The sequence below is a fragment of the Nocardia macrotermitis genome (assembly GCF_009604405.1).
Lineage (GTDB): Bacteria > Actinomycetota > Actinomycetes > Mycobacteriales > Mycobacteriaceae > Nocardia > Nocardia macrotermitis.
On sequence record NZ_WEGK01000021.1, the window covers coordinates 1 to 115,343 of the forward strand.

Annotated in this window: 62 protein-coding genes (1 of these 62 running past the window's edge); 26 read left to right on the forward strand and 36 right to left on the reverse strand. The window is 65.3% G+C overall.

Annotated elements, in window-relative coordinates:
* Positions 1-13: 13 nt before the first annotated feature.
* On the forward strand, positions 14-49,585 hold the full coding sequence (locus NRB20_RS33030) for a C2 family cysteine protease (RefSeq protein WP_153415345.1): 49,572 nt from the start codon (positions 14-16) through the stop codon (positions 49,583-49,585).
* 412 nt (positions 49,586-49,997) lie between these two features.
* Here NRB20_RS33030 and NRB20_RS33035 read toward each other — a convergent pair whose 3' ends face one another.
* The gene (locus NRB20_RS33035; protein ID WP_194290097.1) at positions 49,998-51,212 is read right to left on the reverse strand and encodes a thioester reductase domain-containing protein; all 1,215 of its coding nucleotides are present in this window, start codon (positions 51,210-51,212) and stop codon (positions 49,998-50,000) included.
* 270 nt (positions 51,213-51,482) lie between these two features.
* Here NRB20_RS33035 and NRB20_RS39420 point away from each other — a divergent pair, with 270 nt between their 5' ends.
* The 3 genes from NRB20_RS39420 (at position 51,483) to NRB20_RS33045 (ending at position 52,699) form a co-directional block, all read left to right on the forward strand.
* Positions 51,483-51,635, forward strand: coding sequence for a hypothetical protein (locus NRB20_RS39420; RefSeq protein WP_194290098.1), 153 nt, complete (start codon positions 51,483-51,485; stop codon positions 51,633-51,635).
* Positions 51,636-51,710: 75 nt separating this feature from the next.
* Positions 51,711-51,833, forward strand: a complete 123-nt coding sequence (locus NRB20_RS39425) for a hypothetical protein (RefSeq protein ID WP_319945710.1) — start codon at positions 51,711-51,713, stop codon at positions 51,831-51,833.
* A gap of 83 nt (positions 51,834-51,916) precedes the next feature.
* A complete protein-coding gene (locus tag NRB20_RS33045) occupies positions 51,917-52,699 on the forward strand; it encodes a tyrosine-protein phosphatase (protein WP_153415347.1) in 783 nt (260 codons plus the stop codon).
* A gap of 121 nt (positions 52,700-52,820) precedes the next feature.
* On the opposite strand, the gene NRB20_RS33050 is transcribed toward NRB20_RS33045, so the two are convergent.
* The gene (locus NRB20_RS33050) at positions 52,821-53,189 is read right to left on the reverse strand and encodes an MFS transporter (RefSeq protein WP_153415348.1); all 369 of its coding nucleotides are present in this window, start codon (positions 53,187-53,189) and stop codon (positions 52,821-52,823) included.
* A gap of 243 nt (positions 53,190-53,432) precedes the next feature.
* On the opposite strand from NRB20_RS33050, the gene NRB20_RS33055 reads away from it, so the two are divergent.
* The 3 genes from NRB20_RS33055 to NRB20_RS33065 all read left to right on the forward strand — a co-directional run bounded on the left by NRB20_RS33055 (position 53,433) and on the right by NRB20_RS33065 (position 54,311).
* Positions 53,433-53,798 (forward strand): hypothetical protein, encoded by a 366-nt coding sequence (locus NRB20_RS33055; protein ID WP_153415349.1) that lies wholly within the window; start codon positions 53,433-53,435, stop codon positions 53,796-53,798.
* Positions 53,795-54,025 carry a DUF6036 family nucleotidyltransferase gene (locus tag NRB20_RS33060; protein WP_153415350.1) on the forward strand — a complete coding sequence of 77 codons (231 nt, stop codon included), beginning with the start codon at positions 53,795-53,797 and terminating at the stop codon, positions 54,023-54,025. The genes NRB20_RS33055 and NRB20_RS33060 overlap by 4 nt, the downstream gene beginning before the upstream one ends.
* Positions 54,026-54,164: 139 nt before the next feature.
* Positions 54,165-54,311, forward strand: coding sequence for a hypothetical protein (locus NRB20_RS33065; RefSeq protein ID WP_153415351.1), 147 nt, complete (start codon positions 54,165-54,167; stop codon positions 54,309-54,311).
* Between the two features lie 127 nt (positions 54,312-54,438).
* Here NRB20_RS33065 and NRB20_RS33070 read toward each other — a convergent pair whose 3' ends face one another.
* The gene (locus NRB20_RS33070) at positions 54,439-55,899 is read right to left on the reverse strand and encodes an MFS transporter (protein ID WP_194290099.1); all 1,461 of its coding nucleotides are present in this window, start codon (positions 55,897-55,899) and stop codon (positions 54,439-54,441) included.
* Positions 55,900-56,193: 294 nt separating this feature from the next.
* Between NRB20_RS33070 and NRB20_RS39705 the strand changes: the two genes are divergently transcribed.
* Positions 56,194-56,637 carry a winged helix-turn-helix transcriptional regulator gene (locus NRB20_RS39705; protein ID WP_406603910.1) on the forward strand — a complete coding sequence of 148 codons (444 nt, stop codon included), beginning with the start codon at positions 56,194-56,196 and terminating at the stop codon, positions 56,635-56,637.
* On the opposite strand, the gene NRB20_RS33080 is transcribed toward NRB20_RS39705, so the two are convergent.
* The 7 genes from NRB20_RS33080 to NRB20_RS33105 all read right to left on the reverse strand — a co-directional run bounded on the left by NRB20_RS33080 (position 56,567) and on the right by NRB20_RS33105 (position 61,501).
* Positions 56,567-57,232 (reverse strand): hypothetical protein, encoded by a 666-nt coding sequence (locus NRB20_RS33080; RefSeq protein ID WP_153415354.1) that lies wholly within the window; start codon positions 57,230-57,232, stop codon positions 56,567-56,569. The genes NRB20_RS39705 and NRB20_RS33080 overlap by 71 nt on opposite strands.
* A 166-nt stretch (positions 57,233-57,398) precedes the next feature.
* Positions 57,399-58,283, reverse strand: coding sequence for an alpha/beta fold hydrolase (locus NRB20_RS33085; protein ID WP_153415355.1), 885 nt, complete (start codon positions 58,281-58,283; stop codon positions 57,399-57,401).
* Positions 58,284-58,596: 313 nt separating this feature from the next.
* Positions 58,597-59,103 carry a hypothetical protein gene (locus NRB20_RS39430; RefSeq protein ID WP_319945711.1) on the reverse strand — a complete coding sequence of 169 codons (507 nt, stop codon included), beginning with the start codon at positions 59,101-59,103 and terminating at the stop codon, positions 58,597-58,599.
* Complete coding sequence (locus NRB20_RS39435; protein WP_319945712.1) at positions 59,100-59,636, reverse strand: MlaD family protein; 537 nt, start codon at positions 59,634-59,636, stop codon at positions 59,100-59,102. Before NRB20_RS39435 ends, NRB20_RS39430 begins: the two co-directional genes overlap by 4 nt.
* A complete protein-coding gene (locus tag NRB20_RS33095) occupies positions 59,636-60,370 on the reverse strand; it encodes a nuclear transport factor 2 family protein (protein WP_153415356.1) in 735 nt (244 codons plus the stop codon). Before NRB20_RS33095 ends, NRB20_RS39435 begins: the two co-directional genes overlap by 1 nt.
* A gap of 73 nt (positions 60,371-60,443) precedes the next feature.
* A complete protein-coding gene (locus tag NRB20_RS33100) occupies positions 60,444-60,644 on the reverse strand; it encodes a hypothetical protein (RefSeq protein WP_153415357.1) in 201 nt (66 codons plus the stop codon).
* A gap of 164 nt (positions 60,645-60,808) precedes the next feature.
* Positions 60,809-61,501 (reverse strand): hypothetical protein, encoded by a 693-nt coding sequence (locus NRB20_RS33105; protein ID WP_153415358.1) that lies wholly within the window; start codon positions 61,499-61,501, stop codon positions 60,809-60,811.
* A 484-nt stretch (positions 61,502-61,985) separates the two neighbouring features.
* On the opposite strand from NRB20_RS33105, the gene NRB20_RS33110 reads away from it, so the two are divergent.
* On the forward strand, positions 61,986-63,512 hold the full coding sequence (locus NRB20_RS33110) for an acyl-CoA synthetase (protein WP_153415359.1): 1,527 nt from the start codon (positions 61,986-61,988) through the stop codon (positions 63,510-63,512).
* Here NRB20_RS33110 and NRB20_RS33115 read toward each other — a convergent pair.
* Complete coding sequence (locus tag NRB20_RS33115; RefSeq protein WP_153415360.1) at positions 63,481-64,506, reverse strand: helix-turn-helix transcriptional regulator; 1,026 nt, start codon at positions 64,504-64,506, stop codon at positions 63,481-63,483. The genes NRB20_RS33110 and NRB20_RS33115 overlap by 32 nt on opposite strands.
* A gap of 98 nt (positions 64,507-64,604) precedes the next feature.
* On the opposite strand from NRB20_RS33115, the gene NRB20_RS33120 reads away from it, so the two are divergent.
* From NRB20_RS33120 to NRB20_RS33130, 3 genes are all read left to right on the forward strand, one after another.
* On the forward strand, positions 64,605-65,147 hold the full coding sequence (locus NRB20_RS33120) for a DinB family protein (protein WP_153415361.1): 543 nt from the start codon (positions 64,605-64,607) through the stop codon (positions 65,145-65,147).
* Between the two features lie 67 nt (positions 65,148-65,214).
* Positions 65,215-65,859: a TetR/AcrR family transcriptional regulator gene (locus NRB20_RS33125; protein WP_153415362.1), complete on the forward strand. Its 645-nt coding sequence runs from the start codon at positions 65,215-65,217 to the stop codon at positions 65,857-65,859.
* Positions 65,856-67,460, forward strand: coding sequence for an MDR family MFS transporter (locus tag NRB20_RS33130; RefSeq protein ID WP_153415363.1), 1,605 nt, complete (start codon positions 65,856-65,858; stop codon positions 67,458-67,460). Before NRB20_RS33125 ends, NRB20_RS33130 begins: the two co-directional genes overlap by 4 nt.
* 206 nt (positions 67,461-67,666) lie before the next feature.
* On the opposite strand, the gene NRB20_RS33135 is transcribed toward NRB20_RS33130, so the two are convergent.
* Both NRB20_RS33135 and NRB20_RS33140 read right to left on the reverse strand, forming a co-directional pair.
* The gene (locus NRB20_RS33135; protein ID WP_153415364.1) at positions 67,667-75,121 is read right to left on the reverse strand and encodes a hypothetical protein; all 7,455 of its coding nucleotides are present in this window, start codon (positions 75,119-75,121) and stop codon (positions 67,667-67,669) included.
* 477 nt (positions 75,122-75,598) lie between these two features.
* On the reverse strand, positions 75,599-76,516 hold the full coding sequence (locus NRB20_RS33140) for an alpha/beta hydrolase (RefSeq protein ID WP_319945713.1): 918 nt from the start codon (positions 76,514-76,516) through the stop codon (positions 75,599-75,601).
* 149 nt (positions 76,517-76,665) lie between these two features.
* Here NRB20_RS33140 and NRB20_RS33145 point away from each other — a divergent pair, with 149 nt between their 5' ends.
* Complete coding sequence (locus NRB20_RS33145; protein WP_153415365.1) at positions 76,666-77,538, forward strand: helix-turn-helix domain-containing protein; 873 nt, start codon at positions 76,666-76,668, stop codon at positions 77,536-77,538.
* Positions 77,539-77,701: 163 nt separating this feature from the next.
* Complete coding sequence (locus tag NRB20_RS33150) at positions 77,702-79,300, forward strand: subtype B tannase (protein WP_153415366.1); 1,599 nt, start codon at positions 77,702-77,704, stop codon at positions 79,298-79,300.
* Positions 79,301-79,308: 8 nt separating this feature from the next.
* Here the strand turns inward: NRB20_RS33150 and NRB20_RS33155 are convergent, their stop codons facing one another.
* Positions 79,309-80,259 (reverse strand): endonuclease/exonuclease/phosphatase family protein, encoded by a 951-nt coding sequence (locus NRB20_RS33155; protein ID WP_153415367.1) that lies wholly within the window; start codon positions 80,257-80,259, stop codon positions 79,309-79,311.
* A gap of 191 nt (positions 80,260-80,450) precedes the next feature.
* Between NRB20_RS33155 and NRB20_RS33160 the strand changes: the two genes are divergently transcribed.
* Together NRB20_RS33160 and NRB20_RS33165 are read left to right on the forward strand one after the other, a co-directional pair.
* Positions 80,451-81,362, forward strand: a complete 912-nt coding sequence (locus NRB20_RS33160) for a cutinase family protein (protein ID WP_153415368.1) — start codon at positions 80,451-80,453, stop codon at positions 81,360-81,362.
* A gap of 103 nt (positions 81,363-81,465) precedes the next feature.
* The gene (locus NRB20_RS33165; RefSeq protein WP_153415369.1) at positions 81,466-82,569 is read left to right on the forward strand and encodes an acyltransferase family protein; all 1,104 of its coding nucleotides are present in this window, start codon (positions 81,466-81,468) and stop codon (positions 82,567-82,569) included.
* Positions 82,570-82,577: 8 nt separating this feature from the next.
* Here the strand turns inward: NRB20_RS33165 and fadD5 are convergent, their stop codons facing one another.
* From fadD5 to NRB20_RS33195, 6 genes are all read right to left on the reverse strand, one after another.
* The gene (fadD5, locus tag NRB20_RS33170; protein WP_153415370.1) at positions 82,578-84,179 is read right to left on the reverse strand and encodes a fatty-acid--CoA ligase FadD5; all 1,602 of its coding nucleotides are present in this window, start codon (positions 84,177-84,179) and stop codon (positions 82,578-82,580) included.
* A gap of 361 nt (positions 84,180-84,540) precedes the next feature.
* The gene (locus NRB20_RS33175) at positions 84,541-85,656 is read right to left on the reverse strand and encodes an aminotransferase class I/II-fold pyridoxal phosphate-dependent enzyme (protein ID WP_319945714.1); all 1,116 of its coding nucleotides are present in this window, start codon (positions 85,654-85,656) and stop codon (positions 84,541-84,543) included.
* Complete coding sequence (gene hutH / locus NRB20_RS33180) at positions 85,653-87,224, reverse strand: histidine ammonia-lyase (RefSeq protein WP_153415371.1); 1,572 nt, start codon at positions 87,222-87,224, stop codon at positions 85,653-85,655. The genes NRB20_RS33175 and hutH overlap by 4 nt, the downstream gene beginning before the upstream one ends.
* Before the next feature lie 86 nt (positions 87,225-87,310).
* On the reverse strand, positions 87,311-87,604 hold the full coding sequence (locus NRB20_RS39110; RefSeq protein WP_153415372.1) for an alpha-hydroxy-acid oxidizing protein: 294 nt from the start codon (positions 87,602-87,604) through the stop codon (positions 87,311-87,313).
* A gap of 109 nt (positions 87,605-87,713) precedes the next feature.
* Positions 87,714-88,514 (reverse strand): IclR family transcriptional regulator, encoded by an 801-nt coding sequence (locus NRB20_RS33190; RefSeq protein ID WP_319945715.1) that lies wholly within the window; start codon positions 88,512-88,514, stop codon positions 87,714-87,716.
* A gap of 107 nt (positions 88,515-88,621) precedes the next feature.
* Positions 88,622-89,419, reverse strand: a complete 798-nt coding sequence (locus tag NRB20_RS33195; protein ID WP_153415373.1) for an IclR family transcriptional regulator — start codon at positions 89,417-89,419, stop codon at positions 88,622-88,624.
* A gap of 93 nt (positions 89,420-89,512) precedes the next feature.
* Between NRB20_RS33195 and hutU the strand changes: the two genes are divergently transcribed.
* Genes hutU through hutG form a run of 3 tightly spaced genes read left to right on the forward strand, consistent with a single transcriptional unit; the run spans position 89,513 to position 93,357 of the window.
* Positions 89,513-91,216, forward strand: a complete 1,704-nt coding sequence (hutU, locus tag NRB20_RS33200) for a urocanate hydratase (RefSeq protein WP_153415374.1) — start codon at positions 89,513-89,515, stop codon at positions 91,214-91,216.
* 3 nt (positions 91,217-91,219) lie between these two features.
* A complete protein-coding gene (gene hutI, locus NRB20_RS33205; RefSeq protein ID WP_153415375.1) occupies positions 91,220-92,410 on the forward strand; it encodes an imidazolonepropionase in 1,191 nt (396 codons plus the stop codon).
* Positions 92,407-93,357 carry a formimidoylglutamase gene (gene hutG, locus NRB20_RS33210; protein WP_319945716.1) on the forward strand — a complete coding sequence of 317 codons (951 nt, stop codon included), beginning with the start codon at positions 92,407-92,409 and terminating at the stop codon, positions 93,355-93,357. Before hutI ends, hutG begins: the two co-directional genes overlap by 4 nt.
* Before the next feature lie 33 nt (positions 93,358-93,390).
* Here the strand turns inward: hutG and NRB20_RS33215 are convergent, their stop codons facing one another.
* Both NRB20_RS33215 and NRB20_RS33220 read right to left on the reverse strand, forming a co-directional pair.
* Positions 93,391-93,645, reverse strand: a complete 255-nt coding sequence (locus NRB20_RS33215; RefSeq protein WP_153415377.1) for a hypothetical protein — start codon at positions 93,643-93,645, stop codon at positions 93,391-93,393.
* 6 nt (positions 93,646-93,651) lie between these two features.
* Entirely contained in the window at positions 93,652-93,987 is a 336-nt protein-coding gene (locus tag NRB20_RS33220; RefSeq protein WP_153415378.1) for a DUF6247 family protein, read from the reverse strand.
* A 224-nt stretch (positions 93,988-94,211) separates the two neighbouring features.
* Between NRB20_RS33220 and NRB20_RS33225 the strand changes: the two genes are divergently transcribed.
* The gene (locus NRB20_RS33225) at positions 94,212-95,447 is read left to right on the forward strand and encodes an acyl-CoA dehydrogenase family protein (protein ID WP_153415379.1); all 1,236 of its coding nucleotides are present in this window, start codon (positions 94,212-94,214) and stop codon (positions 95,445-95,447) included.
* A gap of 173 nt (positions 95,448-95,620) precedes the next feature.
* Here NRB20_RS33225 and NRB20_RS33230 read toward each other — a convergent pair whose 3' ends face one another.
* A complete protein-coding gene (locus NRB20_RS33230) occupies positions 95,621-96,586 on the reverse strand; it encodes a zinc-binding dehydrogenase (protein ID WP_319945717.1) in 966 nt (321 codons plus the stop codon).
* Positions 96,587-96,668: 82 nt separating this feature from the next.
* Here NRB20_RS33230 and NRB20_RS33235 point away from each other — a divergent pair, with 82 nt between their 5' ends.
* Positions 96,669-97,301: a TetR/AcrR family transcriptional regulator gene (locus NRB20_RS33235; RefSeq protein WP_319945718.1), complete on the forward strand. Its 633-nt coding sequence runs from the start codon at positions 96,669-96,671 to the stop codon at positions 97,299-97,301.
* Between the two features lie 48 nt (positions 97,302-97,349).
* Here NRB20_RS33235 and NRB20_RS33240 read toward each other — a convergent pair whose 3' ends face one another.
* The 8 genes from NRB20_RS33240 to NRB20_RS33275 all read right to left on the reverse strand — a co-directional run bounded on the left by NRB20_RS33240 (position 97,350) and on the right by NRB20_RS33275 (position 104,813).
* Positions 97,350-97,679 (reverse strand): hypothetical protein, encoded by a 330-nt coding sequence (locus NRB20_RS33240; protein ID WP_153415380.1) that lies wholly within the window; start codon positions 97,677-97,679, stop codon positions 97,350-97,352.
* 347 nt (positions 97,680-98,026) lie between these two features.
* The gene (locus tag NRB20_RS33245) at positions 98,027-98,812 is read right to left on the reverse strand and encodes an SDR family NAD(P)-dependent oxidoreductase (protein ID WP_153415381.1); all 786 of its coding nucleotides are present in this window, start codon (positions 98,810-98,812) and stop codon (positions 98,027-98,029) included.
* Positions 98,809-99,786, reverse strand: coding sequence for a cyclase family protein (locus NRB20_RS33250; protein WP_319945719.1), 978 nt, complete (start codon positions 99,784-99,786; stop codon positions 98,809-98,811). The genes NRB20_RS33245 and NRB20_RS33250 overlap by 4 nt, the downstream gene beginning before the upstream one ends.
* Complete coding sequence (locus tag NRB20_RS33255; protein ID WP_153415382.1) at positions 99,783-100,952, reverse strand: alpha/beta hydrolase family protein; 1,170 nt, start codon at positions 100,950-100,952, stop codon at positions 99,783-99,785. Before NRB20_RS33255 ends, NRB20_RS33250 begins: the two co-directional genes overlap by 4 nt.
* 14 nt (positions 100,953-100,966) lie before the next feature.
* Positions 100,967-101,716, reverse strand: a complete 750-nt coding sequence (locus tag NRB20_RS33260) for an SDR family NAD(P)-dependent oxidoreductase (RefSeq protein WP_153415383.1) — start codon at positions 101,714-101,716, stop codon at positions 100,967-100,969.
* On the reverse strand, positions 101,713-102,693 hold the full coding sequence (locus NRB20_RS33265) for a fumarylacetoacetate hydrolase family protein (RefSeq protein ID WP_153415384.1): 981 nt from the start codon (positions 102,691-102,693) through the stop codon (positions 101,713-101,715). The genes NRB20_RS33260 and NRB20_RS33265 overlap by 4 nt, the downstream gene beginning before the upstream one ends.
* Positions 102,693-103,631, reverse strand: a complete 939-nt coding sequence (locus NRB20_RS33270) for a VOC family protein (protein WP_319945720.1) — start codon at positions 103,629-103,631, stop codon at positions 102,693-102,695. The genes NRB20_RS33265 and NRB20_RS33270 overlap by 1 nt, the downstream gene beginning before the upstream one ends.
* A 51-nt stretch (positions 103,632-103,682) precedes the next feature.
* Positions 103,683-104,813, reverse strand: a complete 1,131-nt coding sequence (locus NRB20_RS33275; protein WP_319945721.1) for an FAD-dependent monooxygenase — start codon at positions 104,811-104,813, stop codon at positions 103,683-103,685.
* Positions 104,814-104,948: 135 nt separating this feature from the next.
* Here NRB20_RS33275 and NRB20_RS33280 point away from each other — a divergent pair, with 135 nt between their 5' ends.
* Positions 104,949-105,884, forward strand: coding sequence for a LysR family transcriptional regulator (locus tag NRB20_RS33280; protein ID WP_153415385.1), 936 nt, complete (start codon positions 104,949-104,951; stop codon positions 105,882-105,884).
* Between the two features lie 322 nt (positions 105,885-106,206).
* Here NRB20_RS33280 and NRB20_RS33285 read toward each other — a convergent pair whose 3' ends face one another.
* The 4 genes from NRB20_RS33285 to NRB20_RS33300 form a co-directional block, all read right to left on the reverse strand.
* Positions 106,207-107,400: an MFS transporter gene (locus NRB20_RS33285; RefSeq protein WP_227834114.1), complete on the reverse strand. Its 1,194-nt coding sequence runs from the start codon at positions 107,398-107,400 to the stop codon at positions 106,207-106,209.
* A gap of 176 nt (positions 107,401-107,576) precedes the next feature.
* A complete protein-coding gene (locus tag NRB20_RS33290; RefSeq protein ID WP_153415386.1) occupies positions 107,577-108,032 on the reverse strand; it encodes an arsenate reductase ArsC in 456 nt (151 codons plus the stop codon).
* A 146-nt stretch (positions 108,033-108,178) separates the two neighbouring features.
* On the reverse strand, positions 108,179-109,252 hold the full coding sequence (arsB, locus tag NRB20_RS33295) for an ACR3 family arsenite efflux transporter (RefSeq protein ID WP_153415387.1): 1,074 nt from the start codon (positions 109,250-109,252) through the stop codon (positions 108,179-108,181).
* A 29-nt stretch (positions 109,253-109,281) separates the two neighbouring features.
* Positions 109,282-109,857 (reverse strand): ArsI/CadI family heavy metal resistance metalloenzyme, encoded by a 576-nt coding sequence (locus NRB20_RS33300; protein WP_194290100.1) that lies wholly within the window; start codon positions 109,855-109,857, stop codon positions 109,282-109,284.
* A gap of 97 nt (positions 109,858-109,954) precedes the next feature.
* On the opposite strand from NRB20_RS33300, the gene NRB20_RS33305 reads away from it, so the two are divergent.
* Positions 109,955-110,314 (forward strand): Rv2640c family ArsR-like transcriptional regulator, encoded by a 360-nt coding sequence (locus NRB20_RS33305; RefSeq protein ID WP_153415388.1) that lies wholly within the window; start codon positions 109,955-109,957, stop codon positions 110,312-110,314.
* Positions 110,315-110,727: 413 nt separating this feature from the next.
* Complete coding sequence (locus NRB20_RS33310; RefSeq protein WP_153415389.1) at positions 110,728-112,938, forward strand: MMPL family transporter; 2,211 nt, start codon at positions 110,728-110,730, stop codon at positions 112,936-112,938.
* A 10-nt stretch (positions 112,939-112,948) separates the two neighbouring features.
* On the opposite strand, the gene NRB20_RS33315 is transcribed toward NRB20_RS33310, so the two are convergent.
* Positions 112,949-113,548, reverse strand: a complete 600-nt coding sequence (locus tag NRB20_RS33315) for a dihydrofolate reductase family protein (RefSeq protein ID WP_153415390.1) — start codon at positions 113,546-113,548, stop codon at positions 112,949-112,951.
* Between the two features lie 128 nt (positions 113,549-113,676).
* Here NRB20_RS33315 and NRB20_RS33320 point away from each other — a divergent pair, with 128 nt between their 5' ends.
* Together NRB20_RS33320 and NRB20_RS33325 are read left to right on the forward strand one after the other, a co-directional pair.
* Positions 113,677-114,744, forward strand: coding sequence for a sigma-70 family RNA polymerase sigma factor (locus tag NRB20_RS33320; RefSeq protein ID WP_227834115.1), 1,068 nt, complete (start codon positions 113,677-113,679; stop codon positions 114,742-114,744).
* 67 nt (positions 114,745-114,811) lie between these two features.
* Positions 114,812-115,343, forward strand: the 5' portion of a protein-coding gene (locus tag NRB20_RS33325; RefSeq protein ID WP_153415391.1) for a dihydrofolate reductase family protein. 23 nt of this gene lie beyond the right edge of the window; the window shows 532 of its 555 coding nt (coding positions 1-532); its start codon is at positions 114,812-114,814; the stop codon falls past the right edge of the window.

Genomic DNA, 115,343 nt, shown 5'->3' on the forward strand with positions numbered 1-115,343 from the left:
TGGTGTGGGGGGCATGATCGGTGGGTCGGTCGCGGGGGCGATGGTGACCGGGGAGTTCGTGTTCACTCCGGCGGGTTTGTTGCCGGGTGTGGCCGGGGCGATGACCGGTGGGATCCGGGGGCATCGCACATCCACGGGGTCGTACAAGGCAGGAGAGACGAATGTCGATCCCGCCGCGTTGGCGCGTGAGGCCTCCGAGGCGGGTGAATCGGTCGCGCCGCCAGAGAATTCGGAGGGTAACGGCAACGGGCAGACACCCGAGAGCACCCCACGTAGCAGCCTCAGCGGTGATCAAACTCAGGCCGAGGGACCCACCGGCCAGCGCAACCTCGAATCTCCCCACAACGGTGAGGGCCAGTCGAGTGCCGACGGCAACAGCAACGGCAACGGCGAGGGCAACGGGAGCGGGTCCGCAAAGGCCAGCAGCAACTCCGCCGCCAGCGGCACCGGCGACCACAACGCCGAGAACGGTCTGTCCGCCGGCAGCACGGGCGACGAACTGTCGCGCAGCAACAGCATCGACAGCAACAGCTCCACCAACGGCCTGTCCCGAAGCAACAGCCTCGACGGCAACGGCTTGTCGCGGAGCAACAGCCTCGAGGGCACCGGCTCCGCCGACGGTCGGTCGCACAGCACCGGCAGCGAGGACAACGGCCAGGTCAACAGCCTGTCGAGAAGTAACAGCGTCGACAGCACCACCTCCCGCAGCAGCATGTTCAGCAACAGCTCCCACAGCAGCCAGAATGGTATGCAGCGGGCGGGTGGCGAGGGCAGCACACCGCATGTCGAGAACAGCAGCAGCATTCGCGTGCAGCCCGACAACCACAGCCTCGCGGATTCCACCCACTCCGACGCCCACAGCCTCGCGGATTCCACGCATTCCGACGCCGAACACTCCGGTATCAACCCCCCCGAGTCCGACGGTATCTCCGTCATCAGCAAGGGCGACAACGACTCTCACGCCCTGCCCGAGGACCGGTCCACCGAACCGGGGCCGAGCGCGAACCTGCCCGAGAACCGAAGCAACCAGCCCGACAGCGGGCTCGCCCGGGAACCAGCGAGCCCGCCGGGGTCGGGCCGGGACGGCTCGGTACCGCAGAGCAGTCCACTGCCCCGAGCAGACGCCTCGCAGGGTTCGTCGAAACTCAATCGCTCGGACCCGTTGTCGTCCTCGATCAAGCAGACCCCCGATGGGCCTACCAGCGGGCGGGGTGCGAGTTCCCCGATATCCCGGGACGGCACCCCCTCCCCGCAGGGCCGCGCCGGTGTCTCGACCGGTCCCGACTCGCCCCGCTCCTCGCTCGAAGCCGGCCGAACCAACGAACCGGTCACCGACAACCCACGCAGCTCCGCGAGCGAGCGCCCGCTCGCGGGCGATGGAACCGCCCCCAGACAACCGATCAAGACCGACACCAGCACACCACTGACCAAGACCGGCCCGAGCACGCCACTGGCCAAGGACGACCCGCGCTCGGCGATCAACCGCACCGATTCCCCTGCCCCGCAACGCGATCCCGCCGCCCCGCAACGCGATGCCGGGCACGACGACGGCACTGTGGTCCGCGCCTCGCCGCTGCCGCACGCGCCAGCCGACCGGCCGGTGCAGTCCTGGAAAGATGCCGAGACCGAGGCAAATACGCTCGGTAAGCAGTGGGAATCGGTGTCGGGCAAGGAATTCCAGAAATGGCGCCGCGCCCTGCACGACGCGGACGATATGGCGCTGCTGGGCGATCACGACACCGCGCTGTACCAGGCGACCACCACAACGGTCCCGAAATCGTTGTCCGACAATGAGAGACAGCTGACCGTCTCGCACCTGGGCAGCGGGGACCGCGCGTTCTCCATCGTCACCAAGAACGGCCATCAGGTCCTCACGCACGGCGACGGCACCGAGGTTCGTCTCGGGCGCAAAGGTCTGACCGATCTGCTCGGACAACTGGGCATCACCGAGATCCACGTCCAACGACACACGGCACACGACACCGGATCCACCCACAACCCGGAAATCGTTGTCGCGCCGAATGTTCCACACAGCGACGCGAGCCCGAGCGGTAAGCGCCCCAGCCGTCGCCCGGGACGCGCCAAACCGGCCGCGGGCACACCGTCCGCCCCGAACCACGAGAGCTCCGGAGGCAGCGAGGGCCGACGCGGGCACAGCGCCATCGCCAAAGAACTACTCCTACGAATCCCCGGCATCGGTGGCCTGCTCCGCCAACTCGCCGAGGTCCTGGCCCGCGACGCCGGCGAACACCCACCATTCTTCGAGGGCACCGACATCCCGGTCCCCCCACGCAACGAAACCCTCACCCACCCCGAGGACCCCCTCACCACACACCAGGACACCGGTCACCCCGACGAGACGACCGCGGGTCCGAAGGTTCCCGAACCCTGGTATCTCACACCGAAACTCGCCGAGCAGTACCGCGTGGTCGAACACGACGGCAAGCTGTACTCCGCAGCCACCGGCAAACCCGTCCACACCCCCGGCGGCAAGATCACCTCCTGGTTCACCCACCCCCGCGGACAACTACTGGTCGTGGACCGCAACAGCAACATCTATCTCGCCCCCGAACTCGGCACCGTCATCACCCACGCCTCCTTCGAAAAACTCGGCATACACGCAGCCGGGACCGCCGGGACCCGCCACGGCGTCCTGCACCACCTCACCGACCACCTCCACCCCTACCCCCCGAACCGCGACCGCCTGGCCGAGGTCCTGAAGACCGACCTGGCCAACATCGAACGCGCCGAAAACTTCCGCCACCTCGACCACAACGGCAAGCCCGTCACCAACGAACCCACCCCCGAGAACACCCCACCCGAACACACCGACAACACCGACGATCAGCCCCCCGCGGACAAATCCGATGACGACACCACCGGGCACGGCTCCGCCGACCAGACCTCCGGGAGCAGGACCAACGACCAAACGCCACCGGAAGACTGGTTCCCGTATCTGAAGTCGGACTCGCACCCGGACGCCTCCGGCCTCGACAAGCGGCAGATCGACCGGCGCAACCAACTGGCCCAGGAGATCCGCGGCGGCGATACCCAGGATCAGAACGTCCTGGACACCCGCAAGCGACTCGACGACGCCACCGCGAAGTACCAGACCGCCACCAAGGAATACGAGACCCGCCTGCGGGCACTGGAAACCGTTGAGGCCGAACACAAGCGGACCTCCCAAGCCGAACAGGCCACGCAGACAGAACACCCGAAAACCACCGAGCACTCGAACAGCCCTGAACACACAGACGTCCCGCAGCATTCGACCAACGCCGAGCACTCGAACGCCCCCGAACACCTGAACGACCCGAAACACTCGCCTGACCCCGAACGCACGAACGACGCCGAGCACACGGACACCCCCGCTCGGACGAGCGAGGCGGAGCATTCGCCTCAAACCGACCACACAGACGACTCGCAGCGCACGAACGACGCCGGGCACACACCGGACCCGAAGCGCGCGAACACCCCAGCACACTCGGACCCGCCCGAACACCCGGCCAACGCCGAAAGTCAGGATGCGGCAGGGCATTCGAACAAGCCCGCCCCTCCGGATGATCCGGCGGTGGCCCAGGCGCGTCGAGATCTCGATCAGGCCCGAACCGATCTGGAGCAGGCCCAGACCGAGCTGCGACAGGCGCGCGCCGAGCACAACGCCGCGGTCGATCACGCGGTCGATCACCAGTACACGATCCTCACGACCGAGGCCGAACAACGCGTCCACGAGGCGGACGAACAGGCCGCGACCGTGCGCATCGAAACCGAGAAGCAGCTGCATACCGCGCAGCAGGAACTGACCGACACCCGCGCGGCCTGGACCACGAGCCGCGACGCCTACCATCAGCGGGCCGCGGACCTCGAGGCCCGCCGATACGGCAATCTGGCCAAGAGCACCGCCGAGGCCGACGCGCGCGTGCAGTCCGCACGTCGGGATCTGGCCGACGCACGTCAGGCCCACCGCGACGCGACCGCCGAATCCGAGCCCAGCGCAGACCATCTCACCAAGTTGCGCAGCACCATCAACACCCGCGCCGGCCAGCTACGCCGCGAGCTGATCGAACACGAGGCACTGCTACGCGCCACGCTCCCACCCAGGAACGACCACGCCGCACGAGACAAGGCGACCGAGGACCACCACACCGCGCTGGACAAGGCGATCGCCGAGCGGCACGCCGAAGAGGCGATCGCGCGCGACGAACGCGACAACACGCACAAACGCAGCGACGCGATCGCCCGCTTCTTCCGCCGGACCAGCGGCGGTCACGACGACCGGGCCCTGCAAGCGATCGCCGACAGCCTCCGGTTCGACCAGGATGTGCACGCCCGCGCCCAGCAGCTACGCGACGGGCTGACCCGCCGCGACGACAACGACCCGGACCTGTCCCCCCTCAAATCCGAGCTCGACACCCACACCGCCGCCTACACGCGCGCACACGAGAAACTCGACCAGGTCGCCCAGGAGGTGATCCGCCGCCGGGTCGAGGCCCTGGAACAAGCCGGCAAGGCCGACAAGGACGCCTTCGACAACGGACTGGCCTGGCAGGACCCGGCGTTCGAGGCGATCAAGGCCAAGCGGATGGCCGCGGCCGAGGACGTCTTCGCGGCGTTGTCGGTCCACAACGAGCACCTCCTGACCGACAAACACGGTGAGAGCCCGGTGCCGCGGATGAGCGATGAACAGATCCGGGAGCTGATGCGCACCGGCACCCGCACCCAACGCCTGACCTACCTCTCGGACTACGTGCAACGCCACCACGACGAAGGGTTCGCCCCCCGCAAGAACCAGATGCTCGGCTTCCTGCTGCGCACCGCGAACATGGGCACCGGCCAGGGCAAGGAAATGCTGATGGCGATGCGACTGTTCACCGACGCCCTCGAACACGACACCGCCTACGGCAGCACCAGCAGCGACAACCTCGTCGCCTCGATGGAAACACTGGTCAAAGCATTCGCCCACCCCAAAACCGGAGCACCCCTGGTCAACGTGGGCCGCATGCTCGACGACCAACCCATACCCGAGAACGGGGTGATCATCGGCACCAAACACACCTTCCAATTCCGGGCACTACGCGAAGCCTCCGCGATGCTGGACGACCTCGCCACCAAAGCCCCCCAGAAAGAAGTCGACGAACTGCACCGGTGGCTCAACGACGAACGCCCCAAACTCGACGAGATGAAAACCCGCCTGGACGAAGCCGCCACGAAACACGGCCTGGACCGCCGGTTCGAGCCGTTCCCCAAGGGCATCTACACCGGCGACGAATTCGACTCCGCCATGCACGACGGCCAGGAGGCGGTCCTGACCAAGACCGGCCCCCAAGCCGAAACCCCCGAGAAAGCCGCACACATCAAACAGGTGACGGATCGGGTGGTGGCCGCGGAGAAACTCCACACCCTCACCGACCGCGACTTCGACCGCCCCGAACGCACCACCGGCATGTGGCGCGCGAAACTGACCGACACCGCGCTCGAGAAACTCAACAAGATCCCCGGCCCCAGGTTGACCCGTGACCACCCCGACGCCGAGATGTACACCAACGCGGCCCTGGCCCGCTGGGGCATGACCCGCGGCCTGCACTACATCATCTCCCCCGGGAAAAACGGAGCCGCACCCCGCGTCGGACTCCTGGAGCATCAGAACACCGACAAACTCATGCTCGAACGGGGCAAGACCACCACCGATATCCGCGAGAACCGCCTCCAGAACATCGGCCAATACCTCGACGCCCTGTCCGGAGTGGAAATCCAGGCCAACCACTCCTCCGAAGCGTTGTATCTGGGATTCGGGCAGATCGTCGGCAGCAGCTTCCTGCACTCGCCCTCCGGAGTATCCGGAACGTTGACGCACGTGGAGAAGGCACTCTACGACCAACACGGCATCGGACCGGTACCGCGCGTCGAGAACTTCTACGACGACACGATCAAACGCAACGACGACGTAGTAAAAGACACCCGCGAACAAAAACTCGAAGCGGCCGCCGAAGCGACCGTCCAGGAAGCCATCGCCCACAACGGGAAAATCACCCTCAAATACGATGAGAACGGCGTCGTCACCGGCGCCGTCCAAGACGGCCGCCCGCAATGGCAGGTCCACCACAACCTCGACATCCGCGGCCACGACGTCCGCATCGAATACGGCGACGACGGCCGGATCACGAAAACCACCGAACTCCACACCTGGCGCGATAAAAAACCCGAAGAATTCGGCATCACCGACTGGGTCGACAAAATCACCGACGACCGCGTGCGCGCGGAAGTCGCACAGCTCAACCAACAACGCGCCGACAACAATCAACCCCCACTACGCGTCGCGGACACCATCAAACTCGACTACACCGTCCGGGACGCCAAATGGTACGACGAACACGGCAACAGCAGCGATGCGGAAACCCTCGCCAACAAACAAACCGAAGCCTGGGGCGCACCCGGCAGCCTACACTTCGGCCACAAGACCGACGGCCGCGGCGCCAGCCCCAAACCCGACAAAGACTCCCTCGCCCTCGGCGGCACCCTCGTCATCACCACCATCGGCCCCAACGCCGGAGAACGCACCTGGGTCCAGATCATCGGCCGCGCCCAACGCGGCGGCTCCGGCCCCAACAAAAACGGCGGCTACCCCGGAACCTTCCAACGCTTCGTCTCCACCGAGGACACCTACACACCGGTCCAGGACCACGGGGTCACCACACAGGTCATTCGATATCAGACAGCATCCACCGCACACCAACAAGCCCACACCGCGCACCAGACACACCAGACCGAGGCCACCCACACCCAACTCACCAAGACCGAGAACGACCTCCGCAACGCCGAACAACATCTCCGCGAACACACCTACCCCGAAATCCAACGCAAAGTCGAAGACCAGCTACTCGCGCCGCGACACGCCGGAGCAAGTCGGGCCCGTCCAACGCTGTCCGAACTACTCGGCCACAACCTCGACCTCCACTCCGCACGCACGCTCACCAACACCCCACAACAGACCACCGGCTCGAACCATCGACAAACACCCGACCCCACACAAGATCCGAGCAGAACCGACGATCCGACACACACCCCCACCGACACGAACGACTCCCCCCACGCCGAACAATCGAACTCGAACAACACACACGCCGACAACATCCCCTACACCGACAAAAACGGCCTCGTACGCGAATACACAGCACACAACGCGGCGCAATGGCTGCAACAAACCAGCGGCGATGACCTCAACGGAACCATGCTGTGGTTCAACACACCGACCGACCACGAGTTCCTCCGGATAGCTTTCACCGAACACGGAGGCGAGGTACACACCTACGACTCCAAGTACGTCGGGCCCATAACCCGGGACAACCTGATCAATTACCTCCGACAGGTACCGGTGAAAACCGTCGACATCATGCCCGGCGATCCGTGGGAGATTCGAGAACCGGACAAATACGCGCCGAGCACGGAGCCCCGAGAACCAGCGGTCGACTTCTTCCGAGGTTTCACCGGCACCACTGCCGCACCCAGCACAGCGCAGCAGCACGAAGAACTCCCGCAGATACCCGAGAGCATGCCGACGGACGATTTCGCAGAGCCGGGATCGATGAACGCCGACGACTTCCCCGAGGAGAATTCGTCCGCAGACGAGACAACCTGGCTGAGTTCCGACACCGAATCCGTCGACGACGAGGGCGGCGTTCTCCGCGACTCCACGGAGAGTCTCGAGGACCTCGCGAAAAATTCGCCGCCAGAACTCCCCGCCCAGCCCACTGCAACCACCCCTGTGAGCCAGGTTCGCCGACTGACGTTCTTCCACTCCGAACTTTCGACCATTCCCGAGGAGGATTCGGCCTCCGAAGCCGGAAGTGTTGTCCGCGAGCCGCTCTCGCAGCCGGAACCAGCCGCCGCGGAACCGGAGGACCTGAGCAAGAAGCTCACGGGCTCCACTGACTCCACCCAAAAGGCGCCGGACCCTGCCGTCTCGACCGAAAAGACTCCGGACACCACCGAGAAGGCATCGGCACCACCGACCGAGCCGACGGCCAGCACCCAGCAGCCCGATGCCGCGCCGTCGCCCACGCTGAGTCCGGCAATGCAGGAATTCGGCACCAAGCGCGACGGTGCCAAGAACCTCATCGATTTCCAGCGGGTTCCGCAGGAGACCGTGAACTGGTTGCGGCAGCACGTGATCGATCAGGTGGAGGCGACCCGCGGTCCGGACAGCACATTCCGCGCCGACGTCAACCGGACGCTGACCGCCGAACTCCTCAGCCACGAATGGTCACGGCTGCTGAGCGAGTCCGGAATGCCGATACCGGTGACGTACAAGGGCACGAGATATCCGGCCTCTATCCGTCTCACGGTGCGTTCCCTCGGGCCACCGAAGAAGACCGGCAAGCCGACCGACGATATGGCCGTATCCCGGGTCCAGCATTTCCAGCGTTTCGTCAGCGATATCAAGAGAACGCTCGGCAACACCAATCTCCGATCCTTCTCCTATGCACATTCCGGCCAGGTGAGCAAGGGCGCCGTCCACAAGACCAGCCTGACCGGACAGGGCGATTTCAAACTCAACGAGATGCAGACCGACATCCGGATCTCCTCCGAGGTCGAAACCATCGCCAAGCTGCGCAGCCAGGGCATGCACGATCTGCACGACCTCGCCCCGAGCTGGGAGGTGCGCGTCGGCGACGGGATGGCCGACCTGCGAGCCCCCGAGCAGATGACCAAGGGTTGGCATCCTATCACCGAGAAGCCGCCGAGCCTGCTACAGGCGTACTTCCCGCAGTACATGACCCAGAGCGGTGAGCTGCCCGCGATCGATCCGGCGGACCCGAGTACGGTGCCCGCGCCGATCGAACGGTTGCGGCACGAATTCCCGCTCTACGGACCACACGACATTCCGCATGTCAACCGTATATATGCGGACGTCCTCAAATCTTTCTCGCCCCGGATCGACAATATCGACGACAAATCGCTCGAATGGCTGTGGGAATTCTTCCGGCAGGAAAATTTCCTCGGCGCCCTGTCGATCATGTGGAGCGACGGGCCGATCGACACGCCGGTACTCTATTCGAAGTCCGGTGCCGAACTCGGATATCTGCGATTCACCGCCGACCTGCACGGCGGCCGGAAACTCACCGGCCCGCCCATCAAGAACGCGCGCGCGGAACTCTACACCGTGCGCCAGCTGGCGGTGCAGGGTGCGACCAGGGTCGTCAACTCGCTCGGGGCCCTGCTGGCACTCACCTCGGCCTTCAAATTCGGCAAGTCGAATCCGGCCACCGGCTATCAGAAGAACCCCGGTTTCCGGTTCACCCTCCCCAGGGCAGGCCTGGCCTACCAAGCGAGCCATCTCCAGAGCGTCGGTCTCGGCGGCACGACGGCGCGCACCCTGCGACACAAGGGCGATTACCTGCACGTCACGCCGGATATGACCCTCCGTGTCGAGCTGGTCCGCAACCATGCGCCTCCGCTGCAACCCGCCCCCGGATCACCGCTGGCCACCGGGAAGACCTATCCCGTCAACATGATGGTGCCGAACCTGAAAACCCTCGGTACCGCGCCCGAGAAACCGCTGTATCCGCCGGGGGAACTCGTACACCTGCGGCAACTCGGACTGACCACGACACCGCTGAGCGTCGAGGGTCTCGCGCCGCTGCTCGACGATCTCGAGAAATATCTGTCGGACGAGGGTTTCCTGCGCGACAGCCTGGAGAACAACCGCACGCTCGACCAGCTGAGGGCCGGTCCGCGCGCGATGCTGGACGAAAGTATCCAGGGTGGTGCGAGAGCTCCCACGTTCGAGATCGCCGAGGGGTCCGGTGTCCGAAAGGTTACCGCCATGATCGTGACCAAGCGGCACATGGAGAACCCCGCCGACCCGCACCAGGGCATCACGCACGAGCGGACGATACCCAAGGTGCCGACGATGAATTACAACGGCGGTAATTCCTCCGGTAGCGAGCAGTACTCGAACGCGTGGCCCTGGCATCTCGGTGGAAACTTCTCTGTCGACAACATGCTCGGTGGTGGCTACAAGCATCAACCGTTCGCCCGTGTCACCGGCGCCTACGTACACAATCACGCGGCACCGAAGATCCTCGACTACGGCTGGAAGGTCAACGAGCGCAACATCTTCGCCCCGATCGTCGGCAGCGAGGTCTTCGGCATCCCGACCTACAACGAACTGCACATCTTCGACACGCACCCACCCGAACCCAGCCCCGCTACCGTTACCAGCACCACCGACGCCACCGAGCCCGGCACCGAAGTCACCAGCACCGAGCCGGCTACCAACTCGACCAAGCCGGCTGCCGAACCCAGCGTCAAGCCCGTCATCGATCCAGCCGACGCCACCACACCCGCCGAACCCAGCAAAACCGCCGAGCCAGCCGCAACCGCCGAGCCCGACACGACCACCGAGCCCAGCACCGAACCAACCGCTCAGCCCGCCACCCAACCCACCTCCGGTCGCATCCTCAGCACCGGCATGGGCCGGATCCGAGTCGCTCTCCCCACCTACCGCACCCTGTCCAAGAAGCCGACCAACACACCGCCATTGACACCCACAGCCCGCGCGGTCGACCCCGAAAAGGACAAAGCGCTGCTGGAGGCTTTCAAGCAGCCCGCCGATCTGCCACGTAATCCCAAGATGCAGGACCCCGGCGGCAGCAAGATCCTCCGAGAGACCGCCGACAAGGCGATCACCGATCTGTTCGAGCGCATCAAGGAAGATGCGGCCGAAGCTGCGGCGGCAGCGAAACAGGACGAGGACGGGACGAAACCGGATCCGACCGACACTGCCCCGGCGAACGAAGAAACGAAATCCGCGGACACGAAGCCGGACGACGAGACCACGAAGAACACCGACACCGATCCGGTCGTCCCCGGTGCCTTCCGCACCGACGAACAACTCGCGGCCCAGGAGGCAAACCAGTCCGACGACGGCGAACCCACCGTGAACTGGGCCGCCGTGGGCAATTCGCTGCTCGGAGCGGCCCGCTGGCTGGCGAACAAGACCATCGGCACCGGCCGCTGGACCCGTAGAGTCGCGCTCGGCGAACCGGCCATCAATCCGGATTCGACGGTGCGCGGGGTCTTCCACAGCGCGTTGGCGCCGAGCAACCTGACCGCGGCGATATTCCAGAACTCCGCCCCCTTCTCGAGCACCACCGCCCCCGGCGCCCTGGCCGGCATCGATTTCACCGGCGATGTCCTGGGCCTGATCGACAACATCAGAGTGCAGAACAAGCCGTCGTTCGAGGCCGAACAGCTGACGACGACCACCTCGCAGACCGCATATGCCCAACCCGACCAGACCGGCGGGCATGGCGGCCTATCCGGCATCGGCTACTACGGCCCGAACTCCACACGTCACGCCAACCTGATCGGTGGCAGTCAGATCGGCGCGACCGGCGAAACGCGGATCACCGCCCAGAGCATGGCCACCAACGACACCTCGTTCACCAGTTACATCGGCGCGTACGTATTCGTCGCGGACGCCAAGTACCTGTTGAACGTCACCGCTGCACCGCGCAACCCCATCCGGAACTTCTTCCCCGGCGGTCTCCGCAAGCGGTCCTACCTCATCGATGTGCCCGACGCCGTGCAGTTCTACCTCACCGAAAGCGAACTGCGGCATCATCCGAATTTGCTGGCATTGGTCCAGGCACACCCCGATCTGGACGTTCCGAAACCGCTCGTACCCGGTAACGGCCTACCTGAGGACTTCAAGAGAACGGGCAACGTCAAGGTGGGGGCCATCTACGACGTCGAGGTGCACGGCCCCCGAAACGCCCTGCGCGACACGGTGATCGAGGCTGTGGAGAAGAAAGCGACCGGCATCACCGAGAACGGCTCGACCACCTACGACCCCACCGTCCTGCCGCGCATCGCGAAGGCCACGGACGACGACGCCCTCCGCGCCCTGGCCAACGGCAAGCCGGGGGCGACGCACCGCATGCGCTTCTTTCACCGCTCGTGGTTCATTCCGCGGCTCGTCTCGGTGAAGCTCAGCCTGGTACCGGACCTGTCGCGCATCGGCGTGAACGACAACGGCGAACCGGTGTCGAAGGAACTGAAACAGCTCCAGGAGACGGGTGAAGTTCTCCCGGACAGCACCGTGGCGGACACCCTTCGTGGCTATCAGGCCACCGGCGGCAACTCCCTGGACGTTCCCGGCGCGACCAGTGTCAGCGCATATCAGACCTTCGACCACCGCGAGATGTTCAATCCCGGTCTCCTGGTCAACGGCCGGCAGCCGAACCTCACCCTCGCGGCGGGCCGGCAGAGCGGCGCCGGCAACCAGCGCAAGTCGTCTCGGCAGGATCGAACCTGGATCCGCTCGGCCGGCCTGACCCGGTTCTCGGTGCCGTACAAGGTCAATATCGATGTCAGTTCACACATGATCACCAAGGTGGTGGTGGATTACCTGGCGTCCAAGGGGATCGATCTGCTGTCCCACCTCGGACAGGGTGTGGCCTGGATGGGCCGGGCCGCGACCGATATGGTTCGGGCGTACGGGACCGCGGCGGTTCCCGCACCCATCGCGGTGGTCGATCCCGCACCGACAGCGCCGATCAGGACCCTCACGCCGGACCTGGAAGCACAACTCGACGCGCTCGCCGACTCCGAACTCCCGCCCGCGACCGATGTGGACCACATCGAGATGCCCGCCGACGTTCTCGTTCTCTTCGAGACTTCCGAGACGAAACCCGGCAACGACGTGCCGCGAATACAGTCCGGGCTGTATTCCGACGATCCGAGCAAGCCCCTCGCACCGGTTACCGACGGCGATACCGCCATCGCCGTCAATCCGCCCGCCGACCTGCGCGCACTGTTCAACACAAAGCCCTGGAAGCCGACGCTGCCACTGACAATTCACGACTTCGACGGCAAATCCGAACTGGCCCGCGCGCTGCGCACGGTGGACCCGTCGCTCGTGCGCAGCGACCAGCCGGGCTTCTCCGCGGCACTACCCGGCCTGCTGCAATCGCTGTCCATGTCCGGCGTCGAAACGTATGTCGGGCAGGACACCACCAGCATGATTCTGGACGACGCCGAGGCGGGCGATGCGATCGTCTTCGTGAAGAATCCCACGGGCGACCGATATCTCAAGGTGACGCTCTTCGACCCACGACCTGTCCGGATCAACGCCGGCACATCGATCGAGGGTATCGCCCAGGCCGAGGACGTGGTCCAGCACGACGACCGCGAGAACTACGACTACCGGAAGACCGCCGGTCTGACGAACGATCTCAATGCCGACGCCACCAACCAGAACACTCCGACGAATATCCCGATCGCCGGCGACATCGTCAAACATACCAATTCCAGTGGTATGGTCCGGCAGTCCACCAATTACGCCCGCTTCGGCGTGCAGGGCAAAACGAAGGCCTACAGCCACGTCGTGCCCGCACTCATCGAGATCGGCGGGCCCGAGGGTGTGCTGTGGGTTTCCGGAAACGTCGATCTCACCACGATGGAGAATCCGACCGGGTATGTCGATCCGGCGGATGAAACCCCGAAGGACGGCACCGCACCACACCCCAAGGAATCGAAGGTCATCGAGATCACCGATTCGGAGGAGAAGGCCACCGCACCGAAATCGAATGCGGACAAGGGCACGGATGCGACGCCGCTCACCGACCCGAAAACAGATCCGTCATCCGATCCGCCACTGAGCTCGAAAAAGCAAGGGAAGCAGAAGGCTGCGGATCCGAAGCAGACCCTTGCGGCAGCCGACGACATCGATGAAGCGGGCGCGGTCTGGGCAGCTAAAACCGCGGAGCGGGCCGAGCAGCAGTGGAAGAGACTGGCCGGATTCACGACACACGAGTACGGCGGTGTCGATCCGCCCGCGCGGTTCGATTGGCTGAGTCTGGGAGCCAAGGGCGATTGCTTCATGCTCCTGGTGTTGTCCGCCCTTCGGCCGGAGATGAAACCGAGTGAAACCGGCGCCGCGGTCACAGATCTACGCAAAAAGATCACCGCCGAGATCCGAGCCAACCGAAAAGAATATCTCGAAGATTTCGACAACGCCCTGTCCGGCACCATCCACGACTACCGCGCTGCCATCATCGCGCAGACCAAGGACAAACAGTCTGCGGCCATCGACAGGATCCGCGCCGCGGCGACCGCCGCGCAAGGAGATTTGGATACGATCTTCAAAATCGCCGACGCCGATAAGTCGAACGGTGTCGGTAAGCTGCTCGAAAAAATCGGAAACCAGCCGAACACCTCGGCCGGATTCCCGGAATTCAGAAAACTGTACACCGCGCAGCAGGAAGGGCGACTCGGCGAAGAATTCGACAAGCAAGTAAAAGACCTGGAAAACCTGGGGAACTGGAAAACACTGATAGACGCCGTTCTTCCCAAAGCCACCACGGCCGTACTGAAGCCCCATAAAATTCTACTCACCATCAGGTACTCCACCTTGGACGGCGCCCCGATCGTGATCGGCGACGAGAGTTCCGCCACCCGCGAGTTCAATGGCCTGAACCACCTGGACCACTATTACCTCGCCGTACCGAAACCGGGTTCGGGGTTGAAGAGCATATTCACCGCACGCCAACCCACTCCCGCGAAATCCGGACCGGCTTCCAAGGCGACCGACACCGAGCCCATCACCTTCGTCGACATACCGACCACCGACATCGAGCTCCCGCCGACGTTCGCCCCCGCTGGCCCGGACACCGGCAGCACGGTCACCCCGCCCCTCGACGAACTACAAGGCGACCCCGCCGAATCCGCCTCGCACGACACCGAGGACGTGTACGACCTGGACTCCTTGTTGACCGACAGCGACGGCTCGGATGTATACGACCTCGACTCCCTGTTGAGCGACAGCGACACCACGGACGTGAACGACCTCAACTTCCTGTTGAGCGGCAGCGACGACGACGCCAACTTCCTGCTCAGCGACAGCGACGACTCGGACGACGATTCGCCGCGACCAGGCACAAACCGCCCGGCAATCCCGCAACGCACCTCGTCGCTGAGGTGGCGAGCCGATTCCGGCCCCAGCACACGCCACCCCGACGGTTCGACCTCGCCCGTCACCCAACAGCCCGTGGCCGACGACCCAATCATGCCCGCGCCACCACAACGTCTGCGCCGCATCGGGAACCAACGGGTACACCGCCCGTCCGAGGACCCGGTAATGCCCAGACCACCACGCCCCCTGCGGCACATCACCGCCCGGCTCCCGGGAGGTTCCGTCTCCGCGAACCAGCCGGACGGCACGACACATACCCCCACCAACTCGGACGTCACCCACTCCTCGGTGGACACGACCACCGCGAACACCCCGTTCCAATGCGTCGTCGACGTCCTGAGCGCCATCAAGAAGGAGACCGGCAGCACCAAGATCCGCGTACCGACGAAACCGTCGTCACTGCCGGGCCGCTCACGGCGCGCGCTGCGCTGGTACAGCCGCGGCCGTCTGCGCGGATACACCGACGAACACGAGATCGAACGACAACTCATCGTGCACGGCCCCGGTGCCCAGGCACTGGTCGTCGGCGAACATCGCACCCTCAACGGAAACGGCATCGGCGCCCACGCCTATCGGATGGTCAACGTCGAAGGCGCCGTCATCCGTGTCTACGACGGCCAACAGGCCAGAAGCCCCGGACCCACCACCTGGGCCAGCGTGCACGCCGTCCTCTACACCCCAGACGGCAGGCCGGTCCGCCCCATCCTCCCCCGCCGCCACGATCGCCCCATCCCCGCGCTCCCCGGCCGCACCCGAATCGGCGCACCGGAGCAGACCACACCCGCCGAGACCACCCACACCGATCCCTCGACGACATCCGACACGCACCACGAACCACCCGCAGCGATCACTCCGACGAGCGAAACCGTACAACCGGCCGTCTCGGCCTACCTCTCAGCGGAACGATCCGCGGCCTCCGGGGCGGAGCCCGCGACATCGTCGCCCACATCCCCAGAAGTCGCGAACTCTGCCCCCGGACAGGACAACACGCCGGTAACGACCGATCCCGAGAAGCTGGACCAGCCCACACCACCCACGGACGAAGCGAACGCGTCCGATCGGCGTGGATCGACTCGAAGTTCGAGTGTTCCCCCGGTGTCACGCCGCCGCCGTGACACGCATCGGACCGGACCGAACCCGTGGCGTCCAGCACGGCCGGACCGCCCGCTGACCCGACGCGCGTCCACCGGGACCACCCGCACACCGACCACCGAACCGGTCGACGGCACCTACCTCGGCCAGCACCTGGACAGCCACATGTCCACGCCCGAGACCGCCACCACACACTCCACCAACGAACGCACCCCGTTCACCCCCGACTACGATCCCTCCGGACTGATCGCCGAAGACCTGAGCCCCGAAGAACGACAAGAAAACCTCACTGAGGAACAACGAGCAGAAAAATTCGCCGCACCCCCTGTCCTCGCCGATCTGACTCGACGCATCGGCACAGTACTGGTCAACCACAAGGGCGAAGTAGTCGTTTTTCTCTTCCCAGGCGTTACCGTAAAGGCCAAAAGACGTACAGGGCCCGACGGAAAAACCTACTTCGACATAAAAAGGTACAAGAAGAATCCCGTCACCATATCAGCCGAGATGGCGAGTGGCCTCGTGTACATCCCAGGCTGGTTCGGCACCAGTGGTACCCTGCACACGACCCAGGCTACCAACGAAATCACCCGTTTCGAAACACGCGACGAAACCACCGGCGAATTCAGCATCACCACCATTTCTAATCTCGACCGCGTTGTCGCCAAACCAGGTATCGGGGATCAGCGACAAATAAAATTCGTCGACAGCAAAACCTGGATCACCGTCACCACCCCACCTGAGGTCCTCGTGACACCGGCACTGACCGACCGCACCACCAGCCCCATATTCGCGACCGGAGCCGATGGAAAACCCGTGGTCCGATCCCGCGACGCCCGCCAAGGACTGATCGGCGACTGTGGTCTCATCGCGCCTCTCAAAGCCATGGCCGACCGCAACCCTCAAGCCATTCTCGATATGATCCGCGAACACGACGACGGCACCATCGAAGTCCGCTTCTTCGACCAGGGACATCCGGTCTGGGTGCCCGTCGACAAATGGATCTACACAGACCCCGGCACCGGCGAGGGATACGCCGCGGGACACCGTGAAGGCGAACCCCTCTGGGCCCCCATCATCGAGAAGGCCTACGCCGACCGCTTCGGTGACGATAACGGATACGAGGGTATCGTCGGCGCCTCTCTCATGGTTCTCGAACGACTCGGCCGCGGCCACTACGAGCCAGGAACCCGCACGTGGCAACCCACACTCACCGTAGGCGGCATTCACCCGCTACACCCTCTCCAATACGACTACGACACCCTCTACGAACTCCTCGGCCCCACCACCGACCCCGAATTCCTCCGCGCCATCGCAGGCTCTCACCACGACTGGCAACATGAAGCGAACAAAAAGCGGGACGAAGCCGAGGTCACCATCATGGGCAAATACCCCGATGACCCCGCCGCACAAAATGAAGCCGGTTTGGAGTACCTGAGGACCGAAGACCCCGACTCACCCGCCGGTTTCCGCCCCTTCCTCAACACATTCCTCGCCCGTCACACCACCGACACCGACAGATGGACCACCGAGAAAGACGCCCTCGCCACCTATTACGAGCGTCTGCATCACGACGAAGAACACCAACGAACCCTCACCGGCACCGACCTCGCCATCGCAGATGAATTCGCTCGACGAGTCGACTACATCCTCCGACGTAACGGTACCCTCATCATCGGCACCTGGCCATTCTTCCAAGGCCGCAGGAACGCCACTGCAGTCCCCGGAATTCGCGGCGAACACGCCTACGCCACCCAGGATGTCCAGTACAACTCCACCTATATCCGACCCACCTGGATAATTCTCGAGAACCCCCACGACCACAACCACTTCGATATCAAACCCGTCGCCGGCGTCCAATATCGCATCAACCCCAGACCCACCCGATCCACCCCCCGCCCCGACGGCGTCCTCTACCACAAAGACACCCGGACCAACATCGAATACTTCACCGTCCACGACAACACCACCGGCCGCGGCCCCAACGGCATCATCACCGAACTGGTCGGCGACTTCTTCGCACCCACCCACGGCGCAGAATTCCGCAGAGATCCCAACGGCGCGATATACGCCCTCGCGGCCGACGGAGAACGATACGCACAACTCACCGACGGCCGAAAATTCAAGACAACCAGCGATCACACCTTCTCCTGGATCGACAAACACGGCATCGAACGCACCTACGATGCCGAAGGCGTGGCCTACTGGAAACGACCCGGCACCGATACCTTCAGCCGCGAACCCAACCCCGGCGAACGCCCCGACATGCCACGGATCCCCGGCAGTGGCATCATCGCCATTCAGCCGCACCACCTCGCCAAATTCCAGGCCATTGAAAGCGGTGGCACGGCCGCATACGCCGCTTTCGGACCCGAACCCGCGACCGCCAAAACAAATAATCGCGCTACGGCGGCAATGGGTTTCGCCGCCAACTTCAACCCGAACGCACCGATCACAGTCCCGCGCAAATACAAGTACGGCCCATCAGGCATGGACACCACACAATTCACCACCCACGCCGGAGCACCACCGCAAGAATTCTCCACACTCGCCGAGATCAGTAACCAACTAACAGACAACAAATCGATGGCATTGGTCATCGAGGTATCCCACGGCCCCACCGACACACACGGCGTCGGCGCACACCTCCTCGTCTACTACAACAAGAACAACACAATCCACGTATACGACCCCGCAACCCACAAATCCCACCTGCTCACCGACCACCCCACCACCAACGTGCGCACATTCGCCGCGGTCGTCTACACCCCCCAAGGCAGACCACGCACCGCACCCGATTCGACGTCCGGGCCCGAGGCACTGGCCGACACCCGTATCGGCGCGACCAACACACCTCGCAACCCAGCCGAACGATGGAAGACAGCTGATACGGCACGCTCTGGTCCCTCGGCAGCATCCGGTACGCACACCGTCGAGGCCGAACCATCGGAGACGGTGTCCGATCATTCATCCGAGCACTCGATACCAACCACCGAGGCGGACGATGCTCCAGCCGATAACGGGGCGTCCGGCACACAGGATACCGATGCGGAATCAGTGATCTCCGCCCCAGACGTCGAGTCCGACGGCGACCGCTCCATAACAGACGAGTCCGACGCAGGTTCGGTGATCTCCGACCCAGACGTGGAATCCGATGACGGCCGCACTGTAACAGATGACGCGCGTTCGAATTCCGGTTCCGCCGACAGCGAATCGGTCGTACACGATAATTCGGACGACGAATCGATCAAGTCGTTCGAATACGATTCCATCGAGCCGGTACCACTGCGACACACCACCTCCCCCGACGGTCACGATGTCACCGATGGGTCGGCCACACCAATCGTCGAGGCACTATTCCATCCGCTCCGACCGGATTCGGTAGCTCTGCACAAACTGCTGGGGTCGGTCGCCGACCCCGAGTTCGTCAGCCAGCTGGCCGGTTCGTACGACGAGTGGAAATCCACGGCGCAGGATCCGAGTTCCGGCGTCGCGTTCACACAACATCTGGACGAGAGGTTCCCGAACAAATGGGTCGCGGAGAAAGCGGCCGTCGCGCAATTGCTCGACACGATGAGCAACGAACCGTCCGACGATCGGACCCTGGACGAGGATGACGACGACGCGGTCGAGCAAGGCCGCTCGTTGCTCCGGCGGATCGATTCCCTCGTGCGGGGCGGCGCCGAGATCGAACTGAACACCTTCGGTGACGTGGCCGCTCCGGGACTGTACGGCGGGCGCGGCTACAAGGTTCGTGCGGTTGAGGTTGAGTACGACGACAAGGACGGCACACCGCGAGGGATTCTGCTGGAGAATCGACACGCGTACGACGGCATGCCCATACCTGAAAGTGGTATCGAATACCGCCTCGATCCGAAGGCCGGACATGCACTGCACGGTGCGGACGCCAAATTCTTCAAGGCATGGCGTGACGGCACAGAATTCCAGGTCGCCGCCGACGGGGCGATTTACGGAATCTCCCGATTCGGCTACCGTTATGCTCGAATTCCCGACAAGACCGGAAATAGCGGAAGCGGGACGGTACCGGGATACACCGAGTACAGGATCACCGATTACACCAGCTCTCAGCGAACATCGGAGGGATTCGCCAGCCATACGGAGTTCGACGAGATCTCCGATATCCCCTCTCCCGACATGACCATTCCACCGGGCGGCGGCCTCATCTTCGTCAAACTCGAGCACATGCCGAAATTCGCATCGATGTCGATCAGCGGCTTCACACCGAATGCCGACAACGTATCCGGCGGACGTACCACCGAACCAACCGTGGACGAAAAGACCGACGGCACGAACTCTCCCGACGACGACCAACTGCCCGAGCTGTCCACCGCCGAACGGGCCGGACAGGAGTCGCCACCGCAGACGCACACTCCCGCCCCAGCCGTCCGGCACCGGATCGAGCGACCAACCTTGCCCGACGACCAGCGATTGGACCTGCTCACCACCCATGCCGAGAAGGAACGGTATCTACCCACACTCGGTATTCCGGCCGATCCGATCGCTGAAAACAACCCCAGACGGCTGACCACGATCGATCGCAGTGGGCGACCGGAGCGTCTTCCGCTCCACGGCGAGAATTTCGTCCAAAAAATCATGTCCGACGACGGGGAGCCGTATTACAAGTTCGCGGCCACGAGTGGAAAATCCCGGGAGATTCCCGCGGTACTACTGTCCGATGGATTCGAATTCCGGCCGGATGCAGAAGGAAGTTCATCCGGCACCCTGGTGTGGCATATAGAGAGCGGCGAGATCCGTATTCACGGCCGCGACTCCCGCGGTATCCCGACCGCAGTCGTCGTTCCAAGCGGTGAGAATCCGACTGAATCACTTTTGGTAGCGAAGCCGGGCGAGGGCGGCTCGTGGTCGATCAAGCGGCCCGACGATTCGGAATGGGTACATATCGAAAAACCGGAACAGGTACTCGAACCGTTGCCGGTGCTCGAGAAACGGTATGGCGATCCGATGTACGGCGAGTTCGGACCACAGCCGCAGGATGTGAGCCAGGGAGGCGCCGGGAACTGTACTGTACTGTCCGCCCTGAAGGACCTGGCGATACGTGACCCCGAGGCCATCCGAGAGATGCTGGAGGAACACGACGACCACACGGCGAGTGTGCTCTTCTTCGTCGACCACGAGCCCAAATGGGTTCGGGTGGAGAAAGAGATCTATGTCATCCCGGATACCGGAACAGGATATTTCTTGCGACAGCGCCGCGGGGGGCCGTTGTGGGCGGCCATGATCGACAAAGCTTACACCAAGGAATTCGGTCTCGATAATGGTTATCATGACCTCGCAGAGGATCCGACGGTGGTTGCCGACCGCCTCGGCCGCGGATACCGCAGAACCGAAACCGGAAAATGGAAACCACTTCCGTCACGCGCTGAAGAGACACTGCATCCGCTCGCGCTCGACGCAACTACCTTGCACAAGCTACTGGGCCCCGAATCGGATATAAAATTCGCCGAGGCTGTCGCCCATTCCCTCGACGATTGGATCAAAATCGGCGACGACGGCATTCAAAGTCTTAAATCGTCCAGGTTTGAAAAGTACCTCCACAATAAATACACGCCGAACTCAAAGGACGGCGATCCGGATCATTCCTGGGTAGCGGAGATGAACGTCCTTCAAGGATATTACGGTGACGTAGCCGCAGTATCGCACACCAGCACTCTGCCTGATGAATACATCTTCGTCGCTCAGGCCTTCGCTCGGCGAATCGCCGAAATACTGAAGAACGACACGATGGTGGTGTTCGGTACACATTCGTTCGGATCCGGCGTAGAGAACAGTACCGAGGTGCCCGGACTGCTCAGCTCGCATGTTTATCCGACCCTCGATGTGGAGTTCAGTCGTCGTACCGGCCAGCCGGTGTTCTTCCTGATGGACAATCCGTACGACGACAACGGCGAATACCCCACACCGATCCCTGGCATCGAATATCGACTCAACCCCAAACCCAACGAGACCACCCTCGTCGAACGGGGCGTCTGGTATCGCAAGGACGAAACCACCGGAGTGAAGTACTTCAAGGTCGATGACGCCACGGCCGGACGCGGTCCGATCCCCAGCGTCCTCGACGGTGTGATCAGCGACTTCTTCTTCACCAGCAAAGGCGCGGAGTACCGCGTCGACCCGGACGGCACCGTTCGCGGCTTGACCCGCGATGGTGCGCGATACCTCAGAACACCGGACAGAACCGAATACAAGGCCACACAGGCAGGCGTCTTCCGACGTACTACCGACGGGGTCGAGTCCCGTACCTCACAGGAACCCGGATCCCTGGAGGACATCACCGTTCCGGACCGTGGCGGCATCGTCGCTGTCGGATTGGAACATGTGCTGAAGTTCAGGACGACGTTCGTCCACGGCCCCGGAGCGCACCAGGAACGCGAACCCCGGCACACCGATGACGCGGACTCGCATCCGGATTCGGAAGACCATGAAACCACCTCGGTTATCGAGAACCCGCTCCACCCACTACGCCTCGGCGCGAACGCCCTGCTCAACCTGCTCGGCGACGACGCCGACAGCGCCTTCGCCGAACAAGTCGCCGAAACCTACGACCAGTGGAAACAAGCGACGACGAACACCGCATCCATCCGGGAGTTCTCGCGGTATCTCGACGACCGGTTCCCCGGCCAGTGGTCGACCGAGAAGTACATTCTGGCCAAGTATTTCGACGCGCTGAACGACCGGTTGTTCAAGCAACTCGAGCTCGACGGCGATCAGGTCGCCGGCGGGTGGGCACTCGCCCAGCAGATGCACGATCTGATGCGCGCCGGCAACTCGGTCGAACTCACCACGCACCCGTTCGACAGCGGCGACAAGGACAGCGATCCCGATGTGCCCGGTCTGCTCGGCAACCAGCCGTACTCGGTGCGCGGCATCAAGTACGACGACGTCTTCACCGACCTACCGGTCGGAATTCTGCTCGAATTCTCCCAGGAAACCGCCGAGGGTTTACCGCGCCCAGCCAATGGTATCGAGTACCGACTCGACACCCAGTTGACCGGCTACACCGAGGTCGGAATCGGTATCTGGTCCCGGATCGATCCCACCGACGGCACCGAATACCTCCGAGTCGACAACGATCGTGCGGGACGCGAACCCGGCGGCCGACTCGAGGACGTCAGCCGCATCTTCGAACATGGTGGTAGCACCGCGGAGTACCGCCGCGACCCCGACGGCACTCTGTACGGGCTCGATGCGCGGGGGACACGTTACGTCCGGACACGGGAAGGCACGGAGCAGACGGTCTCCGGCAAGAACATTGTGCGGACTACACGGGACGGGGTCACCAACAGGCAACTCGATTTCATGTCCGTCATGCTGGGTCCCGGCTCGACCCCCCTGGATTGGCGACTGGCCGCGGCCCGGCCCGGCGGGGTGGTCCTGATCCTGCCGCGACACCTGGCGAAATTCCGATCGATGACGATCCACGCAAAACCCGACACTGGATCACCGGCAGACGACATACTCGCACTCGATGAACGGGAGACGCAGTCGACCAGTACCGGTCCGGACGCAGTTCTGGATCCAACGCAGTGGACGAACAACGTCGCAGCCGGGCCTCTGATGCATCCGCTGCGGTTCGACGCGGACACCTTGCGCGGCTGGCTCCGCACCGACCGTGCGTTCGCCGAACAACTCGCCGGAACCTACGACCAGTGGCACGAGGCGACAACCGACCACGGCTCAAGTGAAGAATTCCGCCGATACCTCGACAGCCGATTCCCCGAACAACGGGAAACGGAGAAAACCACCCTCACCCACTACTTCGAGACCCTGAACGAGAGCCGCAACGCAGACCGGCGACTCGACGACCAACAGATGGCGCTGGGCCGTGCGATCGCCGGGCAGATCGACACGCTGATGCGCGACGGCAAAGCCGTCGAACTCACCGCACTCCCGCTCGACCAACACGACGACTTCGGCATTCCGGACGTCCCGGGACTCCTGGGTAATCGAGCACACACCGTACGCGCTATCGAATACGCCCCAGAGACCGGCGAGCCCACCGGGCTCCTGCTCCAACACTCACGAAACACCCGAGGGCCACACCCGGACCCGGCCAAGGGAATTGGGTACCGGCTCGATTCGCAGACGACCGGCTACACCAGGGTCGGCGAGAACATCTGGTCGCGCATCGACCCCACCGACGGCACCGAATACCTCAAAGTCACCACCACCAAGGCAGGACGCCGACCCGGCGGCCGACTCGCCATGGTCAGTGACATCTTCCAAAGAATCTGGTCCGGCCGTGCCGAATACCGACGCGACCCCGACGGCACCCTCTACGGACTCGCCGAGAGCGGAACACGCTACGTCCGCACACGCGACGGAACAGAACACATGGTCACGACCTCTGACGTCATACGCCGCGACACCAACGGCACCGTATACATCACCGACCGCGGAACCGGCTCGACCACAGTGCGAACATCGGACGGCGACATCATCGAAGCCGATGACTACCGCGTTCCGGACCCCGATCCCACCCTCGCTGACCCCGAAGTCCTGGTCCGCGTCGGACTCGAACACCTCCCGAAGTTCACATCGATGCACACCACAGCACGCGCCCGACGAGGCGTCATCGAGGCCGACAACGGAAACTCCACCCGATTCGCCTCACTGACCGACGGCATGCACAACAGCCTCGGACTCGACAGCCACACCTTCGACGACTACGCCCTCAACGACGATGCCTCGGACATCACCGACGACGCCTCCGACACCAGCGACGACTCCTGGGGCAGTTGGGACCCCACCCGGGACGATGCCCCGGACGCCACGGGAGACCAGACCGACGCGAGGCCGCCTACCGACGATGAACCAACCGACGGTGGAAGTGGAACACCCCCCGCACCCGTACCGACCACCCGGGACAAAACACCCGCCTTCGACCCCGGTGAAGGCACCTATTTCGGACGCCACCTGCTCCGACAACTGAAATCCACCCACGAAGCACCACGCCACCACCCCACACCGACACCCGACTACGAACCCGCCGACGGCTCCTACCTCGGCGACCACCTCACCGACCAACACATCACACAAGACTCCGCTATGCGTGCCCCACCGGCACGAAAAACCCTCGAACCGACATTCGACCGAAAACTACTCGAACCCCAGAAGCTCGCTCCCGAAGAACACTGGAACCAACTCGACCACAAACAACGATTCTACGATTACTCCGCCCTGCCGATCTCGATCAACCTACGCCTGCCGGATACCCTGAACAGGCGTCCACTGCTGACCGTCGTCGACCATAAGGGAAGATTGTTCCAATTCCGCAACCAGGGCAAGGAATCGGTCACTCTGACCAAGGACGACAACGGCGACGAATACTACGAAATCACCACATACGACGGGATCCGTGAACATGTTCCAGTCACGCTCCTGGACGACGGATTCACATTCCGACCGGACCCAGCGGGCAGCAAAACTGGCACTCTGATCTGGCGGGTATCGGAAACCAGGGCCCGTTTCCAGGGCCGGAAATCCGACGGTACTCTTGATATCGTCACAATTACTTACGATGACCCGACTGTCGTTGGGAGACCGAACGGCTCGTCCTGGGCGGTCAAACGCCTCGGCGACATCGAATGGCTCGACTTCCAAGTCCCCGACGAGCTACTGCCTACATACATGCCGGCACTCGTCGACCGCAGCGGCTCGCCCATGTTCAGCACCACCATCGACGGGAAACTCTGGGCCGACCCCGGAAACGTACGCCAAGGCCTGGCCCCGGACTGTGGGGTCCTGGCACCCCTCAAAGCACTCGCGATCGACCACCCACAAGCCATCATCGACATGATCGACGAACACAAGGACGGCACCGTCAGCGTCCGATTCTTCGTCGACAAGAAACCCAAATGGGTCCGCGTCGACAAACACATCTACACCGACCCCGACACCGGCGAAGGCTACTTCGTCCAACATCGCGAAGGTGAACCGCTCTGGGCCGCCATCATCGAAAAGGCCTACGCCAAGGAATTCGGAAAGGGCAACGGCTACCACAATCTCACCACGGAGCCATCCATAGCCGCTGATCGCCTCGGCCGCGCATACCTGGAATCACAATCCGAAACCTGGCAGCCCTACCACTCACGCACCGAATGGTTCCTGCACCCCTACACACTCGATATCGATGTCCTGATAGATATCCTGGGACCAGACGCCGATATAGAGTTCGCCAGAGCGGTGTCCAGATTCGATGCGCCGCACGACGCTTTCGCCGACTTCGCTGCTCGGATACGTCGTGATCTCCCCGACCCCCCGCAAAAGAACTGGCAGCCACAACGCGACGCCCTGCTGGAATATATCCGGGTTATCAAGGACCCCAGGCTCAACCTGCTGGAGCGCTACCCGACCGTGGCACAGTGGGCCGCGGAACGTATCGACTACCTGATACGCCACGGCGCGATAGTGACTCTCGGCACACACCCGCACAAGACGCATATCGAGGACGCCTCGATAATACCGGGCCTCATCACCCAACATGCCTATACAACACTCGGTGTCCAACGCAATACGCAACAACGCCCCGAACGAATCGTGTTGGAAAACCCACACAGGGGCAGCGCCGAAGGCAGATACCCCGTCCCCGTAGCGGGAATCGAATACCACATCGACCCCAAGCCTGACGACGCCATCGACCTCGGCGATGGAATCCGCTACCGCAAGGACGAAACCTCCGGCATCGAGTACTACCACACCGAAAACGCCACCTCTGGCCGCGGCGAGAACGGCGCACTACGCGACATCGTCACCGACTTCTTCACCCCCGACGGCCCCGCCGAATACCGACGAGAAAAACGCGGCAACGAATACATCATCTACGGCCTCACACCCACCGGAGACCGCTACGTCAAACTCCCGAACGGCACCGAATACAAAGCTATCGCCATCGACGACCACGGCAACCGCCAGCTCTTCGAACGCACACTCGGCGGAGTGGAAACCCCCCTCACCGACAGCCCCGGCGGACGATTCGACTACACCATTCCGGACCGAGGGGGCATCATCACCCTCGAGCTGAAACATCTGTCCAAGATCATCGTGCTGTCGGCGAGCGGTGTCGGGGCGCACAACGTATACGGTCCCGAACCTGCCACAACCGACAGTGGCACCTCCCGCACAGCCGCTATGCGGCGAGGCAGCCCCAGCAGACTCCCCAGCCTCGACGACCAGCTGGCATCACCCCCGGCCGCAACTCCGCCAACCACACGCTCAACACCCGGATTCGCCGATATCATTGCCGCCCGACTCGATTCCCTCATCGGTGGCGGCACGCCATCCAATTTCACGAACAGTGTCCAGCAGGACGTGATCGACTTCGATGACCCCGAACACATCTCGGCTTTCGAATCACTGGCCGATGTCCTGGACCAGGCTTTCGAGGACGATCGCACCGCAGGTCCGGACCCCGGACCGGGCGCACGCGATGCAGCCGGACCATCGCAGACAGCGGCCGACAATTCATCCGAGCGTTCGATGCCGATCACCGAGACCAGCGATGTTCCGGCCGATGACGGGGCATCCGACATGCACGAGGCCGAGGTGGGACCGGTGCTCTCGGACAGAGACGTGGAGTCCGGAGGCGGTCGCTCCGCGATAGACGAGTCCGACGAGGGCGAGATCGTCTCCTACGTCTTCTCATCGGACGAAGAAACCTCGGAGCCCGGACCGGCCACGGGCTCGGTGATCTCCGCCGGAAACCAATCCGATGAGGGTGAGATCATCTCCTTCGCCTACTCATCGGACGAGGAAGACACCGCATCGGTGAAGTCGTTCGAATACGATTCGATCGAGCCGGAGCCGCTGCATCGCACCGCGGATTCCAGCGGGATCGGTGTCACCGACGGGTCGGCCACGCCGACTGTCGAGGCGCTGTTCCATCCGATCGGATCGGCTATGGGAGCCCTGCACACACTGTTGGGGTCGGTCGGCGACCCCGAGTTCGTGGACCTGGTGGCCGGTTCGTACGACGAGTGGAAGTCTGCGGCGGAGGATCCGAGTTCCGTCGACGAGTTCGTGCAACATCTGGATGATCGGTTCCCGAACAAATGGGTCGCGGAGAAAGCGGCCGTCGCGCAATTACTCGACAAGGCGATCAATACACAATCGGACGATCGGACGCTGGACACCGACGACGATCACGCGACAGAGCAAGGTATCTCGATGCTCCGGCGCATCGATTCCCTCTTGCGGAACGGTGCCGCGATCGAGGTGAAAACATTCGGGGACGTGGTCGATTCGGGGCTGTACGACGGACGCGACTACAAGGTACGCGCGGTCGAGTTCGACGAGGACACCGGCACACCGCGAGGGTTGCTGCTGGAGAATCGGTACGCGCACGACGGCATGCCCGAGCCTGACAGCGGCATCGAATACCGCCTCGATCCGAAGGCCGGAAGCGCGCTGCACGGTGCGCACGCCAAATTCTTCAAGACAGCGGGCGACAACGCGGAATTCCAGGTGGACGCGGACGGTGTGATTTACGGAATCAATCCCCGAGGTGACCGCTACGTCCGCATTCCGGACCAGACCGGAACTACTCCGGATGATACGACAACGCCGTATACCGAGTACCGGACCAGAAATCTCACCATCACTCGACGCACACCGGACGGACACGAAAACCGTACGGAGTACGACGACATCTCCGAGATGCCCTCTCCCGATGTGACCATTCCGCCGGGCGGTGGCCTCGTCTTCGTCGGCCTCCAGCACCTCCCCAAGTTCGCGTCGATGTCGATCAGCGGACATGCCGCCGAGCCCGCCGTGGACGAGAGCACCGACCATCCGAACTCACCCGAACTGCCCGAGGAGTCCACTGCCGTACGGAGCGAACCGGAGTCGCCACCGCGGACGCGTACCCCCGCCCCGATCGTCCGGCACCGGGTCGAGCGGCCGCAACTGTCCGAAGAGCAGCGATCGAACAGGCTCCCCACACCCGGCGTTCCGGCCCGCCCAATCCGCGAGAACCATTCCGACCTGCTGATCACGTTCGATCGCGCGGGGGATTCGGTGAATTTCCCGCGACGCGGCAATATATTCGTCGAGAAAATAACATCGAGCGACGGAGAATCGTATTACAGGATCGATACCGGAAGTGGGGCGATCCGCGAGTTCCCGGAGGTGCTGCTGTCCGATGGATTCGAATTCCAGCCGGATTCGGAGGGCAGCTCCTTCGGTGCCCTGCGCTGGTACCTCCCGTATGGCCAGGTCCGCATCCACGGCCGCGATTCCGACGAGAATCCCACCGTAGTCACCGTTCCGAATTTCGAGAGACCGAAGGAACCGCCGTTGGTGGCGAAACCGGGCGAGGACGGCTCGTGGTCGATCAGGCGGCCCCACGAATGGGAATGGGTGCGTATCGAGAACCCGGAACGCGCCCTCCAGCCGTTGCCGGTGCTCGAGGATCGGCACGACGATCCGATGTACGGCGAGCACGGGCCCCGGCCCCAGGATGTGAGCCGGGGAGTCGCCGGGAACAGGAGCGTGCTGGCTGCCCTGAAGGACCTGGTGATTCGTGATCCCCGGGCCATCGAGGAGATGCTGCACGAGCACGACGACCACACCGTGAGTGTGCTCTTCTTCGTCGACGACGAGCCCAAATGGGTTCAGGTGAACAAAGAGATCTACGTCCACCCCGATACCGGAGCAGGCTATTTCGTCGCACAGCGTCGCGGCGGGCCGTTGTGGGCGGCGATCATCGACAAGGCGTACGCCCAGGAGTTCGGCGGCGACAACGGTTACCACGACTCCGAAGCGGACCCCACGGTGGTGGCCGTCCGCCTCGGCCGCGGGTATCGCAGAACCGGCACCGGAGCATGGCAGCCGTTCCCGACACGCACCGAGGACACCCTGCACCCACTCGAACTCGACGCGGACACGCTTCGGACGTTGCTGGGAACCGATTCGAATATCGAGATCGCCGAAACCATCGCCCATTCCCACGATCATTGGATCGAGAACCGTGGCGACGACAACCGGCTCACCGAAGCGCAAGCATTGGTGCACTATCTGGACGACAATTACTCACCCGACCCGCCGGACGAGAAAACCTCCATTTCCTGGGGGAAGGCGATCGTCAAGGTCGCGGAATACTACACTTCCATCACCGCGGAGCCGGTTACATCGACACTGCCCGATGAATACATGTTCGTCGCTCGGGCCTTCGCTCGGCGAATCGACGACATGCTGCAGAACGACACGATGGTGGTGCTCAGCACACATTCGTTCGGATCCCGTCCAGGCAACAGCACCGCGGTCCCGGGACTGCTTGCCGGGCAGGCGTATCCGACTCGCGGTGTCGAGTTCGACCGGCGCACCGGCCAGCCGATCAAGATCCTGCTGGACAAGCCACGCGACGACACCGCCGACTACCCGAACCCGATACCCGGCGTCGAACATCGCCCCGACCCCCACCCCGAAAAGAGCGTCTCGGTCGAACCAGGGGTCTGGTACCGCAAGGACGAAACCACCGGAATCGAATACTTCAAGATCGATAACGCCATCACCGGACGCGGTCCGGCCCCCAGTGTGCTGGATGGCGTGATCAGCGACTTCTTCCTCACCAACAACGGCGCCGAATTCCGCCGCGACACCCACACCGGCATCGTCCAGGGCATAACCACCGACGGCGCCCGCTACACCAGAACAACCGACGGAACCGAGTACAAGGCCACACCCGCGGGCATCTTCCAACGCACCGCCGAAGGAATCGAATCCCGCACACCACACCAATCCGGATCCGCCGAAGACAAAACCATCCCGGACCAGGACAGCATCATCGCCGTCGGACTGGAACACGTGCTGAAGTTCGAGAAGATACACGTGCACGGTCCGGGGGCTCACCAAGACCGCGAACCACAGCATGCCGACGCGAACGACACGCATCCACGCACGCATCCGACCTCGACGTACTATTCCCGCACACTGCGTCGCCCCGTTCACCCGGTGCGTTTCGACCCCGCAATGCTCCTGCCGCCCGCACGGCCCGCGAAAGCCGAAGACAGTGCACCACTGGGTGTTCCGGTCCAGTTGTCCGGCCGCACGCGCGATGCCGAAAAGACTCTGACCATCATCGATGCGGCGGGTAACGATCATCGTTTCCCCGGGACAGGGCGAGCACAGGCAACGAAGCATACGGCGGCCGATGGAACGGTGTATCACGACCTCGAGATGCCGGACCGGACGACCATTCGACTCTCGGATCATTTGACGAAGGGATTCGATTTCCAGCCGAATGCGCCGGGTAGCGATTCCTATACCGTGCGATGGGAGGACCTGGGTGGCACCACCCGAATCGAGGCAACTCGTGAGTCCGACGGAGCGCCGAGATTACTCGTGCTGAACTCCGGCACCACGTTCGTGGCACGGCCCGGGGACGGCACATCCCGGTGGATCAAACATCCCAGTGCACCGGAGTGGTACCGCGTCGAGATTCCGGACCACATCCTGCCCCCACTGCCGAAACTCGTTGACCGAAGCGCCGCACCGGTATTCGAGACCGAATCCGGAAACCCGTTGGTACGGCCTCAGCACGTAGGCCAGGGGCGCGCGCAGAACCGCACCCTGTTCGCTGCCATGAAGGCGCTGGCAACCGATCACCCACAGGCGATCTCGGAGATGGTGCACGAATACGACGATGGCATCGTAGGGGTCCGGTTCTTCGTCGATCGCAAACCCAAGTGGGTCTTCGTGGACAAAAAGATCTACGTGGACCCGGATACCGGTATCGGATATTTCGCCCGACACCAAGGCGCGGATCCGCTCTGGCCCGCACTCATCGAAAAGGCATACGCCAAGGAATTCGGCAAGGACAACGGCTACCACGGCATTGCCGCACCGAACTTCCCGCAGCTGCTCGATCGCATGGCACACGCATTCTTGGCATCCGCGCTGCTGGATTACTACGCGCACAGGGCTCGGATCAGCGACACCACGATGCACCCGCTCGGGCTCGCCCCGAACACGCTTCAGAAGTTGCTCGGGCCCGACGCCGACGCCGAATTCATCAACCGGGCCGCGAACTCCTACAACCACTGGCGAGAGGCGCTGGACAACCAGCGAGTGTCGAAGCAGGCGGAAATAGCATCGGCTCATTCCGGAGACGCCGAAGCTGCTCGCACTGCATGGGACGACTTCTTCGCCAACGAGTATCTAGCCTCCGGCCCGGGGTTCCGCAATTATCTGAACTCCCGTTTCCCCGGCGCATGGAAGCAAGAGAAGGATGCTCTCGCGGATTACCACGACAAGTTGAACGGCAGTTCGAACGAGCATCGACTGCCCGACAACCACATCGTCGCGGGGCGGCAATTCGCAAACCATCTCGAGATCTTCCGGGGAGCCGGTATCAATGTACTGCTCGGCACAAAAGATTTCGGCGACAGCGAGACTTCGGCACAGGGGTTGCCCAGTCGGCACGAGTACATCTATCTCGGTATTCAATCGGACAAAAACAATGGCCAGCCGATAGGACTTCTCCTGGACGATCCGCACGAGAAGAACACCACATCTCGCGCCCCGCCCACAGGTATCGAACACCGGCTCGATCCAAATCCCGACGCTGCGACCGAAGTCGCGAGGGGGGTTTGGTATCGCCGGGACCCGCTGGAGGCTATCGAGTACTACCGAGTCGACGACGACGAGGCAGGCCGTGGACCGGATGGCAGATTGGCCGACGTCGTCACCGATCTGTTCGAACCCGCGAACGGTGCGGAGTTCAGTGTCTACCCCGACGGCACCGTGTACGGCGTCGCCCACGACGGTGCGCGCTATGTGAAACTGGAGAACGGCTCGGAGTACGTCCAGGGACCGGACGGACTCGTACGACGGGAACGCGACGGCACGACGTATCGGTTGCGGCCGGGCGAGCCGATCATGGTGAAAAAGGCGAACGAGCAGCAGTGGGAGATCGAGAAGCACCTCACTCCACAGCAAATGATGCTGCCCGTCCCGAAATGGGACGGCATCGTTTTCATCGGCCTCGCGCACCTCCCGAAACTCGAGTCGATATCTACAGCTGGTCGCACCGCACACAAACTCGTCACGACGCCATACTCACTGCCGCTCGATATCACAACGCGGCGACGCAGCACACCACCGACGGAGCAGCATTCGCGCAGTAGTCAGGATCTTGGCAGGCGCGCGGCCTTCCAGCCTGACCTGCTCGCTCGTCACGATTCCGAGACGTTCGACGGGTCGTCGACAGACGGGTTCGCCCTTCCCGAAGTACCCGGTGCGCCGTCGGCCTCGTCCGACGGCGGTGACGGTTCCTATTCCGGCGATCTCCAGCTCGAGCAGCTGTCACTCGAGCACGCGCCCGCCGTACAATCGGCGACGCAGGATGTCGCGACCGGATCCGGTCAGCACTCGCAGACCGAGCACTCCGCGGAGCTGACGGACGCGGAGAAGGCGCTCGCGGCACCGGTGCTGCAGAAGCACCAGGAGCTGGATCAGCTCGACGAGGCGACGCGGGCGAGGGATTTCCCGGTGATCGCGGCTCCGCTCCGTCTACCCGGTCGCACGGACCCGGCGGCGATGCGACAGCTGACTGTCGTAGACCGGAACGGCGACGCACACAAACTCCCCCACCAGGGCAGTTTCAGCACCACACTGATCACCCCGGACGGTGGCGAACCGCATTATCTGATCGACCGCGGCGAGGGGCCGAAGCTGCGGATTCCGGTCGCGCTGTTGGCCGACGCCACCTTCGAGGCAGGGTTGTCCGGTGCGACATCCGGCACGTTGCGCTTGGATACCCCGGGCGGCCAAACCCGCATTCAGTCCTACGACCCGGCCACCCATGTCTCCAATGTGATCACCATCGAGCACAACGCTCTGGTCGTGGTCAAGCCGGCGGATGGCACATCGCGATGGATCAAGAACCCCGGGAAATCGCAATGGTTCCGGGTGACCGCTCCGACCACCGTGCTGCCGAAGCTGAAACTCTCCGATCGGCGAAACGATCCGTTGTACGGCACCTCCCCCAAGGGAGTCCTCCGACCGGTACCACACGACGTTCGTCAGGGCACGCTCGGCGACTGCGGCCTGTTGGCTCCCTTGAAAGCGATGGCGACCGATCATCCGGACGCGATCATGGCGATGCTGAAAGACCACGGAGACGGCACGGTCGACGTGCGGTTCGTCGTGGACGGCAAACCCGAATGGGTCCGAGTGGACAAGTGGCTCCCCGTCGAGGACAACGATTCCGAGAGAACACTCTTCGCACGACAAGCCCCCGGAGGCCCGCTGTGGGTGGCGATGATCGAGAAGGCCTACGCCAAGCGGTTCGGCGGGGAAGACGGTTACCAGGGCATCAACGATACGTTCTGGGACATCCTGGAGCACCTCGGGATCCTGCGATTCGAGACGGGTATGCGGCGGATGCAACCCACTCGCGCGATCAACGAACACCTGCTGCATCCGGCCTTGTTCGACGCGGACACACTACGGAAACTACTGGGCGGGTACAGCGATCCGGAATTCTCCCGTCTGGTCGCAGACGCCTACCGCACGTGGCTCCGGAACAGTCACGATCGTCAATCCCAGGAATGGTTCGACATGGACAGTCCGAAGGGGTTGAGTGAATTCCTAGACGAGACTTTCCCCGGGCAGTGGGAGAAACAGAAGACCGCACTGGTCGCATTCATGGCCCACGTGCAGTCCGGCGCGCCGACCGATCGCATATTGGAGGGCAAGGCCACGCTTGCCGGACAAGCGGTTGCCGACCGGGTCAAGGATCTGCACGAACGTGGTAGCACAATAGTTTTCTCGACGCGCACATTCGGACCCGGCACCGAAAACAGCGATGCGGTTCCGGGTCTGCTCAGTAACCACGCCTACGGCATGGTCGGCCTCGAACACGGTTCGCAGACCAGTGAACCCGAGCGAATTCTGATGGACAATTCGCACGACCACAGCAAAACCTATCCGCCGACCGGCGACGGCATCGACTACCGCCTCGACCCGCGGCCCTGGGAGCGCACCGAGATCGCTCCCGGCGTCTGGCACCGCCGCGACGAGGCCGAGGAAATCGACTACTACTGGGTCGGCAACGCGCAGGACGGGCGCGGGCCCGGTGGTGCGCTGGAGCATGTGGTGACCGATTACTTCGCGCCCGGCAACGGTGCGGAATTCCGGCGAGACGCCAGCGGCGCGGTATACGGATTCACCGCGCGGGGCGCGCGGTACCACCGCACCCCGACGGGTGTCGAACACAAGGTAGTGAAGAACGGCAGATACCAACGCTCGGCCGACGGGAAGACCGAGTACTGGCGCCGCAACACCGACGACCGCACCTACAAGAAGCGTCCGGACGGAAAATGGGACCCGATCAAGGAGCAGCTGCACGAGAATCTCGATCCGACGATTCCGAGGCGGGGCGGCCTCCTCTCGATCCACCGCGATCATCTGCCGAAATTCTGGCTCATGCAGGTCAGCGGCCCCGCCGTACACGACCTCTACGGGCCGAAGGAGCCAGCGCAGCAGAAAACGGACGCACCGAAGTCCACGTCCGAGATGGCGGTGGCAGAGGCGCACGAGGATGCCCCGGGTACGTCCGAGACCATCCCCGCCGCGCCCGATTCGGGAGCCGAACCGCAGCCATCTTCGAATCCCGAGCAGCAATCAGCCGAGGAATCCGAACCGAGATCCTCCTCGGACAACAAGCCGAAGCCCTTGTCGAACGAACATAGACTGGACAATCTCAACTCCGCCGACAAGCGGAAATTCCTCCCGACGGTCCCTGTTCCGATCACGGTGAAAGACCGTGTCGGAGACAGCGGTGAGCCTATGCTGACCGTGCTCGACAGCCGCGGCGTGCCCTACGATTTCAAGAATTCCGGAGAAATACGATTCGAGGTCGTCACGTCGGACAGCGGAAGGGAATTCTTACAATTTCTCAACCCGCACGGCGCGTACGTAAATATTGCGCCGGCACTGGTGCGCGACCTCACCTTCGATATGGACCCGGGCGGTAGGTCCGGAACGATGCGGTGGGAGAACAAGGGCGGTGAGCTTCGCATTACCGCCCTCAACCGGAACCGAGAGGTGACCACGCTTCGCCTCGCGCCCGACACCCGCACCCTGGTCGCCAAACCCGGACCCGATGGTTACATGTACGTCAAGGTTCCGAAGCAGGACGGCACCTTCCTGATCAGCAGATCGGACACGATCTTCTCCCCGCTACCGGTGCTCGACGATCGGCGTGGCGACAAGTTGTTCCGGACGGCGCCGACCGGCGTCGAATACCCGTGGGCACAGGACGCGCGTCCAGGCGAACTGGGGGACTCTGGTCTGATCGCGCTGGTGAAGTCGATGGCCAGCCAGAAGCCGCAGGCGATCCTGGACATGCTCCACGACCACGAGGACGGCACCGTGGCGGTGCGCTTCGTCGATGCCGGTACGCCCGTGTGGATACGCGTGACCAAAGAGATCAATGTCAATCCGCTGACCGGGGAAACGCTGTTCGCCGGGCATCGTCCGGGCGAACCGCTCTGGCCGGCGATGATCGAAAAAGCCTATGCGCTCTATTTCGGCAAGGAAGACGGCTACCAGGGAATCGTCGACTCGAAATCGGATGTGGTGGCGGAACGCCTCGGCGCGTCATATTACGTCACCGCCGAGCAGCGGGCCCCCGGATCAAGCCCCCGGGGCACGAACATCAATACCGCGCCGATTTCGACACCCACACTAGAGCCGCTACCACCGACCGCAATCGGAGCATTCCGCGGCAAAGCACGTGTATACCTGCTTTACGCCGCCAAATACGACTACGACGACGATATCGCGACGGCTCTCCTGGAGTCCGGCGATCCCAATTTCAGCGACGCCCACAGCGTTTACGTAATGTCTGCGCTTGATAACATCAGCCGGCTACTGGAGATCCCGGGAACCGAGGAACAGCGGGTCGCGGGAACCCTGGGTACGAGAGGTGCTTCACGCAGGGCTCTCGTAGCAGCCGCCCTGCAGGCGGAACTGATCACCGAGGCCGACATAGACGGCATTCACAACCCGACCAGGCCCCCCGAGCACAGCACCACGGCCACACTCGACGACGGCACCGTGGTCGAACTCAAAGGCCAGCAACGTGCATTCGTCCTCTACGCCATCGCTGGATACACAACGAAGGCGACCGCGGAAACCCTCCGGCGAATCGGCGGTCTTTCCTACGCGCTCATCTACGCAAACAAGGTGCAGGCGTCTCTGATAGACCTGAGCGGACAACTGGATGTTCCGGTAGAGAAAGGCCATAAAGCACTCAGGAAGAAGGTCCAGGATCTGGGTCTGATCACCCTGGACGAAATACCCGAGACCACAGAACCGACCACACCCGACTTCGACGCCGGCGTACTCACCCGCAACGTGACGATCCGAGTCGAGGGTAAAGCCATTGAATTCACCCCCCGGCAACGCACATACCTGCTGTACTCCTCAGTATTCAAGTACGACCCCGACATCGCGGATGCCCTCCAGAAGCTCCGCCATCCCAAATACCCGGATTACAACCGCACCACCGGCAAAGCAGTGAAGGGTGCGCTGAATGACATTCGCACGGCGCTGAAGGTCGAGCCTGTCTACGGCGTACGCCCGCGCCCCGGGCTCGTAGATGCGGCCATCAAAGAGAACCTGATTGCCGAGGGCGACATAGAAAAACTCCGCCTCCACCTCCGAACCGAACCCACCGACGGCTCCACCGCACACCCCACCACGCGGCAACCCAGCTCTGTCTCCGCCCCGGTCATCCTCGATCACGCCTGGGTCACTCACCCCACCGCCGGATGGAAGAAGTACGTCACCGGCCATCAACGCACGCACCTGCTCTACCTCACCGAATACAAGTACGACTGGTTGACCGCGCGAGAACTCCGAAATACCAAGGATCGCCTCTACAAGAACACCACCGCCGCCGCAGTGCAATTTTCGCGGTACGCGCTGAAAAGGGATCTCGGGATCGATGCCGATGATCCCCAGGGCCGCAGCCTGGCAGAGCAGGCCGCGGAACTGAACATGTTCAGCGAGGACGAACTCGACAAATTCCACCGCCAGACCCGCACCGACGGCTCCACCGCACACCCCGCCACGCAACCCTTGACCGCCCCCCGCAGCGACCACGAACGCCGCCACACCCCGCCCACACACACCGTCACCCAGCCACCCCACAACCACAACATCAGCGCACCACCGGAAAACACCCCCGCACCAGACAGTCCCGACTCGAACGCAGACCTGTACGCGGACCCCACGCCCCGAAACAGGCCCAACCCACAACCCGCCGCCCAACCACTCCCAACACACACTGACGCACCCGCATCCAGCACGCCGAGCCAGGCACATCGCGACACATTCGAACCCACCCTCGACGACGCGGCTGCCATCGATCCCACCCCGATGGACCTCGACCCACAGATGGACCTTCCTCCGGTCGAAGACACCACAGCCCAAGACAGCACCACGACACCCACCCGACTACCGCACAACCACAGCATCAGCGCACCGCCGGAAGACACTCCCGTACAGAATCTGCTTCCACCGCCCACCGCACCACCCACAAGCCGAGCACTCGGCCATCACACGACTACATATATCAACCTCGGCGGCAAAGACCGCGTATACCTGCTCTACGCCGCCGAATACAACTACGACCACGCCATCGCGGATGCCCTCCGGAAATCCGATGTTCCCGAGTTCAAGAACACCAAGGTCAGAGCAGTGGCAGCCGCGCTCGACTACATCAGCTCACAATTGAATGTCACGGTGGAAAGAGATGAGAGGGGTGTTGTATCGCGCGAGGATCTCGTAAAGAAGGCCCTGGGCGAGACGCTGATCACCGACGCCGACATATACGGCATTCATAACCCGATCAGACCCCCCGAACGCACAACCACGATCACACTCGACAATAACCCCGAGAAAACGGTCGTACTCGAAGGACGACAACGCGCATTCGTGCTCTACGCCGCCAGAGGATACAAATCCAACCGCGACATCGCGGAAACCCTCCGGCAAGTCGGCGGTCTTTCCTACGCGTTCGTCAGCCCCTTCGAGGTGGGAAAGTCGCTGTTCGACCTGAGCGAGCAATTGGGGATCACAGCAGATCCAAGCCACCACGATCTCGTAGAGCTGGTCAAGGACCGACTGATCACCCCGGACGAAATAAGCAAGATCCCAGCCCCGGCCACACATCCCGGGCTTCCCGAACCGATCAACCTCGCCCCTCGTGAGGACATCCCCCGGCGACCCACACAGGCGCCACGCCGCACCGCACCGGGCGCAAGCCGAACACGCCGCATCCGACGCACCACCGCGCTCATCTCCCTCGACGACCCGCAACGCCCCGCCTTCGACGCAGGCGTCCTCGACGACGCGGCAACCAGCGGTCCCGCCCCAATGGACATCGATCCACCCGAGGCCGACACGGCCGTAATCAACGACGACACCCCTACGCAGGATCCGCCACGCCCGACCACACCACGGGCACGTAGCCGCAGCAAAGCACGCGTGTACCTGCTCTACGCCGCCAAATACCACCACGACCACGCCATCGCGCAAGCCCTCCGGAATTCCGGCGATCCCGAGTACGAGAAGATCACTACCGAAACAGTTACGCACGGGCTCTGGAGACTCACCCGGGATCTGAAGTACACGGAGAAAGGTGAGAGAGGTGACCGCCAGGGGCTCGTAAAGCAAGCCCTGAGAAAAAACTTGATCAGCCGAGCCGATATATACGGCATCCATAACCCAACCAGACCCCCCGAAAACAGCACCACAGCCACACTTGACGACGGCACCGTGGTCGAACTCCGAGGCCAACAACGCGCATTCCTGCTCTACGCCGCCAGCGGATATGAATCCGGTCTCGACATCGCGGAAACCCTCCGGCGAATCGGCGGTCTTTCCTACGCGCTCATCAACGCCAGGGAAGTGCAACAGTCACTGGCGGCACTGCGGCAGCAGTTGAGGGCCCCTAGGGAGATCGGCTACAAGCAGCTCGTCGCGCAGGCCAAGGCACTGGAGCTGATCACCTCGGACGAAATAAGCGAGATCCCAGCCCCGACCAGTCCAGACGATGAATCCGCCGAACCCCAGGACATCACCTGGGACCCCTATCCCAACGCGGTCATACTCGGCGACAGCTCCACCGCGCAAGCCTCAACCGTCCCGCACAGCGACCGCAACCCCACACAACCCACCACCCAGCCACCTCACATCCACCGCAGCGACGCGCCGAACTATGAATCCACCCCACCCCCTGGTCTTCCCGACCCGGTCATACTCAACGGCAAAAAAATCTCACTTCCCAGCGGCGACGTGTTCGTCCCTGGCAGCTACCGCACATACCTGCTCTACACCAACCAATACAGGAACGAAACAATCCAGCGCTGGAACGACGAGCTGGTCGCGCAAGCCCTCCGGACGACCGAGCATCGCGACTACCGGAACGCCTCAGGCGCAACAGTGAAATCTTCGCGGCTCAAACTACGCAACCGGCTGCGGATCAAGGACGACCCTCGGACACGCGAGCCCGCGGAACTCGTAAGGCAGGCCCTAGCGCTGGGAGTGATCACCGAGCGTCACATAGCCAGACTCGATCGCCATACCCGGGCCGGCACCGGCGACGGCTCCACCGCACAGGCCCCGACTGTCCCGGACTCCACCACCCACCACGACCACGACAGCCGCGGCAACGCCCCGACCCCCAACTCCTCCGAAACACGCCCCACCGACCACACCGCACCAACCCTCACCGCCAACTGCGCACCGGACACCCTCCACTTCGGCGTAGACCACTTCGAACGCCGCGGCCTCGACCCCACCGCCATCGACATCAAACGCCCCAGCGACAATCACACCACCACCATCAACAGCCTCCTCAACGGCATGGGCGGCGAGGACTACTCGGGCCACGCCGGCGGACCGCTACAAACCGTCGCCGACCACTCCCGCATCGCACAACACCTCGAGACCCTCGGGCACGCGGCCCTCGCACTCGTCATCAACCGCTACAAATCCGACAACGACAACGACATCGGCGCACACGCCATCGTCTACTACAACTACAAAGGCGTCATCAGGGTCTACGACCCCGCCACCACCACCGCCGACCGCACCACCCACCCCCCGTTCGACCCGCGCCGAACACCAACCTCACACGCCATCGTCACAGCCGTATTCACACCCGACGGCACCCGCGACCTCATCCCCAACTCCCTCGACAATGGCGTCGACGCACTCCACGGCACCCGTATCGGCGCACCACCGGACAACACCCCCGAACCGATGGACTTCGGCACCGAGCCGACTTCGGCACCCTCTACTTTCAGGCGGCGGCGAACCCGCGCGTCCAGGCACCGCGCCTCGGTCGACGACGCCCCACGCATCGGTGTGAGGAGCAAAGTCTGGAAAAATTCACCTACATACCTGTACCTGCTGTACGTCGCCGTACTCGATAAACCCACCGGCAGCAATATCGCGAAAGCCGTCAAGATCCACCGCAGTGGGAACGTGATAATTTTTTGGCACAGGAATCCGGAAGATATCAACGCGTCAGCGGTGAACAACGCATTGTGGAGTCTTCGTAGCGACCTGATCGTCACGGCACCAGGCGGTAAGCGCTCGCATAGTAGGCATGGGCATGCATACGACGGTCTCGTGGACGCGGCCAAGGCGCGGAATCTGATCACCGACGAAGAGATAGACGATTTCCGGCGCCGAATAAACCTCGGTGACGGTTCCACCGCGCACCCCCACGCGGAAGCCGCAGCCACATCCGAACAGAACTACCCGACCATCCGCGAACCCGAACCCGACACCACCACAACCATCCCGGCACGCTGGAATCGCGTCGCCGCCCTGGGCACACACCACCCTCTCATCGCCACAGCGGCACGAATAGCAGGCGAAGACGACCCGAACCAGATGCGTCTACGACTAGCCGACCACCTCGGAGCCAATTTCTTCGACTACCACCTACGCATCACCAACGACGTCCTCGACGGACAAGTAATCGGTCGACCCGGCCTGCACCAGGAATTCCTCGATACCCACCCCGACCAATCCTCCACAGACCCGGACCACATCGCACAATTCACACCATGGCTCGTCGAACGAATGAACCGAATACTCGCCGACGAAATCGCCACGCTCCGCAACACAGATAGCTCCTACATCGACAACCAGTACCGACTCATCGGCCACGGCGACACCCCGCTGGTCCTCGTCGCCGCGATCAACCTCACTCCGAAAACGAACTTCACCGTCGAACACCCCGATCACACCCAACACCACTACCGCAACACACCCGACCAACCCACCATTCATATACGCCACGACCACAACGGCACCTATTACACCGGCACCACCATAGAACTCAGCACTCACGAAGGCGCGTACCTACTACCCCTCGTCGCCGGAAAGTCCAATGCGGAGATCGCGAAAATCCTCCAACAAAGCAACAATCCTGAAATCAAGTTCGCGCGTGCCACCGTCAAGTCAATGGCATCCGCGCAGTCCAACCTCCGCACACGAGTAGGGATCGAGGCCACCTACGACGCGGGGCGCGCCGACCTCATCACGTGGGCCAAGCAGACAGGCGAGCTCACCCGAAGCGACACCGGCGACACCGCACTCGACGCACCCGAGGACAACACCAACGCACCAGCCGCGGGTCGAGCATACGGATTCGAAGCACTCCACATCGACGAGCTCTCACGCAGGCTCAGCCACAACGAACTCCCCTCCGGAACCCGCATCCACCTGTCCACACCCGCCCGCCCCCACCACTGGACCACCGCCACCGCCGCCACCAATGATCGAATCCGAGACACACTCACCACCCTCGACCGCACCCAGATCACCGCCATTCTCATCCACACGCCCGCCACACCCACATCCACCAACACCACGCGCACCTCACCGGTGAACTGGAACCACGTCGCCCCTGGCACAGACCCCTCCCTATTGATCGCCGCCGCAGCGCGAACAGCAGGCCAGGAGGACTCACGAAAGATGCGCCAACAGCTCGTCGAGCACCTCGAAAACAATCGAGACCGTTACCGTGAACGCATCACCAACGACAGCCTCGACGACAAACGCATAGCCGAACTGGCCCGACGTCGGACACTCGCACTCACACACCCCGACCGATCCGCTCCATCCGCAGCCAGCGCGACACAGCTCGAGACCTGGTTCGCCGAAGAACGCGCCCAAATACTCGAGAACGAAATCAACGCGCTCAGCGAGCTGGATGCTCCCTACGCCGATACCGGCACCCGCCTGCTCGGCCACGGCGACACTCCCCTGATCCTGGTCGCCACGGTCGAGCTCATCCGAACAACGAATTTCACCATCGAGCACCCCGACGGCACCCGCCACCACTACCACCGCAGACCCGGCCAATTCACCATCCATGTACGCCACAACAGCGACAACACCTACGAGACCGGCACCACCATAAAACTCACCAAAGATCAACACACATTCCTGTCATACCTCGTCGTCGGATACACCGACCAAGAGATCGTGACGCTGCTCGATAACCTCGATGATCCCGACAATCCCGAATACGAGGACGTCACCAAACAGCTGGTGCAAAAACGTTTCACCGAACTCCGGGAAAAAACAGGAATTCAGCTCATTCGCAATGCGGGGCGCAACGCGCTCATCATGTGGGCCAAACAGACCGGAACAGTCGCCCAGAAAAACACCGACGATTTCGATCTCCCGACACCCACGCACGACCCCGCCGACGAACCGATGACCATCGACCCGACCGAGAACACCACCGACCTGACACATCAGCTAGACGACCTCAACCTGCCCGACTACACCGACGACTCGATGGACATCGCTCCATCAGAGAACACCGACACACAAGCCACCGACCCAGCCTACGAATACGGCCCTATCGCCCTACCCCACGATTTCCATATTCCCGGCGAAATCACACCGATGCACTACGGCGGCGAACCGATGAGCATCAACGATTTCCCCGCCCCCTCAACCGAATTATCCCCCTTCTCAACCGCATTCCCCACAATGGACATGGAATGGCCGGGACCGTTCAGCCCATTCACAATACCCAACACCCCCACACACAACTTCGACTACACAACGAACCTCGACATACCCGCCACACGCGGCCCCCCGGACAACATCGATACCACAACCGACATCCCCGCAACCGAGGAGAGAGCCTCGGAAGTATTCGACGAATTCTCCGACAACTCCGACGACATCACCATTGATCCGTACTTGCTCGAGACGTATTTCGGCCCGGACAGCCCTGCGGCCGATACATCAATGCCCGACACCACCAACCCGGCACCTGGCACCACCGACACCGGTGCTGACAAGAAGGACCTCGACACACCCACCCAGGGGCTGGTCACAGCGTCGAACAGCCACCCCACCGGACGATCCGACCACGACACGGTCACCGTGCCCGCCCGGTACGTCTCGATCGAAGGTCCTCAACGCACATACCTGCTCTACACCGCCGGATACACCTCCAGCGCGGCTATCGCAAAAGCCCTCGCCGAACACGACCCACCCTTCCACACGAACGCCAGCACAGTGAACGAGTCGCTGGAAGAACTACAACTGCGACTGGGATTCACGCCGAACACCGGTCCGGAAGGACTCACCCACCTCGTGGCGACGGCTGGACCACGGGCCGACCCCCCATTCACGGCAGCGGAAAAAGCTCTCGTCGAACGCCTCACCGAACAGCTCGACCCGGACACACTCGTATTCACCCACGGCAAGAAGATCACACTCACGAACAACAAAGAAGTCACCGTTACCGCCCATGAACGCACGATCGCTCTGTACGTAGCCGCTGAATTCCGCGACGACGTCGCCGTCGCGTACACCCTCCGACAAACCGGGGCTCCCCGATACACCAATTTCAGAGAATCGTCGGTGAGGAGCGTGCTGCAACAGCTCAGCGACCGACTGGAATTCCCGGTTGCCCACAATGAAAACGGGCATACCAAACTCATCCAGGAGGCCAAGCGACTGACAGTGATCACCCAGGATGACATCACCCGAGTCCGCGCTCGCCTAGTCGGAGCGAGCGACAGACCCAGCCGCAGCGACGGCTCCACCCCACACCGCGACACACCCACACCAACCACAAGCCAGACCCCGCACCCCCACACAGACCTCTCTCCACGACTCGAACCCACGCAGGCCGAACGCGCCCCCAGGGATCTCTCGATCACAGGCGATCAACGCACATACCTGCTCTACGCCACCGCCGGATACAAATCCGGCAAAGTCATCGCAAAAGCCCTACAGCAAAAGAATCGTTCCGGGTTCCCGCACCCTGATACGGTGAATCTTTCGCTGAGAAAACTACAAACTCGAGTGGGAATCGATCGAGACACCAAGCCGGAAGGACTCGCAAAACTCGTAGCAGCGGCCGGACCACGGGCCGCCCAGAAAATCACCCCGGAAGAAATAGCGGCGATCCCTCGCCCCAACTGCGTACCACTGGCCATGCGATTCACCGAAACGCACTTCACCGACCGCAACGGCCACGCCCCGTTCGCCGCACCCACTACCCCCCTCACACCTCTGACCGGCATGACCGGCCCCGCTTTCCACACGATCACCGGCAGATCACTACAAACTATCGCCACCGAGAACCGCACCCTCATCACAAACCAACTCGAAAGCCTCGGAGACGGCGCCCTCGCCCACGTCATCGACCAATACACCGCAGGCGACAACGAACTCGGCATCGGCGCGCACATGACCGTCTACTACAACGACAAGGGGACCATCAAGGTCTACGACCCCGCCACCACCAGCCCCCCCATCCCCTTCGCCGACTACCAACCCCCGACCACACGCGCCATCGCCACAGCCGTCTACACACCCGACGGCGACCCCGACACCATCCCCGGACAACCCCTCACCGGCCTCACCACACTCGGCAACACCCGTATCGGCGCACCACCGACCGACACGCCCCACGCACACGGCAACCAGGGCTCACCCGCCGCACAGCCTCGCGCCCCCACCGACACCCCCGAGGGTGGCACGCTCGCCGCACTGACGACCGCGTCCCCCACCGACACCCCCACGCACGCGACACCCCCCGCGCCGACATCCACTACCGCCGCCACCGAGGGCCAGACGGTTTTCGGTGATCACCTGGACCAGCAGTTGTCCACGGACCAGGTCCCGGTCACCGATATCCCGCAGCGGCGGCCGGAATTCCCGAAGACCTTCGACTGGTCCTTGCTGCAGGCGAAACCACTGGATCCCAGCGAGTACCTGGTGAATCTGTCGGTCGGGGAAAAAGCGAAGAAGTTTCCGGCGCTCCCGCTGCCGGTGGAGTTGCCCTGGCCGAACGCACCGGGCGCGGACCAGGTCCTCACACTCGTCGACCTCGACGGCAATCCACACCGGTTCTACAACTCCGGACAAGTGCGTGCCACCGTCGGACACGTTCCCGGTAAGGGAATGCACTACCAATACCAGGACCCGACCGGGCAACCCGCCTATCTGCCGACCGTATTGCTCGACGCGGTGACGCACTTCCGACAGGACGCACCGGGTAGCACGACCGGAACACTGCACTGGGACCTGCCCGGCGGACAGACCCGCATCGCGGGAACCTCGGCCTCCAACCGCCAACCCCGAGCCCTGACCGTGCCCGCCGGCACACCCGTGATCGCCGCGCCCCGGGATGACACCTCACGCTGGATGAAACTGCCCGGCCAGGACAAGTGGATCGCGGTCACCGGCGGCCACGACGTGATTCCGGCCCTGCCCAAACTCATCGATCTACACGATCACCCGCTGTTCCACATCTCGAAAGACGGCACACCCGAAATCCACCCCGAGGACCTCCGGCAGGGAGGGACCAATACCTGCGCGATCCTCGCCCCCCTCAAGGCGATGGTCAACGATCATCCCCAGGCGATTCTGGACATGCTCACCGATTACAAGGACGGCACCGCGGGTGTCCGCTTCTTCATCGACGGCAAACCCGAATGGGTGCGGGTGGAAAAACAACGCTGGGACAGCCCATACGGCATTCACCACGAACTCCGTAAGCCGATCTGGGCGGTGATGATCGAGAAAGCCTACCTGCGACGATTCGCCCTCGCGGACGGTTACGCCACCGCACCACTCACATCCAGTACCGTTCTCGACCATCTCGGCCGGGAGTACTACGAAGCGGGAACCGGAACACCACGCCCCACAGCCGTCGGCTCGGAATGGGTACTGCATCCGTTCCGCCTCGGCTCGAACGAGCTGCGGAAGTTGTTGGGCCCCAACGCCGATCCCCAGTTCATCGACGAGTTCCCCGGGTACTACGAGCACTGGCGTGAACAGACCGGCGCACCGCGTGCGGCCGAATGGCAACGGATCCAGCAGACCCACCCCGCAGAGCACGACCAGCAAGTCGCCTGGAACCGTTACCTGGACACCGAGCATGCCAACGCGGCCGCGGTGTTCCAGAGATATCTCGACGGTGTCCTCCCGGCGAAATGGCGGGCCGAGAAAGCCGCCGTGGCCGAGTACTACCGCCAGCTCACCAGTGGCCACAGACTGGACCCCCTACAGTCCGACCTCCAGAAAACCGCCGCGACCGCGGCCCTGCGACGCATCGAATACCTGCTCAAACGCGGAGCCACGGTACTCATCGGCACGCAGCCGTTCGGGCCCGGTAACGTGAATCGCACCGCGGTACCGGGCCTGGCCACCCAGCACTCCTACGCGGTTCTGGGCCTCGAATACGACGCGCACACCGGCGAACCCGTCCGGCTGATCCTGGAGAACCCGCACAACACTTATCTCTTCTCTCCGTGGCCGATCGCCGGAATCGAGACCCGCCTGGATCCCGGCGGCACCGGATACATCGACGACCACGGCGTCCGCTACCGCCACGACCCCACCCGCGACATCACCTACTTCCGCGTCGGCGATCCGCAAACCGGTCGCGACACCGGCGGCCGTCTGCACGGCATCGTCACCGACTTCTTCACCCCTACCGTCGCGACGGAATACCGTCGCGACCCCGACAACACGATCGTCGGCCTCTCAGCCGCCGGTGAGAGCTACCTCCGCACCCCGGAAGGTCTCGAACACCGAGTCATGCGTGATCACCAAGCCTGGCGCCTGCGCAACGGCACCGAGTACCACCTGTTGCCCTCGGGAAGCGTCCTGGAGAAGGTCCCGGGCCGCAACCCCCACCTCCACGAACCCGGCACCTTCCACGCATGGCCGACGGTTCCGGTTCCGAAACGCACCGGCGTCCTCGCCGTCGGACGCGAACACATGTCGAAGTTCTACGCGATCACCGCGGCAGGCCATGGTGCATACGCAGCCTACGGACCTGGACCTACGACGCAACAGAACAACACCGACGCGACACTCGTATCGGCCGCACCCCCCGCAGCGGAACTACCTGCGCCCGTACAACTTCCGTGGTTCGCAGGTGGTCTGTTCCCGCCCAGCCGCCCAGGCACCCACCCGACCACCTCCCTACCGGGTGCGGACCTGGCCCACATCCTGCGCGACCGTCCGGACCTCTTCGATCAACCGCGCCCGCTCGACGTTCTGCGCACCTCACTGCCTCAGGGCGTGGCATTCGATGACCTGTTGCTGCTGCGGGACCAGTCCTACGCGAACACCGGGCTGCCCGTTCCGGAGTTGTCGCGCGAGAGTTTCGACCTCTTCCTCCAGGGCCTCTGGGGCTATCGCGACAGGATCCAGGACGAGAACGACATCTACACCCTCTACAGCGACCGGGGCGCGAGCGATCCGGCGACCGATGCCGGCGGCTACATCGACGCGATGGCGCAGATCCTGGCCGGGCGCGCGGCCGGCCCCGGGCAGGCCGCGGTCATCCAGGGGGTGGGCATGCTCACCCCGTACAACGCCCGGAACTGGAATCCGCAGGATCTGGAGTTCGTGCACTACCTACGAGTGGATCCACCGGACGGGATGGGCCAGGACGACATCGGTTTCAAGGTATATCTGAACCCCATCGCCGACGCGCGGCCCTCACTGATGGCCCACCTCGTAAGGGAGGTCGTGGACAACCCGGGCCGGTTCCCCGGCGTCTACGCGGCGAAGGTGGCCGGCCCCGTGCATCGACGCAACGACGGCATCGTGATCTTCCTGCGCGACCAGGACGCGGTGCAGCGAGTGCTCACCTGGGTACGCGAGGTACAGCAATCACACAGCCACCTGTTCCTGTGGGACGTGCCGCCCGGTGTCGACCAGGTCATGGCCGGGGTCGGTTACGCGGCCGAACCCCGCGGCACCAGTTTCGGCGGCCTGCGCACCGGGCTGATCTTCGCCGCACTCCAACACCACCGCCACGGCGCCTTCCAGGGATTCCACACCGATGTACTGAATCTGTTGTACGCCAACGGAATCGACCCCGACCGCGTCCACCTGCACCTTCCCGGACACGCCGCCCCGCCACCGCCCTGGCTCCCCTCGACCGAGGAGCGGTAGCCGATCCACCACGATGCGACGCGACTCCGGCAGCCGGTACCCGTTCAGGTGTGAGAGTTGTTCGCGTGTAGCGGTTTTCGACGGCTGCCCAATTCCGCGCGAACCGCCGTCGAGCGCCTACCGCACGATGATCGCCGGTACCAGAAATTCGTGACGTTCCCCTCCATTACCCATGCGGCCCTCGATTTCCGATGCGAACGGTCCAGCGTCGAGTTCGATCGGCCCGCACAAGTCCTCGTCCCGTACCTCCCGCACAGCGGGCTCGCGGCCACCCCGGACCGGTCGATCAGCCAGGTCACCATGATGGTCGACGCGAGCAACTCCGTTACGCGGTTGCCGATCAACGAGAGCAGCCGCTACCGACGCTGGATCACAAGTCCGCCGCCTCGAAGCCCGGAGCGCTCCGGTCGGATCAGGCGCTCATACCGGCGGCGGCTACTGGGGACGGTAGGAAGCCAATTTCGGTGAGGTATTCGATGTGGCGATCGATGAGAGCGGGGGTTATCGGTGCGCATCTGATCGGGGTGTCGGTGAGAGCGTGGGTGGTGTTGGTGTCGTCGAAGCGGATGTCGGCGGTGGAGCCTTGGACGGGGATGGCCGCGGCGCGGGCGAGGGTGTGGTCGGTGGCGGCGCCGGTGGTCAGGCGGGCGGCCAGGTCTGCCAGTGGGGCGGTGGCGAGTCGGAATCCGTTGGCGCGCAGTCTTTCCCAGACGAGTGTGAGTGGGGCGGTGGAGTGGTTGGTCAGGTGGTAGGTGTGGCCGGTGGCGCCGTGGGTGGCCAGGTGGACTATGGCGGATGCGACGTAATCCGCTGGGGTCAGGGAGAATTCGGCGGATTCGAGGGCTACCGCGCCGAGGGTCACCGCGGCGCGGATCAGGGTCCAGAAGGCGTCGTCGGTGCTCACCGCTCCGGTTGTCGTGCCGCCGCAGACGCGGTCGGGACGGTGGATGGCGACCGGCAGGCCGCGTTCGCCCGCTCGAGCGACCAGTTCCTCGCCCGCCCATTTGCTCAATACGTAACCGTTGCCGTGGATTTCGGTCGGTCCGGGGCGGGTCGATTCGAGGATCAGGCCGGTCGCCGGTCGGGTGCTGGCGGTGGCGACCGACAGGGTGGAGACGAAGTGCAGGGGTATCGACCCACCGGCCGCGAGTTCGAGCACGTGGCGGGTGCCCTCCACGTTCGCGGCGCGCAGCCGGGAGTACGGCTCGACGTGGTTGACCTTGGCGGCATTGTGCACGATGACGTCCGATCTGCACAGCGCGCGGTATTCCCGTGCGAGCAGACCGAATCCGGGTTCGGACACGTCACCGGCCAAGGGCAGAATCCGCGAGGCGTGCCCCGGATCCCACAGCTTGTACCTGCGCAACGCCGCCACGATCCGGTCGAACGCCTCGGCATGACTCGACGCCCGGACCAGGCAGTAGATCTTCGCGTCCGTGCGAGTGAGGAACTCGTGCAGCAGATACGCGCCGAGGAATCCGGTCCCGCCGGTCAGCAGCACCCGATGCGGCGGCGTGTGTATCGGCCCGACGGGTGGGCGGATCGCGATCGACCGGCCCCGCCGCACGTCGTCGGTCAGGCCCGGCGGAAGTGGCGAGAAGTGGTGCCGACCGCATTCTCCAGGCATGACGCCTCCCGGATTTCTCTTGCCACGGCCTCGACCGCTCGGTCCGCACGCGGAACCGTAATCCATATTTTCGAGGATGGTATCCCGGTTTATCCCGGACCGCACGACATGGATCAGCCCTCGCGCACAGCCGTTCCCGGGAGCCGACACGCCGAGGGCTCGAACAGGTCGGGCAGGCCGTCGGAGATGCGATCGGGGAACTGCGGAACCCGTTTGGACAGGAACGAATCCACGCCCTCGCGAACGTCGTCCGAGACGCCGCGCAGGTAGATGGCCAGAGACGTCGACGGGCTGATCTTCCTGGTCGATCACGGCCGCCGGGACCCGCTGATCCGCCTGATCGTCAGCCCCGAGCACACGGATCTGGCCGCCGCCGTCGTCGGCACCTCCCAACTCGCCAGTACGCTGACTCTCGAGATGTGAGCCCCCATTTTCGATCGCGCCCGCGAACGTGGCGAACTCCGCACCGATATCACCAACGAACAAGCCTGCGAGTGGTTGGCGCTGGTTCAGCTGATCCTGGTGGGCCGCTTCGACTTCGACGATCCCGCCGACCCCGCGCACCGCAAACTCCTGGAGACCTTCATGCTCCCGGCGTTCCTGGCCCCGGGGACCGCCTGACTCCGGTCCGGCCACCGCGCACCCGCGGTCGCGTTTCAATATCATCGAGGTGACCACCGACGTATTGGACGAAGCCGGGACCGATGACGAACGACGAGATGGCGGTCACCGACCGCGCGTTGCCGCTGCGTGGCGTGTGCAACGCCCGTGATCTGGGTGGATTGCGAACCGAGGACGGACGCCGGGTGCGAGCGCGGCGGGTGCTGCGCTCGGACGCGCCGACCGAATTGGACGACGCCGACCTCTCGTATCTGCTCCGGGACTGTGGCCTGCGAGCGGTGATCGATCTGCGCGCTCCGGCCGAGGCCACCACCGATGGCCGTGGGGCACTGGGTGATTCGGTGCCCGTCTACCGCAACATCCACATCTTCGGCACCGGTAGCCTGCGCCTGGACCTGACGCAGGTCGCCGCCGACGGCTCCATGTTCGACCGCTACCTCGAGTACCTCGAACACAGCCCCGGCAATATCGCCGAGGCCCTGAACCTGCTGGCCGACGCCGACAACCTCCCCGCCCTGGTGCACTGCGCCGCGGGCAAGGACCGCACCGGCGTGGTCATCGCCATACTCCTGGGCGTCATCGGCGTCCGCGCCGACGACATCATCGCCGACTACGCCGCCACCGCGATGAACACCGAAGCCCTACGCACCCGAGTCCAGCAATCCCGCTCCACCCGCGAACACGCCACCGCCACCCCCGCCCTCCCCTCCTGGGTCTTCGCCGCCGAACCGGACACCATGCGAAAACTGTTGGCCCACCTCACCATCGAACACGGCGGCCCCACCGAGTGGGCCCGCCGAGCAGGTGTGGACCGACCCACCCAGCAGCACCTCACCGACACCCTCCTCGAACCGGCCCACCCTTAGCCTCGCCCCCGGACGGGCAATCTCAGGGGGGCGAGCGGAGCGCCGGAATCGTATCCAGCGCCACCTTCTCGAACGCCGCCTCATTTGCCGGACGGCCCGATCCAGACGGATTCATGATCGCTCATGCCACCGGCACCTCCGCGTAGTCCGTTGCGGCCGTGGCTGTTCTGTCGCGATACCAGGCGAAGGCACTCACCGCGACGCCCAAGATCGTCAGGGCGGCCGCGACAAGGTACACCGAGCGCACGCCCAAGGTGTCGATGACCCGGCCGCCGAACCATCCGGCGAAGGCGGCCGCCAGCTGATAGGCGGAGGCGTTGACCGCGATAGCGAGAGTCGGTGCGCCACCGGCGGTTCGCAGGACCCGCGCCTGCATGCCGGACACCACGGAGAAGCCGAGCGCGCCGATGATCAGCACCATCACGGCGCACGGCCGCTGATCCGAAAGCTGTGCGAAGCACTGGATCGAGCGGCCGGGACCCGCATCCACGGATATGATCGCCAGGAGCAGGATCCCTCATGAGGCCGAGCGCGCCTCTGATCGGCCGAGTCATGTGGTCACGAGCGGTATCGCCGTGTTATCTGCGGTACGGGAGAACGAATATCCATGCGTCACAACGCTGTCAGCGCCGATGGACCACTCACCCGTATCAATGTCGAAGCACAATCCTGTTCGATCGCACCGGCTTTCGAATCCGGGCAGTCTCTCGAGCGGACTGCGGGTGATGTGCAGATGTCGTTACTCGACGAGGACGGCGGTGAGGCTCTCCGCCAGGTGATCCAGTTCCTCGACGAGGTCGAGCACATGGATTCGACGAGAGTTCGCGAGACCGTTCACGGGGAACCCGGCAGCACCGGCGACCGCCGCTGGGACGCGTTGCTCGCTGGTATCGCCGAATACGTCAGTCGCCGCGCCGGTTTGCTGGTACCGGGCTGGACAGCAGCACCCAGCCGATTCCTGGACCGATTCTGGTTCGTCATCGAAGACATTCTGGGACGTCCGGCCCCCGGACTTGCTGCGGCTGCATTCGTGTCGTCCCCGGCAGAGTTGGCCGGCCGTGGCGTATTCCTCGACCGCTCATCACTGGCCAGCGTATGAAGCTTCTCGATCGGGACGAGATCATCCGCCTGCTCACCGAGCTCGGCACAGTGTTGGCGGAGCGTGGCGAGCACGCCGATATTTTTCTTGTCGGCGGCGCGGCCATGGCGCTGGCATACAGCACACGACGGGCAACTCGGGACCTGGATGCGATATTCGAGCCGAAACAGGTTGTCTACGCCGCGGCCGCGGAAGTCGCCCGAGCGCACGCACTCTCGGATGACTGACTGAACGACGTGGTCAAAGGCTTTCTCCCTGGTAACGACCCAAACGCGACGACATTGTTCGAAACGACCGGGATCAGTGTGCGAGTTGCCTCTCCTCGTTATCTCTTCCCCATGAAGGCGGCTGCGGCACGCATCGAGCGTGATGCCGAAGACCTCCAATTTCTCTGCCAGGTTGTGCGGATTCCTGACCGTTGACGAAGCGCTCGACTGCGTCACCGACCACTATCCGCCGCATCTGCTGACACCGAAGACCGAGTTTCTGCTGCGCGAACTGCTCGAAGAGTGATTCGCCCCAGCACGGTAGGGACGGCCTGATACCACGACCCTTCATCGGATCGTCCGCCGACCACAGCGGATCGACGGCGATATCGGCGAGCCGGTCGTCCCGGACGGACCGGCTCGGACCGAGTCGATTACGCCGAATTTGGTTGTCCCTCTTGCGATATGGCCGCCGACTGGTCCGTGGCGGGCAGCGCGAGACAGCACACCGCGGCCAGTATCAGCGCGCCGATGATCGTCAAACCGCTGACGGTCAGCGCGCTGCGGTAGCCTCCGGCGGCGACGGCACCGAAGAAGACGGCGCTGAGGGACGCGGTTCCGATAGCGCCGCCGAATTGCTGGGCCGTGGTCCAGATTCCCGAGGCCGATCCGGCGTATCGGGGCGATACCCGGGACAGGAACAGTGTCGTGAGCGGCGGCTGTACCAGGGTGATGCCGATACCGACGATGAACAGGCCGGGCGTGAGCAGCCATGGGTTGACGCGGTCGGCGGCAGCGCTCGCCGCCCCGAGGACCGCCAGGGTGCCGACCGCGCCGAGCAGCGTACCGGCCACCACGGTGAAGCGACCGAACCGCATCGTCAGCCGCCCGACCAGCGGGGAGCCGATCAGCGCGCCGGCGGAGAACGCGACGCTCACCCCGCCCGCTTCGAGCGCGGAATACCCCTGGCCGTCCTGCAACCAGAGCACGAATACGAGCAGGAACCCGCTGAACGCCCCGAAGGCGACCAACTGCACCAACAGCGCGACGCTACTGGTGCGCTGCCGCAGCAGATCCAGCGGCAGCAACGCACCCAGCCGCCGCGCGGGGTCCCGATGCTCGACCGCGGCGACCGACACGACCACGGCCACGCCTGCCACCAGCAGCAGCCAGATCCACGGAACCCAGTGGTACGCACTGCCTTCCAGCAGCGGGAACACGATCGCCACCAGTCCCGCGGTCAACACGGCCGCGGCCGACCAGCGTGGTCGCAGCGCGTCCTCGGCGCGACTCTCCGGAATCAGCCACACGCCGAGTAGGAACACGATCAGCGCGGCGGGCACACTGACCCAGAAGATCGCCCGCCAGCCCAGACCGGCCACGTCGGCGGTCACCAGCACACCGCCCAGTAGCAGCCCACCCGCCTGGGCCAGCCCCGCCACCACACCGAACATGCCCAGCACCGTCGCGCGTTCGGGCCCCCGGAACAGGACGAAAAGGCTGGTCAGCACCTGCGGTGCCAGTATCGCCGCGGCCGCACCCTGAGCGGCGCGCGCGGCGATCAACTCATCAGGGTTGTGCGCCAGCGCCGACCACACACCCGCGAGTGCGAATACCGCCAGCCCGAGCAGAAACATCCGCTTGCGGCCCCACAGATCCCCCAACCGAGCCGAGGTGATGAGCGTGGCGGCAAAGGCCAGCAGGTACGCGGTCGCGATCCAACCCACCTGCGCGGGTGTTCCACCCAGGTCCGTCTGGATCGAGGGCAGACCGACGTTGACGATGGTGACGTTGAGCAGGTCCAGCATGAATCCCAGGATCAGGATCACCATCGCGGCCCAGCGTCTCGAGTACACCTCTTCGCTCGACGCGGCGTCGACGGCCGCCGTCGTCATGCCGGATTCCCTTGCACGAGAACGACATCTACCGGATCTTCCAGCATCGGTTCCTCCCAATCTCGACACACAGAATTGAACTAGCGAGTTCACTTTAGTGTTCACGGATGGACGTAGCAAGATACATACTTTTGAACCAACGAGTAAAGAGAGGGAAACACACTCCGACCGGATCACGGTCGCCGCAACCGAATCCGCGCGTATCGAACAGGTCACCGTCCCGCGCGTGCATCGCCGCACCGTCCGCGCCGAGACGTCCATCGATCCGATGTCGTATTCCCCGAAACGATCGAGATCCTCGCCGATCGCTGGCGCACCGTCGTGCTGGCCGCCGCCTTACTCGGCATCCGGCGCTTCACCGAATACGAAGCCGCCCCGGGGATTTCACCCGCCATACTGTCGAATCGGCTGCGGCGCTTCACCGATCTCGGTGTTATGCACCAACCGCAACACACATCGACCGGCGCACACCGCACCTACGCTCTCACCGACAAGGGCCTGGCGTTCTTCGGTACGTTCGCATTCCTGGTCGACTGGGCCCAGCGGTGGTACGAGGGACCGCCCGGCACCCGGCTGACCATCACCCACCGCGAGTGCGGACACCACTTCGAACCCCGAATACGTTGCCGCAGTTGCGGTTCGGTGATCACCCGCACCACCGTCGGATTCACACTCGCCGACTCCGCCCCGCAAGACCACGCGCCCCGACCTCCGCGCCGGTCAGCGCAACCATCATGATCGCCTCACCGACATTCCCCAGCGGCGGACAACTCACCGCCGCACCCGAGGCCACCACCAGCAGCACGATGCCGATCACCGGAAACCGCAAACGCTCCGCACGCCACAGCACCACACCCGCCGCCAGCAGCACCACGGTCACCACCAGCGCCGCCACTGGTACCGACGCGCTCTCCCCCGTATAACGCAGCGTGTCCGCGAACCGGCGCGGCACCAACCGCAGCCGGATCAACTCACCGAACACGCCCCACACCACCAACAGCACGGTGAGAACCGCCGCCGCCCGCCGCCACCGCGCACCCGCCCCGACCCGATCGACAGCCCACAGCACCAGCACCGGCGTGAGCAGCGCGTGACACACGAACCGCCCGACGCTCAGACCGTGCAGCAGCGCACCCTCTCCGATCACCGAACCGAGACCGAAAATCGCGGAGTCGTAAGCGATTCCGACCCCGACGACGCCGAGGACCAACACCCGCGTCAGATGTGCGGCCCGCGCCCACAACACACCCACACAGGACAGCTCGACGATCGCGACGACGAGCAACAACACCGACACCACGACAGACTCCTCCACGTCTTCCTCAGCCCACATGCCACGAAGGACAATTCTGGTACGTGTCTACCGCGACCGGCTCATTCGTCATACGACGGCCGTCACGTCACGTCACCGGAAATGATTGTGCCGCCCGACCTACTCGATCGACTCTCCCCGCACACGTGCCGCGCCCCCGGACCACACGAGCGGCGAGGTCCTGCCGTTATCTCACATCCCAGAGCGCGAGTGCAGTCCGCAACGTCGCGACGAGCGGCAACGGCTGATCCATCATCGGATGGTGACCGGCCTCGGCCAGTTCGACAACCGTGGCCGCGGGCTCGAACAGCCGCGCGATCTCCAGCGCCCGATCCCGCGCCACCAACCCGTGCTCACACCGGATGTACAGCACCGGCGCGCGCACGCCTCGCAGCGAACCGAGCGGCGGAATCAGCCCGTTCTCGAGCCGCTTGGGCACCATCTCGGGATCGAACTTCCACACCCACTCGGTGCCGGTGTCCCGCACCGACTCTCGCGCCACGTGCCGGGCCACATACGGCAGCAGCACAGCCTGTTCGGGCACCGTGCGAAACCGGCCGCAGATCTCGTCCTCGGTCGGATACGTCCTCGACCTGCGCCCCAACGCCCCGGCGATGGCTTCGGCGGACGGCTCCTGGAACGGCGAATCGATGATGACCAGACCCGCGACCGCATCCGGATGCCGAACCCCCACCTCGGCGGTCACCCGCCCACCCATACTGTGCCCCACGATGTACGGCCGACCGGCGATCCCGCCCGCCGCCGCGGCCGCCAGCACCTCCTCGACCCACACCTCGCTCGGGTACCGCGATCGCACACCACTGTCGCCGTGCCCGGACAGATCCAGCGCCACCACCCGCCGCGTCGTCGCCAGCAGCGGGGCGATGTGATCCCACCACCCCGAATGCGCCGACCCGCCGTGCACCAGCACCACACCCGGCGTCCCGGCCCGCCCCCAGCACCGCAGATGGATCACGCAGCCGTCGACCTCGACCTCACGATGTTCCGGCAACTCCGCGATGGCCCCCGCGAACCACTCCGGAACCGCGACAACCGACTCCACCGTCGCCATCCTCATCTCCTTCACCACGAACCGACTATTCGGACCATATAGCGGAGCATCCACGCGTCGATCACCACCGGGCCCGATCGGCTCCTTGCCGATCTGTGTTTTTCGAGTTTTCCGACACGGAGGATTCCAATTGCTAGATGCGCATATGTCGATAATGGTGTACGAAAATTCCAGATCGGATTCTTCCGATCCATCTCGCTCGCAGCGGACCCGACCACCCTCACCGCTCCGGTACCGGACATCTGACGGCTACCGAAAACCGAAGCGTGAGAGTGCTTTTCGATGACGTAGCGGGATTCGACTCCCCCGCAGATCAGCGGCAGACCGCCGAGTGGGAGTTTCCGCCGATCTGTGGAAGCAGGCCACCGGGCAGCAGAACTCCGTACAGGGAGATATCCAGACTGCACACGTACCCGTCGCCGTACGCACCCCTACCGGTGAAACGACCGACATCGGACATGATGTTCGGCAGATCGATTGCGGCACGGTCGAGTTCGGGCCCGGCACCCAGCAGCATGTTCAACGCGCTGGTCGTAGCATTCTGCGCCGCAACGAGTTTCGGTTGCGCACGAGCGAACATGTCGGTCAGCGAGGATGTCGCGGTCGCGATACCGGCGGTACTGACCGTCAACGCCTGCCCCTGCCGATACAACCCGCCGTCCAAGGCGCGGGTCTGCGCGATCAGAGTCTCGAACTCCCCTCCCCTGGCGGCCAAACTCTGCATCACCCCGGACAATTGGCCGATCACGTCCGCGAGAATCACATCGCGACGCTGCCAGTCCCCCGCCAACCCGGCCGCCTGCACGATGAAGGTGCTCAACGACGCCTCATCCCCTGCAACGCCTGGACCAACGTGTTGGACAGATCGTTGACCTGCGCGGCGTCCAGGGTCTGGAACAGCGGTCGAAAACCGTTGAGCAGACCGGAGATATCGAACGAGGGCTCGGTCTGTTCGATGGGCAGCGCACCACCGTCGGCGAGCGGTGCGGGGCTGCCCTTCGTCCCGGGCTGCAACGCGATATACCGCTGCCCGATCAAATTCTGGTACCGCACAAGGGCTTTCGTATCACCGAGGATCGTCTGCCCGCGCTGCACCACGAACCGCACCACCGCGTGCTGACGCGCGTCCAACCCGATCCCGGTGACCTTCCCGACCCGCACGCCCGCGATCCGGATATCGTCCCCGTCCCGCAGCCCCTGCACATCGGTGAAGGTCGCCGAATAGCTGTGCACACCGCCGGATACGCTGTGCGCCAGCGTATTCCACATCGTGACGGTCACCAGGGCCGCGACGATCGCGAAGACGCCGAATCCGATCAGCGGCTTCGCGATTCCCCCGTCACGGCCGCCCACTACGCCTTGATCCCGAACCGCGCGAACAACGCGGGCACCTTCGAGGCGGCCATCAGCGCGCGGAACTGCCAGCTGTCGTCACGCGGCAGCACACCGCCGCGCTGGGTCGCGTCCAGGAAGTCGTAGAGGGTCTCGCCCTCCTCCATCAGCCCGTCGGCATTGAAGTGATACCGATCCACCGCCGGGCACTGGATGAAACGCCCGTTGCCGTAGATCACCGGCGCGGACTCGTCGTACGGATACAACCGCAGCGGCCCCGTCCAGTGCCCACTACCGATGTAGCGAATCACGGTGCGCACCAACCCATCCGGCGTCACATCCAGATACACCTGACCGGGCAGCGGATCGTACCGCCAGTCCGGGATCGCGTCGAAGAACGCGAAGTTGTACTTCACGAACTCGTCGATCCCCACAATCGTGCGCCCGAAGGTCGTCACGTCCGTGTACTTCACATCCTGGGCGTACAACTCGTCGTTCAGGCTCATATCCCGAACCAGAAAGCTCCACCAGTACTTCTTGGCCCACTCCATCACCCAGCTCAGATCCACCCCGAGCTTGCCGTACAACTCCAGCTTCCGCTCGAACTCGTCGAACCACTGCAAGGTGGTCACCTGCAACTCCGCCTCGGGAATCGCCCGAATCGGCACCGCGCGATTGGAATTCAGGAACTCCGGCACCGGCTTGGACAACCGCGGCTGCCGCAACGCCTGCTGAAACTGTTCCTCATCGAACATGACGCACCCTCTCACCCGACGGCGCGACCACCACCAGGTGATGACCCCGCACACTTAAGATGAATCGTATGATTCATCTTGAATCGGGTGATGTCAATACGCGGACCATCACCTGCGCGGCGACGCGACACCCCTGGTCACCGCCGACCAGGGGCACTCGACCGTCCGGCAGCACACCCCGAATATCTCGTTCCGCGAAATCGCCGATGCCTGCGCCGCCGACGCCACCGCCCATGCCGCCACTCAGCACATTCGATCCGCTCGGGTCGGTCATGGACACCGCGGACCTCGCAACCGCCTTCACCTGAGATGGATCCCAAAGCTGGTGTACCACAAGCAATTCGACCCACACGCACGACATCGTCCCGCGAATCCCATTGATACTCGGTCGATTCCGTCGGTGACCGGCCGCACGCATCGGCCGGTCACCGACGACGGCTACGCGGTGCGCGCAGGCTGATTCACGTGCGGTGCATGCTGATCGGCCGCGGGGTGCGAGTTCGCGGGCGCGGTCGCGGGGGCGAGCGCGCCTTCGAGGGCACCGATTCCCGCACCGATCCCGGAACCGACCACGGCCGCGGGGACCGCGATCACCGCGGCGCCGATGACCGCGCCGACCACCGGCATGACCACCAGGCCCGCGGGCAGGAAGGGCACACCGGCGACCAGGCCGGCGACCGCGCCGACCACCGCGCTGGCGGAGGTCAGCGGGCTGGTGACGACTCCCGCGGTGACATTTCCGGCGAGCGAACCGACCATGGCGTCACCGGCCATCCGGTCCGAGCGGGCCGGATCGAATCCGACCGAGTCGAAACCCTGGGCCAGGGTCGCCTCCTGCTGGGCGAAGGAATCGTTGATCCCCTCGGCGAGTTTGGGGTCGACCCAGTCCGGGCGGCCGATCTGGGCGGAACCGATGCGGAGGGTGCCGTCCGGCGCCTGGATCGGCGCGACGGGCGGGGCGAGGGCCGTCGGCACGTGCAGTCGGGACGTGTCGACCGGGGGCAGCGCGCCGTCCGGAACCGCCCGCTTCCCGCTCATATCGTTACGGCTGGTCGCCGTCGGAGATTTACTCGCGGCCGCCGACGCGGTACCGGCCTGCGCCAACGCTCCCGACGTCAGAACCGCTGCCATGACCATGAGCGATCCGCCGCGCCCCGGCCGCTTGGTCGACCGTGCTCGATGCCGTGCTGCCATGAACGACCTCTCTTTCCACGCTCTCGATGAGTTCGGTGAGAAATGTGAACCGTCCTGCGCCACCCCACGCGGATTCGAGCCGGAACGATACGGCCGAACACGGTGGAGCAGATGGAGCCGATAGAGCTTCGTGAATCGTCCCCGCGCGTTACCGAGTGCGGTGCGGCGTCGGGCATTTCGGGCCTCGGGCGGTGACAACTCGACCGCGCGCGAAGGGCCTTCGAACAGACTTCTCCTCAGGCATTCCGAGACAGCATAGTCACAGCGAATCGATCCAGCCGCACGCCGCCCCCACCCTGCGGCGATGGTGGCCGGACGGCTTTTGCGGTCGTTTGCCGTCCGAACGAAAGCCCGGACCAGTAACCTCGCGAACGGTGCGACCCGATCGATCGGTCGCCGGACGGTGAGTTCAGGAGGTCATATGTACCCGGGTGCCCATGCCGCACAGTTTCCCGACAAACCCGCCGTCATCGTCGCGGGTGGTACCGATGTGGTGACCTACCGGGAGCTGGAGGAACGCTCCGCGCGGCTGGCGCGATACCTGCACGAGCGCGGGCTGCGGCGCGGCGATCATCTCGCCCTGCTCACCGACAACGACCCCACCACGTTCGAAGTCTATTGGGCCGCAATGCGATCCGGGTTGTACTTCACCGCGGTCAACAATCATCTGTCCCCGGCGGAGATCGCGTACATCGTGAACGACTGCGGCGCGAAGGCGCTCGTCGTCTCGGCGCGGCTGGCCGAGTCGGCCGCGAAGATCGTCGCCGACACCCCGGCGGTGCAGATCCGGCTGGCCTATCGCGGGCCGGTCGAGGGGTACGACTCGTACGAGGACGCGCTCGCCGCCGCCTCGCCCGAACCACTCGCCGAACAACCCGCGGGCATGGACATGCTCTACTCCTCGGGCACCACCGGCCGCCCCAAGGGCATCAAACCGCCGCTGCCCGATCACGGGGTCGACCAACCGACCACGATCACCCAGCTCTTCGCGCCGATGTACGGCTTCGACAGTGCGACCGTCTACCTGTCGCCCGCGCCCATCTATCACGCCGCACCGCTGCGATTCTGCGCCACCATCCAGGCGCTCGGCGGCACCGTGGTGATCATGGAGAAGTTCGACGCCGAGCAGGCCCTCGCCGCGATCGAACGGCACCGCGTGACGCACAGCCAGTGGGTGCCGACCATGTTCGTGCGCATGCTCAAACTCGACGACGCGATCCGCTCGAAGTACGACGTGTCCAGCCTGCAGGTCGCCATCCATGCCGCGGCCCCGTGCCCGGTCGAGGTGAAGCAGGCGATGATCGAGTGGTGGGGCCCGGTCCTGTACGAGTACTACGCGGCGACCGAGAGCATCGGCGTCACACTCATCGATAGCGAACAATGGCTGGAGCGGCCGGGTTCGGTCGGCAAATCGGCCCTGGGCATCGTCCACATCTGCGGCGAGGACGGCAACGATCTGGCCACCGGTGAGGTCGGCACCATCTACTTCGAACGCGACGAGATGCCGTTCGCCTATCACAACGATCCGGCCAAGACCACCGACGCGACGCACCCGCGACACCCGGCCTGGTCGACCACCGGCGATATCGGCTACCTCGACGACGAGGGTTTCCTGTTCCTCACCGACCGCAAGGCGTTCATGATCATCTCCGGCGGGGTGAACATCTACCCGCAGGAGATCGAGGACGCACTCGCGTTGCACCCCAAGGTATTCGACTCCGCGGTGATCGGAATCCCGGACGCCGAGATGGGTGAATCGGTGCGGGCCGTGGTGCAACCGGCTCCCGGCGTCACCGCCTCCCCCGAACTCGCCGAGGAGTTGCGCGGCTTCCTGCGCGAACGCATCGCGCACTACAAGGTGCCGCGCGGGGTGGACTTCGTGGACGAACTCCCCCGCACCCCCACCGGCAAACTGGTCAAGCGGAAGTTGCAGGACCGCTACCGGTAACCCGCGGCGCGTCGAGAGATCCGGACTCCGGGTCGAGCATCGCCGCCCGATGGAACCGATCGGCCCAATTCCGTAGCTGCGCAACGAGTTCCGGAGGCTGCACGATCCGGAACTCGGCCTCGACCACTCCCAGCGCCATGGTCGGCCAGTCCAGCGAATCGGCGGTCATCCACACCCGGCAGTGACCGGAATCGATCTCCTCGATCGTGCACCAGCGGCCGATCCGTTCGCGGACCGTCGCAGCGGGGGCGTCGACCAGCACCTCGACCCGATGCAATCCGGGCAGGTTGTCCATGCCGGAGCGGACGAATTCGGCGGCGTCGGCGGCGGGCAGTTCGCGGGGCAGGAACCGCGATCCGTCGGTGTGCGGATCGGTGAGCCGGTCCAGCCGGAAACTGCGCCAGTCGTGGCGGATCAGGTCGTAGGCCACCAGATACCAGCGTCGGCCCAGCGAAACCATCCGATGCGGTTCGACGTGCCGATCGGTGCGGCGGCCATCGGCGGCGGTGTAGCCGAAGCGGATCCGTTCGGTATCGCGGCAGGCCAGCGCGATCGTGGTGAGCACGCCGGTGTCGACGGCGGGACCGGGCTGGCCGCCCCAGCCGCCCGCGATCGTCATCGCCCGCACCGCCTCCACCCGGCGACGCAGCCGCGGCGGCAGCACCTGCACCAGTTTGGCCAGCGCGCGCACCGACGCCTCCGCCACACCGGGCGCGGTCGTGGCCGTGGCGGCCTGGAGGCCGACCACCAGGGCGACCGCCTCCTCGTCGTCGACCATCAGCGGTGGTAGCGCGGCACCGGCGGCGAGTTGATAACCGCCCTCGACGCCGCGACGCGCCTCCACCGGATATCCCAGCGCCCGCAACCGGTCGACGTCGCGGCGCAGCGTTCGCGCCGAAACGTCCAGTCGCTCGGCCAGTTCCATGCCGGGCCAGTACTTGTGCGTCTGCAACAGGGACAGCAGGCGGAGCGTCCGCGTGCTCGTATTCGCCATATTTCGATTATCGCTCGCATTGAGGTCAGAAACTGGCCGCTATGGGTCATAACGTAGTCCTCGAAGCAGCCCACACCGATCGAACGAAGGATGAGAAGATGACCGACACCGCCACCCACGCCGACGCGACCACCCTCACCGGCGAGCGCGCCGACCTGCTCGCCGAACTCGCGAAGGCCCGGCACTTCCTGCGCTTCACCGTGCGCGATCTGACCGACGAGCAGCTCGGGCTGCGGCCGACGCCCAGCGAGCTGTGCCTGGGCGGGCTGATCAAGCACGTCGCCTCGGCGGAGCGGAACTGGGCCAATTTCATCCTGGACGGCAAGTCCCGGATGAAGAACTTCGACGATATGACCGAGGAGGATTTCACCGTGCGCACCGACGAGTTCCGGATGCTGCCCGGCGACACCCTGGCCTCGATCCTGGCCGACTACGACGCGGTGTCCGCGCGCACCACCGAAATCCTCACCAGCACACCCGATCTCAATGCCACCATCGAGCTGCCCGACGCGCCGTGGTTCACCGATACGCACTGGTCGATCCGGCAGGTGCTGCTGCACATCATCGCCGAGACCGCCCAGCACTCCGGTCACGCCGACATCATTCGCGAGGCCATCGATGGCGCCAAGACCATGGGCTGACGTGCGGTAACCCAGGTCACAGAAATTGCACTTTCTGAAATTTTGCAGTTTGTGCTACTTTCTGGTCATGTCCCTGTTCGAACACGAGGCACCGGCCGCCGGGCTGCGGGAGCAGAAGAAACAGCAGACCCGGCTGGACCTGTGCCGGGCCGCGCGGCGGCTGGTGCTCGAGCGGGGATTCGACGCGACGACGGTCGAGGATGTCGCCAAGGCCGTCGGAGTGTCGCCGCGGACGTTCTTCAACTATTACGAAACCAAGTTGGATGCCGTGGTGGGCCCGGTCGGCGAGGTCGGAACACCCGACGCGCGAACGCGATTCGTCGCGGGCGGGCCGACCGGGGTGCTGATCGAGGATCTGGCCGAGCTGTACGCGGCCGGATTCGGCACCGACAGCGAAGTGCTGGAGGATATTTCGCAGATCAGCGAGATCGTCCGGTCCGAACCGCGGGTGCTCGCCAGATTCATGGCCTCGGGCGTCCAACACGAGAGCGCCGTCGCCGAACTGCTGTCCGCACGGACCGGGGACGATCTCGCACCCGAATTCGCCTCGCTCGCAGCGTCATTGATGTCGATGCTGTCCATGCGCGCGGCCATGGCCCTCGGCCGGGATCCGGACCGGTCACTGATCGCAGCCCTGCACGACAACTGCGCGATGGCCGCCCGGCTGTTCGCGCCCACCGCCGCGCCCACCGATGACAGGAGACGGGGATGACCACGACCGCCCAGCCGCCACCACCGATCGTCTTGACCCAGAAACGAATCTGGCTGATCTTCTCCGCGCTGATCGCGGGCATGTTCCTGGCCGGACTGGACCAGACGATCGTGGGCACGGCGATGCCCACGATCGTCGGGCATCTCGGCGGGGTCCAGTACATGGCCTGGACCGCGACGTCCTATCTGCTCGCCACCACCATCGTGATGCCGATCTACGGCAAGTTCGGCGACATGTTCGGGCGGCGGTGGCTGTTCCTGTTCGCGATCGCGGTGTTCACCGCGGCCTCGATCGGGGCGGCGATGTCCACGGGCTTCTGGGAATTCGTCGTATTCCGCGGGTTGCAGGGCGTGGGCGGCGGCGGTCTGATGATCCTGGCGCAGGCCATCATCGCCGATGTGGTGCCCGCGAAGGATCGCGGTAAGTACATGGCCCCGATGGGTGCGATCTTCGGCATCACCTCGGTGGCCGGACCGCTGCTGGGCGGTCTGTTCGCCGATCATCTGGGCTGGCAGTGGTGCTTCTGGCTGAACGTGCCGATCGGGTTGGCGGCGTTGGTGATCGCCGCGCGGTACCTGTCGATTCCGAGCCGTCGGCCCGAGACCCGGCCGGATTACCTCGGCGCGGTGCTGATGTCGTCCGCGACCGCGCTGCTGATCCTGATCACCGATTGGGGCGGCAAGCAGTACGCGTGGGGTTCGGCGACGATTCTGGCGATGATCGCGGCGCTGGTCGTCGTGGTCGGGGTGTTCGTGGTCGTGGAGTCACGGGCGCAGGAACCGATGTTGCCGCTGTGGCTGTTCCGGAACCGGACCTTCGTGCTGACCTCCGCGATCGGGCTGATCGTCGGTCTGACCATGTTCGCGGCGCTGGCGTTCATCCCGACGTACCTCCAGATGGCGACCGGTGTTTCGGCGTCGATCTCCGGGCTGCTGCTGATCCCGATGATGGTCGGCATGATGCTGACGCTGATCTCCTCGATGGGCGTGATCACCAAAACCGGTCGCTACCGGGTCTTTCCGCCGATCGGCGCGCTGCTGATGATCGCGGGCATGCTGTGGTTGACCCAGCTCACCGCACAGACCTCGATGTGGGTGGTCGGGGCGCAGCTGTTCGTCATCGGGGCCGGGCTCGGCCTGATCATGCAGATCATCGTGCTGGTGGTGCAGAATGCCGTGGAGCCCGGCCAGATCGGCACCGCGACCAGCGCCAACAACTACTTCCGGGAGATGGGCGGCGCGATCGGCGTGGCGATCTTCGGGTCGATCTTCACCACCCGGCTGACCTCCGGGCTGACCGAGGCGTTCACCTCCCACATGCAGGAGGTGGCCGGGTCGCATCTGAATCCGGGGAATCTGGTGCCCTCGGTGGTCAAGAATCTGCCCGCCGAGTTGCACGACGCGATCGTCGGAGCGTATGTGCACGCGCTGGTTCCGGGGTTCTGGTACATCATTCCCGGTGCGGTGCTGGCGTTCGTGCTGGCGTTGTTCATCCCGCACATGGAGTTGTCCGATGAGGCCGGGATGGTGGCGCGGGGTGAGGCGGTGCTGGAGGAGGATGCCGAGCCTCGGGAGGATCCGAAGCTCGTCACCGAGCACTGAGTGCAGCGGTAGTCGACACACAGCGCCGGTATCCGGGGTCATCCGGGTACCGGCGTTGTTGTTATCGGTCCAGGATTTGTTGCGGGACAGGTCTTCTCAGTACACAAAGCGGGGTGACACCATTTCAGTGGTGTCACCCCGTTTGCTCGTGATCATCCTCGCCGGTTGTCCGTTGCCTCTCGGTTCAGGGCCGGCAGATCACATGGTCAGAACTCCATGAGATCCGTTGCGAGACTGGTCAACTCGCTCTTGTACGTCGAGATGATCCCCGCCAACTGCTCGGACTGCGACTCCTGCGTCTTGATGATCGTCTCCAACACCATCACCTTGCGCTGCAACTTCGCGATCAACCGAGCCTGATCATCGATCTTCGCCGCCTGATCATGAATGATCACCGCCGCACCATCACCGGCGCCATTCCCCTCCGACAGCGGCTCGACCTCACCAACCGTCTCCCCCTCGAACACTTCCTCGTGCTCCACCAACGCAATAGCCGCCACAGGCTTGCCCTCGGCCGCGGTAACCTCCTCGGCCACAGGCACTTCCGCAGCCTCGGGCGCTCCGGCCACCTCCGAATCCTCACCCGCAGAAGCAGCCACCCCTCCGGCCACCGCAACCGCACCCACCGCTGCAACGGCACCAACCGCAGCAAGAGCCGTGCCCGCACCGGCCGTGCCGTCCCCGGAGTCCTTCGTGACTTCCACGTCCGACTCGGCTTCCACGTCCGACTCGGCTTCCACGTCCGACTCGGCTTCCACGTCCGACTCGGCTTCCACGTCCGACTCGGCATCGGCGGTTGCCTTCGCCTCGTCCTCGACCGCTGTATCCGGCTCTGCGGCTTCGTCTTCCGCTGCGATCTCTTCGCCGGTGACGGACACTGCCTCGGAACTGTCGTCGATGTCGGCAGCCGATTCCGTCTCCGAGACCTCGGAGTCCACGGCAACTTCGCCTGTGTCCTCCGCCTCGTCGTCGGCAGCAGCTACGGCCTCGGGGGCGACCGCTGCGACCAGCGCAACAGGTGAAACCTCTTCCGCTGCTACAGCTTCGGACACATCCTCATCCTCGTCACTACCAGCACCTTCCGCATCGGCCACCGCATCTTCATCGGCGATGGCTTCCACGTTCATCACCACCGACTCAGCGGCGACGTCCTCAGCCGATTCGCCTTCGGTCTCCGACCGATCCTCGCCGACCACCTCGGCAGCGACCGCCTCCACGTCACCAGTTGATGCGTCTTCCGACTCCGAACTTTCCTCCGCCGCAACGGTTTCAGCTACATCCGAATCGACCGATTCCGTCTGCTCCGCTTCGTCAGCCACACCCGCCTCGCGAACCTCGACCGCATCTCCGGCACTCTCATCAACCTCGGCAGCCGACTCTGCCTCGGACACAACGTCCTCGGCTTCGGTCACCGCGACGGCGGCCTCATCGTCAATCGCAGCTGCCGGCTCATCAACACTCTCGCCAACCGTCTCGGCATCTACCGAAACGTCATCACCTGCACCGTCGACCTCGGCGGCAGTCTCATCCTCAGTATCGTCGTCAGCGACCGATTCCGCCTCACCGTCAGCGACATCCGCTGTGTCAGAAGCAATCTCACCCTCGGAAACCGCAACTGCCGCTTCGTCAGTCGCGGCAGCCGACTCTGCCTCGGACACCTCATCCACCGCAGCGACATCCTCGGTACCAGAGACAACCTCGGCCCCGACAGCCACCAACGCCACAACCTCGACGCCCTCTTCAGTGTCTCCAGCCGACTCAACTGCGGAGTCGTCAGCAGACTCCGAAGCATCCTCGTTCTCGTCGGCGGTCTCAGCACCAGCGTCGACAGCGACATCCGCCGCTACGACCGCATCCTCACCCTCGGCAGCCGTCTCCGATACATCCTCCGCACCCGCTCCGACCTCGACAGCAGACTCTGCTTCCGAGGACTCGACAACGGAATCCGCTTCCACATCCTCAGCGCCCGAAGCAATCTCGCCTTCGGGAACCACTACCGCCACGTCCTCGACGCCTTCGTCAACCGCAACGACCGACTCGGCTTCCGACACCTCGTCCGCAGACTCAGCGTCCTCGGCAGCAACCGCGCCCTCGACATCCCCTTCGGACTCCACTTCGGAGACCTCGTCCGCGACCGCACTCTCCGAGCCGTCATCGGCAACGACATCCTCTGCCACAACCTCAGCACCCGAAGCGGTCTCGCCCTCGGCTACTATTGCCGCCGCAGCCTCAACCTCAACTGCCGACGCGGAATCCGCACCTTCGCCCTCGGCCGCCTCGGTCTCGATAACCTCAGCCGCCCCGGCAACGTCCTCGCTCTCAACAGTTACCGCTGCCTCGATCTCGACGCTATCCTCGGCGTCCTTTTCGGACCCCACTTCCGCGATCTCATCCGCAGCTACGGTCTCCGACCCGTCATCGGCGGCGACATCATCTGCCACAACCTCAGCACCCGAAGCGGTCTCGCCCTCGGCTACTACCACCGCCGCAGCCTCGGCCTCATCGTCTGACTCGACAGCTGCCGCGGATTCCGCACCTTCGTCCTCGGCGGCCTCGCTCTCAGTCTCGACAGCCTCACCCGCCTCGGCAACGTCCTCGCTCTCAGCAGTCACCACCGCCTCGATCTCGACGCCGTCCTCGGCCTCAAAGTCGGAAACCCCGGCTTCGGTGTCGACAGCGGATTCCTCAGTGCCGGTGGCAATCTCGCCATCAGCAGTTACTGCGGCAGTCTCGGCAACATCTTGATCATCGACCGCCAGCTCGGATTCATCCGCACTCGCGATGTCCTCGACGTCGGCAGTGTCCTCGGTCTCGACAACCGCCGCTGCCACATCCGCACCGGCGTCAACGACCGTTCCGGACTTCGAAGCATCCTCTGCTGCAACAGCTTCCGCTTCGTCATCGTCAGCTGCGACGACCTCAGTGCCCGCGGCGGTCTCGCCCTCGGCAACCGCCGCCGTATCGGCATCGGCATCGGCGACAGCTTCGGTCTCAGCGATGTCCTCACCCTCACCGCTCACCGCCGCCGCGATCTCTGCATCGGCCACCGACTCGGCTTCGGTCTCGCCAGCAGCCTCGGTCTCGGCGATGTCCTCACCGCTCACCGCCGCCGCAACCTCTGCATCAGCCACCGACTCGGCTTCGGTCGCGGCCGCAGCGCCTTCGGTCTCGACATCCGCCGCTACCGCGTCCTCGGTACCCTCTTCGGAATCGACGGCGGACTCTTCACCCTCGGCGTCGGCAGCCTCACCAGCATCCGAGACCTCTTCTGCCGCAGCCACTTCCGCTTGATCCTCGCCAATGACGTCCGCTACCGCAGTCTCAGCGTCAGAAGCATCCTCATCGGCAGCGGCCGCTGCAGTTTCGGTGTCTTCCCCGGTCTCGACGGCCGACTCCACCTCGTCCTCTACGGCAGCGTCTGCGCTCACGGCAGCATCTGCCGTTGCGACCTCGTCGGCCGACTCACCATCCGCATCAGTTTCTTGCGCGGCAACCTCGATGTCAGCAGCGGTCTCGACTTCGGCGTCGTCAGCGGTTGTCGCCGCGACATCCTCGGTGCCAGAAGCAATCTCACTCGCGGCAGCCGCTTCCGGCACATCCTCCGCACTCACTTCGGCCTCTGCTTCCGAGGGCTCCGCAACGGAATCCGCTTCCGCATCCTCAGCGACAATCTCAGTGTCAGAAGAGATCTCATCCTCCGCGATCACTGCGGTCCCATCTTCGACCTCAACGGTCGAGTCAGCTTCGGACACCTCGCCCGACGCCTCCGCATCATCCGACGCGTCCTCGGCACTCGCTACCGCAGCATCATCCGTATCGCATTCGGCGTCGAGTGCAACGGCCTCGACATCTGCGTCTTCACTCTCGAGACCCGCCGCCGACGCGTCTTCGACCTCGCCAGCTACTTCGGCCTCCGAGTCCCCGGCATCGGCAGCAGCATCCTCAGCGTCAGACTCAGCCTGACCCTCGGGAACCACAACCGCCGCGTCTTCGGCGCCCTCATCAGCGGACTCGGCTCCAGAGACCTCAGCGTCCGCCGCCGACGCGATGTCATCTCCGGCAGACTCGTCGCCCTCGATAGCCGATTCGGCTTCGGAGACCTCGTCGTCAGCCGCGCTGTCCGCTGCAACGTCGACGGCAGCTTCCTCAGTGTCCGAAACAGCCACGGCGTCGGCGCTCACTGCCGCCGAGTCCTCGACGCTTCCCTCCGCCTCGATGACCGCTTCACTCTCGGAAGCCTCGTCCTCGGCACCGGTCGCCGCTTCGGCATCGACAGCAACCTCTTCCGCGAGAACCTCAGTGTCCGAGGTGATCTCACCCTCGGCGGCAACTACCGCCAAGTCCTCCGCATCCTCTTCGACGTCACCGGCAGCCTCGGCTTCATCTTCGCCAGCGGCAGCGCCAGCCGCGCCCTCAGTGTCGCCGTCGACAACATTCGCCGCTTCGGCCTCGGCGCCATCGCTCTCGGCATCCGCCGCTACCTCAGCGTCATCGACATCCTGTTCCGCATCGACCGCCGACTCGACATCCGAGACCTCGCCGTCGTCCGCAGAGTCGGCGTCCGCCACGACACCGGCCTCACCCTCGGGGCTATCCTCTGCCTCGACAGAAGACTCCGCTTCCGAAACTTCTTCTGCCTCAGCTGTTTCCGCTTCACCACCAACAGTCGCGTCTTCGGCGACAACCTCAGCGGCGGAAGCAGTCTCACCCTCCCCTACCGCCGCCGCCTCAACGCCTCCACCGTTCTCAACCGGCTCCGTCTCCGATACTTCATCATCAACGGCGACATCCTCTACCTCAGCGACGGACTCGTCTGCGGCAATTGTCGCCACATCGTCGCCACTCTCGAGTTCGGCGACAGCTACCTCGCCGCTCTCTCCGGCCGCTACGTCGACAGCAACTTCCTCTGCGCCAGAAGCAATCTCATCCTCGGCACTTACTACCGCGCCCTCACTCTCGTCGTCGACCGTGGCCTCGCCTGCGTCCTCGACCGCGCCACTCTCGACCTCGGCAGCGACCTCATCCTCGGCTGCCACGGCCTCGCCGCTCTCTTCGGCCTCTCCGTCGACAGCAGCATCCGCAGCAACACCCTCTGCGCCGGAAGCGATCTCATCCTCGGTAACGACGGCTTCCGCGCCGTCAGCGCTCTGATCCGCCTCGAGTTCCGAAACCTCGTCGCCGCTCTCCGACTCGGCGTCATCCGCGACAGCGGCCTCGTCCTCGAAAACCGCTACCGCCGTCTCCTCGACAGCATCCACCGACTCACCTCCGGCCGCAACAACCTCGACGTCGGCAGCGGCATCCGCAGCAACATCTTCTGTGTCAGAGGCGATCTCGTCCTCGGTAACGACGGCTTCCGCATCGTCACCGCCGTGATCCGACTCGAGTTCCCGGGCCTCGTCGCCATTCTCCGGCTCCGCGTCATCCGCGACAGCGGCCTCGTCCTCGGAAACCGCTACCGCCGTCTCCTCGACACCTTCTTCGACGGCAACCGTCGACTCACCTCCGGCCGCAACAACCTCGACCTCAGCAGTGTCCTCACTTGCAGCAGCCTCCGGCGCGGAGAGCTCACCGTCCTCTTCAACGTCGGCAACAGCCGTGCCCTCGGTATCCCCGTCGGCCTCTACCACGTTCTCCGCTTCGACATCGGCAGCAACCTCGACACCGACGATGTCCTCACCGTCCGTCTCGGTGTCATCGGCACCCTCTTCCACATCAGCCACCGATTCAGGCTCCGAGACCTGTCCCTCGACAGCCTCTTCCGCCTCGACGGATGCCCCGACCTCCGACACCTCTTCCGCGTCAGTCGTTTCCACGTCACCATCGACAGTGGCATCTTCCGCGACGACCTCGACACGAGCGTCGGACTCGTCCTCGCCAGCGGCCGCCACGTCCGCAGCATCCCCGTCGCCCTCGACCACCGTCGCGCTTCCGGAGACCTCATCATCGGCCCCAGCGCTCGACTCGACAGCGACTTCTTCCGCCGCAACCTCGGCTTCGGGACCAGGCTCGCCGTCGGCCGCCGCGCCCTCAACACCCTCTTCGGCTGTAGCTTCCGATACTTCTTCTGCCACAACAGTTTCCGCTTCAACATCAGCAGCGGCGGCATCCTCGGCAACGGCTTCGGAGTCCGCAGCGGTTTCGCTGTCAGCTGCGGCTACCGCCGCGTCCTCGACGCTCTCTTCCGCATCAACGGCCGACTCGGCTTCCGACACCTCGTCATCCGCGACAGCCGCCTCACCCTCGGCGACTCCGTCCGCCTCGACAGCGGCCTCTGCTTCCGACACCTCTTCTGCCGCAGTCGTGTCCGCTTCAGTCTCGTCGGCCGCACTTGCCGACTCCACACCATCGGCTGCCGTCTCTGCCTCGGCGCTGACGTCTTCCGCGACGTCCTCGTCATCCGGAGCAGTCTCTCCCGCAGCAGGTGCTGCCGCGTCGGCGACAGCCTCTTCGACCTCAGCGTCATCGGCAACACTTACCGACTCCACACCGTCAGCTGCCGTCTCCGCCGCGACGTCCCCAGCATCAGTGGCAGTCTCACCCTCAGCAGACGCCACCGCATCCGCGACACCCTCCTCGGCCTCAGCAGTCGCAACCTCGTCATCGACCACCGCCGCTTCGTCGACGGCTACTTCTTCAGTGGCAACGGCAGTCTCGTCCGCATCGGCCACGGCTTCCGCATCCTCGGCAACCTCGTCAGCCCCGGCCACCGGCTCGGCGTCATCAACTGCGGTTTCTGCTTCCTCGACAGCAGCAGCAGACTCGTCCTCGGTAGCGACCGCTACCGCGTCGTCGGCAACCTCTTCGGCCTCGACAGCGGAATCCGTGTCGGCGACGCCGGCGTCATCTGCGACATCCTCAGCGTCCGAGGCGGTCTCGCTCTCGGCGGGCGCTGCCGCATCCGCAACGTCCTCCTCGACCTCAGCGGCCGGGGTTTCGTCGTCCGCCTCGGTGTCGGCGCTTACTTCCTCGACAACCTCGGTGTCAGCGACGGTCTCGTCATCGGCAGCCGGTGCGGCCTCAGTGGCCGAGTCCGCATCCACGGTCTCGGTATCGGGGGTTACGTCCGACTCGTCGGCGGTCTCCTCGGAGGTTGTCTCCGATTCCTCGGACGGGTCCGCGGCTTCGGTAGTCGGTTCGGCTGCGGGGTCCCCCGCATCTTCGACGGCCTCGGCGGCAGTCTCGTCGTCAGCCGAAGTCTCCTGTGTTACTTCACCTTCGGCGACCTCCGTGGCCACGTCGTCCGCCTCGGCCGACGGCTCGGGTTCGGCTGCCGTTTCCGTCCCGGCGGTAGTCTTCGTACTCTCCTCGGCGGCGGTCGCGTCGTCGGTGATCGTCGCCCGGTCGTCGGGGGTTGCCATATTCGCCTGACCTTTCGAAATGAATTGATCGCCGCCGGGGTCGCCGTCCCCGGAGGTATTCCGTGCCGCGTGCTCGACGTTGTCGTCGCCCGAATCTTGCTGTGCTGGAGTATTATTCAGCGTTGGATCGTGGGCACCGGCCGATGCCTCGACGTCCTGATCGCCGACCGCCGACTCCTGCGGATCGACCTCGTCCGGGCTTGGCGTGGCACCGAAACGCCGCCCCGCCCATCTCGTGAGACTCCCCAACCCGAACCGACTGCCGAACCCGCGCTTCTCCAACGAAACTTTCTCTGCCACACCACATCCCAGATAGCCAACCTGCCCCGAACGTATGCACTGTAACGGCAGCACCCGAACTCGGCGAGGCGAACCGCCAACCCTTCAGGCACCTGTGACCAGGTCGAGATCCAACCCGCCTCCCGACGCGACCGAGCGGGCCAGATTTCGCCGTAATCTGTTGCAGCCGTACCTATTTCGATACACGAAGACATTCACCGAATCGTGCTTTGAGAGCAACACCGCTGGTCGCAGCACATATTTCAACAGCCCACAGAACGCTGCGATCGAGCCCGCAGAACGCTACGATCGTCCAGAGCGCCGAACCCGAAACCTTGCTTCATTCCCCACCAGGATATCCGCCACACCCAATCCGTCCCATCTTCCGCGATCAGCCCTGCCGCGGATTCCCTTCCAGTACCGCAGATCCCACACCGGGATCACCGAGCACCGATTCGAACCACACGGCAGGACGACACCCGACACAGAGCCCCCTACTCACCCCAACCCGTCCGCAAAGAACCCCCCGAGCCGCTCGAACACCTCGCCCACATACTCCGGCCGGTCATACAGATCCACATGACTCGCCCCGTCAACCCACTGAAACTCCCTGGGCCCCACCGCCTTCTGAAACGCCTCCACACTCATCCAGGAAGTCACGGCCCGAGTCCCGGCAACCATCAGCAAAGGCCGCGCCCCGATCAACGGCACCGCCGCGAAGGCATCGAACATCGCCATCCGATCGATACTGGTCCAGTCGAAGAACCGCGCCGACCGCGGGTGCGACGCCCGATCGGTCCGGTAGTAGTCGAACCCCTCCGCACCGTGTTCACCACCGAGCGCCCGAGCCTGCTCGACGGTCTCCGGGAACAGCACCAACGGATCGGGCTTCTCACCAGCGGCCGCGGCAGTCCGCGCCCGCGCCGCCATCTCCAGCATCCCCTGGAACACAGCGGGATCCTGGGTCCCGTCGGCCCCCAACCGGAACTGCCGAGCGATATCCACCGCACTCACCGTCGCGACCGCCCGCACCCGAGGATCACTCGCGGTCGCGGTCAACGCATAACCACCCGAGGCGCAGATCCCGAGCACCCCGATCCGATCGGAATCCACCTCGACCCGCGTCGTCAGATACGACACCGCAGCCTTGATATCCTCGACCCGCTGCGCCGGATCCTCCAGCCCACGCGGCTCACCACCACTCTCCCCCTGGTACGCGGCATCGAAAGCGATTGCCACGAAACCCTTTTCAGCCAGTGCGGCCGCATACAACCCGGCCGTCTGTTCCTTCACGCCACCGCCCGGGTGACTCACCACGACCGCGGGCAACGGCCCCGCGGCAGCCCGATCGGGCACATACAGCTCACCGGCAAGCGGGATTCCGGCGCTGTCGAAGCTGACGCTGATCTTCGTCACTGTGACTCTCCGTCCTGATACTCGCCCCGGCGTCCGCCGAGGCACCACACCACAGTCGCGCTCCCGGAACCCACCCGAAAGAGCCAGGTTTTTGCCTGGCCAAGATCTTCGCCCTCCTACTCGCACCCACCCCCGGTCAGAATGGACCCATGCCCACCACCCCCGACTCCGGCAGACTCGGCGAGTTCCTCAAGGCCCGCCGCGCGCAACTCACGCCCCGCGACGTCGGGCTCCCCGAAACTCCCGGCCACCGGAAGGTCGCGGGCCTGCGCCGCACCGAGGTCGCGCAACTCGCCACCATCAGCGTCGAGTACTACACCCGACTCGAACAGGGCCGGGTGCAAGCCTCCGCCGCGGTGCTCGGCACCCTCGCCCACGCCTTGCGCCTGGACGAGGACCAGCAGAGCTACCTCTACGAGATCGCCGGCAAGTCCGACGCGAAACCCCGACGTCGCCGCGCACCCCAACGCCCCCGCCCCGCCATCCGGCGGCTGCTCGATCAACTCACCGACACCCCCGCCATCGCGCTGGGCAAACGCCTCGACATCCTCGACTGGAACGACGCCGCGGCCGCCCTCTACGGCAACTTCGCCGAAATGCCCGCGCCGCACCGCAATTACGTGCACCTGATGTTCACCGACCGGCATTTCCGCGACCTGCACGTGCACTGGGAACACGATGCGCGCGTGGCAGTCTCGGCGCTGCGGATGGAAGCGGCCCAGGACTCCGACGATCCGGAACTGGCCCGGCTGGTCGGCGAACTCTCCGTCCGCGACGAACATTTCCGCACCTGGTGGGCCGAACACACCGTGAACAGCACCGGTTTCGGCACCAAGAACTATCGGCATCCGCTGGTCGGCGAACTCACCCTGGATTGCGACACCTGGCTCAGCCCGGACGGATCGGGCCAGCGCCTGATGGTGCTCACCTGCGAACCCGGCACCCCGTCACATGACGCACTGCGCATTCTCCTGTCCTGGGGCCGGCAGCTCCCCGCCGACAACGAAATCGGAACCCACTGAGACTCGGCACCCGCTGAGATCACGATTCGGCGTGGAGCCCCGGTGACGGAAACCGTTCGTGCAGGATGAGGTCTGTTCCGATGCACGATCCCGGTCCGGACGAGCACCGCCCGGACCTTCGATTCATTCGAATGCCGAACGATGTCAAGCGGAGGTCGAGTACATGGATTCTGTGATCACACGCCGGGCCGCCCTCGCCGGACTCGGATTGCTGGCGGCAGCCGCGGCGGGCGCATGCGGCTCCGGCGGGAGCAATTCGAGTGGTACGACGACGTCGGCGGCGAAGGGCCTGGACTTCGACGCGTCGACGTTCACCGAGAAGACCACGACCATCACCACGGCCGGCGGCGCGTCCCGCAAGGTCGCCTATCGGTTCTACGGACCGATCACCTATGTCGCGAAATCGGTCGACGCGAAGTACCAGAGCCTCGTGATCAGCGTCCCGACCTCGATCGACGGCAAATCGGTCGACGCCAGGAACGCACCCATCGTCTTCGCGAACTCGGTCGGCGGATACATGCCCGCCTCGGTCGCCGATTCCACCGGAGTCGGCGAGAGCCAGATGACCGGCATGGGCGGCGGCACCTCCTCGACAGCGACGACCTCCACCTCGGCCGCCCCGTCCACCAGCGGCACCGAGGTGCAGTCCGGTGGCAATTCCATGCTCAACGGCATGGGCAAGATGGTCTCGATCCCACAACTCGCCCTCGCGGAAGGCTTCGTCGTCGTCGAACCAGGCGCGCGCGGCCGCAGCCTGACGAATTCCTCGGGCGACTACTACGGCACCGCACCCGCGGCGATCATCGACCTCAAGGCCGCCGTGCGCTACCTGCGACACAACAAGGACCGCATCCCGGGGAACACGGACCGCATCGTCTCGACCGGAACAAGTGCGGGCGGCGCGCTGTCCGCGCTGCTGGGCGCATCCGGCGACAGCGACCTGTACACCGCCGAGCTGACCGCGCTCGGAGCCGCCGACGCCTCGGACACGATCCACGCGGCCGGAGCATGGTGCCCGATCACCGATCTCGAACACGCCGATATGGCCTACGAGTTCTGCTGGGGCGCGAACCCGTACACCTCGACCATCGACGCGGCCGTCACCAAGGACCTCGCCGCCCAGTTCACCACCTACCAGAAGTCCCTGAATCTCCAGGGCCGCAACGGATTCGGTCCCCTCACCGCAGATACCTACCACAACTACCTGCTCGACCAGTACCTGAAACCGTCCGCCGAGAAATACCTGTCCGGACTCTCCGAGACGGACCGCACCACCTATCTGAAAGCCAACCCGTTCCTCAACTACACGGGCGGCAAGGCGACGTTCACCTGGGACGGCTTCGTCGACCACGTCGGCACCCGCAAGAAACCCGCCCCGGCGTTCGACGCGTTCGACCTGTCCCTGGACATCAACAATCTGTTCGGCGAGGGCACCCAGAAGGCCCGGCACATCACCCGGTACAGCCAGGACCACGACACCACCGGGCTCGAGGGCCGGCCCCTCGCCACCGACACCACCCGGCGGCTGAATCAGATGAACCCCATGCACCACATCGCCGAGAAGAATCCGCACCGCGCCCAGCACTGGTGGATCCGGTTGGGCACCAAGGATTCCGACACCTCACTGACCATCGCGACCAATCTGGCGGCCAGCCTGTCCGCCCTCGGCGACCAGGTGAACCACCTCATGTACTGGGATCAGGGACACGGCTCGAACGACGATCCCGCCGACTTCCTCACCTGGGTGCACGAACTCGCCTGAACCGGTCGTCAGTTCTTGCCGCGCAGGGTGATCGCCGCCCAGATGCCACGATGATCGGAGCCGGGCAGGGATACGGTGTGCACCTCGGTCGGGTCGGCGTCGCGGAGCAGGATGTGGTCGATCGCGATGACCGGCGGATACCAGCGGTCGGCGGCGTAGGTGGGCAGGATGCCGGAACCGGTCGATATCGCGACGTCACGGTAGTCGCCCTCGAGCAGGGCCCGGTAGGGGCGGTGATCGGCGGTGGCGTTGAAGTCGCCCGCGACGATCACCGGCCCGGCGTCCGCCGGAACCTTGGCCAGCAGTTGTCGCAGCAACTCCAACTCCCGCAACCAGTCGGCGGGATGGCGCGGCCATGGCGGCACGGGATGCACGGCGAACACCTGAACCGATTCACCACCCGGCAGATCGACTGTGGCGGAAAGGAGTTCGGTGACGAAACCATCGTGACGGCGCGTGTCCGAGAGCGGGTGGCGGCTCCAGATGCCGGTGCCGTCACCGACCTCACCGGTACTGCAATAGTGATACGGCAGCAGCCGCGGCAGGCGGGAGGCCATGATCCGATCCAGACCCTGCGGGGTCACCTCGCAGACGGTGAGTATGTCGATCCCCAACCGCTCGACGCTCGACGCGATCGCCTCCGGATCCGCCCCGCCGACCAGGATATTGGCCTGCATCACCCGCAACGCCATCCCGGACGCGACCGGTCCGCGACGCCACCGCGCCCGATACAACGGCCATTGCGTGGCCACGGCGACACCCAGCACCACCACACTCGCAACGCACACGATCCACGCCCGATCCACCGCCGCGAGTATCGCGGCGGGAGCGGCCGCCGCCATCAACCACGGTGCGAACGACGCCACGACGATCACCGGTTGCCGCCGCGAGTTCACCGAACGCGCGAGCAGCCCGGCGATCGCGACCGCGAGCAGGACCATCGAAACCGAAATCAGCACGAGGTCGATCGTGCCGCGCGAGCCTGTGCCCGAGCTGAGCCGCGGCTGCGAACGACCCGACGATCATCAACCCGCGCCGACGACCTCGGCAAATCCTGCGCAACCTCCCCTGTACTCCCTACACTCGTAGACTCGCGCAAGAAGTTATGCACCGCTGAACACCCTGTCGGCCGTGACCACCCGGAGAACCGATGCACTCTCGTTGGAAGTCCACCATTGCCAGCCTGGCGGCCCTGATGACGGTCGCCGCCCCGCTCTGTGTCGGGTCGACCGCGGCGGCCGCCCCGCCCGACTGCCCCGGCCTCTACATCGTCGCGGTTCCCGGCACCTGGGAAACCTCGGACGCCGATCCGGGCAAGGGGATGCTCGCCGGCGTCACGAACAACCTGCCGGGCTCCGTCCGCACCGACTACGTCACGTACGCGGCCACCGCGTTCCCGTGGGAGGGCGACGTCTACGGCCGATCCAAGCAGGAGGCCGTCGATCGCACCCGCGGCATGATCAGCGCCATGGCGAAACGTTGCGGCGCAACACGATTCGCACTCCTGGGTTACAGCCAGGGCGCGGACGCCGCCGGTGACGTGGCCGCGTCCATCGGCACCGGCCTGGGCATCGTGCCGGCCGATCGCGTCGCGCTGGTCGGACTCATCGCCGATCCCCGCCGGGCGCCCACCGACCACCTGATCGGCCCGCCCGTCGCCGGCGCCGGCGCCAGCGGCCCGCGCGTCGGCGGTTTCGGCTGGGTCAGCCCGCGCACCTACACCTTCTGTGCCGCGGGCGATCTGTACTGCGCGATGCCCAACGGCGACTTCGCCGGGCGCATCGGCGGACTGCTCGTGCAGCTGTCCAGTCCCGACCCGGCCAAGCTCGGCAGCTATCAGCAGCAGGTGTCGACCCTCATCAACGACGCGTTGGCCGCCGGCGGTCTGGGTCTGCTCGACAACCAGATCACCACCTCCGAGTACAACCAGCGCCGCAAGCAGATCGACGACTTCCTCAAGTCCGGTATCCATCAGAGTTACCCGCGCTACGCGGTCGACTCCGGCGGCGGCACCGCCCTGACCTGGCTGCATCAGCGTCTGCTCGAGGCCGCGCAGGGCTGAACCGCACCGCGACGTTTGCCGAATCGGTGGGCGATCGGGCATCGTGACACATCAACGCCAGGGCCGGGTGCGGTCGGCGGTGACGACACGATGAGGTGAGCGGATGGGACGGCGGCCGGTGCGCGAGACGGCCTCGGCGGCGCATGTCGATACGCCCGCCGCCGCTCCCGCCGCCTCCGGACGCCGGATCAGCTGGGATGTGATCCGGGTGGTCGCGCTGATCGAGATCGTGATCTTCCACGCCACGTATCTGGGTCCGGCGACCGAACCGGGCATTCCGGCGGTGTCGCATCCGTGGACGCACACCTGTGGCGCCTCGATCCTGATCATGGTGTCCGGGTATTTCGCGGCGGTCACCCTCGCGCGCAATCCGCCGGGGCGCTGGCTGGCTCGACGGTTCGCGCGGCTGCTGCCCGCGTACCTGGTCGCCGTGGTCGTGGTGTACGCGGTGGTCAAGCTGTTCAGCCCGGACGAGTTCAGCCTGCACGAGCTGCGCTGGACCGATCTGGTCGGGAATCTGTTGCTGCTCCAGCAATTACTGCCGAACGTGGCGTACGTCGATCTGTCGTGGTGGACGCTGCCGGTGCAGGTCGCCGGGTTCACCGCGATGGCGCTGCTGGCCTGGTGGCGGGTGCGGGGCCGGGCGGTGATGCCGGTGCTGTGGGTGGTGGTGCTGTGCCCGATCGTCTTTCGCGAGATCTGGATGGGCGATCATCCCGCGACATGGATGACGATCGCGGTCGAGGGAACCGGTCTGGCCATGGCCCATCTGCTGGTGGCGGGCGTGGCGGTGCGACGATGGGCGACCCGCCGCATCGGCACCGTCCATCTGATCCTGCTGTTGGCCACGGTCTTGGTCGCGGAGAAGGTGCATCCACCGTTGACCTCCGTGATACTGGTCGCGGTCGGTCTGGCGCTGATGTGCCTGGCCGCGCGCGGACCCGACTGGCCGCTTCCGGCCGTACTGGTCGAGCCCGTGCGCTGGATCGCGGCCCGCTCCTACGGGATCTATCTGATGCATCAGAGCATCGGCTACCTGCTCGAGGATCGCCTCGCCCGGCTGGGATGCCCGTCGTGGGTGTGGGTCGGCGGTGCGGTGACGGCCGCGGTGTTGCTCGGCTGGGGTATCACCGCGTGGGTCGAACGTCCCGCGTACAACACGCTGCTGCGGTTCATCGGCCGAGCGCCGGGTGCGGTCCCCGCATAGCCCGGCAATCAGTCGGCCAGTCCGACATCCTTGCTGCCGTAGGCATTTCGGAGTTCCGGTTTGAGGACCTTACCGCTGGCATTGCGTGGTAGCTCGTCGACGATGACCAGATGCTTCGGATGTTTGAAGCGGGCGAGGTTCTCGTTGAGATGGGGTTCGAGTTCGGCGAGGGTCAGTTCCGTGACGCCGTCGGCCGGGACGACAACGGCCACGGGCACCTCACCCCACTTCTGGTGCGCCCGGCCGATCACCGCGGCCTCGGTGATCTTGGGATGCCCGTACAGGACGTTCTCGACCTCGGCGCAGTAGATGTTCTCGCCGCCGGAGATGATCATGTCCTTGGCCCGGTCGACGACGTACAGGAATCCGTCCTCGTCCGCACGAACCAGATCCCCGGAATGGAACCAGCCGCCCCGGAACGCCTCCGCGGTGCCCTCCGGATTACGCCAGTAGCCCTTCATCAGATTCGGTCCGCGATAGACGATCTCGCCGACCTCGCCGGGCCGCACATCGTTCATCATCGGATCGACGATGCGGGCGGTCACCGCGGGCACCACCTTGCCGATGGAACCGATCTTGCGCAGCGCGTCCTTACCCTCGAGCACGCAGGTGACCGGGGACATCTCGGTCTGGCCGAACGCGGTCGCGTTCAACGCCTGCGGGAAGTTCTCGCTCATCGCCGTCAGCACCGTGTCCGAGGCGGGCGCGGCGCCCCAGCTGATGTTCCGCAACGCGAGGTCGCGCGGCCTGGCGCGCTGCGCGGCGCAGACCGCCTGCCACTGCGCCGGAACCATGAAGACCGAGGTGGTGCCCTCGCGTTCGAGGGTGTCGAGCATGGCGTCGGCGTCGAACGCGCCGAGCGGGTGGATCACCGCGCGGATGCCGCGATAGAAGATCGGCGCGAACCCCGCGAGCCCGGCGATGTGGAAGATGGGCGGCACGATCGAGGCGACGTCGTCGTCCGAATTCCCGACCGCCGCGTTGATGGTGATCACCGCCTGCGCCTGCAGATTGGTGTGGGTGAGCATGGTGCCCTTGGGTTTTCCGGTCGTACCCGAGGTGTACATGATCAGTGCGACGGTGTCCTCGGGGACGTCGATCTCGGGCAGATCCGAGGCGTCCTCGGCGACCAGCGTCTCGTAGTCCAGGTGCGTCGGATCGCCGTCGACCACGATCATCGTGTCGATCGCGCCGGTGGTCGTGCGCACCGCGTCCAGCAGCGGCGCGAGCAGTTTCTCGGTGACGATGACCCGCGCGCCGCTGTCGGAGACCAGATACGACACCTCGGCCGGGCTCATCCGGATGTTCACCGGTACCGGGATCGCGCCGATCAGCGTCGCGCCCAGCACGGCCTCGATGTATTCGGTGCGATTGAGCAGCGCCATCAGCACCCGGTCGCCGAAGCCCACGCCGCGACGATGCAGGGCCGCGGCGAATGCGCGGGACCGTTCGTCCAGGTCGCGCCAGGTGGTCGAGCGGTCCAGGTACCTGATCGCCACCCGGTCCGGCGTCATCAGGGAATGGCGATGGACCTGGTTGTTCCAGTGATTACGTCGCGAGTGCAACGGCTCGGTGATCGATTCGTTCGTCGGCTCCGTGGTTGCGGTCATGATCACTCCTGTCGCCGCGGCCCGAGGGACCTGAGCTGCTGCGGACCAATGTGTCCTCGATCACACAGTAGCGACCGGACAATCACCGCGTCGGCAATCGACACACTCGGCTGCGATGCGCTGGAAGATATGCGGGGGCGACATCAGCATGGATGCCGCCCCCGCCCCGCATCTCGGAACAGGCTGTACGCCAAGGCTTCCGGGGTGTTGCGGGCCGGGCAGTGCCCCCGGATCGCTGCGGCTACGACCGCGAACCCCCAATCGCTGTGGCTGCGGCCGCGAACCCCGAACCGCTGCGGCTCCGACCGCAAGCCCCGGATCGCTGTGGCTGCGGCCGCGAGCCCCGGCTTTCGAACGCAGCTCAGGCTGTGGGTCCGGCGTTCCGGGAGGTCGCGGCGAGGTCGTCGATCGCGGCGAGTACGGCGTCGTGTGCCGCGCGTTCACCGACCGTGACCCGGACGCCCTCGCCGTCGAAGGCGCGCACGGACACGCCGCGGGCGACACAGGCCGCTTCGAGTTCGGCGGTGCGGGCACCGACCGGCAGCCACACGAAGTTGGCTCCGCTGCGGGGAACGTGAATGCCGCGGCGGCTCAGGCCGTCGACCAGGTACGCGCGGCCTTCGCGCACCACCTCGACGATGTGGTCGGTGTGTGCGCGGTCCGCCCATGCGGCGCGCGCGGCCGCCTCGGCCACCCGGCTCAGGCCGAACGGCGGGGAGGCCGCGCGGACGTCGTCGGCGATGTCGGGATGTGCCAACAGGTATCCGGCGCGCAGCCCGGCCAGGCCGTATGCCTTCGAGAAGGTCCGCAGGACAACGAGATTGGGGAATTTCTCGCGCAGGCTCGCGGTGTTCGAAGGGCATCGGGAGAACTCCTGGTACGCCTCGTCGAGGATCACCAGCACATGCCCCGGCACCCCGGCGATCAATCGTTCCAGCTGTTGCGGGGACAGTTCGGTTCCGGTCGGGTTGTTGGGGTTGCACAGGATGATCGCGCGGGTGTCGTCATCGATGGCCGCCAGCATCGCCGTCGGGTCGTGCGCGAAATCCGCGTCCAGCGGCACGGGTACGGCGGTCGCGCCGACCACGCCGATCAGGATCGGGTACGCCTCGTAACTGCGCCAGGCGTGCACGACCTTGCTGCCGTGGCCGGTGTAGGCGGCAAGTACGTTCTGCAACAACGCGATCGAGCCGCCGCCCACCACAATCCGCGCCGGGTCGATCGCCAGGCGCGCGCTGATATCGGAGATCAGGTCCTCGCCGATCAGCGACGGATAGAGATTCCCGTGCGCCGCCGCCTCGCGGATCGCGGTGAGGATGTGCGGCGAGGGCGGGACCGTGGATTCATTGGACGAGGCCCGCCAGCGCACGTCGTTCAGCCCGGCCGCGCGCGTGTATCGGGGCAGCGCGGCCACCAGCGAGCGCGCCCGGACGGTGGGGCTCCCCGAGTGCACATCCGTTTCGATCGAGCGCGTCACGACAGCGGCCCCAGCACGTCCTCGACCGCCTCGAGCACCCGGCCCGAACGGATCGCGGCGACCACGGCTTCGATCTCGGGAGCGAGGTACCGATCCGGCCCCGGCCCCGGGACGGTCTCCCGGACAGCCGCGATGACCGCCGCGGTCGCGGGTGCCGGTTCGAGCGGCGCACGCAACTCGACAGCCCTTGCGGCAGTGAGGATTTCGATGGCCAGCACCCGGGTCAGACCGTCCACCGACCGGCGCAGTTTGCGGGCGGCCGACCACCCCATCGACACGTGATCCTCCTGCATCGCCGAGGACGGAATCGAGTCGGTACTGGCCGGATTCGCCAGCCGCTTCAGCTCCGAGACGATCGCGGCCTGCGTGTACTGGGCGATCATGTGCCCGCTGTCGACGCCCGGATCCTCGGCCAGGAACGGATTCAGGCCGTGATTGCGGGCGACATCCAGGAATCGGTCGGTGCGACGTTCGCTGATGCCGGCCACGTCGGCGGTCACGATGGCCAGGAAGTCCAGCACGTAGGCCACCGGCGCGCCGTGGAAGTTGCCGTTGGATTCGACGCGGCCGTCGCGGGTGACGACCGGATTGTCCACGGCACTGGCGAGTTCGCGCTCGGCCACGGTGCGGGCATGTTCGACGGTATCGCGCGCGGCACCGGCGACCTGGGGCGCGCACCGCAGCGAATACGCGTCCTGCACCCGCGTGCACTCCGGGCCGCGATGACTCGCCACGATCGCCGAATCGGCAAGTACGCGACGCATATTCGCCGCCGCGAGCGCCTGCCCCGGATGCGGCCGCAACTCCTGCAGATCCGCGGCGAAGACCCGATCGGTGCCGAGCTGACCCTCCACGCTCATCGCCGCGGCGATATCCGCGGTCTGCAACAGCCGTCGCAGATCGTGCAGGGCCAGCACCAACTGCCCGAGCATGCCGTCGGTGCCGTTGATCAGCGCCAGGCCCTCCTTCTCGGCCAGCACCACCGGGGTCAGACCGTGCGCGCGCAACGCCTCCTCGGCGGGCAGCGCGGTGCCGTCCGGAGTCCGCACCGTGCCCTCGCCGATGAGCGCCAGCGCCACGTGGGCCAGCGGCGCGAGATCGCCCGAGCAGCCGAGACTTCCGTACTCGTAGACCACCGGCGTCAGCCCGGCCGACAGCATCGCGGCGTACGCCCGCACGACCTCCACCCGCACACCGGTCCGCCCGGTCGCCAGGGTCGACAGCCGCAGCAGCATCAACGCGCGCACGACCTCACGTTCGACCTCGTCCCCGGTTCCGGCCGCATGGGAGCGAATCAGGCTGCGCTGCAAGTGAACTCGCGACTCCGGCGGAATATGCCGGGTGGCCAGCGCCCCGAATCCGGTGGAGACCCCGTACACCGGCTTCGGGTCCTGGGCCAGCGCCTCGATGCGTTCGCGGCTCTCGGCGACGGCGGCCAGCGCCTCGGGCGACACCGTGACCGGCGCGTCGTCGCGGGCGACCCGCACGACATCCGCCATGCTGACGGGCCCGACGCCGACCACGACCGCCTCGGGCCGGGCACTGCGCCGGGATGGCTCGGTGGACATACTCACTGCCTCCAGTCTGATATTCGAGACCGAGGTCTCGGTTGATAGGTGTGCCGGTACACGCCGCTCCACTCGGCGTACACCGATCAGTGCGCGGCCGCGACGAGTTCGGCACCACGCTTGCGAAGTTCGTCGACACTCGCGACCCCCAGCAGCTGCATCGTCCGGCGCAACTGCTCGATCAGCAGCTGCGCGACCCGATCCACGCCCGGCTCCCCGGCCGCGGTCAGCCCCCACAGATACGGCCGCCCCACGAAGGCGGCGCAGATCCCGGCCCAGTCCACATCGACGACGACCTCACCCGGCCCGGGTTCGGGTATCTCCCGCTCCCCCACGGACAGTGACAGGTCCCGCTGCAACATCAGCGCTGTCGCGCGCATCGCGCCTCCTCGTACCTCATGTGAGACTTACGTCTCGTATACAAGACATCAATCCGGCCTTCGTCAAGACCGGCGAGCCGGCCGGGCGCGCGAGACGAGCGCCCGGACCTCAGGCGATTCCCATCTCCACCAGGGAATCGTCCACGCGCGCACCGAATCCGGCGGAGAACTCACCGGCGGTACTCGTCACCGCGGCAGCGATGGCCTCGATATCGGCGTCGGTCTTCACCGCCGCCATGTACGCGACCCCCAGCGCGGCCACCGCACGACCGTCCCGGGTGACGACCGGGCTCGCGATGCAGTCGATTCCCGTTGTCGTGGAACTCTTTTCGTACGCGTACCCCTGCTCGCGGGTCTGCTTCAGCACCGGGCGCAGCTCGGCCGGCGACGTCGGGCCCGAGCCCGTACGCACCGGCCAGGTGTAACCGTCGTAGATGTCGGCCAGCTGTTCGGGATCCAGGCGGCTCAGGATCGCGCGGCCGACGGCGGTCAGATGCGCCGGAAGCCGGGAGCCGATCTCGGTGACCAGCCGCACGCCCGGCGTCAGCGGCTCACGTTTGTCCAGGTAGATCACGTCGGTTCCCTGCAAGACCGCCAAATGCGAGGTCTCGTTCGTCGCATTGGTCAGCGCGAGCATGTACTTCTGCCCTGCCCGGTGCAGCGGCCCGGAACGCATATAGGACGCACCCACCTCGAACGCCGAAACCCCCAGCGTCCAGGCGCGCTGATCGGGCCAGTAGGAGACGAACCGGCGCTCACGCATGACATTGAGCAGATGATGCGTGGTGCTCTTGGGCATCGACAGCGATTCGGCAATATCCATGGTGGCCAACGGAACTCCGCGCCGCGCCAGCAGATCCAGCACATCCAGGACCCGCTCGGCCGATTTGACCCTACTGCTCGTCGCCACAGCTGCCGTGCACCTTTCGATCGCGATCACCGCCGAGAACAGCGCGTTGGTCTCGGATATCAGACAACGATCTCATATTCGAGCTTCGGAAGGCCACGGGCGAGCTGCTAGGGCGTACTGAACCAGTCCGCGGGCGCGCGACCCGACATCGACCGCGTCAGTTGTCGCGCCGCGTCACGCACCGCACGCACCAGCTCCTCGCGGGTCATGCCGGGTCGATCCGGACGCCGGGTCACACTGAACGCCGCGGTCGGTCTGCCGAGATGGTCGAACGCGCAGGCGGCGACCGATTGCAGCCCCGGCGTGATGAGTCCGTCCTCCTCGGCGAAACCCTGCGCACGCTCGGCGGCCAGTACCCGGCGCAGTTCCGGCAGTGACGCCGGACCCGCACCGGTCCGATCGATGAACGCCGCCTTGTCCGGGAACAGTGCCCTGACCTGCGCCGCGGGCAGATGCGCCAGGATCGAGCGGCCGTTGGCGGTCAGGTGTGCGGGCAGCCGCACACCGACATCGGTGACCAGCGTGACCGGAACCCGCGTCACCGTCGGTTGTTCCTTGAGCAGATAGAGCGTTTCCGCGCCGTGCAGGATGCCCAGGTGCGCGGTCTCCCCCGCCTCGGCGACCAGCCGTTTCAGAATCGGTCGCGCCCGGATCTCCAGCGCCTCGTGCCGCAGATAGGCCGAACCGATCTCGAACGCCGCGATCCCGAGCCCATAGGACCGATCCTCCGGCAGATGCACCACGAAACCGCGTTCGATCAGCACCTCGAGCAGGTGATACACCGAGGATCGCGGCAACCCCAGATCCCGCACGATGGCCGCGCCCGCCACCGGACCCGATCGGGTGGCCAGGTAGAGCAGCACGTCCAAGGCCCGGCCGACCGCGGGTGAGGTACTCGACGCCATATTCACCTCCGCCGCGCCTACACCACCGATTGTCTCGGATCCGAGACAATAGTCTCGATCGAGCTCTCGAACAAGACGCCGTATCGAGGTGTCATGGGATCACCCGCATCGAGCCCACTCCGGAAGGACGCCACCGTGGCTGCCACCCCGCCCCGCATCATCTCCGCACCTCGCGGCACCACCCTGTCGTGCAAGGGCTGGCAGCAGGAGGCCGCGCTGCGGATGCTGATGAACAACCTCGACCCCGAGGTCGCCGAACATCCCGAGGATCTGGTCGTCTACGGCGGCACCGGACGCGCCGCCCGGAGCTGGGCGGCCTTCGACGCGATCGTGGCGACGCTACGCGATCTCGAGGACGACGAGACCATGCTGGTGCAGTCCGGCAAGCCGGTCGGGGTGTTCCGGACCAACGTGTGGGCGCCGCGCGTGCTGATCGCGAACTCCAATCTCGTTGGGGACTGGGCGAATTGGGAGAAGTTCCGGGAACTCGAGGCCGCCGGGCTGATGATGTACGGGCAGATGACCGCCGGGTCGTGGATCTACATCGGCACCCAGGGCATCCTGCAGGGCACCTTCGAAACCTTCGGTGCGGTGGCGCGCAAGCGATTCGGCGGCACGCTGGCCGGAACGATCACGTTGACCGCCGGGGTCGGCGGGATGGGTGGCGCACAGCCGCTCGCGGTGACCATGAACGACGGCGTGGTCATCTGCGTCGACTGCGATCGCAGCCGCATCGAGCGTCGTATCGCGCACCGGTATCTCGATGTCGAGGCCACCGATATCGATCACGCGCTGGCCTTGGCCACCGCTGCCCGCGACGAACGCCGGGCGTTGTCGATCGGGCTGGTCGGCAACGCGGCCGAGGTCTTCCCCGAACTGCTCGACCGGGACGCGCCCATCGATATCGTCACCGATCAGACCTCCGCGCACGATCCGCTGTCCTACCTGCCCGTCGGTATCGCCTTCGAGGATATGAAGCAGGCCGCGGAGAAGGATCCGGCCCGGTTCACCGAGCAGGCGCGGGCGTCGATGGCCGCGCACGTGGCGGCGATGGTCGGGTTCCAGGACAGGGGGGCCGAGGTGTTCGACTACGGCAACTCGATCCGCGACGAGGCGCGAAAAGCCGGTTACGAGAGGGCATTCGAGTTCCCCGGCTTCGTTCCGGCTTATATCCGACCGCAATTCGAGGAGGGACTGGGGCCGTTCCGGTGGGCGGCGCTGTCGGGTGATCCGAAGGATATCGAGGCCACCGATCGCGCTGTGCTGGAACTGTTTCCAGGCAACGCGCACCTGCGGCGCTGGATCACCATGGCCGAGGAGAGGGTCGCGTATCAGGGGCTGCCCGCGCGGATCTGCTGGCTCGGTTACGGTGAGCGGCAGCTGGCGGGGCTGAAGTTCAACGAGATGGTCGCGGACGGGCGATTGTCCGCGCCGATCGTGATCGGGCGCGATCATCTCGACTCCGGTTCGGTGGCCTCGCCGTATCGCGAGACCGAGGCCATGCTCGACGGATCCGACGCGATCGCGGACTGGCCGCTGCTCAACGCGCTGGTGAACACATCCTCGGGGGCGTCGTGGGTGTCGATCCACCACGGCGGCGGCGTCGGGATGGGCCGGTCGATCCACGCGGGTCAGGTGTGTGTCGCCGATGGGACCGAGTTGGCGGCGCAGAAGCTCGAGCGGGTGCTGACGAACGATCCGGGGATGGGTGTGATCCGGCACGTGGACGCCGAGTACGAGCATGCCGCGCAGGTGGCCGCCGAGCGTGGGGTGCGTATTCCGATGCGGGAGCAGTAGGCGATGGACGAATCAGGGCAGGCCCCGTGGACGGTCGTGGACAATATCGGCTCGCTGGTGACCAATGATCCCGAGCTCGGGCGAGGACCGCTGGGCGTCATCCGGGACGCGGCGGTCGTCATCGGTGACGGTCTCGTGCGGTGGGTCGGCCCGCGGTCCCGAATTCCGCAGGGCAGCAGCACATTCCGTCACGACCTGGGTGGGCGGGCCGCGCTGCCCGGATTCGTCGACAGCCACTCGCACCTGGTCTTCGCCGGTGATCGGGCCGACGAATTCGCCGCCAGGATGACCGGCGCGGCCTACGAGGCCGGGGGGATCCGCACCACGATCGCCGCCACCCGCGACGCCTCGGACGCCGAGTTGGACCGGAACACGGCCCGGTTGGTCGCCGAATCACTGCGGTCGGGCACGACGACGATCGAATCGAAATCCGGTTACGGCCAGTCCGTCGCCGACGAACTCCGCAGTCTCGAGATCCTCGCCCGCCACACCGGCGAGGCCACACTGCTCGCCGCGCACGTCACTCCGCCCGAATATACCGGGCGCACAGACGATTACGTGCACCTGGTGATCGACGAGATGATCCCCGCATGCGCCGCGCACGCGAGTTGGATCGATGTGTTCTGTGAGCGGGGCGCGTTCGATCTGGACCAGTCCCGCGCCGTGTTGCGGGCCGGGGTGAGTGCCGGGCTGGTCCCGCGCGTGCACGGCAATCAGCTCGGTTACGGGCCCGGCGTGCAACTCGCCGTGGAACTCGAGGCGGCGTCGGTCGATCACGTCACCCACACGACCGCCTCGGACGTCGACGCACTGGCCGCGAGCAGCACCGTCGCCACGCTGCTGCCGGGCGCCGACTTCTGCACTCGCGCAAAGTATCCCGACGCGCGAACGCTACTGGACGCCGGCGTCACGGTCGCCCTGGCCGCGGACTGCAACCCCGGAACCAGCTACACCACGAGCATCCCGTTCTGCATCGCACTGGCCGTGCGAGAGTTGGGCATGAGCCCCGACGAGGCCGTCTGGGCCGCCACCGCAGGAGGCGCGAAGGCATTGCGCCGCAACGATATCGGCCGAATCACCGTCGGCGCACGAGCCGACCTCATCGCCCTGGACGCCCCCTCACACATCCACCTGGCCTACCGCCCCGGCGTCCCCCTGATCCGCGAAGTCTGGAAGGACGGCCTACTCCGGTGATCGACATCGATATCGAACCCACCGCCTGGACCGGCCGCGACGACGGCCCCGGTCCCGAACACCTGCGCTGGCACCGAGCCGTCGAGCCCCTTCCCGACCACGCCGCCCCCGGAGCCGGTGTCCTGCTCGGCTTCCGCAGCGACGAGGGCGTACGCCGCAACCAGGGCCGCCCCGGCGCGGCGGCAGGCCCTACCGCCCTACGCCGAGCCCTCGCCTCCCTCGCCCTGCCCGGACCGATCCGCCTCTACGACGCCGGGGACATCGCGGTCACCGACGAAGACCTCGAGCGCGGCCAACACCGCCTGGGCGCGACGGCCACCCACCTACTCGATTCCGGCCACCTCGTCACCATCCTCGGCGGCGGCCACGAGGTCGCACACGGCAGCTACCTCGGCCTCTCCAACTCCCGATCCGTAACCGCCGGAGCACGTTTCGGCGTCCTCAACCTGGACGCCCACTTCGACCTCCGCACGGACCCCCTCCCCTCCTCCGGCACGCCCTTCCACCAGATGGCCACCCGCGAACACGCCCACGGCCGCCCCTTCAACTACGCGGTCCTGGGCATCGCCCAACCCAGCAACACCACCGCCCTGTTCACCACCGCCCACCACCTCGGCGTCCGCTACCTACTCGACGACGCCTGCACCCCAACGAATCTCCCCCGAGTGACCTCCTTCGTCACCGATTTCCTCCACACCATCGACCTACTCCACCTCACCATCGACCTCGACGTCCTCCCCGCCGCCACCGCCCCCGGCGTCAGCGCCCCCGCCGCCTTCGGCGTCCCCCTCGAAGTAATCCAACACATCTGCGACCTCATCGCCACCACCGGCAAACTAGCCCTACTCGACATAGCCGAACTCAACCCCACCCTCGACATCGACACCCGCACCGCCCGCACCGCCGCTCGCCTGATCCACCGAGTAGTGACAACCACCCTCACCTGATCCTCGGCCGACGGCCGCGCGTCCCCGAACTGATCAGCCAACCCAACTCACGCTGACCACTACCACGCGCCGATCCTGTTCCAAGATCACGTACACGACCAAACCGCCACCGCCCGGCCCGAAGACCATCCTGCGCATGGCACCGTCTGGCTTGTCGTCGCGATACGCAGGCCCCTCCCACGGCGTCAACTCGAGAAATGCGATCAACTCGGCATAGTGCACCAACACATCCACGGGTAGACCGTCGACCTGTTCACTTGCGTCAGCGACGATCTCGTAGCGGTACATCCAGCTCTACCGGGCGAGTTTGGCATTGATCCGCGCCCGATGCTCGTCCGCACCGATCGTGGACACGCTGCGGCCATCTTCGAGAGCCTCGGCCTGCGCGAGCATCCGCAGATGAGCGTCCGCACCGTGCCGCTGCGTGATCTCGGCAATCAGCCCGAAGGTGGACAACACGGTCAGCACACCCGTCAGATCCAGCGACGCGGCCGCAGCCGCCATCTCCTCACCGTAACGGCGATCGAACTCGGCCTGCTCGTCACCGACCAGCGCATCGTGAATGGCACGCGGAGTCGAGGCAGCAACGAACGCGGGGCGTGCCGGTGATCTGTACTCGGGTGATGCCATGCTGACAACGATAGCGCTTTGCGCGTTCTACCCCGTGGGTTCATCCAGCCCGGAAACGCCTGAGGGCACATCCGATCTACCAGCGAGACGCGGCCGATGCAGCCCGCATATCACCCGCTACCACGCGAGAATGCTATTCTCACTGTAAAGGAACAATATTCTCATCGATGAACGGGCGGCCCGGGGCACACACCTCGGGTCGCTCTTGCCCAGAAAGATCCGCTATGACTGCGCAGTACACGACGATCGAATCCGTCGACAGTTTCCGTGATCGGGCTCGGCGGTGGTTGAAGGAGAATCTGGCGCCTGCCACCGAGTACTTCGTGGGGGCGTTCGACGAGGAGGTGTGGGCTCGGCACCGGGAGTTGCAGGGGGTGTTGTTCGAGGGCGGGTTCGCGGGCATCTGCTTTCCGAAAGAGTATGGCGGGCAGGGGCTTTCGGTGGCGCATCAGCGGGCGTTCACCGAGGAGTCGCTCGGGTACGAGATGCCGTTGGCGTTGAACGTGCCGACGCTGGCGATCTGCGCGGCGACGCTGCTGGATCTGGGGACCGAGGAGCAGAAGCGGGCGCGGCTGCCCGCGGTGTTGCGGGGCGAGGAGGTGATGGTGCAGTTCCTGTCCGAGCCGCGCGGTGGCTCGGATCTGGCGGGGCTGATCACCCGCGCCGAACGCGACGGGGACGAGTGGGTGCTCAACGGGACCAAGATCTGGAGTTCGGGCGCGTACGCCGCCGACTACGGTCTGTGCCTGGCCCGGACGAACTGGGATGTGCCCAAACATCAAGGGCTGACACTCTTCCTGGTCCCCACGGCCGCGCCGGGCCTGACCATCCGCCGGATCAGGCAGGTCACCGGATCGGTCGAATTCTGTGAGGAGTTCTTCGACGACGTGCGCCTGCCCGCCGACGCGGTGGTGGGCGAGGTCGGCGGCGGCTGGGCGGCCGCGACCACACTGCTGCACCACGAACGCGCGGCCGTGGGCGGCAGTTCGCCCTACATCAGCGGCGACCAACCGCGCCTCGGCGGCGAGACCGACACCCTCATCGACCTGGCCCGCGACACCGGCCGCCTGGACGACCCGCGCGTCCGCGAGGACATCGGCGCCGCGCACACGATGCGCACCGTGCGCGAACAGTTGATCGAACACGTCTCCGACGCGATCGCCGCCGACCGGATGCCCCCGGCCGCGGGTTCGCTCGTCCGCCTCTTCGGCGCCGAAACCAATTGGCTGCAAATCGATTCCGCACTGCACATCGCGGGCACGGCGGCGGCCACCGGCACCCCCGAGGGCCCCGGCATCGGGCAGGTCGGCATCGACTACCTGTTCCGCAACGCCGGCAGCCTGGGCGGCGGCAGCACCGAAATGGCCCGCAACCTGATCAGCGAACGCATCCTGGGCATGCCCCGCGAATCCGCCGCCGACCGCGACGTCCCGTTCAACCAGGTCCCGCGCGGCCGCTGACCGCGCCATCCCACGCACCGAGAGGGAATTCCGCCACACTCGAATCACTCCAGCACCGCAACGCGGTCACGTCCGGTGTCCAGCCTGCGGACACCACACCGATGAAACGAGCGTCGCCTTCCACGGTAGTGCCCCGGCGGTCGGGATCGACTGTCAGGTGGGGCGCGGGGTTGTCACCGCGCCGGGGTCAGCACGATCCGGCCGAAGACCTCTCCGGCCGCCATCCGCTGATGCGCCACCACGGCTTGATCCAACGGAAGCACCTCGTGCACAACGGATTTCAGCTCACCTCGGCCCGCTGCGGCGAACAGTTCCGCGGTCACCGCCTGCCGCTCGGGCATGGGAATGGAGTCGGCGCTGAACGTCGCGAACGTCATGGACTTCTTGAAGCCCGCGATCATCTCCTCACCGAAGTCCACCGGCGGCCACCCGCCCATCGCGCCGACCGCGACCATGCGGCCGTTCGGCGCGAGCTGGTCGAAGAATTGCGGCAGATCCGGCCCGGCGATGATGTCGACGATGACGTCGTAGGCTGCGGGAGCATCGGCCGCGCCCCGGCCGCTGCGGTCCAGTACGTGCGTCGCGCCGAGCTCGCGAAGACGCTCACCGCGCTGCGCCGAGGACGTCGTGACGCCCACCGCGCTCGCGCCCGCCCGCACCGCGAGCTGCACCGCCGACACCCCGATCCCCCCGGCCGCGCCACGCACCAACACCGACTCACCGCGCGCGAAATGCGCATGGCGCAAAGCGAAGTGGGCGACCAGACCCGAACTGCCGAGCGTCACCGCATCCGCCACCGACACCTCCTCCGGTAGCGCGAGGAGAGTCTCGGTGGAACTGACGACCTGTTCCGCATAACCACCGCTCTCGGTGAACGCCCACACCCGCCGCCCCACCCAGGCGGTATCGGCACCCGCACCGACGGCGGTCACCGTGCCCGCCACCTCACTGCCGAGGATGTGCCCCGAGGTGAATCCGTACGTGCCCAACCCGCCGCTGCGGATCAGCGCGTCGACCCCACCCACGCCGATCGCCTCGATCTCGATCAGCACCTGCCCGCTGCCCGGACTCGGGTCGGGCAGCTCGACCGCCGCCAGCCCCTCGGGACCTCCGAACTCTTCCACTACCACTGCCCGCACTGGTGACTCCCTGTTCTCTTCGAGCGAGACCGACCAGCGGAACGTAACGGACGCCCCCGTCCGTTTGGCTAAAGTGAGAGCGGTGACCGCACATTTGCCTCACAACCTGCGCTCGGATGCCCGCGACAACCGCGAACGCATCCTCGACGCGGCCCGCTCCGTCTTCGTCACCGACGGCCTCGAGGTCCCGATCCGCGAGATCGCCCGCCGCGCCGAGGTCGGCCCCGCCACCGTCTACCGGCATTTCCCGACCAAGGAGATGCTGGTCGCCGAGGCGTTCACCGATCAGATGCGCGCCTGCCGATCCATCGTCGAGGACGGACTCGCCGATCCGGATCCCTGGCACGGCTTCCGCGGCGCGATCGAGCAACTCTGCGACCTGCAAGCCCGCGACCACGGTTTCACCGCGGCCTTCATGTCCAGCTTCCCGCACGCGATGGATTTCGCCGCGATCCGCACGTCCTCGCTGACCGGCGCGACCGAACTCATCCGCCGCGCCAAGGCCACCGGCCGGCTGCGCCCCGAGATCGGCCTGGACGATCTGCTCCTGACGATCATGGCCAACAACGGAATTCACGCCACCACCCCCGCCGCCCGACTCGCCGCGTCCCGCCGCTTCGCCGCGCACATGATCCGGGCATTCGAGGTCTCCCCCACCTCCGGCCCGCTACCGTCCGCGCCCCGGCTGCTACCCGCGATAATGCCGATCCGATAGCAGATCAGCGAAATACACAGCCGAACAACGGTTTTCGAGTCGATCCGATCAGGGCAGAACCTGCGGAACGATCCCCGGATTCGTCGCGCCCACCAGCGCCCCGATCACGGTACCGATGGCGGACCCGGCCGACCCGGTCACCGACCCCGTCGCCAACCCCACGGCCGACCCGATCGCCGATCCCACCGACCCACCCAGCGATGCCCCGTTCAACACCGGATTCGGAACCAGCGCACCAGGATTCGTCGCGGTGTTCTCGGGCTGCAACGGAATGCCCGCGACCGGCGTGCCGACCGCACCGGTATCAGCCGAGGCAACCCCGGCGAACACCGCCGTCGCAACCAACGGCAACGCACCGACCACCATCACACGCCTCATCACGCACAGGGTGTTTCGCAGCATTGTGCCCACCTTCCCACCCGCCGGAACCATCGAGAACCGACGAATGACGCGGCCCACCGACCGATGCCGATCGGGCACGACCACCGACGGCCGACCCGCGCCGTCCGATCTACAGCAGAACCGCGGCCGATACCAAGTCCATCCAACGATACTGTGCGACAAATGTTTTCATCGCCGACCGGGATAACAGCTCGGCCTAGAAGGGGTCACGGCGCGGGTGCCGTCGTTGTGACCTCCACTTGGGGGACGCGCCGAATGACCGGCTGGCCCCGACCTCCACCTCGGTGATCACTCCGGTCGTCGGCATCGGCGGTTGATACCCATCAATCGACCGCACCGGGCAGGACCGCCGACCAACCGCCGTCGATGACGAGGTTGGCTCCGGTGACGTAGGCGGATTCCTCGGAGGCCAGGAAGAGGGCGCAGCGGGCGACGTCCTCCGGTATTCCGATGCGGCCCAAGGGAATCGAGGCGGCGATGGTGCGCATGGGGTGGTCGGGGCCGAGGAGGTTGCTTTCCGAGGCGGGGGTGCGAATCATGCCGGGGCTCAGGCAGTTCGCCCGGATGCCGTGAATTGCGCCTTCGGCTGCCAGCTGTTTGGTCATGGCGACCACGCCGCCTTTCGTCGCGGTGTGTGCGATGCGGTGGTTGGTGATCGATCCGGTGATTCCGGCGGTCGATCCGACCAGGAGGACCGATCCGCCGCCGCGAGCGATCAGGTGCGGCCACGCGTGTCTGGTCACCAGGAAGACGATGTCGAGTTCGTTGCGCAGGACGAAAGACCAGTCCTCGTAACTGGTTTCGGTGAGCGGGGCGAAACGGGTGGCACCGGCGTTGTTGTAGACGATGTCGAGGCCGCCGTGGGTCGCGGCCGCGGTGTCGACCCAAGCGCGCACACCGGCCTCGTCGGCGAGGTCCAGCGGATGGGTGCTGTCCATCACGCCACCGGCGGCGCGAACCATCGCCACGGTTTCGGCGGCGCCCTCGGCGTTCACATCGGTACCCACCACGATCGCGCCCTCGGCCGCGAACAGCAGTGCGGCGGCACGGCCCTGACCACCGGCCGTTCCCGTGATCAGCGCGATCTTCCCCGCCAACCGCCCGCTCATCGGACCGCCACCGGGTTCACCGGGGAACCCACCGCGCCGGTGATCCTGATCGGGGCCGCGGTGAGGAAGAAGTCGTAATGACCGTCGTCGTGGCACGCCGCGGCCAGGGCGTCCGGGTCCCACATCTCGCCGATGAACAGCCCGATATTCGGGATCGCGACCTGATGCAGCGGCTGGAAGGCGACGTCGAATTCGTTCGGTCGTACTTCGAAACCCCAAGTGTCCGTGGCGATCGCGGCGATCTCGGTGTCGTGCAGCCAGTCCGCGGTGGTGAACGACAGCCCGGGAGCGGGGCCACCGGCGTATTCGCCCCAGCCGTCACGGCGAGCACGACTCAGCTGCCCGGTCCGGACGACGACGATATCGCCACGCCGGATTTCCGACGTGCTGCCCTGCGCGGCGACGGTCTGCGCGAGATGAGCCTCGGTGATCGCGAAACCATCCGGCAATTCACCACTTTCGCCGATGACACGTCCGACGTCGAGCAGCACCCCGCGCCCGCAGATGACGTCGGCAGCGGTTTCGATTCCGGTGATCCTGTCGCCCTCGCTGGTGACGACGCGGTCGGCGGGACGCCCGTTCCAGGCGTGTCCGTGGTCGAAGATGTGCCCGAGTCCGTCCCACTGGGTCGAGCACTGCAGGGGCATGGCGATCACGTCGTCGGCACCGCCGAGGCCGTGCGGGAAACCCTGGATTCCGGCCACGGCATCGGTGCCGGTGTCCAGCATCGTGTGCACCGGATTCGTGCGCCGCCGCCACCCCCGCTGCGGACCGTCCATGTCGAACGACTGCGACAGCGAGAACGATCGACCGGTGCGCACGAGACCGGCGGCGGCGCGGCGGGTTTCGTCGTCGAGGAAGTTCATCGTGCCCAGCACGTCGTCCTCGCCCCAACGGCCCCAATTGGATACGCGCGCGGCAGCGGCGGCGATGGCGCCTTCGGGATCGGTGCGGTCCAACTCTTCCGGTCTCACGCCAGGTGTCCTTCGTCCAGACCCGCGAACGTGTCGCTGACCCAGTCCGCGACGAAACCGGCGACATACGGCAGATGATCGAGACCGATATGCTCGGTCGCCCCCTCCTCGGCGGTGAAGATCCGCAGTTCCCGCTTCGGGCTGTTGACCGCCTGCTCGTAGGACCGATGGGCGTAGGCGACCGGAATCTGCCGGTCGGACTCGCCGTGCGCGACGAGGAACGGCACCGTGATCTGCTCGACCACCCCGTCGAGACGGATATCGGCGGCAAAGTCGATGAAGGTGTCGACATCGGGCTGGCCCCACACCCACAGCACGTGATCCCAGTAGTGCGGCACGGGATTCTCGCCCTCGCGATCCAGCCGACGCTTCTGCACCGCACCCCAGTCGTGGTTGGCGCCCCACGCGACACACAGCGCGAGCCGCTTCTCGAACGCGGCGGCCCGGGGTGCGTAGTAACCACCGAGCGACCACCCGGCCAGACCGATCCGATCGCCGCGCACATCGTCACGAGTCTCGAGCCAGTCGACGCAGGCCGCAGCCCAGACCTCGGTATCGATGCGCGCGGTCAGCCCCTGCAAACGCAACGCCTCACCGCTGCCGGGGCAGTCGACCATCAGGGTGGAGATGCCGCGAGCAGCCAGTTCACGGTGGATTCCGGAGCCGACCATCATCTCCTTGGTGGAGTCCAGACCGTTCCACAGGATGAGCACCGGCGCCGGCCGCCCATCGGTCGCGGCATTATGGAAGTACCCGGGCAGGGTCGTATCCTCGTACGGCACAGCCACTTTCGTGGTCGCGGGCTCGATCAGCGCACAGGATTTCAGCAGCAGATCCACACTGCGCCGGTATTCGGCGTTGCGGCCGGCGTCCTTCGCGCTCTGCATGCGTTCGGCCTGAGCGACGTAGACCGACGCGCGGAAGTACTCCTGCCCGGCGGTGCGCGGATGCCCGGCCTTCTCGGATTCGGCCGCCTGCCGTTCGAGCCGGTCGGCGACCGCGCGCCACGAGTCCATGAATTCCCTTGTGCCGACGTCGGATCCGCGAGCGGCGAGGTCGCGAATCGGGCGGCAGGCGCGGTCGACCTCGTCGATCATGCCGCCGCTGTTGAGCGCCGCGACGACGCCGAGGTTCCACACGTAGTTGCCGGGAAAGTATTCGAACATGATGAGTTCCTTCCTCAATTGTCCTGTGCCGGAGGTTGATACAGCGGGCGCAGCGCATCGGATACCGGTTTCGCGCCCGCGTGCGCGGACGCCCCGCCGTCGACGGGTATGTCGGCGCCGGTGAGGTAGGACGCCGCGTCACCGAGCAGGAACACCACGACCGAGGCGACCTCCGCGGGCGTTCCGGCCCGGCCGAGCGGTGCGGCCGCGATCGACGCCGCCCGGAATTCGGCGGGTGCCGATGCCGTCATCGAGGTCTCGATGAAGCCCGGATGCACGGTATTGACGCGAATGCCGCGTTCGCCCAATTCCATTGCGGCCGTTCGAGTCAGCCCGCGTAATGCCCATTTGCTCGTCGTGTATGCCAACGGGTAGTGGCCCTGCAATGCGGCGAGCGAACCGATGGTGACGATCGAACCGCCGGCGGGCATCGACGGAACCAGCGTCTGGATCGCCTGGAGTGGGCCGCCCACATTCACCGCGTGGGTGTCGGCGAGCGCCTGGGCGGTGACGTCGCCGAGGCGCGCCCGCCAGGTCACGCCCGCGCAGTTGACCAGGCCGTGGACGGGAACGTCGGCCAGGTCGGCGGCCAGTTTCGACCACGCCAGCGGGTCGCGGACGTCGTGACGCCGGATGCCGGGACCCTCGTTGCGATCCAATCCGATGACCTCGCCACCGGCCTGCCGCACCGCCGCCGCGACAGCCGCGCCGATTCCCGAGGCGGCACCGGTGACGACGACGGTTCGTCCGGTCAGTGTCGTCATACCGGCTCTCCCCGGAAGTCCGCGTAGCGGCGGCGGCGCACCGGTGTCAGCGGCGGTGCGGGTTCGGCCACGCCGACACGGCCGCGCAGCGTTCCGATTCCCTCGACGTCGAGCGTCACTTCGTCGCCCTCGCGCAGCGGTGGCGGGTCCTGTTCGCCGCGTCGGCCCCAGAGTTCGGCGAGGCATCCGCCGTTGCCCAGGGTTCCCGAGCCGATCACATCGCCGGGTTCCACCCGGCTGTCGCGCGAGGCGTAGGCGATCATCGACTCGAACGTCCATCCGGCATTGGACAGCACATCGCGCCCGACCTCGACCCCGTTGACGGCGGCCGTGCAGGTCAACGTCAGGAAGCCGCCGTCGTCGCGATGGGCCTCGAGTTCGTCGGCGGTGACTATCCAGGGACCCAGGCTGGTGGCGAAGTCCTTCCCCTTGGCGGGGCCGAGGGACACCTGCATCTCGCGACCCTGGAGGTCCCGCGCGGACCAGTCGTTCATGATGGTGTAGCCGAAAATCGCTGTGCGAGCGTCGGATTCGGTCATAGAGCAACCCGCTCGGCCCACCACGACGGCAACCTCGAGTTCGAAATCGCGCATTGCACAGGCGGCAGGAAACCGCGCCGTCTCGTCCGGGCCGAGGATGGCGTGCGGGTTGGTGAAGTAGAACGTCGGTGCGTCGTACCACGCCTCGGGCACACCGGCCCGGCCGTCGACGCTGCGCCGCACGCCCTCGACGTGTTCCTCGAAGGCCACGCAATCGCGCACCGATGTCGGCTGTAGCGGGGCGAGCAGCCGTACTTCCGCCAGCGCGAACCCGTCACCTTCGGCCCGTGCCCGCTCACCCAGCCGGTGCGCTTCGGCGAGCCCGGCGGCGATGACATCACGCATCGTCATTCCCGCCGGAAACGCATAGATCTGTTCACCCTCGACGACGCCGACCCGGGCCTCCGCGGCGCCGGCGGTGAATGTCGCGAGCCGCATCAGACCGGAGGTGCGACGAAGCAGCCGCGGTCGGGGTCGTTGAACGACTTCCTCGCCACGAATTCCTCCATCGGATTCGCGGTCCCCCACTGATCGGTGACGGTCGGGTCGGAGAAGTCGTAGATGTGCGGATGCCAGCTGTCCTCGTCCAGACACTCCAGTTCGGTGGTGTACTCGACGGTGTTGCCGTGCGGGTCCAGGAAGTAGCTGAAGGTGTTGTTGCCCGCCATGTGACGTCCTGGGCCCCAAACCTTTTCGACGCCGCCACGCAGCAACCGCCCGGTGCCGCGCATGTACTCGTCGATGCCGCGCATCTCGAACGAGGCGTGGTGCAGCGCCACGTGCGGGCCGCGCGCGATGGCGATGCTGTGGTGGATCCGGTTGGTCCGCAGGAACCACATCATCTCCCCCATCGCCGGATGCCTGAGGGTGTCCGACAGGGCGAAGGACAGGTGTTTGCGGTAGAAGTCCACTGTCGCTTCGGGATTCGGCGAATTCAGTACGACATGGGACAGTTTGACCGGAACCGATTCGCCCTCCTCGACCCTACGGTGGCGGCGCGCGGCGACCCCGGTGGAGACCTCGACGGTGCGGCCGTCGTTGTCGAAGAAGCGGAATCCGTAACCGCCGCCGGGGGTTTGCAGCCGATCGGGCCGGGTCACCAGCTGAACGCTGTCGGCGAGCAGTCGTTCGGCGAGCGCGTCGACATCGTCGGGTGTCGCGGCCCCGAATGCGATCAGGTCCAGCCGCTTCTCCTGCGCTCTGCGCAGCCGGACCGAATACTGCTCCGGCGAACCGGCGGCGGCCAGGAAGGCGATACCGTCCTCGCTGGTCTCGGGTTCCAGGCCCCACATGGTCGTATAGAACTCCAACTGCTTGTCGTAGTCCGGGACGGCCAGGTCGACGTGGCGCAGGTGGGTTATCAGGCGTTCATTCACTACGCTGCCTTTCTCTCCAGGTGATTTGCTTGCCGCACAGTCTTTTTCGACTCATGCCGGTTCGGCGAGAACGTGCGCGATGCGGGTCATGAGCCCGGAGATGTCGCCCTGCTCCCCGTCCAGCAGCCACCGGCCCAGCCGGACCGACGACTCGACCACATCCGTCACCCGCGGCAGGCGTCGGCCGGTGAACTCGTCCCAGAGCGCGTCCGACAATTCCCGGTGCGCGAGTAGCAATTCGGCCAATACGGTCGCGTCCTCGAGGGCCTGCGCGCACCCCTGCGCCAACGTCGGCGGGCAGCTGTGGGCGGCATCCCCGATCACCACGACTCGGCCGCGATCCCAGCGACCGTCGATCACATGGGTTTCGAACTTCGTGTAATTGATCCGCTCCGGATCGGTCATCGATTCCCGGACCTCGTCCCATGGTCCGTGATAATCGGCGGCCAACTCACGCATAGTCGAAAGCTGTTGCGCCGGAGTCATTTCCGAGCGATCGTGACCGCCCTCGACCAGGTACGCGTACAGGGTGTCCGCACCCGTCGGGCAGTAGCCCGCGATATAGCACGGACCGCCGTAGAACAGATCGGTGCGGGTGATCGAGTTCGGCCGATCGGCGAACAGCCGCCAGATGCCCATGCCGGTCGGGCGAGGCTCCACCTCGATGCCGATCGCGCGGCGCGTCCAGGAATGGATACCGTCGGCACCCACGACCAGGTCGTAGCGGCCGGTCGTACCGTCGGAGAATTCGACGCCAACGCCGTGTTCTTCCTGTTCCAGAGCAACCGGCACGGTCCCGAAGCGGACTCCCGCACCCGCCGCCGCGGCCCGCTCGACGAGGATTCGAGCCAGCTCGGGCCGCGGCATTCCCAAGGTGGCGGGCAGATCCTCCCCGCCGGTGCGCAGCTCGGTGAGTTCGACCAGCAGCGTGCCCTCGGCGTCCGGCGCGCGCAGGCCGAGCGTGTCGTAGGCGTATCCGTGCGCGTTCACCCGATCCCAGACACCGAGCCGACGAAGCACACGTAATGCGTTGCCCTGCAACGTGATACCGGACCCGAGTGCGACGACATCGGGCTTGGCCTCGACGACGTCGACCCGCACACCGGCCTCGGCGAGCAGGATGGCGGTGGCGGTACCGGCAGCTCCGGCACCGATCACCAGGACGTTCTGGACAGCAGACACAACAGACTCCAGTGGCTTTCGTGATCCACCGCGCAAATATTGGACGGTGTGACTGGTACCACTGTGCAATCCGGCTCATCATCAGGGAACCGCCGATTACTGATGCCTACCATCCATGTCGTTTATGGTTGGCACATGACGTCCGGACCGCTCCGCAACCTGGATCTCAACCTCCTGACCGCGCTCGACGCCCTACTGCGCGAACGCAACGTCACCCGCGCCGCCGAACAACTGGGCCTGAGCCAACCCGCCGTCTCGGCCGCACTCCGACGCCTGCGCCGGCACTTCCACGACGAACTCCTGCACCGCACCGGCAACCGCTACGAACTCACCCCACTGGGCGAACTGCTACGAGAACCCACCACCACCGCACTCGCGGGCGTCGCACGCGTCTTCGACGCCATCCCCACCTTCGAGCCCGCGACCGCAACCCGCGAATTCACTTTCCTGGTCTCGGATTACGCCGCGATGGTGGCAGCCGACGAACTCGTCAACACGATCGAGGAACAGGCACCGGGAGTCCGCCTACGCCTCCAACAACAAGTCGCCGCCCACGTGGACCAGGCCCCCGAATCGCTACGCACCGTCGACGGCATGTTCCTCCCCCACGGCTTCCTGTCCGACATCCCCTCCATCGACGTCTTCACCGACGATTGGGTCCTCATAGTCTCCCGCGACAACACCGAGATCGGCGACACCACAACCCTGGCCCAACTATCCGAAATGCCTTGGGTGGTAACCCATCACGCCCCCACCGCCTTCACCCCCGCCGTCCGCCAGCTACGCCTCATAGGCATAGAACCCGACATCCGAGTCGTAGTCGAAAGCTTCCTCACCGTCCCGTTCATGATCACCGGAACCCACCGAGTAGCCCTCCTGCAACGCCGCATAGCCACCCGCCTCGCCACCCCCGCCGACGTCCGAATCCTCCCCTGCCCCTGGGACGTGGTCCCCCTGGTAGAAGCCTTCTGGTGGCACCCCACCCACCGCCCCGACCCAGCCCACCAATGGCTCAGACACCTCCTACGCACCCAATCGCAACCGGATCCAGCAGCCACCGCGTTGCGATGAGCGACCTCCGAACCATCGCGCTTCACGAATCACCACCCCGATACCCCCGCATCGATCGCGACGGTCCGGCCGGGCGACCATGCCACGGGACTCCCCGCGTGCCGCACCTGCCGTCGTGCATCCGATCTCGAATCAAGCCACATGGTCACCACCTGCTCGTAGCTGGATGCGGGCCCAGACTGTCCCGCGGCGAAAGTTCGTCGGCCACAGCCCAATCGGAGCGCGCGCCGATAAGGGGGATTGACCCGATGACCTCATCGTCGCCCACCGTCGCCAAGTGGGAGCTCGAGCTGCGGCGCTTCGCTTTTCGCATCGAGATCGGCTATTCGGCGGCGGGCCGGGTGGGGCGGGTGAGTGTCAGGGGTACGAACAGCGCCAGTGCGAGTACCTGGGTGATCACGGTGAAGACGACGACGCTGGTGATCGAGTGGCTGTACAGGATGCCGATCAGGGTGGAACCGGCCAGCCATGCCAGGCCGTAGACGGCGGTGAACACGCCGTATCCGGTGCCGCGCCGATGTGCGGGGACCAGGTCGGCGATGGCGGCGCGCAGGGTGGATTCGTGGATACCCATCGCCATGCCCCAGACGACCGCGCCCGCCCATACCAGCGCGGGGGTGGTGGCGAACGAGAGCAGGGGCACCACCGCCGAGAGTGGTAGCGCAATCACCAAGCCGCGCAATCCGATTCGGTCGTAGAGATGTCCGGAGCCGAGTGCGGCCAGTGCCGCGGCGCCCATGGCGGCGGCGTAGGTGACCGGGATCAGTCCGTCGGACAGGACATGGCGGGCCTGCATGTGGAACGAGATCACCCCGAACGTGGCGAACCCGGCCATCGAGACCGCGGTGAACGCCGCGTACAGCCAGAACCGGCCCGGCAGTCGGTCATCGGATCCCGAGCCGCTGCCGGTGGGCGCGTGCACGGTTTCGTAGGCAGCGGGGTGCGGCACCGCGCGCCGCAGCCAAGCCAGGGTGAGCAGCGCCAGCGCACCCGGAATCACCAGGACGGCGAATCCGGCGCGGAATCCGGAGATCGCGATCATGGCCGCGACCAGCAACGGTCCCAGCAGCGCACCGGACTGATCGAGGGCCTCGTGGATCGCGAACGTCCTGCCCCGCCCCAGCCCACTGCTGCTGGCCTGCGCGAGCATGGTGTCCCGCGCGGGTGTTCGTACCGCCTTGCCGAATCGTTCGGTGATCACCAGGCCCGCGGCAGGCCACAACCAGGTGGTCAGCGCCATCAACGGCACCGACACCACCGTGAGCGCGTACCCGGTGATCGACAGCGTCCACTGCCGCCCGGTGCGGTCGGACAACGGCCCGGTGACCAGCCGCAACATCAACGCGACCGCCTCCCCCGCACCCGTGACGAACCCGACCACCGCCGCCGATGCGCCCAGAGTCGCCAAGTAAGGGCCGGTGATCGCGCGCGCGCCTTCGTAGACGAAGTCGGCCAGCATGCTCACCACACCGAACGCCATCACGAACCGCAACGGGGACAACCGATTCGGCCTCATCTCAGCACCCACTCGCACAGCCGAGGAGGTTCTCGATACATCAGCAACAGCCACTTCAACCCGTCCGTCATCCCCACAGTCTGCCCAACGCGCCAGGAGCCTTGATTTCGCGCCCGACGCCTGCCTTGTCACTCCGCCGCTGTGGTCCGACTTCCGTCGAGACTTGTGAACGGTTGTCACGGGCGAGACTTGCGGACGGGTCGTCTCGAATCGCTCGACCCACTCGCGAACGGTATGCCCATGTCCTCGAGCAGAGTCCGAACGCAGTGTTCGATCTCGTCGCGGATGGGTCGGACGGCCTCGATGCCTTGTCCGGCGGGGTCGTCGAGTTCCCAGTCCAGGTAACGCTTTCCGGGGAAGAACGGGCAGGTGTCGCCGCAGCCCATGGTGATCACCACGTCGGAGGATTCGACCGCGTCGGCGGTCAGAACCTTGGGGATTTCGGTGGAGATGTCGATACCGATTTCGGCCATGGCCGCGACGGCGGTGGGGTTGACCTGGTCGGCGGGTTCGGAACCTGCGGAGCGGACTTCGACCCGGCCAGCGGCGAGGTGAGTCAGGAACGCGGCGGCCATCTGGGAGCGTCCGGCGTTGTGGACGCACACGAACAGCACACTGGGCACGGAAGACATTGGGTGCGTGGGCCTTTCACTCGGTTACCGGGGTCGTGAGTTCAGCGGGCAACGCTTCGACGCGGGTTCGATGTTGTGGACGATCGAGCACATCAGCTCACCGGGCTGGTCGTCGGCCGTGACAGATACTCGGGCCGAGTCGGTCTTCACTGGATGATGTTGCGGGAAAACCGGTTTCGCAGCGCGAGGGACACGTAGACGAGGCCGACGAGGACGGGGACCTCGATGAGGGGGCCGACGACTCCGGCGAGAGCCTGGCGGGAGGTGGCACCGTAGGTGGCGATCGCGACGGCGATGGCGAGTTCGAAGTTGTTGCCCGCGGCGGTGAACGCGAGGGTGGTGGTGCGCTCGTAGCCGAGGCCGATGATGCGTCCGTAGAGGTAGCCGCCGCCCCACATGATCGCGAAGTACGCCAGCAGCGGGACCGCGATGCGCACGACATCCATTGGGCGAGAAATGATCTGGCGGCCTTGCAGCGCGAACAGGATCACGATCGTGAACAGCAGGCCGTACAGTGCCCACGGGCCGATACGCGGGAGCAGGGTGTGTTCGTACCAGTCGCGGCCCTTGGCGCGTTCGCCGAACCGGCGGGTCAGGAATCCCGCGACCAGCGGGATCCCCAGGAAGATCAGTACCGATTTCGCGATCTGCCACGGCGAGGTGTGGATGGTGGTCTGCGCCAGGCCGAGCCAGCCGGGCAGGACCGAGAGGTAGAACCAGCCCAGCACCGCGAACATGACGACCTGGAAGATCGAATTCAACGCGACGAGCACGGCGGCGGCCTCCCGGTCGCCACAGGCCAGATCGTTCCAAATGATCACCATCGCAATACATCTGGCCAAGCCGACGATGATCAGACCGGTTCGATATTCGGGCAGGTCCGGCAGCAGCAGCCACGCCAGCGCGAACATCAGCGCGGGCCCGACCAGCCAGTTCAACACCAGCGAGCCGACCAGCAGGCGACGGTCCCTGGTGACCGAGTCCAAGCGGTCGTACCGGACCTTGGCAAGCACCGGATACATCATGATCAGCAGGCCGATCGCGATGGGCAGGGAGATTCCGTCGACCTGCACCGCCGACAAGGCATCACCGAGGCCGGGGATGCCGCGGCCGAGCAGGAGTCCGGCGGCCATGGCCACGGCGATCCAGACCGGTAGAAACCGGTCCAGAGTGGAGAGTTTCCCGACGACGGCGGGGTGTGTGGCGTGTTCGGTGGTCATGCGGTCACCTCGAGAGCAGGTAGAGTCGGTCAGCAGCAACTCACGCCCGAGGTGGCCGACTCGCCCTTGACATCGGTTCCGCAGCAGGCATTTTCGGCAGACCGAGTGGGGACGACCGCGTCGACGCGAATCTGCTTACGAGACAGGTGATCTGGACCCGACTCAGCCGCGTCGGTGCCGCAGCAAGCTCGTACAGCGTCGGCATCGCCGGTAGCGAATTCCGGTGCCACACCGAAGTTTTCGCTATCGGCCAGCACGGTGTACACCTCCCATTTCTCGGCGTCGGCCCCGGTGACCCACACCTTGTCCTGGGTGGCAAAGCAACACGTGGTCGCGATCTGCTCCTCGGTGAACAATCCCGCCGCCGACAGACGGGCGATCTCACCGTGAACCTGCTCCGAGGTCTCGACCTCGACCCCGAGGTGATTGAGCGTGCCGCCTCGACCGGCGTTCTCGAGCAGTACCAACTTCAACGGCGGCTCGGCGATGGCGAAGTTGGCGTAACCCGGCTTACGTTTGGCCGGAGCGACATTGAACAACGTCGAGTAGAACGCGATCGCCTGCTTGAGGTCATCGACATTGAGCGCAAGCTGGACACGAGACATCACAAACCTCCATGGTGAGACATATGCCGAAAAGGTGAACGAGACCGAGTTTCCCACCTTTTCGACATATGTCAATCCACTGGGTAGCATGAGGACCATGCCCAAGGCCCTGCCCGTGATCGACATGTCCACACCGGTGTGCTGCACCCCGGTAGCCGCGGGCCCGATCGACGACGCCGCCGCCCTCGAAGTCGCCCTACGCCTGAAAGCCCTCGCCGACCCCGTCCGAGTGAAACTCCTGTCCCTACTGCTGGCCAACCTCGAAACCGGCGAGAACGGCGGCAACCTGGCCGCAACGGTCGGACTCTCCGAATCCACCGTCAGCCACCACCTGACCCAACTCCGCAAAGCCGGACTCATCAACTCCGAACGCACCGGAATGAACGTCGTCCACCACGCCAAACGCGACGCCCTCTCCGCCCTGTGCGTCGTACTCGACCCCAACTGCCGTTGCTGAAATGCCGCCCGGCGCACCGATTTCCGGCGTCGGATGCGGCGCGGGCGACCGAGTAGACAACTCTCGAGATGATCGACCCGACGGGATTCAGGGCCGCGGAAGCAGGGTGCGAGTTGTCCGCCCGAGCGCGGTGGGGTCACCTTTCCGCAGACCGCGAGCAAAGCGGTGCAGTCGAAAACACGAGCGCCCCACGACGCACGGCTGTCACGAAATACGTTGCAGCACAGCATGAACGGCTGAGCACCCAGACGCGGTCCAGCCGGGCACACCAGCGACCGAGGCATGCGTCGAACAGCCCACACTCGCCGGTATGCTGCATGATTGCGGGCTGCGCGATCGATACCTGCACCGCACACGTATGAGCGAAGTAGACCACTGGTTCGACTGATCGTTGTCACGTGAAAGGTCGCTGGATGTCGTCTTATTTGTATCGTTTGGCGAAATGGTCCTCCGGGCATCGCAGGGTGGTGTTGGCTGCCTGGTTGTTGCTGGCGGTGGTGATGGTTGTGTTGGGGACGGCCAGTGGCGGGAAGACGAACGACAACTTCACGATTCCGGGGACCGAGTCGGAGGATGTGGCGACGCTGTTGACGCGGCAGATGCCCGCGGCGGCCGGTGGGCAGACGCAGATCGTGTTGGCCACGCACGGTAATGCGAAGGTCACCGATGCCGGGAATGTGGCTTCGATCGGGACGATGGTCACGAAGTTGAAGGCGATTGCGGGGGTTGTCGCGGTGGGGGATCCGTTTCAGACCAAGACGATTTCGCCGAGCGGGCAGGCGGCCATCGCGACGGTGCAGTATTCGCAGACGCCGGTGGATGTGCCGGATTCGACGTTCGACGCGGTGCGGGCGGCGGTCGAACCGGCGCAGAACTCCGGCGTGCAGGTGGAGTACTCCGGTACCGCGTATCCCGGGTGGCTCATCTCGGTGTCCGAAACACCCGAAATCGTCGGTATGATCATCGCTTTCGTGATTCTGCTGATCACATTCGGCGCGTTCGTGGCCGCGGGGCTGCCGATCCTGAACGCGATCGTCGGGATCGTGGTCACGCTGATGGGTGTCACCGCGCTGGCCTCGGTCGTCAGCATCGCCTCGGCCTCGACGACGGTGGCGATCATGCTCGGGTTGTCGTGCGGGATCGACTATGCGCTGTTCATTCTGTCGCGGCATCGCAACAATCTCATGGCCGGGATGAGTGTCGAGGATTCGATTCCGCTGGCGGTCGGCACGGCGGGCAGTTCGGTGGTGTTCGCCGGAATCACCGTGATCGTCGCGCTGTGCGGCCTGGCGGTCGCGGGGATTCCGTTCCTCACGGTGATGGGGTTGGCGGCGGCGGCCGCGGTGCTGATCGCCCTGCTCGTCTCGCTGACGCTGCTGCCCGCGCTGCTCGGATTCGCGGGGATGACGGTGGCGAAATTCCTGCAATCACCGCTGCGCCCGGGACGTCCCGAGGCGATCGCCCGGCAGGCCGTCGAACAACCCGAACGCACCGCGGGCGCGATCTGGGCGCGATTCGTGGTGCGCTGGCGGATTCCGGTGCTGATCCTGGGGATCGCGCTGCTCGCGGTGATCGCGGCGCCGGCGACGCAGATGAATCTGGGTCTGCCCAGCGGCTCGTCCAAACCGACCTCCGACACCCAGCGCCGCGCCTACGACATCGTCGCGGAGAACTTCGGGCCCGGATACAACGGGCCGCTGCTGGTCGTGGTCGACAACGTCACCGATACCGCCCAGCTCACGCCGATCACTCAGGCCCTGAGCAAACTTCCCGATGTCGCGGGCGTCGTCGCCGGAGCCGCGGCGGGCTCGCTGCACACGATTCAGGTGGTGCCGAAATCCGGGCCGAACGATCCGAAGACCGCGGATCTCGTGCACGCGATCCGCGACCAGCGCGCCGGCATCGAAGGTTCGACCGGCACAAGGATTCTCGTCGGCGGAACCACCGCGTCCAATATCGACGTCTCGGCCAAACTGTCCGGGGCGCTGCCGATCTTCCTGGCCGTGGTCGTCGGACTCGCGTTCATCCTGCTGACCTTCGCCTTCCGCACCATCTGGGTGCCGATCAAATCGATCATCGGCTTCCTGCTGTCGGTGGGCGCGGCGTTCGGCGCGGAGGTGGCGTTGTTCCAATGGGGTTGGGGTGAGCACATTTTCGGTATCGCGCCGAGTGAGATCATCAGCTTTCTGCCGATCATCATGCTCGGCATCATCTTCGGATTGTCCAGTGACTACGAGGTTTTCGTCGTCTCCCGGATCAAGGAGGACTTCACCAGGAACTGCGACGCGCGCCTGGCCGTGGAGCGTGGCACCGGCTACTCCGCCCGCGTGGTCACCGCCGCCGCCCTGATCATGTTCGCCATCTTCGTCGCGTTCATGATCAACAAGGATCCGACGATCAAGGCGATCGGCTTCGGCTTCGCGGTGGGTGTGCTGCTCGACGCGTTCGTCGTCCGGCTGACTCTCGTGCCCGCTGTCATGGCGATCGCGGATCGCCAATTCTGGTATCACCCACAGTGGTTCGCGAAATATGTGCCGGATCCGGACATCGAGGGTGAGAAGTTGGAGCGGCGGTTGGCGGCCGAGGGCGCGCGGGCCGAGGAGTCGGAAGCGGTTGTGCCGTAGTCGAAAACCGTCAGCCTCGCACGACCTCGTAGTTGTGGAACACCAAGCCCTCGCCCATCTTTCGCGTCTCGACCAAGTGCAGCGGCTTCGTCTCGCCGGTCTCGTCGAACAGACGAAGGCCCGATCCCGCGACGACCGGGAAAACCACCAGCCGCAGTTCATCGAGCAGATCGTGTTCCATCAATGTGCGCGCGAGCTGATAGCTCGCGTAGATCAGGATCTGCCCGTCCACCTTCCGCTTCAGCTCCGAAACCTCCTTCATCGCGTCGCCGCGCAGGACCGTGACGTTGCTCCACCGAGGCTCCTCGAGGGTCGAGGACACGACGTACTTGGGCATACTTCGGACCCGGTTCGCCCACTCGGGGCTCACGCGACCCTCCGCCAGATTCCGTTCTGTCATCCGGTCCGCGAACCACTCATTGCTGCGCCCGCCCAGCAGCAGCGCCTCGGCCTCGAGGGCTTCCCGCGTCTCGCGGACGGTCCAGTCCTGGAGGTCTCCGGCCCCGACGAACCGGTGGAACCAGCCGCCCCGCGCGAAACCCTCCGCGCCGTCCGGGTCCTGGACCACTCCGTCGAGTGTCATATTCGAGGTGAGGACGATCTTTCCCATTTCCGTGCTCCTTCGACAATGGTGTCAGCGTTCACGGATACTGACGCCGCCCCGCCGGAAAAGGGGGCGCAGCGGAAGAGCACGCTGCGCGACCGCCCCTTTCGCGGCTCCGTCGACGTCCATACAGCATGGAACTGCACACAGGAAGCGAGGTGTCGGGCGTGGAGCCGACCGGAACGGACCTCATGTCGCGGGCGCAGGCCGGTGACGGCGAGGCATTTCGAGCGCTGACCGAGCCGCACCGCCGCGAGCTACAGGTGCACTGCTACCGGATGCTCGGTTCGTTCCAGGATGCCGAGGACGCGCTCCAGGACACGATGCTCGCCGCGTGGCGAGGTCTCGAACGATTCGACCGGCGTGCCGCGGTGCGGACCTGGCTGTATCGCATCGCCACCAATCGGTGTCTCGACGTGCTGCGCGCTGCCCGGCGACGTCCCGCCCGGCAGTGGGACGTCCCGGGAATCGAACCACCCGAACCCACCGGTTTCGGCGAAATCCATTGGCTCGAGCCCTATCCCGATGAGCTTCTGGAAGGCGCGATGACGGTGCCGCTCGGTCCGGAGGCGCGCTACGAGCAGACAGAATCCATATCTCTGGCCTTCGTGACCGCCCTGCAGATCCTGCCGCCGCGTCAGCTCGCGGTCCTCGTCCTGCGCGACGTCCTCGGATTCCACGCCGACGAAGTGGCCGAAATGCTGGACACGACAGTCGAATCGGTCAAGAGTGCCCTCAAACGCGCGCGAGCGGGAATGCAGCGCGGACCGCTCACGGCCCGAGAGCGACCGCCCGCGGGCGACTCACCCGCCGAGGACGCGATCGTGGCGAAGTTCGTCAGCGCTTACGAATCCGCCGATATCGACGCGCTGGTGGCCCTGTTCACCGACGACGTCTTCATGTCGATGCCGCCGTTGCCGCTGGAATACCGGGGCCGGGACATCGTGACCCGATTCTTCGCACTCATTTTCGGCTCGGCCGACGGATACGACCTGGTGCCGACGCGCGCCAACGGGCAGCCCGCATTCGGGGTCTACCGGCGCCCCGCGATCGGTCCGGACGGAGCCGGCCTGTTCGTCCTCACGCTCACCGGCGACCGAATCAGCGCCATGACCCGCTTCGAGGGCACCGTGCTGCCCAGTTTCGGATTGCCCCAGACATTGCCTGGACACGCAGCGCCCGATTCCGACCGGCGGGCGTGATCTCAGCAGTTGACGGTGTGCCGCGTCGTGCACCGAAGCCATTCGGAGAAGATCGAAGGAGTCGACAATGGCAATATTCGCGCGGAAGGTGATCGAGTACGTCCTGGTATCGGCGGACGGGGTGTACGAAGACCCGGTAGGCATGGGCGTCGGCAAATACCAGAACGAGGCATACCTGCGCGACGGCCTCGGCCTGCTCACCGCATGCGACGCAATCCTGTTCGGCCGCAACACCTATGAGGCGTTCGCCGAACTCTACGGCAACGCAACCCACAAGCCGATGTGGGCCGACCGACTCACCACGATCCCGAAATACGTGTTCAGCTCCACCCTGGAAACAGCCGACTGGGGAAATCCGACCATCGTTCGAGGCGATGTCGTCTCCGAAGTGACCCGGCTCAAGCAGCAAGCAGGCGGAAACCTGCTGGTCCTGGGCCACGGCCGTTTCGGAGAGACCCTGCTGCGAGAGGGACTGACAGACGTCATAGACCTCACCATCTATCCCCTGTTGATGGGCAGCGGCAAGCGGTACTTCCGAGAAGGTCAAGCCACCGAACTGACGCTCACGGCAGTCAAGACCTTCTCGAATGTCGTGAAAC

Coding starts and splice junctions, on each gene's coding strand:
- NRB20_RS33240 (WP_153415380.1), bottom strand. CDS start 97,679: ATGAGGCGTGTGATGGTGGTCGGTGCGTTGCCGTTGGTTGCGACGGCG.
- hutU (WP_153415374.1), top strand. CDS start 89,513: ATGGGATCACCCGCATCGAGCCCACTCCGGAAGGACGCCACCGTGGCT.
- NRB20_RS33095 (WP_153415356.1), bottom strand. CDS start 60,370: ATGTTCGATGAGGAACAGTTTCAGCAGGCGTTGCGGCAGCCGCGGTTG.
- NRB20_RS33115 (WP_153415360.1), bottom strand. CDS start 64,506: ATGGCGAATACGAGCACGCGGACGCTCCGCCTGCTGTCCCTGTTGCAG.
- NRB20_RS33130 (WP_153415363.1), top strand. CDS start 65,856: ATGACCACGACCGCCCAGCCGCCACCACCGATCGTCTTGACCCAGAAA.
- NRB20_RS33105 (WP_153415358.1), bottom strand. CDS start 61,501: ATGGCAGCGGTTCTGACGTCGGGAGCGTTGGCGCAGGCCGGTACCGCG.
- NRB20_RS33290 (WP_153415386.1), bottom strand. CDS start 108,032: ATGTCTTCCGTGCCCAGTGTGCTGTTCGTGTGCGTCCACAACGCCGGA.
- NRB20_RS33195 (WP_153415373.1), bottom strand. CDS start 89,419: ATGGCGTCGAGTACCTCACCCGCGGTCGGCCGGGCCTTGGACGTGCTG.
- NRB20_RS33320 (WP_227834115.1), top strand. CDS start 113,677: ATGGAACTGCACACAGGAAGCGAGGTGTCGGGCGTGGAGCCGACCGGA.
- NRB20_RS33150 (WP_153415366.1), top strand. CDS start 77,702: ATGGATTCTGTGATCACACGCCGGGCCGCCCTCGCCGGACTCGGATTG.
- NRB20_RS33120 (WP_153415361.1), top strand. CDS start 64,605: ATGACCGACACCGCCACCCACGCCGACGCGACCACCCTCACCGGCGAG.
- NRB20_RS33035 (WP_194290097.1), bottom strand. CDS start 51,212: ATGCCTGGAGAATGCGGTCGGCACCACTTCTCGCCACTTCCGCCGGGC.
- NRB20_RS33260 (WP_153415383.1), bottom strand. CDS start 101,716: ATGACGACACTGACCGGACGAACCGTCGTCGTCACCGGTGCCGCCTCG.
- NRB20_RS33305 (WP_153415388.1), top strand. CDS start 109,955: ATGCCCAAGGCCCTGCCCGTGATCGACATGTCCACACCGGTGTGCTGC.
- NRB20_RS33280 (WP_153415385.1), top strand. CDS start 104,949: ATGACGTCCGGACCGCTCCGCAACCTGGATCTCAACCTCCTGACCGCG.
- NRB20_RS33060 (WP_153415350.1), top strand. CDS start 53,795: ATGAAGCTTCTCGATCGGGACGAGATCATCCGCCTGCTCACCGAGCTC.
- NRB20_RS39110 (WP_153415372.1), bottom strand. CDS start 87,604: ATGCGCGCGACAGCGCTGATGTTGCAGCGGGACCTGTCACTGTCCGTG.
- NRB20_RS33100 (WP_153415357.1), bottom strand. CDS start 60,644: ATGACCGACCCGAGCGGATCGAATGTGCTGAGTGGCGGCATGGGCGGT.
- NRB20_RS33300 (WP_194290100.1), bottom strand. CDS start 109,857: ATGTCTCGTGTCCAGCTTGCGCTCAATGTCGATGACCTCAAGCAGGCG.
- NRB20_RS33285 (WP_227834114.1), bottom strand. CDS start 107,400: ATGAGGCCGAATCGGTTGTCCCCGTTGCGGTTCGTGATGGCGTTCGGT.
- NRB20_RS33045 (WP_153415347.1), top strand. CDS start 51,917: ATGACGAACGACGAGATGGCGGTCACCGACCGCGCGTTGCCGCTGCGT.
- NRB20_RS39420 (WP_194290098.1), top strand. CDS start 51,483: ATGGCCAGAGACGTCGACGGGCTGATCTTCCTGGTCGATCACGGCCGC.
- NRB20_RS33265 (WP_153415384.1), bottom strand. CDS start 102,693: ATGCGGCTCGCGACATTCACCGCCGGCGCCGCGGAGGCCCGGGTCGGC.
- NRB20_RS33310 (WP_153415389.1), top strand. CDS start 110,728: ATGTCGTCTTATTTGTATCGTTTGGCGAAATGGTCCTCCGGGCATCGC.
- fadD5 (WP_153415370.1), bottom strand. CDS start 84,179: ATGACCGCAACCACGGAGCCGACGAACGAATCGATCACCGAGCCGTTG.
- NRB20_RS33255 (WP_153415382.1), bottom strand. CDS start 100,952: ATGTTCGAATACTTTCCCGGCAACTACGTGTGGAACCTCGGCGTCGTC.
- NRB20_RS33220 (WP_153415378.1), bottom strand. CDS start 93,987: ATGGCATCACCCGAGTACAGATCACCGGCACGCCCCGCGTTCGTTGCT.
- NRB20_RS33165 (WP_153415369.1), top strand. CDS start 81,466: ATGGGACGGCGGCCGGTGCGCGAGACGGCCTCGGCGGCGCATGTCGAT.
- NRB20_RS33070 (WP_194290099.1), bottom strand. CDS start 55,899: ATGACGACGGCGGCCGTCGACGCCGCGTCGAGCGAAGAGGTGTACTCG.
- NRB20_RS33125 (WP_153415362.1), top strand. CDS start 65,215: ATGTCCCTGTTCGAACACGAGGCACCGGCCGCCGGGCTGCGGGAGCAG.
- NRB20_RS33080 (WP_153415354.1), bottom strand. CDS start 57,232: ATGTGGGCTGAGGAAGACGTGGAGGAGTCTGTCGTGGTGTCGGTGTTG.
- hutI (WP_153415375.1), top strand. CDS start 91,220: ATGGACGAATCAGGGCAGGCCCCGTGGACGGTCGTGGACAATATCGGC.
- NRB20_RS33315 (WP_153415390.1), bottom strand. CDS start 113,548: ATGGGAAAGATCGTCCTCACCTCGAATATGACACTCGACGGAGTGGTC.
- NRB20_RS33225 (WP_153415379.1), top strand. CDS start 94,212: ATGACTGCGCAGTACACGACGATCGAATCCGTCGACAGTTTCCGTGAT.
- NRB20_RS33215 (WP_153415377.1), bottom strand. CDS start 93,645: ATGTACCGCTACGAGATCGTCGCTGACGCAAGTGAACAGGTCGACGGT.
- NRB20_RS33055 (WP_153415349.1), top strand. CDS start 53,433: ATGTCGTTACTCGACGAGGACGGCGGTGAGGCTCTCCGCCAGGTGATC.
- NRB20_RS33245 (WP_153415381.1), bottom strand. CDS start 98,812: ATGAGCGGGCGGTTGGCGGGGAAGATCGCGCTGATCACGGGAACGGCC.
- NRB20_RS33110 (WP_153415359.1), top strand. CDS start 61,986: ATGTACCCGGGTGCCCATGCCGCACAGTTTCCCGACAAACCCGCCGTC.
- NRB20_RS33030 (WP_153415345.1), top strand. CDS start 14: ATGATCGGTGGGTCGGTCGCGGGGGCGATGGTGACCGGGGAGTTCGTG.
- NRB20_RS33085 (WP_153415355.1), bottom strand. CDS start 58,283: ATGGCGACGGTGGAGTCGGTTGTCGCGGTTCCGGAGTGGTTCGCGGGG.
- NRB20_RS33160 (WP_153415368.1), top strand. CDS start 80,451: ATGCACTCTCGTTGGAAGTCCACCATTGCCAGCCTGGCGGCCCTGATG.
- hutH (WP_153415371.1), bottom strand. CDS start 87,224: ATGTCCACCGAGCCATCCCGGCGCAGTGCCCGGCCCGAGGCGGTCGTG.
- arsB (WP_153415387.1), bottom strand. CDS start 109,252: ATGACCACCGAACACGCCACACACCCCGCCGTCGTCGGGAAACTCTCC.
- NRB20_RS33145 (WP_153415365.1), top strand. CDS start 76,666: ATGCCCACCACCCCCGACTCCGGCAGACTCGGCGAGTTCCTCAAGGCC.